This is a genomic window from Falsiroseomonas ponticola, from assembly GCF_016805305.1.
In the GTDB taxonomy this organism is placed as follows: Bacteria; Pseudomonadota; Alphaproteobacteria; order Acetobacterales; family Acetobacteraceae; genus Falsiroseomonas; species Falsiroseomonas ponticola.
The window spans coordinates 1-106,544 of sequence record NZ_JAERQN010000015.1 but is presented as its reverse complement, the minus strand read 5'-3'; the positions used below and the strand labels follow the sequence as shown (position 1 = coordinate 106,544).

Annotated in this window: 104 protein-coding genes and 1 tRNA gene; 52 read left to right on the top strand and 53 right to left on the bottom strand. The window is 71.7% G+C overall.

Annotated features, from left to right (window positions below; all coding sequences use genetic code 11):
• Positions 1-243 precede the first annotated feature (243 nt).
• The 4 genes from JJI54_RS29140 to JJI54_RS29125 form a co-directional block, all read right to left on the bottom strand.
• Positions 244-1,323: an asparaginase gene (locus tag JJI54_RS29140; protein ID WP_203076944.1), complete on the bottom strand. Its 1,080-nt coding sequence runs from the start codon at positions 1,321-1,323 to the stop codon at positions 244-246.
• Between the two features lie 259 nt (positions 1,324-1,582).
• Positions 1,583-2,518: an N-carbamoyl-D-amino-acid hydrolase gene (locus JJI54_RS29135; RefSeq protein WP_203076943.1), complete on the bottom strand. Its 936-nt coding sequence runs from the start codon at positions 2,516-2,518 to the stop codon at positions 1,583-1,585.
• Between the two features lie 332 nt (positions 2,519-2,850).
• Positions 2,851-3,813 carry a Bug family tripartite tricarboxylate transporter substrate binding protein gene (locus JJI54_RS29130; protein WP_203076942.1) on the bottom strand — a complete coding sequence of 321 codons (963 nt, stop codon included), beginning with the start codon at positions 3,811-3,813 and terminating at the stop codon, positions 2,851-2,853.
• Positions 3,814-3,876: 63 nt separating this feature from the next.
• Positions 3,877-4,269, bottom strand: a complete 393-nt coding sequence (locus JJI54_RS29125; protein WP_203076941.1) for a rhodanese-like domain-containing protein — start codon at positions 4,267-4,269, stop codon at positions 3,877-3,879.
• Positions 4,270-4,367: 98 nt separating this feature from the next.
• On the opposite strand from JJI54_RS29125, the gene ftrA reads away from it, so the two are divergent.
• Positions 4,368-5,327, top strand: a complete 960-nt coding sequence (gene ftrA, locus JJI54_RS29120; RefSeq protein WP_318987607.1) for a transcriptional regulator FtrA — start codon at positions 4,368-4,370, stop codon at positions 5,325-5,327.
• A 4-nt stretch (positions 5,328-5,331) separates the two neighbouring features.
• Here the strand turns inward: ftrA and JJI54_RS29115 are convergent, their stop codons facing one another.
• The 3 genes from JJI54_RS29115 to JJI54_RS29105 are packed head-to-tail and all read right to left on the bottom strand — an operon-like array spanning position 5,332 to position 8,051.
• Positions 5,332-5,724 carry a VOC family protein gene (locus tag JJI54_RS29115; RefSeq protein WP_203076939.1) on the bottom strand — a complete coding sequence of 131 codons (393 nt, stop codon included), beginning with the start codon at positions 5,722-5,724 and terminating at the stop codon, positions 5,332-5,334.
• Between the two features lie 7 nt (positions 5,725-5,731).
• Positions 5,732-6,985, bottom strand: a complete 1,254-nt coding sequence (locus JJI54_RS29110) for a serine hydrolase domain-containing protein (protein ID WP_203076938.1) — start codon at positions 6,983-6,985, stop codon at positions 5,732-5,734.
• A 1-nt stretch (position 6,986) separates the two neighbouring features.
• Complete coding sequence (locus JJI54_RS29105) at positions 6,987-8,051, bottom strand: isocitrate/isopropylmalate dehydrogenase family protein (protein WP_203076937.1); 1,065 nt, start codon at positions 8,049-8,051, stop codon at positions 6,987-6,989.
• Between the two features lie 179 nt (positions 8,052-8,230).
• On the opposite strand from JJI54_RS29105, the gene JJI54_RS29100 reads away from it, so the two are divergent.
• From JJI54_RS29100 to JJI54_RS29080, 5 genes are all read left to right on the top strand, one after another.
• Entirely contained in the window at positions 8,231-9,577 is a 1,347-nt protein-coding gene (locus JJI54_RS29100) for an RtcB family protein (protein ID WP_203076936.1), read from the top strand.
• An 81-nt stretch (positions 9,578-9,658) separates the two neighbouring features.
• A complete protein-coding gene (locus JJI54_RS29095; RefSeq protein ID WP_203076935.1) occupies positions 9,659-10,993 on the top strand; it encodes an acetyl-CoA hydrolase/transferase family protein in 1,335 nt (444 codons plus the stop codon).
• 9 nt (positions 10,994-11,002) lie between these two features.
• Positions 11,003-11,296 carry a RusA family crossover junction endodeoxyribonuclease gene (locus JJI54_RS29090; RefSeq protein WP_203076934.1) on the top strand — a complete coding sequence of 98 codons (294 nt, stop codon included), beginning with the start codon at positions 11,003-11,005 and terminating at the stop codon, positions 11,294-11,296.
• Between the two features lie 125 nt (positions 11,297-11,421).
• The gene (locus JJI54_RS29085; protein WP_203076933.1) at positions 11,422-12,057 is read left to right on the top strand and encodes a hypothetical protein; all 636 of its coding nucleotides are present in this window, start codon (positions 11,422-11,424) and stop codon (positions 12,055-12,057) included.
• A 90-nt stretch (positions 12,058-12,147) separates the two neighbouring features.
• Complete coding sequence (locus JJI54_RS29080) at positions 12,148-12,819, top strand: lipid-binding SYLF domain-containing protein (protein WP_203076932.1); 672 nt, start codon at positions 12,148-12,150, stop codon at positions 12,817-12,819.
• Here JJI54_RS29080 and JJI54_RS29075 read toward each other — a convergent pair whose 3' ends face one another.
• A complete protein-coding gene (locus JJI54_RS29075; protein WP_203076931.1) occupies positions 12,820-13,860 on the bottom strand; it encodes a serine hydrolase domain-containing protein in 1,041 nt (346 codons plus the stop codon). It abuts the gene before it with no gap.
• A 116-nt stretch (positions 13,861-13,976) separates the two neighbouring features.
• Between JJI54_RS29075 and msrA the strand changes: the two genes are divergently transcribed.
• From msrA to JJI54_RS29050, 5 genes are all read left to right on the top strand, one after another.
• The gene (msrA, locus tag JJI54_RS29070; RefSeq protein ID WP_203076930.1) at positions 13,977-14,534 is read left to right on the top strand and encodes a peptide-methionine (S)-S-oxide reductase MsrA; all 558 of its coding nucleotides are present in this window, start codon (positions 13,977-13,979) and stop codon (positions 14,532-14,534) included.
• A gap of 16 nt (positions 14,535-14,550) precedes the next feature.
• The gene (gene msrB / locus JJI54_RS29065) at positions 14,551-15,012 is read left to right on the top strand and encodes a peptide-methionine (R)-S-oxide reductase MsrB (protein ID WP_203076929.1); all 462 of its coding nucleotides are present in this window, start codon (positions 14,551-14,553) and stop codon (positions 15,010-15,012) included.
• An 86-nt stretch (positions 15,013-15,098) separates the two neighbouring features.
• Positions 15,099-16,208: a YVTN family beta-propeller repeat protein gene (locus tag JJI54_RS29060; RefSeq protein ID WP_318987606.1), complete on the top strand. Its 1,110-nt coding sequence runs from the start codon at positions 15,099-15,101 to the stop codon at positions 16,206-16,208.
• Entirely contained in the window at positions 16,205-16,960 is a 756-nt protein-coding gene (locus JJI54_RS29055; RefSeq protein WP_203076928.1) for a polysaccharide deacetylase family protein, read from the top strand. Before JJI54_RS29060 ends, JJI54_RS29055 begins: the two co-directional genes overlap by 4 nt.
• Complete coding sequence (locus JJI54_RS29050; RefSeq protein ID WP_203076927.1) at positions 16,960-17,910, top strand: sterol desaturase family protein; 951 nt, start codon at positions 16,960-16,962, stop codon at positions 17,908-17,910. Before JJI54_RS29055 ends, JJI54_RS29050 begins: the two co-directional genes overlap by 1 nt.
• Before the next feature lie 3 nt (positions 17,911-17,913).
• Here JJI54_RS29050 and JJI54_RS33060 read toward each other — a convergent pair whose 3' ends face one another.
• The 3 genes from JJI54_RS33060 to JJI54_RS29035 form a co-directional block, all read right to left on the bottom strand.
• The gene (locus JJI54_RS33060) at positions 17,914-19,200 is read right to left on the bottom strand and encodes a sensor histidine kinase (RefSeq protein WP_203076926.1); all 1,287 of its coding nucleotides are present in this window, start codon (positions 19,198-19,200) and stop codon (positions 17,914-17,916) included.
• Positions 19,197-20,039: a PstS family phosphate ABC transporter substrate-binding protein gene (locus JJI54_RS29040; RefSeq protein WP_203076925.1), complete on the bottom strand. Its 843-nt coding sequence runs from the start codon at positions 20,037-20,039 to the stop codon at positions 19,197-19,199. The genes JJI54_RS33060 and JJI54_RS29040 overlap by 4 nt, the downstream gene beginning before the upstream one ends.
• Positions 20,040-20,136: 97 nt before the next feature.
• Positions 20,137-20,475, bottom strand: coding sequence for a YMGG-like glycine zipper-containing protein (locus tag JJI54_RS29035; RefSeq protein WP_203076924.1), 339 nt, complete (start codon positions 20,473-20,475; stop codon positions 20,137-20,139).
• A gap of 173 nt (positions 20,476-20,648) precedes the next feature.
• Here JJI54_RS29035 and JJI54_RS29030 point away from each other — a divergent pair, with 173 nt between their 5' ends.
• Both JJI54_RS29030 and JJI54_RS29025 read left to right on the top strand, forming a co-directional pair.
• The gene (locus JJI54_RS29030; RefSeq protein WP_203076923.1) at positions 20,649-21,761 is read left to right on the top strand and encodes a Kelch repeat-containing protein; all 1,113 of its coding nucleotides are present in this window, start codon (positions 20,649-20,651) and stop codon (positions 21,759-21,761) included.
• Entirely contained in the window at positions 21,761-22,369 is a 609-nt protein-coding gene (locus JJI54_RS29025) for a histidine phosphatase family protein (RefSeq protein ID WP_203076922.1), read from the top strand. The genes JJI54_RS29030 and JJI54_RS29025 overlap by 1 nt, the downstream gene beginning before the upstream one ends.
• Positions 22,370-22,375: 6 nt before the next feature.
• Here JJI54_RS29025 and chrA read toward each other — a convergent pair whose 3' ends face one another.
• The 11 genes from chrA to JJI54_RS28970 form a co-directional block, all read right to left on the bottom strand.
• Positions 22,376-23,719 carry a chromate efflux transporter gene (gene chrA / locus JJI54_RS29020; protein ID WP_226382216.1) on the bottom strand — a complete coding sequence of 448 codons (1,344 nt, stop codon included), beginning with the start codon at positions 23,717-23,719 and terminating at the stop codon, positions 22,376-22,378.
• Positions 23,719-24,534 (bottom strand): chromate resistance protein ChrB domain-containing protein, encoded by an 816-nt coding sequence (locus tag JJI54_RS29015; protein ID WP_203076921.1) that lies wholly within the window; start codon positions 24,532-24,534, stop codon positions 23,719-23,721. Before JJI54_RS29015 ends, chrA begins: the two co-directional genes overlap by 1 nt.
• Before the next feature lie 131 nt (positions 24,535-24,665).
• Positions 24,666-26,642 carry a methyl-accepting chemotaxis protein gene (locus tag JJI54_RS29010; protein ID WP_203076920.1) on the bottom strand — a complete coding sequence of 659 codons (1,977 nt, stop codon included), beginning with the start codon at positions 26,640-26,642 and terminating at the stop codon, positions 24,666-24,668.
• Positions 26,643-26,771: 129 nt separating this feature from the next.
• Positions 26,772-27,329, bottom strand: a complete 558-nt coding sequence (locus tag JJI54_RS29005; protein WP_203076919.1) for a ferritin-like domain-containing protein — start codon at positions 27,327-27,329, stop codon at positions 26,772-26,774.
• Between the two features lie 93 nt (positions 27,330-27,422).
• Complete coding sequence (locus tag JJI54_RS29000; protein WP_203076918.1) at positions 27,423-29,159, bottom strand: L-aspartate oxidase; 1,737 nt, start codon at positions 29,157-29,159, stop codon at positions 27,423-27,425.
• Positions 29,160-29,304: 145 nt separating this feature from the next.
• Positions 29,305-29,910 (bottom strand): fumarate hydratase C-terminal domain-containing protein, encoded by a 606-nt coding sequence (locus tag JJI54_RS28995; RefSeq protein ID WP_203076917.1) that lies wholly within the window; start codon positions 29,908-29,910, stop codon positions 29,305-29,307.
• 3 nt (positions 29,911-29,913) lie between these two features.
• Entirely contained in the window at positions 29,914-30,813 is a 900-nt protein-coding gene (locus JJI54_RS28990) for a fumarate hydratase (RefSeq protein ID WP_203076916.1), read from the bottom strand.
• A gap of 20 nt (positions 30,814-30,833) precedes the next feature.
• Positions 30,834-31,565: a sulfite exporter TauE/SafE family protein gene (locus JJI54_RS28985; protein ID WP_203076915.1), complete on the bottom strand. Its 732-nt coding sequence runs from the start codon at positions 31,563-31,565 to the stop codon at positions 30,834-30,836.
• A complete protein-coding gene (locus tag JJI54_RS28980; protein ID WP_203076914.1) occupies positions 31,562-31,909 on the bottom strand; it encodes a succinate dehydrogenase in 348 nt (115 codons plus the stop codon). Before JJI54_RS28980 ends, JJI54_RS28985 begins: the two co-directional genes overlap by 4 nt.
• Before the next feature lie 175 nt (positions 31,910-32,084).
• Complete coding sequence (locus tag JJI54_RS28975) at positions 32,085-32,417, bottom strand: succinate dehydrogenase (RefSeq protein ID WP_203076913.1); 333 nt, start codon at positions 32,415-32,417, stop codon at positions 32,085-32,087.
• Positions 32,414-33,139: a succinate dehydrogenase/fumarate reductase iron-sulfur subunit gene (locus JJI54_RS28970; RefSeq protein WP_226382214.1), complete on the bottom strand. Its 726-nt coding sequence runs from the start codon at positions 33,137-33,139 to the stop codon at positions 32,414-32,416. Before JJI54_RS28970 ends, JJI54_RS28975 begins: the two co-directional genes overlap by 4 nt.
• Before the next feature lie 97 nt (positions 33,140-33,236).
• Between JJI54_RS28970 and JJI54_RS28965 the strand changes: the two genes are divergently transcribed.
• The 3 genes from JJI54_RS28965 to JJI54_RS28955 are packed head-to-tail and all read left to right on the top strand — an operon-like array spanning position 33,237 to position 36,238.
• Entirely contained in the window at positions 33,237-34,853 is a 1,617-nt protein-coding gene (locus JJI54_RS28965) for a thiamine pyrophosphate-binding protein (RefSeq protein ID WP_203076911.1), read from the top strand.
• Positions 34,850-35,578, top strand: a complete 729-nt coding sequence (locus JJI54_RS28960) for a GntR family transcriptional regulator (protein ID WP_203076910.1) — start codon at positions 34,850-34,852, stop codon at positions 35,576-35,578. Before JJI54_RS28965 ends, JJI54_RS28960 begins: the two co-directional genes overlap by 4 nt.
• Positions 35,579-35,605: 27 nt before the next feature.
• Positions 35,606-36,238, top strand: a complete 633-nt coding sequence (locus tag JJI54_RS28955) for an MSMEG_1061 family FMN-dependent PPOX-type flavoprotein (RefSeq protein ID WP_203076909.1) — start codon at positions 35,606-35,608, stop codon at positions 36,236-36,238.
• Here the strand turns inward: JJI54_RS28955 and map are convergent.
• From map to JJI54_RS28940, 3 genes are all read right to left on the bottom strand, one after another.
• Positions 36,235-37,035: a type I methionyl aminopeptidase gene (gene map / locus JJI54_RS28950; RefSeq protein ID WP_203076908.1), complete on the bottom strand. Its 801-nt coding sequence runs from the start codon at positions 37,033-37,035 to the stop codon at positions 36,235-36,237. The genes JJI54_RS28955 and map overlap by 4 nt on opposite strands.
• A gap of 7 nt (positions 37,036-37,042) precedes the next feature.
• A complete protein-coding gene (locus JJI54_RS28945) occupies positions 37,043-37,615 on the bottom strand; it encodes a TetR/AcrR family transcriptional regulator (RefSeq protein WP_203076907.1) in 573 nt (190 codons plus the stop codon).
• Between the two features lie 130 nt (positions 37,616-37,745).
• Positions 37,746-38,744, bottom strand: a complete 999-nt coding sequence (locus JJI54_RS28940) for a zinc-binding alcohol dehydrogenase family protein (RefSeq protein WP_203076906.1) — start codon at positions 38,742-38,744, stop codon at positions 37,746-37,748.
• Positions 38,745-38,831: 87 nt separating this feature from the next.
• Between JJI54_RS28940 and JJI54_RS28935 the strand changes: the two genes are divergently transcribed.
• Both JJI54_RS28935 and JJI54_RS28930 read left to right on the top strand, forming a co-directional pair.
• Positions 38,832-39,746, top strand: a complete 915-nt coding sequence (locus tag JJI54_RS28935; RefSeq protein ID WP_203076905.1) for a LysR family transcriptional regulator — start codon at positions 38,832-38,834, stop codon at positions 39,744-39,746.
• A 57-nt stretch (positions 39,747-39,803) separates the two neighbouring features.
• The gene (locus tag JJI54_RS28930) at positions 39,804-40,043 is read left to right on the top strand and encodes a DUF3072 domain-containing protein (RefSeq protein WP_203076904.1); all 240 of its coding nucleotides are present in this window, start codon (positions 39,804-39,806) and stop codon (positions 40,041-40,043) included.
• A gap of 69 nt (positions 40,044-40,112) precedes the next feature.
• Here the strand turns inward: JJI54_RS28930 and JJI54_RS28925 are convergent, their stop codons facing one another.
• From JJI54_RS28925 to JJI54_RS28900, 6 genes are all read right to left on the bottom strand, one after another.
• The gene (locus tag JJI54_RS28925) at positions 40,113-40,832 is read right to left on the bottom strand and encodes a DUF1194 domain-containing protein (protein ID WP_203076903.1); all 720 of its coding nucleotides are present in this window, start codon (positions 40,830-40,832) and stop codon (positions 40,113-40,115) included.
• Positions 40,833-41,072: 240 nt separating this feature from the next.
• Complete coding sequence (locus JJI54_RS28920; RefSeq protein WP_203076902.1) at positions 41,073-41,684, bottom strand: glutathione S-transferase family protein; 612 nt, start codon at positions 41,682-41,684, stop codon at positions 41,073-41,075.
• Between the two features lie 107 nt (positions 41,685-41,791).
• The gene (locus tag JJI54_RS28915; protein WP_203076901.1) at positions 41,792-42,877 is read right to left on the bottom strand and encodes an OmpA family protein; all 1,086 of its coding nucleotides are present in this window, start codon (positions 42,875-42,877) and stop codon (positions 41,792-41,794) included.
• A gap of 205 nt (positions 42,878-43,082) precedes the next feature.
• Positions 43,083-44,219 carry a 5-(carboxyamino)imidazole ribonucleotide synthase gene (locus JJI54_RS28910; RefSeq protein WP_318987605.1) on the bottom strand — a complete coding sequence of 379 codons (1,137 nt, stop codon included), beginning with the start codon at positions 44,217-44,219 and terminating at the stop codon, positions 43,083-43,085.
• Entirely contained in the window at positions 44,216-44,719 is a 504-nt protein-coding gene (gene purE / locus JJI54_RS28905; protein ID WP_203076900.1) for a 5-(carboxyamino)imidazole ribonucleotide mutase, read from the bottom strand. The genes JJI54_RS28910 and purE overlap by 4 nt, the downstream gene beginning before the upstream one ends.
• Before the next feature lie 9 nt (positions 44,720-44,728).
• Positions 44,729-44,929, bottom strand: a complete 201-nt coding sequence (locus JJI54_RS28900) for a YdcH family protein (protein WP_203076899.1) — start codon at positions 44,927-44,929, stop codon at positions 44,729-44,731.
• Positions 44,930-45,210: 281 nt separating this feature from the next.
• Between JJI54_RS28900 and JJI54_RS28895 the strand changes: the two genes are divergently transcribed.
• Positions 45,211-45,384: a YdcH family protein gene (locus tag JJI54_RS28895; protein WP_092962146.1), complete on the top strand. Its 174-nt coding sequence runs from the start codon at positions 45,211-45,213 to the stop codon at positions 45,382-45,384.
• Positions 45,385-45,429: 45 nt separating this feature from the next.
• Here JJI54_RS28895 and JJI54_RS28890 read toward each other — a convergent pair whose 3' ends face one another.
• Positions 45,430-46,002 carry a cell cycle transcriptional regulator TrcR gene (locus tag JJI54_RS28890; protein WP_203076898.1) on the bottom strand — a complete coding sequence of 191 codons (573 nt, stop codon included), beginning with the start codon at positions 46,000-46,002 and terminating at the stop codon, positions 45,430-45,432.
• 132 nt (positions 46,003-46,134) lie between these two features.
• Here JJI54_RS28890 and JJI54_RS28885 point away from each other — a divergent pair, with 132 nt between their 5' ends.
• Positions 46,135-46,329, top strand: a complete 195-nt coding sequence (locus tag JJI54_RS28885; RefSeq protein WP_203076897.1) for a DUF1192 family protein — start codon at positions 46,135-46,137, stop codon at positions 46,327-46,329.
• Positions 46,330-46,384: 55 nt separating this feature from the next.
• On the opposite strand, the gene JJI54_RS28880 is transcribed toward JJI54_RS28885, so the two are convergent.
• A complete protein-coding gene (locus JJI54_RS28880; protein ID WP_203076896.1) occupies positions 46,385-46,858 on the bottom strand; it encodes an Hsp20 family protein in 474 nt (157 codons plus the stop codon).
• 253 nt (positions 46,859-47,111) lie between these two features.
• On the bottom strand, positions 47,112-47,342 hold the full coding sequence (gene rpmE, locus JJI54_RS28875) for a 50S ribosomal protein L31 (protein ID WP_203076895.1): 231 nt from the start codon (positions 47,340-47,342) through the stop codon (positions 47,112-47,114).
• A gap of 171 nt (positions 47,343-47,513) precedes the next feature.
• On the opposite strand from rpmE, the gene pdxY reads away from it, so the two are divergent.
• From pdxY to JJI54_RS28860, 3 genes are all read left to right on the top strand, one after another.
• Positions 47,514-48,401, top strand: coding sequence for a pyridoxal kinase PdxY (gene pdxY / locus JJI54_RS28870; protein WP_203076894.1), 888 nt, complete (start codon positions 47,514-47,516; stop codon positions 48,399-48,401).
• A gap of 101 nt (positions 48,402-48,502) precedes the next feature.
• On the top strand, positions 48,503-51,568 hold the full coding sequence (locus JJI54_RS28865; RefSeq protein ID WP_203076893.1) for an autotransporter outer membrane beta-barrel domain-containing protein: 3,066 nt from the start codon (positions 48,503-48,505) through the stop codon (positions 51,566-51,568).
• Between the two features lie 118 nt (positions 51,569-51,686).
• The gene (locus tag JJI54_RS28860) at positions 51,687-52,250 is read left to right on the top strand and encodes a DedA family protein (protein ID WP_203076892.1); all 564 of its coding nucleotides are present in this window, start codon (positions 51,687-51,689) and stop codon (positions 52,248-52,250) included.
• 103 nt (positions 52,251-52,353) lie between these two features.
• Here the strand turns inward: JJI54_RS28860 and JJI54_RS28855 are convergent, their stop codons facing one another.
• The 5 genes from JJI54_RS28855 to JJI54_RS28835 all read right to left on the bottom strand — a co-directional run bounded on the left by JJI54_RS28855 (position 52,354) and on the right by JJI54_RS28835 (position 56,523).
• Positions 52,354-53,334, bottom strand: coding sequence for a Bug family tripartite tricarboxylate transporter substrate binding protein (locus JJI54_RS28855; protein ID WP_203076891.1), 981 nt, complete (start codon positions 53,332-53,334; stop codon positions 52,354-52,356).
• Positions 53,335-53,404: 70 nt separating this feature from the next.
• A complete protein-coding gene (locus tag JJI54_RS28850; protein WP_203076890.1) occupies positions 53,405-53,848 on the bottom strand; it encodes a CBS domain-containing protein in 444 nt (147 codons plus the stop codon).
• 127 nt (positions 53,849-53,975) lie between these two features.
• The gene (locus tag JJI54_RS28845; RefSeq protein ID WP_203076889.1) at positions 53,976-54,422 is read right to left on the bottom strand and encodes a CBS domain-containing protein; all 447 of its coding nucleotides are present in this window, start codon (positions 54,420-54,422) and stop codon (positions 53,976-53,978) included.
• An 89-nt stretch (positions 54,423-54,511) separates the two neighbouring features.
• Positions 54,512-55,345: a transporter substrate-binding domain-containing protein gene (locus tag JJI54_RS28840; protein WP_203076888.1), complete on the bottom strand. Its 834-nt coding sequence runs from the start codon at positions 55,343-55,345 to the stop codon at positions 54,512-54,514.
• 50 nt (positions 55,346-55,395) lie between these two features.
• Complete coding sequence (locus tag JJI54_RS28835) at positions 55,396-56,523, bottom strand: hypothetical protein (protein ID WP_203076887.1); 1,128 nt, start codon at positions 56,521-56,523, stop codon at positions 55,396-55,398.
• 96 nt (positions 56,524-56,619) lie between these two features.
• On the opposite strand from JJI54_RS28835, the gene JJI54_RS28830 reads away from it, so the two are divergent.
• Complete coding sequence (locus tag JJI54_RS28830) at positions 56,620-57,213, top strand: TetR/AcrR family transcriptional regulator (protein WP_203076886.1); 594 nt, start codon at positions 56,620-56,622, stop codon at positions 57,211-57,213.
• Here JJI54_RS28830 and JJI54_RS28825 read toward each other — a convergent pair.
• Positions 57,210-58,940 (bottom strand): ABC transporter ATP-binding protein, encoded by a 1,731-nt coding sequence (locus JJI54_RS28825; protein ID WP_456305620.1) that lies wholly within the window; start codon positions 58,938-58,940, stop codon positions 57,210-57,212. The genes JJI54_RS28830 and JJI54_RS28825 overlap by 4 nt on opposite strands.
• A gap of 255 nt (positions 58,941-59,195) precedes the next feature.
• Positions 59,196-60,791, bottom strand: coding sequence for an ABC transporter substrate-binding protein (locus JJI54_RS28820; protein ID WP_203076885.1), 1,596 nt, complete (start codon positions 60,789-60,791; stop codon positions 59,196-59,198).
• 102 nt (positions 60,792-60,893) lie between these two features.
• On the opposite strand from JJI54_RS28820, the gene JJI54_RS28815 reads away from it, so the two are divergent.
• Genes JJI54_RS28815 through JJI54_RS28805 form a run of 3 tightly spaced genes read left to right on the top strand, consistent with a single transcriptional unit; the run spans position 60,894 to position 64,865 of the window.
• Positions 60,894-61,895: a TAXI family TRAP transporter solute-binding subunit gene (locus tag JJI54_RS28815; protein ID WP_203076884.1), complete on the top strand. Its 1,002-nt coding sequence runs from the start codon at positions 60,894-60,896 to the stop codon at positions 61,893-61,895.
• Between the two features lie 28 nt (positions 61,896-61,923).
• The gene (locus JJI54_RS28810; RefSeq protein ID WP_203076883.1) at positions 61,924-63,834 is read left to right on the top strand and encodes a TRAP transporter permease; all 1,911 of its coding nucleotides are present in this window, start codon (positions 61,924-61,926) and stop codon (positions 63,832-63,834) included.
• Positions 63,831-64,865 carry an amino acid ABC transporter substrate-binding protein gene (locus JJI54_RS28805; protein ID WP_226382213.1) on the top strand — a complete coding sequence of 345 codons (1,035 nt, stop codon included), beginning with the start codon at positions 63,831-63,833 and terminating at the stop codon, positions 64,863-64,865. The genes JJI54_RS28810 and JJI54_RS28805 overlap by 4 nt, the downstream gene beginning before the upstream one ends.
• Positions 64,866-65,070: 205 nt before the next feature.
• Here the strand turns inward: JJI54_RS28805 and serA are convergent, their stop codons facing one another.
• The gene (gene serA / locus JJI54_RS28800) at positions 65,071-66,318 is read right to left on the bottom strand and encodes a phosphoglycerate dehydrogenase (RefSeq protein ID WP_203076882.1); all 1,248 of its coding nucleotides are present in this window, start codon (positions 66,316-66,318) and stop codon (positions 65,071-65,073) included.
• A gap of 303 nt (positions 66,319-66,621) precedes the next feature.
• Between serA and JJI54_RS28795 the strand changes: the two genes are divergently transcribed.
• Positions 66,622-66,834: a hypothetical protein gene (locus tag JJI54_RS28795; RefSeq protein WP_203076881.1), complete on the top strand. Its 213-nt coding sequence runs from the start codon at positions 66,622-66,624 to the stop codon at positions 66,832-66,834.
• Between the two features lie 13 nt (positions 66,835-66,847).
• Entirely contained in the window at positions 66,848-67,456 is a 609-nt protein-coding gene (locus JJI54_RS28790; protein ID WP_203076880.1) for an HAD family hydrolase, read from the top strand.
• 3 nt (positions 67,457-67,459) lie between these two features.
• Here JJI54_RS28790 and JJI54_RS28785 read toward each other — a convergent pair whose 3' ends face one another.
• From JJI54_RS28785 to JJI54_RS28775, 3 genes are all read right to left on the bottom strand, one after another.
• On the bottom strand, positions 67,460-68,923 hold the full coding sequence (locus JJI54_RS28785) for a sensor histidine kinase (RefSeq protein ID WP_203076879.1): 1,464 nt from the start codon (positions 68,921-68,923) through the stop codon (positions 67,460-67,462).
• 124 nt (positions 68,924-69,047) lie between these two features.
• On the bottom strand, positions 69,048-70,346 hold the full coding sequence (locus JJI54_RS28780) for a hydantoinase/carbamoylase family amidase (RefSeq protein WP_203076878.1): 1,299 nt from the start codon (positions 70,344-70,346) through the stop codon (positions 69,048-69,050).
• A 113-nt stretch (positions 70,347-70,459) separates the two neighbouring features.
• Positions 70,460-72,241 (bottom strand): hypothetical protein, encoded by a 1,782-nt coding sequence (locus tag JJI54_RS28775; protein ID WP_203076877.1) that lies wholly within the window; start codon positions 72,239-72,241, stop codon positions 70,460-70,462.
• 162 nt (positions 72,242-72,403) lie between these two features.
• Here JJI54_RS28775 and JJI54_RS28770 point away from each other — a divergent pair, with 162 nt between their 5' ends.
• From JJI54_RS28770 to JJI54_RS28735, 8 genes are all read left to right on the top strand, one after another.
• The gene (locus JJI54_RS28770; protein ID WP_203076876.1) at positions 72,404-73,111 is read left to right on the top strand and encodes a class I SAM-dependent methyltransferase; all 708 of its coding nucleotides are present in this window, start codon (positions 72,404-72,406) and stop codon (positions 73,109-73,111) included.
• 116 nt (positions 73,112-73,227) lie between these two features.
• Positions 73,228-74,415 (top strand): urate hydroxylase PuuD, encoded by a 1,188-nt coding sequence (locus JJI54_RS28765; RefSeq protein ID WP_203076875.1) that lies wholly within the window; start codon positions 73,228-73,230, stop codon positions 74,413-74,415.
• Positions 74,416-74,428: 13 nt separating this feature from the next.
• The gene (uraH, locus tag JJI54_RS28760) at positions 74,429-74,767 is read left to right on the top strand and encodes a hydroxyisourate hydrolase (RefSeq protein ID WP_203076874.1); all 339 of its coding nucleotides are present in this window, start codon (positions 74,429-74,431) and stop codon (positions 74,765-74,767) included.
• A 59-nt stretch (positions 74,768-74,826) separates the two neighbouring features.
• On the top strand, positions 74,827-76,491 hold the full coding sequence (locus JJI54_RS28755) for a thiamine pyrophosphate-binding protein (RefSeq protein ID WP_203076873.1): 1,665 nt from the start codon (positions 74,827-74,829) through the stop codon (positions 76,489-76,491).
• 8 nt (positions 76,492-76,499) lie between these two features.
• A complete protein-coding gene (locus tag JJI54_RS28750) occupies positions 76,500-77,465 on the top strand; it encodes a 3-hydroxyacyl-CoA dehydrogenase family protein (RefSeq protein ID WP_203076872.1) in 966 nt (321 codons plus the stop codon).
• Positions 77,462-78,226, top strand: a complete 765-nt coding sequence (locus tag JJI54_RS28745) for an SDR family NAD(P)-dependent oxidoreductase (RefSeq protein ID WP_203076871.1) — start codon at positions 77,462-77,464, stop codon at positions 78,224-78,226. The genes JJI54_RS28750 and JJI54_RS28745 overlap by 4 nt, the downstream gene beginning before the upstream one ends.
• 6 nt (positions 78,227-78,232) lie before the next feature.
• Positions 78,233-78,760 (top strand): dihydrofolate reductase family protein, encoded by a 528-nt coding sequence (locus tag JJI54_RS28740; protein WP_203076870.1) that lies wholly within the window; start codon positions 78,233-78,235, stop codon positions 78,758-78,760.
• Positions 78,761-78,798: 38 nt separating this feature from the next.
• Complete coding sequence (locus tag JJI54_RS28735; protein WP_203076869.1) at positions 78,799-79,257, top strand: DUF6525 family protein; 459 nt, start codon at positions 78,799-78,801, stop codon at positions 79,255-79,257.
• A gap of 3 nt (positions 79,258-79,260) precedes the next feature.
• Here JJI54_RS28735 and JJI54_RS28730 read toward each other — a convergent pair whose 3' ends face one another.
• Positions 79,261-80,265 carry a LacI family DNA-binding transcriptional regulator gene (locus JJI54_RS28730; protein ID WP_203076868.1) on the bottom strand — a complete coding sequence of 335 codons (1,005 nt, stop codon included), beginning with the start codon at positions 80,263-80,265 and terminating at the stop codon, positions 79,261-79,263.
• 139 nt (positions 80,266-80,404) lie between these two features.
• On the opposite strand from JJI54_RS28730, the gene ptsP reads away from it, so the two are divergent.
• The 7 genes from ptsP to JJI54_RS28695 all read left to right on the top strand — a co-directional run bounded on the left by ptsP (position 80,405) and on the right by JJI54_RS28695 (position 89,542).
• On the top strand, positions 80,405-82,948 hold the full coding sequence (gene ptsP / locus JJI54_RS28725) for a phosphoenolpyruvate--protein phosphotransferase (RefSeq protein ID WP_226382212.1): 2,544 nt from the start codon (positions 80,405-80,407) through the stop codon (positions 82,946-82,948).
• Entirely contained in the window at positions 82,948-83,874 is a 927-nt protein-coding gene (gene pfkB / locus JJI54_RS28720) for a 1-phosphofructokinase (RefSeq protein WP_203076867.1), read from the top strand. Before ptsP ends, pfkB begins: the two co-directional genes overlap by 1 nt.
• A gap of 13 nt (positions 83,875-83,887) precedes the next feature.
• Positions 83,888-85,570, top strand: a complete 1,683-nt coding sequence (locus JJI54_RS28715; RefSeq protein ID WP_203076866.1) for a fructose-specific PTS transporter subunit EIIC — start codon at positions 83,888-83,890, stop codon at positions 85,568-85,570.
• Positions 85,571-85,636: 66 nt separating this feature from the next.
• On the top strand, positions 85,637-86,611 hold the full coding sequence (locus tag JJI54_RS28710; protein WP_203076865.1) for a Bug family tripartite tricarboxylate transporter substrate binding protein: 975 nt from the start codon (positions 85,637-85,639) through the stop codon (positions 86,609-86,611).
• Positions 86,608-87,480 carry an FAS1-like dehydratase domain-containing protein gene (locus tag JJI54_RS28705; protein ID WP_203076864.1) on the top strand — a complete coding sequence of 291 codons (873 nt, stop codon included), beginning with the start codon at positions 86,608-86,610 and terminating at the stop codon, positions 87,478-87,480. Before JJI54_RS28710 ends, JJI54_RS28705 begins: the two co-directional genes overlap by 4 nt.
• Positions 87,477-88,682 carry a CaiB/BaiF CoA transferase family protein gene (locus tag JJI54_RS28700; RefSeq protein ID WP_203076863.1) on the top strand — a complete coding sequence of 402 codons (1,206 nt, stop codon included), beginning with the start codon at positions 87,477-87,479 and terminating at the stop codon, positions 88,680-88,682. The genes JJI54_RS28705 and JJI54_RS28700 overlap by 4 nt, the downstream gene beginning before the upstream one ends.
• On the top strand, positions 88,679-89,542 hold the full coding sequence (locus JJI54_RS28695) for an HpcH/HpaI aldolase/citrate lyase family protein (protein WP_203076862.1): 864 nt from the start codon (positions 88,679-88,681) through the stop codon (positions 89,540-89,542). The genes JJI54_RS28700 and JJI54_RS28695 overlap by 4 nt, the downstream gene beginning before the upstream one ends.
• A gap of 263 nt (positions 89,543-89,805) precedes the next feature.
• Here the strand turns inward: JJI54_RS28695 and JJI54_RS28690 are convergent, their stop codons facing one another.
• A complete protein-coding gene (locus JJI54_RS28690; protein ID WP_203076861.1) occupies positions 89,806-90,861 on the bottom strand; it encodes a YihY/virulence factor BrkB family protein in 1,056 nt (351 codons plus the stop codon).
• Between the two features lie 171 nt (positions 90,862-91,032).
• On the opposite strand from JJI54_RS28690, the gene JJI54_RS28685 reads away from it, so the two are divergent.
• Genes JJI54_RS28685 through JJI54_RS28660 form a run of 6 tightly spaced genes read left to right on the top strand, consistent with a single transcriptional unit; the run spans position 91,033 to position 98,271 of the window.
• Positions 91,033-92,013, top strand: a complete 981-nt coding sequence (locus JJI54_RS28685; RefSeq protein ID WP_203076860.1) for a Bug family tripartite tricarboxylate transporter substrate binding protein — start codon at positions 91,033-91,035, stop codon at positions 92,011-92,013.
• A gap of 13 nt (positions 92,014-92,026) precedes the next feature.
• The gene (locus JJI54_RS28680) at positions 92,027-93,730 is read left to right on the top strand and encodes a gamma-glutamyltransferase family protein (RefSeq protein WP_203076859.1); all 1,704 of its coding nucleotides are present in this window, start codon (positions 92,027-92,029) and stop codon (positions 93,728-93,730) included.
• Between the two features lie 33 nt (positions 93,731-93,763).
• On the top strand, positions 93,764-94,666 hold the full coding sequence (locus tag JJI54_RS28675; protein ID WP_203076858.1) for a polysaccharide deacetylase family protein: 903 nt from the start codon (positions 93,764-93,766) through the stop codon (positions 94,664-94,666).
• A 20-nt stretch (positions 94,667-94,686) separates the two neighbouring features.
• Entirely contained in the window at positions 94,687-95,688 is a 1,002-nt protein-coding gene (locus JJI54_RS28670; RefSeq protein WP_203076857.1) for an LLM class flavin-dependent oxidoreductase, read from the top strand.
• 58 nt (positions 95,689-95,746) lie between these two features.
• Positions 95,747-97,084 (top strand): GDSL-type esterase/lipase family protein, encoded by a 1,338-nt coding sequence (locus JJI54_RS28665; protein WP_203076856.1) that lies wholly within the window; start codon positions 95,747-95,749, stop codon positions 97,082-97,084.
• Positions 97,085-97,131: 47 nt separating this feature from the next.
• Positions 97,132-98,271 carry a 2-aminoethylphosphonate--pyruvate transaminase gene (locus JJI54_RS28660; protein ID WP_203076855.1) on the top strand — a complete coding sequence of 380 codons (1,140 nt, stop codon included), beginning with the start codon at positions 97,132-97,134 and terminating at the stop codon, positions 98,269-98,271.
• Here the strand turns inward: JJI54_RS28660 and JJI54_RS28655 are convergent, their stop codons facing one another.
• The 5 genes from JJI54_RS28655 to JJI54_RS28635 form a co-directional block, all read right to left on the bottom strand.
• Positions 98,272-98,487 (bottom strand): hypothetical protein, encoded by a 216-nt coding sequence (locus JJI54_RS28655; RefSeq protein WP_203076854.1) that lies wholly within the window; start codon positions 98,485-98,487, stop codon positions 98,272-98,274.
• Between the two features lie 589 nt (positions 98,488-99,076).
• Positions 99,077-99,862, bottom strand: a complete 786-nt coding sequence (locus tag JJI54_RS33140) for an FRG domain-containing protein (protein WP_203076853.1) — start codon at positions 99,860-99,862, stop codon at positions 99,077-99,079.
• A gap of 24 nt (positions 99,863-99,886) precedes the next feature.
• Positions 99,887-99,961: transfer RNA gene (locus JJI54_RS28645), tRNA-OTHER, on the bottom strand.
• A gap of 150 nt (positions 99,962-100,111) precedes the next feature.
• Positions 100,112-101,359 carry an NAD(P)/FAD-dependent oxidoreductase gene (locus tag JJI54_RS28640; protein WP_203076852.1) on the bottom strand — a complete coding sequence of 416 codons (1,248 nt, stop codon included), beginning with the start codon at positions 101,357-101,359 and terminating at the stop codon, positions 100,112-100,114.
• Positions 101,360-101,607: 248 nt separating this feature from the next.
• Complete coding sequence (locus tag JJI54_RS28635) at positions 101,608-102,771, bottom strand: multidrug effflux MFS transporter (protein WP_203076851.1); 1,164 nt, start codon at positions 102,769-102,771, stop codon at positions 101,608-101,610.
• A gap of 147 nt (positions 102,772-102,918) precedes the next feature.
• On the opposite strand from JJI54_RS28635, the gene JJI54_RS28630 reads away from it, so the two are divergent.
• Positions 102,919-104,556 (top strand): GMC family oxidoreductase, encoded by a 1,638-nt coding sequence (locus tag JJI54_RS28630; protein WP_203076850.1) that lies wholly within the window; start codon positions 102,919-102,921, stop codon positions 104,554-104,556.
• 426 nt (positions 104,557-104,982) lie between these two features.
• Here the strand turns inward: JJI54_RS28630 and JJI54_RS28625 are convergent, their stop codons facing one another.
• Positions 104,983-105,195, bottom strand: a complete 213-nt coding sequence (locus JJI54_RS28625) for a helix-turn-helix domain-containing protein (RefSeq protein WP_203076849.1) — start codon at positions 105,193-105,195, stop codon at positions 104,983-104,985.
• A gap of 45 nt (positions 105,196-105,240) precedes the next feature.
• Between JJI54_RS28625 and JJI54_RS28620 the strand changes: the two genes are divergently transcribed.
• Positions 105,241-105,987, top strand: a complete 747-nt coding sequence (locus JJI54_RS28620) for a LexA family transcriptional regulator (protein ID WP_203076848.1) — start codon at positions 105,241-105,243, stop codon at positions 105,985-105,987.
• Positions 105,988-106,544: the final 557 nt, after the last annotated feature.

Sequence of the window (106,544 nt, the reverse complement as noted above, 5' to 3'; positions counted from 1 at the left end):
TAGGACCGAAGGGCCGACGGCCTCGAGATCGCGCCGCCGGTGCAGGGCTGCAGCCCTGCACCGGCGGTCACACTATGCATCATCGCCAAGACACAAGGGGCCGCTGCCCCTCGGCGGGGAGCGCGAGGGGCAGCGCCCCTCGCAGACCACCGCACCCCAGGCACGAAGCGGCCCGCCCCCTCCGTCCGGCCCTCGCTCCCCAACGGGGACGGCCGGAGGGGTGCGGGCCTCGCGCCCTTTCCCTTACGGGAAGAGCGCTTCCTTCACGCCGCCCATCCAGAAGGCGAGGGTCGCTTCGGTGGGGGTCGTCGGCACCGGCTGTTCCAGCACGATCTGCGTGCGGGCGCCTTCGCTGCCGTTGCTGTTGGGCACGGGGGGTTCGACCTGCTGGATCAGGGCTTCCGCTTCCGCGACCGGCAGGACGCCGTAGTGGCCCAGCATGCGGGCCAGGACGCCCCACTTCACGCGGGATGCGCCGTCCGCGACCTTGATGGCGAAGCCGAGGCCGCGTTCCGGCGCGGCGGCCAGCAGGAAGCCCTCGGCGCCGCCCTTCAGCACGACCTTGCCGTTGGTGGCGCGCACCAGGCGGGAGGTGGCGGCATCCATGCCCGAGAGGTGGTCGGGGTGGGTCGTCATGGCGCGGACCACGCGCTTGGCGGCGGCGCGGCGGGCGTTGTTGGCGGACCAGCCGACGGCGAGGCGCGCCATGGCGGTCGCCATGTCCCGCATCGGCACGGCGGCGGCGGGCAGGCCGCAATGGTCATGGCCCATGGGCAGCTTGCGGGCGTCCCGGCCGAGATATTCGCTCAGCACGTCCATGTAGAGCTGCTGGGCGGGGTTGGCGGGGTTGGCGTAGTCCAGCCCGGCGCCGAGCTGCTTCGCCACCGACAGGAAGCCGCAATGCTTGCCGGAGCAGTTGTGGTAGATGCGGCGCGGGCCGCCGGCCTGGCAGGCGGCGACGATATCGTCCTGCCCGCGCGGCAGGGCCGGGCCGCAGACCAGGGCGGATTCGTCGAGGCCGAGCCGGCCCAGCCAATCCTGCACCAGGGCGACCTGGAAGGATTCCGCGCCGTGGGAGGCGCAGGCGAGGGCGATGTGCTCGTCGCTCAGGCCGAGGGCATCGGCGGCGCCGCTCTCGACCAGGCCGATGGCCTGGAAGGGCTTGAGGGAGGAGCGGGGGAAGGTGACGGTCCCGGCATCGCCCCAGCAGCCGACCAGGCGGCCGTCGAAGTTGGTGACCACGACCGCGCCGCTATGGACGCTCTCCACCGCTGGCCCGCGCCATATCCTCGCGAGCTCAACGAAATCCGTTGCGTCTGTCATTGGGGGAGGTTTCCTTGAGTCGGCATGCACCGGCGGCGGAACGTCCACCGCGACAGCAGCAGTGCCACAAAACCGGGCACGCCGAACAGAAGCATTTTGTGTCCGCCTCCGAATGCCGGCGGGTCGGCTTCGCCGGGCTTTTCCGCCCCTGGTTCGTCGCCGGCCTTGCCGGTGCAACCAGCATCGGCGGCGCCCGGCTCCTGCCAGGAACGAAAGATCCCTTGCGAATCCTCAGCCGCCGGCATCCGCAGGCGGACACTCACGCCGGCGGCAAGGAGCCCGTTCTTTCGACGATCATCGCATAATGTTCAGGCCGCCGGTGGCGCGCGAAGTTGAACATCGTTTCCTTGTAGGGGGTGCAGGCATCGAGGTCGCAATCGGCCAGGACCAGCTCATCCCCCCGCCCCAGCGCCTGGGCCACGATCTGGCCGGAGGGGGCGATGATGCAGGAGCCGCCGATCTGCATGATCCCTTCCTCCACCCCCGCCTTGGCGACGCAGACGGCCCAGGTGCCGTTGGCGTAGCAGCCCGCCTGCATGGAGAGGTGGTTGTGGAAGTCCTGCAGCGGGTCCGTCTGCGGCATGGCGGGGTCGTGCTGGGGGGTGTTGTAGCCCAGCATGACCATTTCCGCCCCCTGCAGGCCGAGCACGCGCCAGGCTTCGGGCCAGCGGCGGTCGTTGCAGATCATCAGCCCCATCACGCCGCCCATGGTGCGCCAGGCGCGCCAGCCGAGGTCGCCGACCTCGAAATAGCGTTTCTCCAGGTTCTGGAAGGGGCGCCAGGGTTCGTGCCCGGCATGGCCGGGCAGGTGGATCTTCCGGTATTTGCCGACGATGTTGCCCGAGTCATCCACCAGGATGGCGGTGTTGAAGCGGCGCTTGCGGCCGCCTTCGTGGACGAGTTCGCAGTAGCCGAGGTGGAAGCCGATCTTCAGGCGCTTCGCTTCCGCGAAGAGGGGCGCGGTCTCGTTCGACGGCATCGTGGTTTCGAACCAGGCGTCGAGTTCCGCCTCGTCCTCGATCCACCAATGCGGGAAGAAGGCGGTGAGCGCGGCTTCGGGATAGACGATGATGTCGGCGCCGCGCGCGGCGGCGTCCCGCATCAGCACCAGCAGGCGTTCGACGACTTGCGCGCGGGTTTCGCTGCGGGGAATGGGGCCGAGCTGGGCGGCCGCCATGGTGAGGATGCGGGGCAAGGCTGGCGCTCTCCGTGGGATGCCGCTGACATGGTGCGCCAGTCAGCGGCCGGCGTCACGCCGGCCGAGGCCGCGACGGGTGCCCAGGCGCGTTGCTTCGCAACGTGCCTGGGGTCCCGGAATGCGGCCCGCCGCCAGTGCGTCACGCCGCAGGCGTGCCTCCGGCACGTCACGCCGCAGGCGTGCCTCCGGCACGTCACGCCGCAGGCGTGCCTCCGGCACGTCACGCCGCAGGCGTGCCTCCGGCACGTCACGCCGCAGGCGTGCCTCCGGCACGACGAGCCAAGCGGCCGGAGGCCGCGCCCGGCGCCTGAGGGCACCGAGAAGGGTCTTCAGTCGGCCGTCACCTTGGCGGCGCGGACGACGGGGCCCCAGCGGTCGAATTCCTCCCGCACGAAGGCGTCGGTGCGGGCGGGGTCCATCCAGATCGGCTCGCTCGCCAGGTCGGTCAGGCGCGCCTTCATCGCATCGCTGTCGAGGATGCGGCGCATCTCCTCCGCCAGGCGATCGACGATGGGCCGCGGCAGGCCGCGCGGGCCGAACAGGCCGGTCCAGCTGCGCACCGCGTAGCCCGGCACGCCCTGTTCCGCGATGGTCGGGATGTCCGGGCGGAAGCGCACGCGCTCGCTGGTCCCGACGCCGATGATGCGGAGCCGCCCGGCCTGCGCCGGCCCCACCACCGTCGGCAGGTTCATGAAGGCCATGGGGATGGTGCCGGCGATGAGGTCCGTGGCCACGGGCCCGCCGCCGCGATAGGGGACGTGCACCATCTCCACGTTGTTCAGCATGCGGAACAGCTCCCCGGCCAGGTGGTTGGAGCTGGCGGTGCCGGAGGAGCCGAAGGAGAGGCCGCCCGGCGTGGCGCGGATGCGCGCCAGCAGTTCCGGCACGCTGGTGATGTTGGTCGCGGGGTTCACGGCCAGCACGTTCGGCACATCCACCATCATGGCGATGCCGGTCAGGGCTTCCCGCACATCATAGCCGAGGTCGGGCGAGACCAGGGCGTGGAAGACGTGGTTGGAGGCCGACGAGATCAGCAGCGTGTGGCCATCCGGCCGCGCGCGCACGACCTGGCCCATGCCGATGGAGCCGCCGCCGCCGGCGCGGTTCTCCACCACCACGGATTGGCCGAGGCGTTCCGCCAGCAGGGGGGCGACGAGGCGGGCGGTGACGTCGTTGGACCCGCCCGGCGCCCAGGGGACGATCAGGGTGATGGGGCGGGTGGGCCAATTGTCCTGGGCCTTCGCCAGGGCGGGCAGCAGGAAGGGCGTGGCGAGGAGCGCGCGGCGCAGCATGGGACGGACCTCCGGCGGTTGTTAGGGGCCGAAGTAACGCCGCAAGGCGCCGCGCGCCAGGGTTCAGGTGGCGGCCTCGAACCCCTCATCCAGCCAGCCGGTCCAGCCGCCGATCATCATCTTCACGGGGCGCCCGAGCGCGGCCAGCGCGGCGGCGGCCTTGTCCGCGCCGTTGCAGTGGGGGCCGGCGCAATAGACGACGAAGAGGGTCTCGGCCGGCCAGGCTTCCATCCGCTCCGCCGTCATCTGCCGGCGCGGCAGGTTCAGCGCGCCGGGGACATGGCCGCGGGCGAAGGCGTTGGGTCCGCGGACATCGAGCAGGACGAAGCCGGGATCGGGCGTGGCCATCGCGGTGTGGACGTCGTCGCAATCGGTCTCGAAGCCGAGCTTGGCGGCGAAGTGGCGCAGCGCCTCGGCGCTGGGTGCGGCGGCGGTTTCGGTGACGGGGTTGGGCATCGGGGGGGCTCCCTGGTTGGCGGCGCCAGGGTGGCGGCTGGGGCTTGCGCTGGCGATTGGCCTGGATGCCAGGTATCGTCAGGATCATGCCAACTCCGTTGCACAACCCGCTCGTCGTCGCGCTGGCCTATGACGGGCTCTGCACCTTCGAATTCGGCCTGGCGGTGGAGGTGTTCGGGCTGGAGCGGCCGGAGATGGGGCCGGGCTGGTACCGCTTCGCCGTTGCCGGGGAGCGCGCGGGGAAGCTGCGCGCGGCGGGCGGGATCAGCGTGGAGGCGGAGGCGGGGCTGGAGCTGCTGGCGCAGGCGGGCACGGTGGTGGTGCCGGGCTGGCGGGGGATCGCGGCGCCGGTGCCGGATGCGGTGTGCGAGGCGCTGCGCGCGGCGCATGCGAAGGGCGCGCGGGTGATGTCGCTCTGTTCCGGCATCGTGCCGCTGGCGGCGGCGGGGCTGCTGGAGGGGCGGCGCTGCACCACCCATTGGCGCTACGCGCAGGCGCTGGCGGCGCGCTTCCCGTCGCTGCGCGTCGATCCCGCCGTGCTCTATGTGGATGAGGGCAGCGTGCTGACGGCGGCGGGCAGCGCGGCGGGGCTCGATCTCTGCCTGCACCTGGTGCGGCGCGATTTCGGCGCGGAGGCGGCGAACAGCGTGGCGCGGCGGCTGGTGGTGCCGCCGCAGCGCGATGGCGGGCAGGCGCAGTTCATCCCCCGCCCGGTGCCGCCGCGGCCGGGCACGCGGCTGGCGCCGCTGCTGGATGCGATGCGCGCGACGCTGGACCAGGATTGGCCGCTGGAGCGGATGGCATCCGAAGGCGCGGTGAGCCTGCGCAGCCTGCATCGCCGCTTCGTGGAGGCGACGGGGATGGCGCCGGGCGCCTGGCTGCTGGCGGAACGCGTGGCGCGCGCGCAGGAATTGCTGGAGGTGAGCGACCTGCCGATGGAGGGGGTGGCGATGCAGGCCGGCTTCGGCACGGCGGCGACGCTGCGGCTGCATTTCCGGGCGCGGACGGGGACGAGCCCGACGGCGTGGCGCGCGCGGTTCGGGCGGCGGGCGGCGTGACCGCTCAGTATTCCGCGTAGAGCTCCAGGATGTTGTCCTCCGGATCGCGGAAGAACAGCGTGCGGTGGCGCCAATGCGGCAGGTCCGTGGGCGGGCGCAGGATCGGCACGCCGCGTTCGACCAGCGCGCTGTGCCAGGCGTCGATGGCATCGAGCGGCACGCGGAAGGCGAGCTGCACCGCCGCCGTGCCGCGGGGCAGGGGGCCATCGTCGCAGACGGACCAGGCGGTGCGGGGCCGCAGCGTGAGCAGCGTGGCGCCGAGGCGGAAGCTCACCCAGTTCGGCCGGTCCTCCGCCACCGCGAAGCCCATGATGCCGGTGTAGAAGGCGCGCGTCTCCGCCAGGCGGCTGCACAGGATGACGGTGTAGTCGAGATGGGTGATGCCGCCTGGACTCATCGCATCCTCACCCCACCGCCCGCCTTACCCCGTTCCACAGCGCCACCGCATCCGCGCCGCCCGCATCGCGCGAGGCCAGCCGCACGGCGGTATGCGCCATGACCAACCCGCTCCGCGGATGCACGAAGATCACCTGGCCGCGCACGCCCTGGAAGGCGAAGCTCTCGCGGTCCGGGAAGATCCAGGTCTGGTAGCCATAGCCGTAGAAGCGGCCGGCCTGGGCAACATGGGGCCGCGTCATGGCGGTGATCCAGGCCTCCGGCACCGCCTGGCGGCCGGCGGGCGTGGCGCCGCCGCGGGCCATCAGCAGGCCGAGCCGCGCATAATCCCGCAGCACGGCGTTGACGCCCATGTAGCCGAGCTCCGTGCCGCTGGCGTCGGTCAGCCAGGAGGCCTGCGCCTCCGCCCCCATCGGGCCCCAGACGCGCTCCGCCAGCACGGCGGCAAGCGGGCGGCCGAAGGCGGCGCGGAGGACGAGCGCCAGCACATAGGTCTCGGAGGAGGCGTAGTAGAAGCGGGCGCCCGGGGCGGCGATGCGGGTGTTGAAGGGGGCGAGGGCCACGGCGCCGCCGGCACTCGCGCGGGCCAGCGTGTTGCGGCCGAGGATCGCGTTGTCGTCGTTGCCGTCATACTCCTCCCGGAACTGCACGCCAGAGGACATGGTGAGCAGGTGGCGGAGCGGCGTCGCGCCGTATTCGGTGCCGGCCAGGCCCGGGACATGCGCGGCGGCCGGCGTATCGAGGCTGCCGATCGCGCCCTCGGCCTGCGCGACGCCGACCAGCAGCGCCGTCACCGTCTTGGCCATGGAGAAGCTGGCGAAGCGATGCGCGGGGGTGCGGGCATACTGGTAGCGCTCCACCAGGATGGTGTCGCCCTTCGCGACCAGCAGGCCGGTGGCGGGGTTGCGGTCCATGTAGCCGTCGATGTCGTAGCGCCCGCCGCCCAGCACGGCGGCGCCTTCGTAGCCGAGGACGGGTTCCGCCGTGGCGCGGCGCCAGGGCGTGGCGGTGGCGGCGGGGATGGGGTTGGCGGGGTAGAATTCGTCGTTGCGGGACAGGCCATCCACCACCGTCGCCGGCGTCGTCCAGCTGCGCGGCGTGGCGCGGGCGAAGCCGCCATCGGCCTGGGCGTACATCGCCAGGTTCGGCCCGCCGGCGCGCGTGCCGATGCCGTTGGCGAAGGTGAAGGCGCCGCTGCCCGAGGAGGCCGCCGTGCAGGCCGGCAGCAGCGCGGGCAGGGCGAGGAACGCACGGCGCTTCATCTCAGCCCTCCAGCCTGGCGGCGAGGGCCTGGCCGAAGGCCCGCGTGCCCAGGGGACCGCCGAGATCGACGGTGCGCGTGGCGGGATCGGCCAGCAGCGAGTCCACCGCCGCGTTGATGGCGCGCGCGGCGGCGCCGGCCTGCGCGTTGCCGCGCCGCTTCTCATGCCATTCGAGGAGCATGGCGGCGGAGAGGATCAGGGAGACGGGGTTGGCCCTGTCCTGCCCCGCGATATCCGGCGCGCTGCCATGCTGGGCCTGGGCGCAGCAGAGATCCTCGTTCTCGTTGGTCGAGCCCGCGAGCCCGAGGCCGCCGGAGAGTTCGGAGGCGAGGTCGGAGAGGATGTCGGCGTGGAAGTTGGTGGCGACCAGCACGTCGAAGCGCTGGGGGTCGCGGACCAGGATGGCGGCGCAGGCATCGACGATGATCTCGTCCAGCACCACGTCGGGGAAGCGCTGCGCCACCTCCCGCACGCAGCGCAGCCAGAAGCCGTCCGTCACGATGAAGGTATTGGCCTTGTGCACGGCGGTGACCTTGCGGCGGCGGATGCGGGCGAGTTCGAAGGCGCGCTCCGCGATGCGGATGCAGGCGTGGCGCGTGAGCTTGCGCATGGAGATCGCGACATCGGGGGTGGGCATGAACTCCCCGCTGCCCATGAACATGTTGCGGTCGGGGTAGAAGCCCTCCGTCGCCTCCCGCATGATCACCAGGTCCAGCGGCTGGTGGCCGCGGCCGAGGCCGGGGCGGGTGCGGGCGGGGCGGACATTGGCGTAGAGGTCCATGCCGACGCGGAAGGCCGCCGAGACGTTGATGCCGCCCTTGTCCTTGGTCGGGTAGTCGAGATGGCTGATGGGGCCGAGGATCACGCCATCGCAGGACTTCGCGGCCTCCATGACGGAGGGCGGCAGCGTGGTGCCCTGGCTCGCCAGGGTCTTCAGGCCGATCTCGTGGTGGTCGAAGCGCAGGTCGAGGCCGAAGCGCGCATCGGCGGCGCGCAGCACGGCGAGCGTCGCCTCCGTGATCTCGGGCCCGATGCCGTCGCCGGGCAGCACGATGAAGCGGGGCATGGCGTTTCCCTGTGGTGGTTGCGGCAAGGCTAGGACGGTTGCGCGGTGCTGTGAATGCGGGCGACGATTTTCGTTGCATCGCGCGACGCATCGCGTGTAGAGCGCGCGCCCCGCACCGCTGGTGCGGCAGCAGCAGGCCGGAAAGGTCTGGCCTGCGATCACCTCGAAGGAACACCACCGTGACCCGCCGTCCCGACCCGTTGGAGGAACGCGCCCGCGCCCTGGCCCTGGAAGCCGGGCAGGATCCCGAAGCCCGCGTGGAGAACCCGCTGAAGCCCGGCAAGACCATGCCGGCCTGGACGCTGTTCCGCGATGCCGCGCGTGATGCGCGCAACAAGGCGCGTGTGGCGGAGGCCGCGCTGAACATCGCGGAGCAGCCGGCGGCCTTCCGCGACTCACCGCTGAGCATCTTCGGGGAGCATGAGGAAGCGACGATCGGGCAGATGCGCAACTGCATGCGCGTGGGCCAGGCGGTGGCCGGCGTGCTCTGCGCGGATGGGCATCTCGGCTATGCGCAGCCGGTCGGCGGCGTGATCGCCTATGAGGGGCAGGTCAGCATCTCCGGCGTCGGCTTCGACATCGGCTGCGGCAACATGGCCGTGCGGCTCGACACGCCCTTCGCGGCGATCGAGGCGCGGGTGCCCGCGATCCTGTCCGACATCCGCAAGGCCGTCAGCTTCGGCGTCGGCCGCGCGAATGGGGAGCGGGTGGAGCATGCCGTGCTGGATGACGACGCGGCGTGGGAGGCCTCGGGCATGCGCGACTACCGCCAGAAGGCGGCCGCGCAGCTCGGCACCGTGGGCTCCGGCAACCATTATGTGGACCTGATGCGGGACGAGGAGGGCTTCGTCTGGATCGGGGTGCATTTCGGCAGCCGCGGCCTCGGCCATACCAGCGCGACGCATTTCCTCAAGCTCGCCGGCGGGAAGGATGGGATGCATGTGCCGCCGACCGTGGTGGCGGAGGATGGCGAACTCGGCGCGCGGTATCTCGCCGCGATGGAACTGGCGGGGCGCTATGCCTATGCCGGGCGTGAATGGGTGGTGGAGCGCGTGCGCCGGATCATCGGCGGCGCGGTGACGGACAGCGTCCACAACCACCACAACTACGCCTGGCGGGAGGAGCATGGCGGCCGCGCGCTCTGGGTCGTGCGGAAGGGCGCGACGCCGGCCTTCCCGGGCCAGCGCGGCTTCGTCGGCGGCTCCATGGGCGATGACGCGGTGATCGTGGAGGGGGTGGAGAGCGAGGCGTCCCGCACCGCGCTCTATTCCACCATCCATGGTGCCGGGCGCGTCTTCGGCCGGCGCGAGGCCAGGCGCCGCTTCACCCAGGCGCAGATGGAGGCCTGGCTGAAGGAGCGCGGCGTGCTGCTCTCCGGCGGCGAGCTGGACGAGAGCCCGATGGCCTATCGCCGCCTGCCCGACGTGCTGGCCCATCACGCGGGCACGGTGGTGGTGCGCCACCGCCTGCGGCCCTTCGCGGTGGCCATGGCCGGGGAGGGGGAGTTCGACCCCTTCAAGGACTGAGGGCCGGGGGCGGCGGGGGAAGCCTCGCCGCCCTTGGCGCTGTCCGGGCCCCGGCCTAGGTTCGGCATCAGGAGGACAACGATGCCGCATTCGCGCAACCCGGGCGGCGCCCGGATGATCACCGCCGGAGAGGCCGCGGCGCTGGTGAAGCCCGGCGACGTGCTGGACTACGGCATCACCTTCAGCCAGCCCGATGCCTTCGACCGCGCGCTGGCGTTGCGCGTGGGCGAGCTGCGCGACATCACCATCCGCAACTGCCTGTCCATGCGCCCCCGCGCGGTGCTGGAGGCCGATCCCGAAGGCCGGGTCTTCACCATCTTCAACTGGCATTTCTCCGGCTATGACCGGCGCATGCATGATGCGGGGCGGACGCACTACATCCCCTGCAACCTCGGCGAGATCCCGGACTACTACCGCCGCTTCATCGACCGCGTGGATATCGCCGTCATCAAGGCGACGCCAGCGGATGGCGATGGGTTCTTCAATCTCGGCCCCACCAGCCTCTGGCATCGCGCGGTGATGGAGCGCGCGAAGACCATCGTGCTGGAGGTCACGCCATCGCTGCCGCGCGTCCATGGCAGCGATGTGCGCGTGCATGCGACGGAGGTGGACTACCTGATCGAGGGCGATGCGACGCCCACACCCGAATTGCCGAACACCGTGCCGACCGAGGTGGACCGCGCCGTCGCCCGCCTGATCGCGCAGGAGGTGGAGGATGGCGCCTGCCTGCAGATCGGCATCGGCGGCATGCCCAATGCGGTGTGCTCGCTGCTGCTGGAGGCCGGCGTGAAGGACCTCGGCATCCATAGCGAGATGCTGAATGACGGGCTGGTGGCGCTGTACCGCGCGGGGCTGGTGACGGGGGCGCGGAAGGCGACGGATCCCGGGCGCGTCGCCTACAGCTTCGCGCTGGGGACCAGGACGCTCTACGACACCGTCACGGACAATGCGGATTTCGTCTGCCATCCCGTGGACTTCACCAACATGCCGGACGTGATCGCGCGGAACCCGAAGGCGATCGCCATCAACAACACGACGCAGATCGATCTGCAGGGCCAGGCGTCATCGGAAAGCGATGGCCATCGCCACATCAGCGGCACCGGCGGGCAGCTGCAATTCGTGCGCGGGGCCTATGCCTCGAAGGGCGGGAAGAGCTTCATCTGCCTGGCCTCGACCTATGAGAAGCGGGGCGAGCGGCGGAGCCGCGTGGTGATGGAGCTGACGGCGGGCAATGTGGTGACCACGCCGCGGTCGGACATGATGTATGTGGTCACGGAATACGGGATCGCGAACCTCAAGGGGCGTTCGGTGGCGGAGCGCGCGAAGGCGGTGATCGGCCTGGCGCATCCGGATTACCGGGAGGGGCTGGCGCGGGAGGCGCGGGCGAAGGGGCTGGTGCCGCGGCATTACCTGTAGGGACAGGGCGTGAACCTCCTCGCGCGGCCCGCCTTCGAGTTCCAGCTTCCCGGCCCGGCGCTGTCGGCCCACGCCCGGAACGCGGCGCGGCTTGCGGCCTGGAAGGCGCGGGTGGGCGATGCGGCGCGGGCGGCCTGGCCGGCAGGCAGGCCGCCCCTGCAAGGCGACATCGACGTGCTGATCAGCGAGTTCAGCGAGCGCGCGTCACGCGACCGGGACAACATGGCCAAGCCGATCTGCGACGCCATGCAGGGCATCGCCTACGATAATGATCGGCAGATCAAGCACTTGCATGTCGAATGATGCGACATTGATGGCCGCTACGTGGTGCGCCATATGCCGCCCGTGGTGGCGGGCGCGCTGAGCCTCGGGCGGGAATTCGTCTGGGTCCGCGTCATGCTTCATGTGCCGAGGAGGGATCTGCTGCGATGAGCACGAGCCATGACCCGGCAGGCCGTTCCGCCGTGAATGCCGTGGCCCGGCGCTACCTGCGCCAGGGCTACCGCGTGACGCGGCCAGGGCGCGGACAGCCTGTGCCCGCCTTCCTGGACGGCTTCGTCCCTGACCTGATCGCGGAAAGCGACGCCGACCGCGTCGTGGTCGAGGTCAAGCGCAGCGACCTGGTGCCGGGCGCCAATGAATTGACCGCGGTGGCGGAACGCGTGGCGCAGGAGCCCGGCTGGCGCTTCGAACTGGTTGCGGTCCAGCCGCCGTTGCGCGCCTCGGCACGGCGGCGACGCATGGCCGAGGACCTGCTCGCCCAGGCCGAGCGCTACCTCGACCTCGACCTGCCGGGCACCGCGGTGATCTGGCTCGTGAATGCCATCGAGGAAGCCATGCTCGCCCTGGCGGAAGGAAGGGATCGCTTCGCCGGCGACAAATCGGCGGCACGCCTGGCGCGTGACCTGGTGACGCTCGGCATCATCGATGCGGAGGAGGGCGCCCTGGTGCGCGACGCCGGCGCGCTCCGCCAGCGGGCGGTGGCCGGTGACGCGGATGCGGCGGAGGTCCGGGCCCTGCTGCGGGGCGCGCGGGGATTGCTGGCGCAGGTGGAGCGGCAATAGGCCCGATCCCCTCCCGCCTTCGTGAGGAAACCCGCCACCGCATCGCCACGCTTCGGGGCCAGAATGGTTGCAACCCCGAAGGATACGCCCGTGCCCATCCGCCGCCGCCACCTGCTGCCGCTCGCAGCGCTTCCCCTGATGCCGCTGCCCGCCCGGGCGGTGACGCGGCGGGAGATCGATGACCTCGCCGCCCCCGCGCTCCGGCGGATGCGGGAGGGGGAGGCGACGCGGGTGCTGTCGGAGAATGCGCGCGCGATCCTGATCTTCCCGCGCATCATCCGCGCGGGCTTCGCGATCGGCGGGCAATACGGCAATGGCGTGCTCTATGCCGGCGGCGCGCCGCATGCGCGGGTGGAGCGTGTGCCCGCGCCGCTGCCGCCGCCCCAGCCGCCCGGCACGCCGCTGGCGCCGCCCGTCCCCGTGCCGCCCGCCAGCCGCGTCGAGACCCCGGCGCCGGAGCCCTGGTCCCACCTCGGCTACTACAATTTCGCGGGCGCCAGCTTCGGGTTGCAGATCGGCGCCCAGGCCTATGGGCTGGCGATGTTCTTCATGACGGACGCCGCCTTCGACTTCTTCCGCCGGACGGAGGGGTGGGAGATCGGCACGGGCCCGTCGGTGGTGGCGCTGGATGCCGGCATGGCGGGCAGCCTGACCTCCTCCACCATGAGCCAGTCCGTCTATTCCGTGACCTTCGGCCAGCAGGGGCTGATGGCGACCTTGAGCCTGGAGGGGACCAAGATCACGCGCATCAGGCCGGACTGATCAGCGGCTCAGGGCCCTGGCCACCATCCCGCAGAATTCGCCCACCTTCTCGGGGTTCACCCAGCGCAGCACCGCCACGACATCGGCGTTGGGCCACATCCAGGTCACGTTCCCGCCCGCGCCCATGGCGAAGACGCTGTCGGCCGGCGCGCCGGGCCAGCGGTTGGCGCCGTTCAGCCACCAGAGGAAGCCGTAGCTGGGGTTGAGCGGGCAGGGGGCGAGGGATTGCTTCACCCAGCCCGCGGGCAGGATGCGGCGGCCGGCCCAGACCCCGTCATTCAGCACCAAGCGGCCGACCAGGGCCTGGTCCTCCGCGCCGATCCGCATGCCGCCGCCCCAATGCGTGCCGCCGGGGACGGAGGGGAGGCGGCGGCCATCCACCTCCACCCAGGCATTGTCATAGGGGTACCAGACCCAGTCCCGGCTGCCGCCGATCGGGTCCATGATCCGCTCCGCGAAAACCTCCGGCAGCGGCCGGCGGAACAGGTGCAGGAGCGACAGGGACAGGCGGTTCACGCGGACGTCGTTGTATTCCCAGTAGCTGCCGGGCGCCTGCAGGGGGCGGGCGATGCCCTTGGGGCCGGCGCCTTCCCGCGCCAGGTCGCGGCCGCGGTCGATCTGGTCCGACTTGCCGAAGAGCTCGCCCTCCCACTCCGAGGTGTTGGTGAGGAGGTGCCGCCAGGTGATGTTGGCGTTCTGGTCGCTCTCGAAGCCGCCATCCCGGACGCGGTGGCGGACGGGCTCGTCCAGGTCCGGCAGCAGGCCGTCGCCATGGGCGATGCCGGCCAGCAGGCTGAGGTAGGATTTCGCCACGCTGAAGGTCATGTCGGCCTGGCGGGTATCGCCCCAGGCGGCCAGGCGGCGGCCGCCCTGCTCGATCAGGCCGTTGGGGGCGCCGCGGGGGAAGACGGGGCCGATGACGGCGTTGTGGGGGGGCGGGTCGAAATGGCCGGCCTCCAGATGCGCGCGCAGGTCGCGGGGGAAGGGGGATTCATGCGCCTGGGCGAAGGCGACGGCATCGGACAGCGAGGGTTCGGTCATGGGCGCAGGGTGCCCGCCCTGCGGCGGGAGCGGAACCCCCCGGCGAAGGGGGCCATAACCCCCTGACACCGGGCGGCGAAATGCCCACATTCGCTCGCAACATGAGGAGAGAGACCATGGCCCCAATGGCAACGACGGAAACGGCGACGCTGGGCGGCGGCTGCTTCTGGTGCATCGAGGGCGCGCTGCGGCACCTCAACGGCGTCAGCAGCGTCCATTCCGGCTATTCGGGCGGCCATGTCGCCAACCCGAGCTACGAGGAAGTCTGCGGCAAGAAGACCGGGCATGCGGAGGTGGTGCAGGTGGTCTTCGACCCCGCCATCCTCTCCTACGCCGATCTGCTGCGGATGTTCTTCACGCTGCATGACCCGACGACCAAGGACCGCCAGGGCAACGATGTCGGGCCGCAGTACCGCAGCATCATCCTGTTCCACAGCCCGGAGCAGGAGGCGACGGCGCGGCAGGTCATCGCGGAGATCGATGCCGCGCGGCTCTATCCCGGCCCGGTGGTGACGGAGGTGGTGCCCTTCCAGCACTACTGGCCGGGGGAGGCCGAGCACCAGGACTACTTCGCGCGCAACCCCTGGTCCGGCTATTGCCGGGTGGTGGTGGCGCCGAAGGTCGCGAAGTTCCGCAAGACCTTCGCGGATCGCCTGAAGTCGGCCGCGGCCTGAAGGAGAACCAGAAGAAATGTCCATCTTCGGCAAGACCAAGCCGACCGAATCCTTCCCCGTGGAGAAGACGGAGGCCGAATGGCGGGCCATCCTCTCCCCGGAGGCCTTCCGCGTGCTGCGCGGCCACGGCACGGAACGGCCGGGCACCAGCCCGCTGAACGGGGAGAAGCGGCCCGGCATCTTCGCCTGCGCCGCCTGCGGGCATGAGCTGTTCGACGCCGGCACCAAGTTCGAATCCGGGACCGGCTGGCCGAGCTTCTTCCGCCCGCTGCCCGGCGGCATCGCCACCACCACCGACCGCAGCTTCTTCATGGTGCGGACGGAGGTGCATTGCGCCAATTGCGGCGGGCACCTCGGCCATGTCTTCCCGGACGGCCCCCCGCCGACCGGGGAGCGCTACTGCATGAACGGGGTTTCCCTGGCCTTCCGGCCGGGGGAAACGCCGGCGGCGGCGGCGGAAAAGCCTGCGGCGGAATGACCTTAGTTTAGCCTCAGGGCTGCTGGACATTCGGGTGGCCCGCCCCGATTTTGGGGCACCACACGGCCACCCGAAAGTCTGCCCACGTGTCCTGGCGCCTTCCTTCCCTGGTCCTGCCGATCCTGCTGGCCTTCGCGCCGGCGGCGCGGGCCGATCTGGTCTATGTGATCAATTCGGGGGAGGCCTCGATCACCGTGCTCGATGCCGCCAGCCGGCAGGAAGTGCGGCGGATTCCCGTGCTGCGGGAGCCGCACCACATGGTGCTGACGCCGGACGGGTCGGAACTCGTCATCGCGGATTCCGGGGGGAACGAGGTCTTCTTCGTGAAGCCGGAGACGGGGGAGGTGCTGCGCCGCGCCCGCATCTCCAACCCCTACCACCTGGAATACAGCCCGGACGGCAAGTACCTGGTGATCGCCAGCCTGCGGCGGGACCAGGTGGATATCCTGGATGCGCAGACCCTGGAGCTGGTCCATCGCTTCCGGCCCGGGGACAAGCCCTCCCACGTCGCCTTCAGCCCGGACAGCCGCACGGTCTTCGTGACCATGCAGGGGGACCGCGCCGTCGCGGCCTTCGACATGGCGACGCGCACCCATCTCTGGACGCAGGAAGTGGGGCCGGAGCCCGCGGGCATCATCTGGCACCGCGGCAGGCTGATCGTCGGCATCATGGGCAGCGACCATTTCGTCACGCTCGACCCGACGACGCGGGAGGTGCGGCACGCCTTCACCCTGGGGCGGGGCGCGCACACCATCTTCCCCTCCCCGGACGGGCGCAGCCTCTTCGCCACCAGCCGGGTGGACAGCCGGGTGGCGGAGGTCGATCCCGCGACGCTGACGGTGCGCCGCACCTGGGCCGTCTCCGGCGGGCCGGACTGCCTGACCTTCGACCCGGAGGGCCGGGTCTGGATGACGCTGCGCTGGGTGGGGCGGATCGCCGTGCTCGATCCGCGGGGCGAGACGTGGGAGACGGTGCGCGTCGGCCGGTCCCCGCATGGCATCTTCTTCAAGCCGCGGCGGGACGGGATCGGGGGGGATTTCGCCTTCTCCATGCCGGGCGCCACATCCGGCAGCCGGCCGCTGCCGGCACCGCTGCCGCGCCGGCCCCTGGCGGGCGCGCCGGCGCCGGCCGGGATCACGCCGGGCAGCATCCCCGCCGCGCCGGCCATCCCCGCGGCGCTGCGCCGCACGCCGTGAGGCGCCGCGGCCTTCTGGCGGCCGGTGCCTGCCTGCTGGCCGCGCCCGCCCTGGCGCAGCGCGCGCCGCAGGGCTGCCGCGGGCCCGTCTTCCTGACCATCGACACGGGCTGGAGCCGGGAGGCGGAGGCGATCGCGGCGATCCTGCGCCGCCATGCCGTGACGACGACGCTGTTCATCGCCGATGAGCCGACCTTCCGCGGCGACCGCACGCTGTCCGACAGCTGGGCGCCCTTCTGGCGCGCCCGGGTGGCGGAGGGCCATGCCTTCGCCAGCCATACCTGGCGGCACTGGTATTTCTCGGGCGATCCGGGGCCGGGGCGGACCACCTTCCGGTCCCGCCGGAACGAGGGGCAGGAGGTGCTGGACCAGCAGGCCCTCTGCGCCGAGCTGGCGCGGCCGATCGAGGCGCTGCGCCGGTTCGCCCCCGAAGCCCGGGTGCTGCCGCTGTGGCGGGCGCCCGGGGGCATCACCACGCCGAATGCCGTGCGCATGGCGGCGGCCTGCGGGCTGCGCCACCAGGGCTGGACCCGCAACGGATTCCTGGGCGATGAACTCGACAGCGCCGCCCACCCCAACGCCGCGCTGCTGCGCCGGAACCTGGCGGCGATCCAGCCCGGGGAGGTGCTGGTGATGCATTGGGGCGTGCGCAGCCGGCGGGAACCCTTCGCCGGCATCCTGGAGGAACTGATCACCGGCCTGATGGCGCGTGGCCTCTGCTTCGAGGCGCTGCCGGCCGAGGGAAGGGCGTGATGATCGACTGGCTGGCCGATACCTACGGCCTGTTCACCGGCTGGCTGTTCGAGGAAGCGGTGCAGCCCGCCATGTACGCGCTCGGCCTGATGGACTGGGCGGAGGAAGCCTTCCACTGGCTCGACTTCTTCGTCTTCGGGCTGCTCGGCATCGCCGTGGTCTATACGGTCTGCCGGCCGCTGGAGGCCTGGCGCCCGGTGGAGCGCTGGCCGGATGGGCGCGCGGTGCGGACCGACGTGGTCTATACGCTGCTGTCGCGCCTCGGCATCCTGCCTTTGCTGGCCTTCGTGCTGTTCGCGGCGGTGCAGGTGCGGATCGAGGGGCTGATCGCCGATAGCGGCTGGGTGCCGCCGACGCTGGAGAGCACCTTCCCCGGCTTGCGCGAATACCCGCTGCTGGCGCTGCTGATCTACATCGTCATCCTGGATTTCGGCGAATACTGGCGCCACCGCTTCCAGCATACCTTCGGCTGGTGGTGGGCGCTGCATTCCGTGCACCACGCCCAGACGCAGATGACCTTCTGGACGGATGACCGGAACCACATCCTGGACGATGTCATCGCCGCCGCCTGGTTCGGCGTGATCGCGGTGGCGATCGGCGTGCCGCCCGGACAGTTCCCCGTCATCCTGCTGGTGCTGCGGCTGGGGGAGAGCCTGTCGCATGCCAATGTGCGGCTCGATTTCGGGCGGGTGGGGGAAAGGCTGCTGGTCTCGCCCCGTTTCCACCGGCTGCATCACGGGCTGCTCTCGGCCGGGGCCTCGGGCAAGAACTACGCGGTGCTGCTGCCGGTCTGGGACTGGATCTTCGGCACGGCGGATTTCGACCGGGCGCGCTACCCCCGCACGGGCGATCCCTCCGCCCCCGCGGCGCTGGTCTCGGGCGGCTGGCTGCGCCAGCAGGTGGAGGGCACGCGGCGCCTGATCCGCGCGCTGCGGGGGCGGGACGCCTGACGCTCAGGCGCCCGGCCGGGGGGCGAGGGGCAGGCTGACGGTGAAGATCGTGGTGCCGCCTTCGGACTGCACGGTCAGCGCGCCGCCCATGTCGTTGACGATGCCGTAGCTGATCGACAGGCCGAGCCCCGTGCCCTGGCCGACCGGCTTGGTCGTGAAGAAGGGCGCGAAGATGCGGGGCAGGATCTCGGGCGGGATGCCGCCCGCGGCATCGTGCACCGTCAGCGCCAGCCGGTCCCCGGCCACGGCCGCGGCGATGGTGACCAGGCGCGGGGCCGCGCCCTCCGCCGCCTCCCCATAGGCGTCGCAGGCATTGGCGATCAGGTTGACCAGCACCTGTTCCAGCGGGATGGCCTGGCCCAGCACCGGCGGCAGGTCGGCCGCCAGCGTGTCCTGCACCCGCACATGGTGGCGTTCCAGCTTGAAGGCCAGCAGGTCCCGCGCGCCGCGCACCACGGCGGCGATGCAGACGGGGCCATTGGCCTCCCCGCCCATGCGGCCGAAGACGCGCATGTGGTCGATGACGGTGGAGGCGCGGCGCGCCATGGTCAGGATCCGCTCCAGCCGCGCGGCCATGGCGGGCGGCTCCAGCGGGCCCCGGTCCAGCTGCCGCAGCGCGTTCTGCGCGGCCAGCGTGATGGCTGTCAGCGGCTGGTTCAGCTCATGCGCCATGCCCGTCGCCAATTCGCCGAGCTGGGCGAGCTTGGAGGCCTGGGCGAGCTGCGCGGCGCGCTCGCGCTCCATCGCCTCCGCCTTCGCCAGGCGGCCCATGGATTCCGCCAGCAGGCGCAGCGGCAGCGACCGCAGCATGATGAAGGACCCGCCGGCCAGCGCGATGCCGATGACCGCGAGGAAGCTGGTCCAGCCCACGATGTCCTGCATGGAGCGGCTGACCTGCACCGACCCGGCCACCACGCCGGAATCGTGGATGGGCACGCTGACGGTCAGGGCGGGGCGGGCGGCCGGGGGGCCGAGCGTGGCGGCGACGTTGCCGGCCCGGTCGAGCACGCGCCATTCCTTGGGCTGCGCCGCTTCGGCGAAGGGGGCCAGGCGGCCGCGGATGCGCGCATTCTCGAACACCCAGTGGTCCGGGTTGCGGGTGACGAACTCCGTCATGATCGCGGCCGCCGATTCCGCCCGCGCTTCCAGCCGCGCGGTGACGGCGACGCGGGCGGCGACGAAATAGGCCGCGGGCAGCGCCACCATGATGAGCAGCGAGACGGTGAGGGCGAGCGCCGTGATGACCCGCACCAGGCGGGGGTCGATGCGGCCGGTGTCGGGGCTGTTCACGGAACCGGCGGGCCGTATCCGAGGCCGGCGAGCATCGCCCGCGCTTCCGCCCCCGCGAGGAAGTCGAGGAAGGCGGCCGCGGCGGGCGCGGGCTGCCCCAGCCAGGCGGTGTGCAGCGTGCGAGAGAGGGGGTAGCGCCCGGCCTCCACCGCCGCGATGTCCGGCGCCACGCCATCCAGCGGCAGGGGATGCAGGCGCAGCGCCTCCGCCCGCAGCTGGCCGATCGACATCAGGCCGAGGGAGCCGGCCATGGTCTGCAGCGCCTCCGCATTCTCCTGGTCCGTGCCGACGGTCACGAGGCCGGGGCGGCGATGCGCGGCGGCGACGCTGCGCTCCATCTCCGGCGACAGGCTGGCCAGCAGCAGCCAATCGGCGTCCGAGGCCTCCCGCCGCACCAGGCGGAGGCGCGCGCCATCCGGCCAGGTGGTGACCTCCCCCCGCAGCACGGCGGCCAGGCGCGGCAGCGTCATGCCCTGGGCATCGGCCGCGGCGGGGGCGTTGCCAGGGGAACTCCCGGTGACGATGGCGATGGGGGTGCGGGCCAGGGGGCTGGCGCGCAGGCCCTGGGCCGCTTCCTCCGCCAGCAGGGGGCGGGCGAGCAGGCCGATCTCGATGGCGCGGGCCAGCAGGGCGCGGATGCCGCCGCCGGTGCCGAGGCTCGGCAGGATGTCGAAGGCCAGGCCGGGGTGGCGTGCGGCGAAGCGGTCGCCGAGGTGCCGGATGGTGGCCAGCGCCATGCCGGTGCCGCCGATGCGCAGCCGGCCCGCTTCCGCCCGGGCGGCGGCACCGGGCGTGGCCAGGGCGGCGATCAGGGCCGGCAGGGCGCGGCGGGGCAGCATGGTGGCGGGGTCCTCCACCCGACACTAGAACCGCTGCGCATTGCCGGCCAGTTAGCGCGATGGCGCAAGGACCGCCGCGCGGCCTGTTTCGGGGGGCCTATTTGTAGTTGGGCTGGTAGCCCTGGGGTGGCGCGCCCGGGTGCCAATCCCCGTACTGGTCGTACCAGCCGCCGTAGCGGGGATCGTAGGGCTGGGCCAGGCGCGGGTCGGGCGGGATCGCCTCCGGCGCCGGGGGCGGCGTCAGCGCCCCGGCCAGGGTGCCGAGCGCCCCGCCGATCAGCGCGCCGCGCCCCGCGCTGCCGGTGACGGAGCCGATCAGCGCGCCGGCGCCGGTGCCGATCGCCGCGCCGGTCAGCGCGCGCTGGTTGCGGTCATTCGGGTCCGAACAGGCCGCCAGCAGCAGCAGGGGCAGGAGGAGGAGGGCAGGGCGGCGCATGGGCGGGCTCCGGGCAGGAAGGGAGCCGGCGGGGGCCCCGGCGCATCAGCGATCCCGGGCGGCGATGGTTCCGGGGGCGTGCGCCCGCGCGCGGAACGCGGCGACAAACGATTGCACCTTTCAGCGCGGTCATCCCTTCGCTATGTGGGATTCATTCGCAGGGGGATTCGGGCATGAACCGCAGGGCTGTTCTGGGCGGCGCGGCCGCCATTCTCGGGGGCGCCGGCGTGGCGCGGGCGCAGCAGGCGGCGCCGCATCACGGCCTGCCGATCCCGTCCGACCGCATGGCGCCGCTGCGGGGGCCGGGCCCCGTGACGCTGACGCCGGCGCAATACGCGCAGCGCTTCGTGGACAGCCCCGCCCCGGCCGGCCCGCCCGGCCGCTGGGTGGAACGCGCCACCCTGCCCCTGCCGCGCACCGAGATGGCCTGGGCGGCGGAGTGGGACAACAAGCTGCACGTCATCGGCGGCTATGCCGAGCAGATGGTCAACAACAGCTACCACCACGTCTTCGACCCCGCGACCAACAGCTGGGTGGAGAAGGCGCGGCTGCCGCGCGGCGCCAACCATGTGGGCGTCGTCGCCCATGCCGGGAAGATCTACGCCTTCGGCGGCTTCAGCGCGCAGAACCGGGACGCGGACGTGCTGGCCTTCGCCTATGACGTGGCGGCGGATCGCTGGGACCGGATCGCGGACATGCCGCGGCCGCGCGGCGCGGGCGCGCTGGCGGCGGTGGGGGGGAAGATCCACCACATCGGCGGGGCCTCCAACCCCGACACGGAACGCGCCTCGGTCGGCTGGCATGAGGTCTATGACCCGCAGACGGACCGGTGGGAGCGGCGCAAGGCGCTGCCCGGCGCGCGGGACCATGCGGGCGTGGTCGTCCATAACGGCCTGATCCACATCGTCGGCGGCCGCTTCAACACCTTCGAGTACAACACCGGCCTGCACCATGTGTACGACCCGGCGGCGGACCAGTGGACGACGCGATCCCCCCTGCCGACGCCGCGCTCCGGCCATGGGCTGGTGGTGTATCGCGGCCGCTTCTTCGCCATGGGGGGCGAGAGCGGGGTCTTCGTGAACCGGGAGCTGACCGGCCAGGTGCATGGCCAGATGGAAAGCTACGACCCCGCCACCGACACCTGGCAGCACCACGCGCCGATGCCGACGCCGCGGCACGGCATGGGCGCGGTGACGATCGGCGACTTCATCTATGTCGCGGGCGGTGGCCCGGTGGTGGGCGGCGGCATCAAGACGGCGGTGCACGAGGCCTTCACGCTCGGCTGATGCGGCGCCGCCATCTCCTCGCCGCGCCCGCGATCCTGCTGGCGCGGCCCGCCATGGCCGCCACCGCGCAGGGCGACGCCGCGCGCGCGCTGGTCGCCGCGCTGCGGGCCGGGGGCGTCGTCGTCGTCATGCGGCACGGCATCACCGACCGTAGCCAGGTCGATACCGGGGACCTCTCCAACCGCGCCGGCCAGCGCAACCTGAGCGAGGCGGGGCGGGAGCAGTCGCGCCGCACGGGCCGGGCGCTGGCGGCGCTCGGCGTGCCGCTGGGCCAGGTGCTGGCCAGCCCGGTCTTCCGGGCGCGGGACACGGCGGAACTCGCCTTCGGCCACGCCACGGTGGTGGAGCCGATGCTGACGGCGGATGACTACACGCCCGACCCCGCGCAGCTCGCCCGGCAGATCGCCTGGCTCCGGGCGCGGACGGGGCGGCCCTCATCCCCGAACGCCACGGACATCCTGGTCGGCCACATCGTGCCGCTCGGCATGGTGCTGGGGCGCGGGCTGGCGCAGGCGGAATATCCGGAAGGCAGCCTCGCCATCTTCGCGCCCGGGGAGGGCGCGGGACGGCTGATGGGCATCCTGGCGGCGGAGACGCTACCCCCGTAGCGTCCTTCACCCCAGCAGCGTGCGGGCCGCGAAGCCGGCCGCCGCCGTCACCGCCAGCGTCCGCACCACGCCGAGCTGGAGGACGAAGAGGCAGACGGCCGCCAGGGCGCTGAGCGCCGCCGCATCCGGCACCAGGCTCAGCGGGTCCGGCACGTCCAGCACCGCGGGGCCGATCGCCACCTTCTCCACCCGCGCGAAGATGACGCGCAGCGAGAACCACAAAGCGAGGTTCGCGATCACGCCCACCACCGCCGCCGTCACGCCGGCCAGCGCGCCCTTCAGGCGGGGGTTGGCGTGCAGCGTCTCCACGAAGGGGGCGCCCAGGAAGATGAAGGCGAAGCAGGGGGCGAAGGTGACCCAGATGGTCAGCAGCGCGCCCGCCGTGCCGCCGGCGATCCCCCCCTCCCGGAACGCGGCCAGGAAGCCCACGAATTGCAGGACCAGGATCAGCGGGCCGGGCGTCGTCTCCGCGAGGCCCAGCCCCGCCAGCATGTCGGCGGCGGAAAGCCAGCCGTAGAACTCCACCGCTTCCTGCGCGACATAGGCCAGCACCGCATAGGCGCCGCCGAAGGTGACGACGGCCATCTTGGCGAAGAACCAGGCGATGTCGCCGAAGGTGCCCGCGCCCATCAGCATGGCGACCGGCCAGACCCAGAGCGCCACCGCCACCAGCCCCGCGCGGCGCGCCGTGGCGGCCATGGCGGGGATGCGGCCGGGATCGGCGGCGATCACCGCATCCAGCGCCGCGGGCGGCCCTTCCTTCGCGGCGCCGTGCCCGCCGCCGGCGAAGGCATGCGGCAGCGCGTAGCCGACCAGCCCCGCCGCCAGCACCACCACGGGGAAGGGCACGTCGAAGGCGAAGAGGGCGAGGAAGGCCGCCGCCGCCAGGGCCCAGGCGATGGCCCCCTTCAGCGCCCGCCGCGCGACGCGGATCAGCGCTTCCACCACCAGCACCAGCACGGCGCATTTCAGGCCGAAGAACAGCGCCCCCACCAGCGGCACGTCGCCCAGCGTGGCGTAGAGCATGGTGAGCGCCAGCATCACCGCCACGCCAGGCAGGATGAAGGCGAGCCCCGCCAGCAGCCCGCCCTTCACCCCATGCATCAGCCAGCCGAGATAGGTCGCGAGCTGCTGCGCCTCCGGCCCCGGCAGCAGCATGCAGAAATTCAGCGCGTGCAGGAAACGGGCGTCGGAGATCCAGCGGCGCTGCTCCACCACCTCCCGGTGCATCAGCGCGATCTGCGCGGCGGGGCCGCCGAAGCTCAGCAGGCCGATGCGCCACCAGACGGGGGCGGCATCGCGCAGCGTGGGCAGGGGGTTCGCCTGCGTCTCCATCCGGGGCGTGTCCATCAGCGGAATCCCGAGGCCGGCCAGTTGTGCACCTCCTCCGTCGCATCGCGGCACCAGAGATGGAAGGCATCGTAGAGTGACAATCCGGCTTCCAGCTGCCGGAGATCGTCCTGGTGCAGCCGCGACAGGCCGAGCGAGGCGGCGAGCAGCCCGGCCGCCTGCGGCGCCAGGTCCGGCCGCGCCGTATCGGCGCCGCGCACCAGCAGCGCCAGGCGTTCCAGGGTGGGCGTGCGCAGGCCGAATTCCTCCAGCATCGTGTCGAAGGTGCAGCCATCGCCGCGATGGGTCCAGAAGACGCCCTCGATGTCGAAGGGGGTGGCGCCGAAGCGCTCCGCCACCGCCTCCACCTGCGAGGCCGCGACGAAGAGGAAGACGGCGGCGGGGTCGATGAAGCGGCGGATCAGCCAGGGGCAGGCGATGCGGTCCACCTTGGGGCGCGCGCGCGTCACCCAGACGGTGCGGCGCTGCGCATCCCGCGGCGGGATGGCGGCGGGTTCCAGCAGCGGCAGGCGCGCATCGCGCCAGGCCGCGAAGCCGCCTTCCAGCACCGCCGCGCGCGCGCCTTCATGCCGCAGCCAGGCGGCGACACCCTCGCTGAGCTTGAGGCCGCGCTGGCAGACCACGACGACGTCCCGCCCCCGCAGGCCGGGGCCCCAGGCCGCCACCTCCGCGGCCGGGCGGCTGTCGCTGGCCGGCAGCAGGCGCGGGTCGTCGCCCGCATCCTCCGCCAGCCGCACATCGAGGATGAGGGGCGCATCGGGCAGGCCGATCTGCCGGCCCAGCTGCTGCACGGTGGTCGAGGCGGGGTGCGACATGGGCGTCCATCCATAGCGAGTGGACGCGATGCTTGGGCCGAAGCCTCACGGGGCGATCGCGGCGGGCCCCTCCGCGCCCCTCATGCAGAAGCGGGGGCGCGGCTGTCAACCCGCCGGGGCTGGCGCGCGGGTCAGGCGGCCTCGGCCTGCTGGCGCAGCTTGCGCACCACCTCCACCAGCCCGCGCTGCAGCGTGCCGCCATGGCCCGCGATGTCATCCGCCACGGCGCGCAGCCCGGCGGCGCCGGCGCGCGTCGTCTCCACCCGGGCGGAGACCTGCCCGGCGGCGATGGAGACGGTATCCGTGCCGCCCGCGGCCTCGCTGACCGCGCGGGCGATCTCCTGCGTCGCGGAGCCCTGTTCCTGCACGGCGCTGGCGATGCCGGCGGTGATCTCCTCCAGCGTCGCGATGGTGCCGCCGATGGCGCCGACCACGCCGACCACGGTGGTGGCGGCGTCGCGCATCGCGCCGATCTGGGCGCCGATCTCCTCCGTCGCCTTGGCGGTCTGGGCGGCGAGGGCCTTCACCTCCTGCGCCACCACGGCGAAGCCCTTGCCGGCCTCCCCGGCGCGGGCGGCCTCGATGGTCGCATTGAGGGCGAGGAGGTTGGTCTGGCCGGCGATGTCGTTGATCAGGCGCACCACCTCCCCGATCCGTTCCGCCGCATCGGCCAGGCCGCGCGTGGCGGCGCCGCCATCGCGGGATTGCGTCGCCGCCTGGGTCGTGACGCGCGCGGCTTCCGTCGCCTGGCGCGTGATCTCCTCGATGCTGGCGGAGAGTTCCTCGGTGGCGGCGGCGACGGTGCCGACATTGCCGGCGGTGGCGGTGGCGGCGCCGGCGGCGGTCGCGGCTTCCTGCGCCGCGCCGCCGGCGGCATCCGTCATCTCCGCCGCCGCGCCCTGCAGCCCGCCGGCCGCGCGGCCCAGCGCTTCCGCCACCGTGCCGAACTGCGCTTCCAGCTCATCCGCCACGCCGGTCAGCGTGGAGCGGCGCGCGGCCTCGATCCGCGCGGCGGCCTGGCGCTGTTCGCCGCGCAGGCGCTCCGCCTCCTCCATCCCCTCGCGGAAGACCTCCACGCTGCGGGCCATGGCGCCGATCTCGTCCCGGCGGGCGGTGCCGGGGATGGGGCTTTCGCGGTCCCCGGCGGCGAGCTTCTCCATCGCCCCGGTCAGGCGCAGCACGGGGCCGGAGAGGGTGCGCGCCACCAGCAGCCCCGCGGCGCCGGAGAGCAGCACGAGCAGGGCCGCGACCAGCCCCACCGTTAGCAGCGCGCGCTGCCGGTCGGCCGCCACGGCGGAGAGGTCGTAGGTCAGCTCCACCAGGCCGATGATGCGGTCCTGCACGTCCCGCAGCGGCGCCACCATCACGGAGACGGCGCGGCCGTTGCGATCCTGCGTGTCGCTGGCGATGCCGCCGGCCAGCGCGGCGCCGCGCAGCGGCGTCAGCGCCGCATCGACGCCGGAGAGGGTGGAGGCGACCGGCACCAGGCGCTGGTCCAGCGCGCGCAGCACGCTGATGTCGAGGCCGAGGTCGCTGCCGATGGCCTTTAGGCGATCGACGTTGAGCGAGCCCGCGACATCGACCACGGCCACGACCTGGCCGGCATGGCGGACCGGCGCCGTGCTGAAAAGGCTGACATCGTTCGGCTGGACGCCGGTTTCGAGCCCGCTGACCGTGCGCCCCGATTCCAGCGCGCGCACCACGGTGGCGCGGCGGGCGCGGAGGTCGTCGCCGAACTGCTCCGGCCGCCAGACGCGCAGGAAGGCGATGCCCGGGGCGCGATGGATGTTGAGGCGCTGGTTGCGCGTCTGCAGCGTGGCATCGGCATCCCGCAGCAGGGCGAGCAGCCCGGCGCGGTCCCCGGCCGCGGCGGCCTGCTGGACGCTGGGCAGGGCGGCGAGGCTTTCGGCCACCACGGCGCCGGAACGCAGCTCGCCCTCGATCGCGTCGAAGAAGGCTTCCTTGCCGCTGGCGAGGGTGCGGGCCACCATCTCCTGGCTCGAGGCCTGGTCGCGCATGGCGACCGTGATGCCGAAGGCGACCGAGACGAACATGCCGACGCCGGCGGTGGCGAGCGCGATGCGCCAGCGGATGGAATTCAGCATCATGACCCCTTGAACGCCCGGATGAACACGGGGGCGTCATGATACGGGGGGCGAGGCTACCGGAGGGTGAATGGGGGACCTTGCCCCCGCGGGAAGGTCCCCGCCGGGCGCGCGCCCGGCGGGGGTTCCGGGTCAGGAAGCCTTGCGGCGGCCGCCGGACTTCCGGTTCTCGTTGGCGGATTCCGCCTCCTCGCCGCCCTGCGCCATGCGGATGAAGGCGGGGTTGACCTCCGACTCCGCGACCTCGGTCAGCTTCTGGTCGGTCTCCTTCTCCTCGGCCAGGGTCTGGGCGAGAAGCTCGGCGAGCGGCGCCTGGCCGGCGGCCTTGGCGAGCGTGACCATCGTGCCGTAGGCCGCGATCTCGTAATGCTCGATGCGCTGCGCGGCGGCGATGATGAGGACGTCCATCATCTCGCCCCGGTCATTCTCCTCCATCTCATGCGTCGCTTCCTCGACCAGGCCGCGCATCGCCTCGCACACCTTCCGGCCGGGCTTGCCGCCGACCATCTCGAGCGCCTGCTCGATGCGCTCCACCTGGCCCTCGGTCTGCTCCATGTGCATCTGGATGCATTCCTTCAGCGCGGGATGCGTCGCGTTCTTCATCATCTTCGGCATGGCCCGCAGCGCCTGGCGTTCGGCGCTGTAGGCGTCCTTGAGCTGGTCGATCATCAGCTTGGAAATGTCGTCCATGGCTTGAATACCCCTTCGTACCGGGCCGCCCGACGGGGCGGCGCTGGCAGAGGAACGGGGCGGGGCCCGCGCCGGTTGCCGTGTGCGGCGTGACTATTCGGCGGCGGCGGGCAGCAGGCTCTCGCCGGGGCGGATGCGGCTGAAGGCGACGGGCTGCCAATCCAGCACGATGCGGCGATCGGCGCCGAGCCGGGTGATGGTGGCGCTGAGGCCGGCGCTGTCGCTTTCGGTCTGCGGGAAATCCTCCCGGAAATGGGCGCCGCGGCTTTCCCGGCGCGCGGCGGCGGCGGTTACGATGGCGCGGCTGACCAGCAGCAGGGAGCGCAGGTTGAGCCATTCCTGCCAGGCGAGGTCGAAGCCCCGCGCGCCATCCGCGATGCCGGTGGCGTCCAGCTCCGCCTCCAGCGCATCGAGGCCGCTAGCGGCCTCGGTGAGCCCGGCCTCGTCGCGCAGGATGCCGGCCTTGTCCCACATCAGCCTGTGCAGCGCGTCGCGGATCGGCGTCAGGCTGCGGGCGGGTTTCGCGAAGGGGGCTTCGGCCAGCGCGATGGCGGCGTCGAGCGCGGCGGGGCAGGGGTCCTCGAAGGCGCCGTGGCGGGGCACCCAGCCGGCCATGCTGTCGCCGGCGATGCCGCCGAAGACGGTGGAGTTGGCGACGCCGTTGCCACCCAGCCGGTTCGCGCCATGGACGCCGCCGGTATCCTCCCCGGCCGCGAAGAGGCCCGGGAGATCCGTGCTGCCATCGGGGCGGAACACGACGCCGCCCATCATGTAGTGCGCGGTGGGCACCACGGGGACGCGGCCGCCGGCGAGGTCGAAGCCCATATCCGCGCAGCGTTCCACCATGCCCTTGAATTCGCGCCGCACGCGATCGGGGCCGAGATGCGCCATGGCGATGTAGAGGCCGCCATGCTCGTTCGTGTTTTTCGAGAGCATCTCCCGGTACATCGCGCGGCTGACGATGTCGCGGGTGGCTCGTTCGCCGCGCGGGTCATACTTGTGCATGAAGCGCTCGCCGTCGCCACCGAGGAGAAAACCGCCGGAACCGCGCAGCCCTTCCTCGATGATCGTGCCGGTCATGCGGGTGCCGGGGCCGGCGAGGACGCCGGTCGGGTGGAACTGCACCATCTCCATGTCGCGAAGCCTGAGGCCGGCGCGGAGTGCCATGGCCATGCCGTCGCAGGATTTGTCGCCGGAGGGGGTGTGGTAGGTGTACATGGTCGGCCCGCCGCCGGTGCCGAGCAGCACGGCCTTGGCGCGCACCAGGACGTAGTCGCCCGACCGGATATCGATCAGCAGCACGCCGCTGATGCGCGACCCGTCCTTCGCGGGGATCAGGGCGAGGGCGCGGTGTTCCTCCAGCCGCTCGATCCCCCTGGCCCAGCTCTGCTCGGCCAGGCGGTTGATGATCTCGATGCCGGTCAGGTCGCCCTTGTGGACGGTGCGGTCGAAGGTCTGGCCGGCGAAGGCCTTCTGGTGGATGGTGCCGTCGGGGTTGCGGTCGAAGAAGCAGCCCCAGCGGTTCTCCAGCTCCCGGATCCGCTGCTGCGCCACCGTGACGAGCGTCCAGGCGAGGTCCTGGTCGTTCAGCCATTTTCCGCCGTCGAGCGTGTCCATGAAATGGCGCTCGGCGCTGTCCGCGGCGGCGAGGGCGACGTTGTAGCCGCCCTGGACCATGCGGGTGCAGCCTGATTTGCCGAGCAGGCCCTTCACCGCGACGGTGACGCGCAGGTCAGGGGCGCCGGCCTTGGCATGCAGCGCGCCGAGCAGCCCGGCGCCGCCGGAGCCGAGGACGAGGATGTCGGTGGTCTGGTGGCGCAGCCGGGTCATCGCGGCCCTCGGGGGGAGGACGGCACGCCGCAGCCGCAATCCTCCTGCGTCGTGGGCGGGTTCTGCGGCAGCGGTTGGGATCGGCTGTCGGAAGCGCCGACGAGAACGGCGACCAGGACACCCACGGCGACGACGACGATGGCGATCATGCTACCCCCAGCTTGGCGAGCACGGCGGCGCGACGATCCTGCACCTTCCGCTGCACCTCAGCGAACAGGCTTCCGCCGTGGCTGTCCATGGCCACCAGCAGGGGGCCGAAGTCACGGATTCGGAAGCGCCACAGGCTTTCGGGGTTGAGGTCGTCGAGGTCAACATCCTCGATCGCCTCGATCCAGGTCGTCTCCAGCGCCGCGGTGCCGCCGATGATGGCGAGGTAGACGCCGCCCAGATCGGCGAAGGCCTGTTGCGAGTCCTCCCGCAGCCCGCCCTTGCCGATGATGATGCGCACGCCCTCGCGCTCCATCAGCGGGCGGGTGAAGCGTTCCATGCGGTCGCTGGTGGTGGTGCCGATGCAGACGGCCTCGTAGCCGCTGTCATTGGTGCCGCGCTTGTCCATCTTGCGGACATTGGGGGCGGTGTGGATGACGGCATGGCCGCGCAGGTCGAAGCGCGTGCGGCGGCCATGGTCGAACATGTGGATCTGCGTGGCATCGCGGATGCCGAACAGCGTGTCCTGCAGCGTGACGTGATCACCGATGCGCAGCTTGCGGATATCGGCCTCGGTGCAGGGCATGTGCAGCGTGTGATGCATGGCTCAGAACCCGATGCTCACGCCATCCGGCGTGAAGGTGGCACTCGCGCGCCGCGCGCTGTGGCACTGGATGTTGACGGCAACGGGATTCATCGTGATGTGGGTCGCCGCGACCTCCACATGCACGGCGAAGGCGGTGCTGTCGCCGCCCAGGCCCTGCGGGCCGATGCCGAGGCTGTTCACGGCCTCCGCCAGCGAAACCTCCAGCGCCGCCCCCTGTTCGTCGGCGCAGCGCGAACCCAGCGGGCGCGTCGCCGCGACCTTGGCGAGATGCATGCAGAGGTCGCTGGTGCCGCCGATGCCGATGCCCATGATGGTGGGCGGGCAGACCTTGCCGCCGGCCTTCATCGCGGCATCGATGACAAAGCGCTTCACGCCCGCCAGGCCATCGGCGGGGATGAGCATCTGCAGGAAGGACCCGTTCTCGCTGCCCGATCCCTTCGGGATCATGGCCAGGCGCAGCACGCGCTCCTCCTCCACGAAGTCGAGGTTGATGACGGGCACATGGGCGCCGCAGCTCGTATGCTCGTTCTGCCGCGTGATGGGGTGGACGACGGAGCTGCGCAGCGGGTGTTCGCGCGTGGCGCGTTCCGTGCCGCGGCGGATCGCCTGCTTCAGCGCCCAGCCATCGAGTTCGACGTTGCGGCCGATCTCGACATTGAAGATGGGGATGCCGGTGTCCTGGCAGAGCAGGTTTTCCGTGCGCTCCGCCACGCCGATATTCTCCACCATCGTGGCCAGGATGGATTGCGCCGTCTCGTCCGTCTCGGTCGAGACGAGCTGGGAGAAGCCCTCCTTGATGTCGTCGGGCAGGATCTTGAGGGCGCGGATGTAGAGCAGCTTGGCCGCTTCCTCGATGGCTTCGGGGGCGATCCGCAGGGGCTCGACGCCCTGCCTGGTCATCAGCGTCATCGTTTCCTCCCTCAGATCACCAGCGACAGGCCGGAGAGCAGCAGCAGCGTCAGCAGCACCAGCCGGAAACCCTCGGCCGGGATCAGGCCATAGGCGCGCACGCCAAGCCAGGCGCCGGCGGCGAGCGCGGGCAGGCAGGCCAGCAGCATCATGGCGCTCTCGGCCGTGAAGAAGCCACCGGCGACAAGCCCGACCGCCGCCAGCGCCTGCATGGCGATGATGAAGGGCTGGAAGATCGCCCGCGCCTCGTCCTTCCGCAGGCCCTTGAGGTCCCCCCACATGGCCGGCAGGGCGCCGGAGAAGCCGCCGATGCCGCCCAGCACGCCGCCGGCGAAGCCGATCCCGGCATCGGGCAGCGGCCCGGTGGTGAAGGCATGCGGCGCGCGCTTGAGGGCGATGCGGGCCAGGGTATAGCCGGCATAGACCACCAGCAGCGCGCCGATGCCCGCCGTGATGGCCTCCGCGCTGACCACCTTCAGCACGAGGATGCCGAAGGGCGTGCCGAGCACGCCGCCGATGACATAGGGCCGCAGCACCGCCCAGCGCATGGCGGGCAGCACGGCGCGGATGGTGCCGAGCTGGATGAGGAAGGAGCCGATGACCAGCACCGGCGCCGTCTGCTGCGGCGGCAGCCAGTGGAACAGGATGCTGGCGGCGATCAGGTTGAAGGCAAAGCCCGCCATGCCGGAGGCGAAGGCCGCCACGAAGCAGGTGGCGACCATCACCAGCATGGCCGTCGTCATGCGCCGAGGTTCAGCAGGAAGAGCAGCCCGGTGGCCAGGGCGACGCCCGCGGAGGCCGCGACCATCGTCTTCTGCTGCGCCCGCCAGCCCAGGAATTCCAGCGCCAGCACCCGCAGCCCGCCGGCCAGATGCGCGGCCAGCAGGATGACGAGGACCGTCTCCGCCACCTTCAGCACCGGATTGTCGGACCAGCGGAGAAAACCCTCCAGCGCGGCCTCCCCCTGGATGGCCTGGCCGAGCGCCCAGAAATGCACGGGCAGGAACAGCGCCAGCGCCAGGCCGGAGAGGCGATGGACGAGGAAGGCGATCCAGGCGGGATGGGATCGGCGACGCCATTGGCTCATGCTGCCATGCCTTTTCGTTGGCACGAAAAGGCCCTCAAACGCCGGCGCTTCGCTTGGCTTCGTCGTGCCGCAGGCACGCCTCCGGCGTGACGCACTTGCCGCGGGCCGCATTCGCGGCCTCGGCCGGCGTAAAGAACGCCGGCCGCCATCGGATCACCAGACACGCTCACGGGCATCATGCGCTGAACAGCCCCCAGGCGGCGCGGATGCCGAAGGCGGCGGTGACCAGGGCGATGCCGATCCAGGCCAGGTCATAGCCCCGCCCGCGCCAGCCCGCCCATTCCGCGGCGATGGCGCGCAGCCCGATGGCGCCATGCAGCCCGGCGGCCAGGGCGAAGACGGCGTAGAAGCCGAGCCAGGCCCAGTTGCCGCGGGTGCGGCCGATGATCTCGGCCGCGGAGAGCCCGCCGCGCACCGCGACCAGGATGGTCACGAGGTGGACCACCACCGCCACCGCCAGGACGATCGCCGTGACCCGCTGCAGGGTCCACAACTGCACCCCGTTCATCGCATGCCCCCCTTGAAGCTGGGCCAGAACAGGCTGCGCTTCAGCCCCGCGATGGCGCCGGAGGGGTCGATGCCCTTCGGGCAATGCGCGGTGCAGGATTGCGTGGAATGGCAGGCATGGCAGCCGGCATCGCCGGCCACCGCCTTCAGCCGGTCCCGCCTTGCGTCGTCCCGCACATCGTTCACCAGCGTCCAGGCGCGGTTCAGCGCGGCGGGGCCGAGATAGTCCGGGTTCCAGGCGACGATGTCGCAGCCGCTGTAGCAGACGGCGCAGCCGATGCATTCGATCCCGGCATCGGCCTGCTGGCGCGGCTTGGAGGCGGGGGGCACCACCGCGAAATCGTCGGGCACCGCGCCATCCGGCGAATCCTTCGGCTGGAAGCTGCCGCGGGCCTTGGCCCATTTGTCGAAGAAGGGCGCCATGTCCGTCGCCAGGTCGCGGATGACGGGCAGGTTGGAGAGCGGCCGCAATTCCAGCGCGCCATCCTGCGCCACGCGGCTCACATGGGTGCGGCAGGTCCAGCGCGGGCGGCCATTCACCACCATGGCGCAGGACCCGCACATGCCGACGCGGCAGGCGAAGCGATAGGCGAGGGTGGGATCGACCTCCCGCTGGATGTGGGTGACCACGTCCAGCACGGTCTGGTTGGCGCGCGCCGGCACGGCGTAGTCGGCCAGCCGGCCGCCGGCCGCGTTACCGCGCCAGACCTTGACGCGAAGCATGGCGGTTGCCTCCTCCATGCCGCTCCTCCCCTTGCGTCATCAGAGGCTTGCATGGTCTTGTATCAGACACAAGACCCCGATCCGGAGCGTTCCATCCATGTCATTGCGCGGCGCCGATATCCTGGTGAAGGGGCTGCTTGCGGCCGGGGTCACGCGGATCTTCTCCCTCTCCGGCAACCACATCATGCCGGTCTATGACGCGCTGGTGGGGTCGGGGATCGAGATCGTGCATACGCGGCACGAGGCGGCGGCGGTGCACATGGCCGATGCCTGGGCCCGGCTCTCGGGCCAGGTGGGTGTCGCGCTGGTGACGGGTGGGCAGGGCCATGCGAATGCGGCCGCGGCGCTCTGCACGGCCTGGCAGGGGGAGGTGCCGGTGCTGCTGCTGTCGGGCCATGCGCCGCTGAACCAGATCGGCCTCGGTGCCTTCCAGGAGCTGGACCAGGTGGCGATGGCGGCGCCGGCGGCCAAGGCGGCCTGGGCGGCGCGGACGCCGGGCGGGATGGCGGCGGATGTGGCGAAGGCCATGTCCATCGCGCTGTCCGGCCGGCCGGGGCCCGTGCATCTCTCCCTGCCCACCGACGTGCTGGAGGGGGAGGCCGTGGAGCCGGCCCTGCCCACCCCCGCCGCCACCCCGATGCCCCTCTCGCCCACCACGGCGGGGCTGGTGGCGCAGGCCATCGCGCAGGCGAAGCGGCCGGTGCTGGTGGCGCCGCCCGCGCTATGCACCCCCGCCGGCTTCGCCCTGCAACGGGGGCTGGAGGCGGCGTCCGGCCTGCCGGTGCTGCCCATGCAGTCCCCGCGCGGGCTCGCGGACCCGACGCTGGGGCTGCTGCGGGAGGTGCTGGGCCAGGCCGACCTCGTGGTGCTGATCGGCAAGGCGCTGGACTTCACCCTCGGCTTCGGCAAGCCCATGCCGGCGGAGTGCCGCTTCATCCTGCTGGAGCCGGAGGGCGCGCTGCTCGCCCGGGCGCAGGGGCTGCTGGGGGAGCGGATCACGCTGGCGGCGCTGGCCGATCCGACCTCCGCCATCACCGCGCTGACCGCGGCCGTCTCGCCCGGCCATGCCGAATGGGCGGCGACGGTGCGGGAGGCGATCGGCTGGCGCCCGGCGGAATGGGCGACGCCGCAGGCGCCGGGGGCGATCCGCTCCGCGACGCTCTGCGCCGCCGTGAACGACGCCGTCGCCCGCCACGGCGCGACCTTCATCTGCGATGGGGGCGAGATCGGGCAGTGGGGCATGGCCATGGTGAAGGCCGGCACGCGCGCGGTGAACGGCGTGGCCGGCGCGATCGGCGTGGGCATCCCGTTTGCGATTGGCGGCTCCGCCGCGGGCGGCATCGGCGCCCGAGCGGCGCGCAACGCCCCCGTCATCGCGCTGATGGGCGATGGCTCTTTCGGCTTCCACATGGCGGAGATCGACACCGCCGCGCGGCACGGCCTGCCCTTCGTCGCGGTCGTCGGCAATGACAGCCGCTGGAATGCGGAGCACCAGATCCAGCTCCGCGACTACGGCGCCAACCGTGCCCATGGCTGCGAGCTGGCGCCGGGCACGCGCTACGACCTGGTGGCGGTGGCACTCGGCGGGCATGGGGAACAGGTGACCGAGGTGGCGGAGATCGGGCCGGCCATCGACCGGGCCATCGCCTCCGGCAAGCCGGCGGTCGTGAACGTGGTGCTGGACGGGCAGCCGGCGCCGACGCTGAAGCGATGAACGCGCTCCGCCCCGACCCAAGGCCGCTCTATGCGCAGACGGAAGCGATCCTGACGCGGCGGATCGCCGACGGGGTCTGGGCGCCGGGCAGCATGATCCCGCCGGAGCCCGACCTGGCCGCCGAACTCGGCGTCTCCCCGGGGACGGTGCGGAAGGCGCTGGGCGGGCTGGAGCGGCGGCGGCTGATCGAGCGGCGGCAGGGCAGGGGCACCTTCGTCGCGGCGCATACCTCCGAACGCGCGCTGTTCCACTTCTTCCGCATCACCGCGCTGGACGGGCAGCGACGCGCGCCGACCAGCCATGTGCTGGACTGCGCGACGGTGGCGGCGAGCGCGGAGGAGGCGGCGCCGCTCGGGCTGGAGGCCGGGACGCTGGTCCATCGCGTGAAGCGCGCGCGGCTGATTGGCGGCGCGGCCTGCATCCTGGAGCGCATCTGGCTGCCGGCCGGGCGCTTCCCCGGCTTCGCCCTGCCGGTCGGGCGGGAGATGACGGATGAGCTCTACGTTCTCTACCAGCGCGACCACGGCGTGACGATCGCGCGGGCGGAGGAGCGGCTGGCGGCGATCGCCGCCGCGCCGGATGACGCCGGGCTGCTGGGGCTGGGCGAGGGCGCGCCGCTGCTGGAGGTGGCGCGCATCGCCTTCGACCTGCAGGACCGGCCGGTGGAGCGGCGCGTCACGCTGCTGGACACCGCGCAGCATCGCTACGTCGCCAATCTCGACTGAGCGGCGCGGCCGGCGCAGGATGGCGCCATGCCCGAAGCGCCCCTGACCGACCCGCATGCCGTGACCAGCCTGGAGGCGCTGGAAGCGCTCTATGGCCCGCCGAACCACAATTCGGTGGTGAAGGTGCGGCGCGACCTGGATGCGCCGAGCGCCGCCTTCATCGCGGGCAGCCCCTTCTGCATCCTCTCCACCCGCAACGCCGATGGCCGCGTGCATGGCACGCCGCGGGGCGATGGGCCGGGCTTCGTGGAGGTGCTGTCGCCGACCGAACTCGTGCTGCCCGACCGCCGGGGCAACAACCGCCTGGACGCGCTGCGCGACATCGTCAGCGACCCCAATGTGGCGCTGCTGTTCCTGGTGCCGGGGTCCGGGGAGACGCTGCGCGTCGGCGGCAAGGCGGTGATCAGCACGGACCCGGCGCTGCGGGCGCGCCTCGCCCATCAGGGCAAGGAACCGGCGACGGTGCTGCGCATCAGCGTCGAGGAAGTCTTTTTTCAGTGCGCCCGCGCCCTGCTGCGGTCGAAGCTGTGGGGGGAGGCGAAGCGCCCGGCGACGCTGCCGACCGCGGGCGAGTTGCTGGAATCCGCGACCGGCGGCGCCGTGGACGGCAAGGCCTATGACGCCGAGGCACCGGTGCGGCTCTCAACCAGCCTGTACTAGCCGTAGGGCGGCCGGGTGTAGCCGGCGGGGGAACTGGTAAAAATCTCCACGCCCGTCTCCGTGACGCCGACGCTGTGCTCGAACTGGGCGGAGAGGCTGCGGTCCCGCGTCACGGCGGTCCAGCCATCGGCCAGCACCTTCACCGCGGGGCGGCCGGCATTCACCATGGGCTCCACCGTCAGGAACATGCCGGGGCGGAGCACCGCGCCCTCGCCGGGCCTTCCGTAATTCGGGACATCGGGGGCGGCGTGGTAGGTGCGGCCGAGGCCGTGGCCGCAGAATTCCCGCACCACGCTGAAGCGCTCGGCCTCCACATGGCGCTGCATGGCATGGCCGATATCGCCGACGGTCGCGCCGGGGCGGATGGCGGCGATGCCGCGCATCATCGCCTCATGCGTCACATCCATCAGCCGCTGGGCGAGGGTGCCGACCGGGCCGACGCCGTACATGCGGCTGCTGTCGCCATGCCAGCCCGCCACGATCACGGCCAGGTCGATGTTGACGATGTCGCCCTCCGCCAGGCGGCGATCGCCGGGGATGCCGTGGCAGACGACGTGGTTGGGGGAGATGCAGGTGGCGTGCCGGTAGCCCTGGTAGCCCAGCGAGGCCGGGATGGCGCCGTGGTCCCGGACGAAATCGTGGCAGAGCCGGTCCAGCGCCGCGGTGGTGACGCCCGGCTGGACATGGGCGGTGATCATGTCGAGCGCCTCCGCCACCAGGCGGCCGGCCGCGCGCATGCCCTCGAAATCCTCGGGCCTGTGGCGGGTGATGCGGCGGCTTTCGGTGATGTCGGGCATGGGGGCCTCAGGCGGCGACCGGCATGCCGGCATGGAGGTCCGCGATCAGGCGCGCCGCGTGGGGCGGGGGCGGCAGGGCGCGGGAGAGGGCGGGGCGCAGGATGGCGATGGGGCCATCGAAGATGAGGAAGCGGGCGCGGGCGAGGGTTTCGTCATCGGTGGCGGGGGCGAGGCAGGCGCGGAAGGCGGCGTCGAAGGCTTTCTCGAGTCGGTCGAGCGCCTGGCGCTGGGCGGGGGGCGGGGGCGAATCCTCGAAGAGCGAGACGGGGTCGTGCAGCAGCAGGAAGGCGGCGCGGCGGGGGTTGGCCTCGGCCCAGGGGAGGATGGCCAGCGCGGCCTCCCGCGCCTGGCGCTGGTGCAGCAGGGGCGCCAGGGTGGCGGTGAAGTTCGCATAGGCGCTGTTCCAGGCGGCGCCGAGGATGGCGGAGCGGCTGTCGAAGCGGTGGTAGATGGAGCCGGTGGGCGCGCCGGTGCGCCGGGCGATGGCCTGCATGGTCGCGGCGGCAGGCCCGCCTTCCGCGACCAGGCTCATCGCCGCCTCGATGAAGTCGTCCTCGGTGAACCGCGCCGTCCTGACCATGCCAATTGGAATACACGTTCTGGAATGTGGCGTCCAATCCCCGGCGGTCCAGGGTCGCCTTCGACCCTGGCGGGAGGGGTCCGGGGAGGGCAGCGCCCTCCCCGTATAAGCTTCGGGCTGTAGCGACCTGTTATTTCGGCATTTCCAGCACGATCTTCCCCCGCGTCGCCCCGGTCTCGATTGCCTGGTGCGCCTCCCACAGCGTCGCCGCCGTCAGCGGCTTCGGTGCCTCCGCGATGGTCGTCCGCAGCGCGCCGGCCTCCAGCATCCGGCTCACTTCCGCCAGCAGCCGGTGCTGTTCCTCCATGTCCGCCGTCTTGTGCATGGGCCGGGCGAACATGAATTCCCAATGCAGCGAGGCAGACTTCATCTTCAGCATCCGGACGTCCGGCGGCGACTTCGGATCATCGATCAGGCAGACGGCGCCCTGGGGGGCGATGAGGCGGCAGATGGCGTCCCAATGCGCCTCGGTCTGGGTGGTGGCGAAGATGGCGCGGACGGGCAGGCCGATCGCCTCCACCTGCGCCGCCAGGTCGCCCGCGTGGTCCACGACGTGGTGCGCGCCCATCTGCCGCGCCCAGTCCTGGGTCTCCGGCCGGCTGGCGGTGGCGATGACGGTGAAGCCGGTGAGCTGCCGGGCGAGCTGGACCGCGATGGAGCCGACGCCGCCGGCGCCGCCGATGATGAGCACCGCCTCCCCGGCCGGGGTGCGGGTGCGGGGCAGGCGGAGGCGGTCGAACAGCGCCTCCCACGCCGTGATGGCGGTGAGGGGAATGGCCGCGGCCTCGGCGAAGGAGAGGCGGGCGGGCTTGGGGCCGACGATGCGCTCATCCACCAGCTGGAGTTCGGCATTGGTGCCGGGGCGGGTGATGTCGCCGGCGTAGAAGACGGCGTCGCCGGGGCGGAAGAGCGTGGCGTCCGGCCCCACGGCGCGGACGATGCCGGCGGCGTCGTAGCCCAGGATGCGGGGCATGGCCTCCGGCGCCGTGCGGCCGCGCACCTTGGCGTCCACCGGGTTCACGGAGACGGCGCGGATCTCGACCAGCAGGTCCCGGCCGGTCGGCGCGGGCGGGTCGGGCAGGGTGATGTCGGACAGGGTGTGGGGGGCGGTGAGGGCGATGGCCTTCATGGGGCGCTCCGGCGTTGGGGTTCGCCGCTAGATGCGGTGCGGCACGGCGGTTGAAAATGGCGGCGCCGCGGCAAACACTTTCAACCGATGATCACGAATGCGCCCTTCGACCTCGATGACCTCCGCCTGGTGCAGCGCGTGGCCGGGACCGGCAGCCTGTCCGAGGCCGCGCGGGCGCTGGGGCTGACGCCGGCCGCGGCCAGCCGGCGGCTGGGGGTGCTGGAGGGGCGGATCGGCCAGCGCCTGTTCGCGCGGACCACGCGGCGGCTGCGTCCGACGGCGGAGGGCGAGGCCTTCCTGCCGCATGCCGACCGCGTGCTGGCCGCGGCGGCGGAGGCGGAGGCGGCGCTGGCCGGGGAAGGGGCTTCGGTGGCGGGCACGCTGCGGCTGACGGCGCCGGCGACCTTCGGGCGGAAGGTGCTGTCGCCCATGCTGGCGCGGCTGATGGCGGCGCATCCGGCGCTGTTGCTGGACCTGGTGCTGACGGATTCGGTGCTGGATCTGGTGGCGACGGGGCGGGATGCCGCGGTGCGGATCGCGCCGCTGCAGGGCCAGTCGCTGACCGCGCGGCGGCTGGCGCCGAACCGGCGCGTGCTCTGCGCCGCGCCATCCTACCTGGCGCGGCGGGGCGTGCCGGACAGCCGCGCCGCGCTGCCGCGCCATGATGCGCTGCTGCTGCAGGGGGTGGAGGGCTGGGCGCTGGTGCCGCCGGGCGGCGGGGCGGTGGACCGGGTGAGGCCGGCGGCCCGCATGGTCAGCAACAGCAACGAGGCGTTGCGGGAGGCCTGCCTGGCCGGGCTCGGCATCGGGCTGCATTCCACCTGGGATGTGGGGGAGCATCTGCGCCGGGGGGAGCTGGTGGCGCTGCCGGAAAGCCTGGGGGTGCCGGAAGCGCTGGGGATCTGGCTGGTCTTCCCCGGCGGGTCGCAGCCCGCGCGGCTGCGGGCGCTGGTGGCGCTGCTGGCGCGCGAATTCGCGCCGGTGCCGCCCTGGGAGCGGTAGGGCCGGGAACCGCCGGGTGGCGTGAACGTTCTGGCAACACAGGACGGAGGACCACCCATGGCGAAGCAGCCCGAGCCGATGGACGACAACCCCAAGACCAACCCCGACCCCGGGTCCAACACCATCAAGGACCCCGCGGATTGGACCACGGGCGACGAGGCGATGACCGGCGCGCAGGCCTCCTACCTGAAGACGCTGAGCGAGGAGGCCGGCGAGGAATTCGATTCCGGCCTGAGCAAGGCCGATGCCTCCAAGCGCATCGACGAGCTGCAGGCCAAGACCGGCCGCGGCCGGTAACCTCGCGGTCCAGGGTCCCGCCGGACCCTGGCGAGGGGGTTCCAGGGGGAGCAGCGCTCCCCCTGTCCCTCACGCGAAGGCGCGTTCCACCAGCGGCCCCGGCGCTGGCACGCTGGCGATTTCCCGGATGATCTTCCGCTTCACCGCCGTCTCGAATGCCTCGAAGCCCTCGGCGACCATGAGGAAGGCGCCGGGCCCCCCGATGACTTCCGTGCGGTAGTAGTCATCGAGCGGCGGCAGCCCCGCGGCCCAGGGGGTGGGGGTGCGGTCCAGCACGGCCAGGCCGTTGAGGACGATGCCTTTTTCCAGCGCGTCGGCGCGGGCGTCGGCGACCGGGCGGCCGGAGTTGTTCACGCCGTCGCCGGAGATGTCCACGACCTTGCGCGTGCCTTCGTAGCCGCGGCCGAAGAGGTTGGCGGCGTAGTCCATGGCGCCGGAGATGGAGGTGTAGAGCCAGGTGCGGCGGGGGGCGGCATCCACGGCGGCGGCGAAGCGTTCGCCGGCGGCGGGGCCATCGATCTTCATCCAGGGCACCATCATTTCCTGGATGTGCCAGTCGGACCAGGTGAACATCGTCACCGCGATCTGGCCGAGCGGCCCGCCGGCGATGCCTTCCAGCAGCTTGGGGTCGCGGAAGGCGGCGGCGTAGCCGTTGAACTGGAGTTCCTGTTCCACCTCATCGACCGATCGGCTGACATCGACGGCGAGGACGAGCTCGACATCGACGGGTTCCTGCGCCCGGGCGCTGCCGGTGCGGAGGATGAGCGGCGCGGCGAGTGCGCTGCCCATCAGGAGCCTTCTGCCCAGGGGCCGGTTCAAGGCGGTGCGGAGCGGGGAGGTGCTCACGTGCGGGTTCCTTCACCATGCTGGTGGCCGGTCTTGCACGTACCCTCCGCGGGTTAAGTAGGAGCGAATATGCTGCGTCGCAATGTGAGTTTTGCGGCGTTTTTTGGCAGTTGCGCGGTTATTGCCCATGCGGGGCGCGGTGGCGAAGAAGCTTGCACACCGCATGGGCAATGGCAGGAAGCCTTACCCTTTCCAGCGCGTATCGCCGATGGCGGGGATGGCATCGGCCCGGTCCCGCAGCGCCGCCAGCGCCGGGAATCGGCCCGCGGCGAAGTCCGGCAGCACGGAATCCGCGAAATCCAGCGCGCAGGTCACGGTGATGTCCGCCTGCGTCATCGCATCCCCGCACAGCCAGGGCTGGCCCTTCGCCAGCATGTCGAGCGCCGTGAAGCCGCCCGCGGCCTGGTCCAGCAGCTTCGCCGCCGCTTCCGGCCAGACGAATTCCGGCGGGCGGCGCTTCGTCTCCTGATAGGCGGCGACCAGCTTCTCCGTCGCGCCCACGGCCAGTGCCAGCGCGCGCAGCGCGGCGCGGCGGGGCGCGCCGGTGGCGGGAACCAGGGCGCGGCCGGGGCCGACCAGGTCATCGATCGCGTCCAGGATGGCGACGCTGTCCACCAGCACCTCCCCGTCATCCATCACCAGGGCGGGGACGCGGCCGAGCGGGTTGAGGGAGAGGATCTCCGCCCGCTGGTCCACCGTGCCGTAATGCCGCTGCTCATAGGGCAGGCCGAGCACGGCCAGGCTGGCGCCGACGCGGCGGACGAAGGGGGAAAGATTGCGGCCGATCAGGATCATGCGACGGTTTCCTCAGGTGTTTTCTTGGCGTGTTGCCGGCCACGAAAAAGGGGGGCGCCCTGCGGCACCCCCCCTTCCGTGTCGGGCCGTGAAGGTCCCGCGCTGGATCAGCGCAGGACGATCTCGACGCGGCGGTTCTGCGGCTCGCGCACGCCATCCGCCGTCGGGACGAGCGGGCGGCTCTCGCCGAAGGCCTGGATGGACATGGCGGAGCGCGCCACGCCACGGCGCTCCAGCTCCGCGGCCACGGCGGCGGCGCGGCGCTCGGACAGGCGCTGGTTGTACTGCGGCGTGCCGGAACGGTCGGCGTGGCCGGAGACCTCGATGCGCGTGGTGCCGGTGCGGCTGTTGGTGGCGGCCTCGGCGATGATCTGGCGGGCGCGGTCCGTCAGGTCGGCGCGGTCGAAGTCGAAGAACACCAGGAAGGTGCGGGCCGGGGCCGGGGCGGCGGCGGGCGTCGGGGCGACGACCGGGGCCGGGGCCGGGGCGGCGCCGAAGGCGTAGCGCAGGCCGATCAGCAGGCTGTGGTTGAAGTTGTCCACATCCGCCGTGCCACGGACGCCGGCGGAGGAACGGACATCGATCTCCGGCGGCTGCGTCGCCATGAAGCGGTACTCCGCCGTCACGGAGAGGTTGGCGTTGATCGGGAAGGCGGCGCCGACGATCGCCTGATAGGCGAAGCGGCCCTGGTCGCCATCGATGGTGAAGCCGGTGCCGGCCGCGTTGCGGGCGCGCACGCCCGAATACTCATGCCACTGGAAGCCAACGCCCGCGCCGATATACGGCTGGATGAAGGAACCCGCGCCGAGGTCGAAATCATAGAAGGCATTGGCCATCACGCCGTAGGAGCGGGCCTTGCCGTCGGTGCGCAGCGGGGTGCCGAGCACGCGGAAGCCGCTGGCGCCGTCCACCTCGTTCTCGCGGTAGCTGCCCTCGATTTCCGCGCGCAGGCCGTTGCCGTAGCCGTAGCCGAGGCTGAGGACGCCGACATAGCCGTAGTTGAACTCGACGGAGCCGTTGCGCTGCGGGCCGGTCAGGCCGGCCACCGCCGGGCCCTTCAGGTTGACGTCGGATTCCTGCAGCAGGTTCACGCCCGCGCCGGCGCCGATGTAGAAGCCCGTGACGGGCTGGGCCTGGGCCGCGAGCGGCAGCGCCAGCATGGTGGCGGCCAGGAGGGCCTTCCGGAAGGTCATTCGATCAATCTCCTTGATCACAGGTGCGTCGCACCCGACCGGACCACCTCATCGACGTGTGAACGCCGATGCCCCCGTCCAAGGCGGCTGCATGGGAACCAGACTAACATCGCCTGATCCGCGATGTCAGCGCGGTTGCAGCATATTCCTTGGTGTGGGCCCGAGGGGTGTGGCCGGAGGGCCACAGGCCCTTATGGCAAAACGGTCACAGCGGCGAGAGGTCGGCGGGATTCCGCGCCTCCGCGAGGGTGCCGAGCGGCAACAGGCGGTTGGCATGGCCGAGCTTGCGGCCCGGCCGGGCCTCCGCCTTGCCGTAGAGATGCAGCGCGACCTCCGGCATGGCGGCCAGGGCCGGCCAGGCGGCGAAGGAATCGGGGCCGACCAGGTTCTTCATCACGGCATCGTGGTGGCGGCCGGGATCGGGCAGGGGCAGGCCGGCGACGGCGCGCATATGCAACTCGAACTGCCCATGGGCGCAGGCATCCATGGTCCAGTGGCCGGAATTATGCGGCCGCGGCGCCATCTCATTGGCCAGCAGGGTGCCATCCGGCAGCAGGAACATCTCCAGCGCCAGGATGCCGACCAGGTCGAGCGCCGAGGCCAGCGCGGCGACATGGGCGCGGGCGGCGGCGGCGACCGGCGCCGGGACCAGGGCCGGGGCGAAGGAAAGGTCGAGGATGTGGTGGGCGTGCCGGTTCTCCACCGCGTCGAAGGTCACGACCTGGCCATCCGCGCCGCGCGCGGCGATGGCCGAGACCTCCTTCGCGAAGGGGATGAAGGCTTCGAGGATGAGGGGATGCGGCGCGAGGCGATCGAAGGCCGCGTCCGCATCGCCCGCGTCGCGCAGCACCGCCTGGCCGCGGCCATCATAGCCGAGGCGCGTCGTCTTCAGCACCGCGGGCAGGCCGAGTTCGGCGATCGCGGCATGCAGCGAGTCGCGGCTGATGATCTCCCGCCACGGCCCCACCGGGATGCCGGCCGATTCGAAAAAGCGCTTCTCCGCCACCCGGTCCTGGCCGATGCGCAGCGCGGCGACGCCGGGGCGGCAGGGGATGAGGGGGGCCAGGATGTCGAGCGTGGCGGCGGGGACGTTCTCGAACTCGAAGGTCACGACATCGACCGCGGCGGCGAAGGCGGCCAGCGCCGCGGCATCGCCATAGGGCGCCACGGTGCGGGCGGCGGCCACCTGCATGCCGGGGCTGTCATCCTCCGGCGCGAAGACATGCACGCGGTAGCCGAGCGCCGCCGCGGCCAGGGCCGACATGCGGCCGAGCTGCCCGCCGCCCAGGATGCCGATGGTGGCGCCGGGGGGCAGGGGGCCGGGGTGGGGGGACACGCTCACGCCGGGCTGTCCGGCACGGCGTCGGTGCGGGCGGCGCGCCAGGCGGCCAGGCGGGCGCCCAGCGCGGGATCGCCCAGCGCCAGGATGGCGGCGGCCAGCAGCCCCGCATTCAGCGCGCCGGCCTTGCCGATGGCCAGCGTACCGACCGGGATGCCGCCCGGCATCTGGACGATGGACATCAGGCTGTCCATGCCCTTCAGCGCGTGGCTTTCGACCGGCACGCCCAGCACGGGCAGGGTGGTGAAGGCGGCGACCATGCCGGGCAGATGCGCCGCGCCGCCGGCGCCGGCGATGATGACCTGGATGCCCCGCCCGGCCGCTTCCTTCGCATAGGCCACCATGCGGTCCGGCGTGCGATGGGCGGAGACGACGCGCGTCTCATGCGCCACATCCAGCGCCGCCAGCAGCTCCGCCGCGTGGCGCATCGTCTCCCAGTCGGAGGTCGAGCCCATGATGACGCCGACGCGGGGCGGGGCCCCGGCGGCACTCGCTTCGGTCATGGCAGGCCCTCAGGCGATGATGTCGGGGACGAGGCGGCCTTCGAGCCAGGCGATCTCGTCCTTCAGCTTCAGCTTGCGCTTCTTGAGGCGCTGCAGCTGCAGGGCATCGGTGCCGGCCTCGCTGAGCCGGGCGATGACGGTGTCGAGGTCCCGGTGCTCGCTCCGCAGCTCATGGAGGCGTCGGAAAAGGCTGTCGCGGTCGGCCTGCATGCGCCCCCTGGGTGCCGGTTGAAGAGGGAGTCCAGGGCCCTGAGGCGACGGTTGAGATAGTATGAACAACCGTCTCACATGACCCGGCGGTTCTCAAACATAGTGCTGGACCCTGCCGGGGGGCGGCATAACATGAGAGGCGCGGGCGCAGAAGGGACGGATGCGCGCCCCCGGTGCCTTGGTGCCGCCTTCCCTGTCTTGGTCCTTGGGATCGTGGCGCTGTCCGTGGCGCGGATCGTCCTGCCTTTGCCCCGCGTGGCAACGGACAAGGAACCTTGCGCATGGCTGAGGCAGCACGCATCCGATCCCTGGAGGAGCGGCACGCGACGCTGGAGGCACGGATCGCCGAGGAGGGATGTCGGCCGAAGCCGAACGACCTCGAGCTCGTCCGGCTGAAGCGGGAGAAGCTCCGCCTGAAGGAGGAGATGGAGAAGCTGCGAACGCGCCTGCACTGACGGGCCGCGTCATCCTCCCCCGCCAAGGCGGGGGAGGGCATCCGGTCAGGCCGCCTGGTCGTCCAGCGGCAGGGGCGGAGGGATGGGGCCGCCGCCATGGCGTTCCATCGCGATGCCCACCGCCTCGTTCAGCGCGGTCTGGGTGCAGAGGCCGAGCGTCACGGGATCCCGCGGCTTGATGTTCGGCGTGTTGGGATGCGTCTTGTCCCGCACCTTCGCGATCGTCTCCTTGGTGGTGGCGAGGAGCTTGACGATCTGCGGGTCCGACAGCTGGGGGTAGTTGCGCAGCAGCCAGGCGATGGCGTCCGGGCGCTCCGTCCGCTTCGCCACGGGGATGTAGCGGGCGCCCTTGCCGCGCTGCTTCGGCAGCGGCATCGAACGCTCGGTCAGCTGCAGCCGCGCGCCGGGGGAGGCCTCGCAACGGGCGATCTCCTCCCGCGTCAGCTGGTCATTCGCCACGGGGTCGTAGCCGACGATGCCCTGCGCCACCTCGCCATCGGCGATGGCCTGCACTTCCAGCGGGTGCATGCCGACGAAATCGGCGATCTGCTCGAAGGAGAGCGACGTCTTCTCGATCAGCCACACCGCGGTGGCCTTCGGCATCAGGGGCGTCTTCATGTTCTACCCTTTGGTGGTCGGGCCGCCGCCTGGGCACGCGGAAACGCGCGCCGGGGCGCCCGCGCCTCGTCGGCATCGGATATAGAGAGGGGGCCGGGCCGGGTCAAAGCCCGAGGGGAAAGGGGAGCAGGAATGATGGAGGAGGAGGGGCCGCGGCCCCAGAATCGGTTCCGGCCGCCGGTGATCGACAGCTGGGGCGTGGAGGAGCTGCGCGCCTATATCGCCGGGCTGCGGGAGGAGATCGCGCGGGCGGAACGCGAGATCGGCAAGCGGGAGGCGACGAAGGCGGCGGCGGCGGCCTTCTTCAAGCTGGGGCCGCAGGGGTAGGCGGGGCGGGTGGAACCCCACCCCCCGCAGGCGCGAGGGGTGGGGGAGGCGTCGGTCAGGCGGCCTGCTGGACCGCGGGACCCTCGTTCTGGATCGCCTTCGGCGCGCCGGACTGGATGGCGATCTTCCGGGGCTTCAGCGCTTCCGGCACCTGGCGGCGCAGCGCGACATGCAGCAGGCCATGCTGCAGGTCCGCACCCTCCACCACGATGTGGTCGGCCAGCACGAAGCGGCGTTCGAAGGCACGGCCGGCGATGCCGCGGTACAGCACGCGGCCATTGTCGGCCTGCGCCTGGGGCGCCTTGCCGGACACGGTCAGCGTGTTCTCATGCGCCACCACATCAATGTCCTCCGGCCCGAAGCCGGCGACGGCCATGGTCAGCACATAGCTGTCCTCGCCCGTCTTCTCGATGTTGTAGGGGGGGTAGCTGGACCCCTCGGCCGCGGCGCGGGCGGTTTCCGCCAGGCGGGCCATGCGGTCGAAGCCGATGGCGGAGCGGAAGAGGGGGGCGAAGTCGAGCGTGTTCATAGTCGGACCTCCTGCGGGAGCAAGGTCGTTGCACGGCGGATCCGAGGGGGTGTGACGGCCCCCGATGCCGGGCGACCTGGACCCCTGGTCCGCGCCGTCGGCCCCGATCGGGCACCGCCGGCAGCGCAGGAGTTAAGCAGGCGGCAAGGGTGGTTCAAGGGGGGTGGCGGACGCGAAAAAGCGCGCCCCGGTGGCCCGGCGGCGCGCTCCATCCTGCCCGGAAACCGCGGCGGGTCGCCCCGCCGCGCGATCCTCAGCCCGCCTTGCGGACGCCGAGGCCGGCGAACTTCTTGTTGAACTTGGCGATCTGGCCGCCCGTGTCCATCACGCGCTGCTGGCCGGTCCAGGCCGGGTGGGACTTCGGGTCGATGTCGAGGCGCATCGTGTCCCCTTCCTTCCCGTAGCAGGACCGGGTGGTGAAGGTCGTGCCATCCGTCATGATGACGTTGATGGTGTGGTACTCGGGATGGATGTCGGGCTTCATCGGTCCGCCGCTCATACAGAAGGTCCCGCCGACGGTGACCGGCAGGCACAGGGAAGGCGCGCTATAGGGGAGGGCGCCGCGCCGCGCAACCTTCATGCCGGGCCGGCGCCCCCCGGGGTTGATCCGCGCCGCCGCCCGGCGCCATAGCGGGGGGGAAGCAGGACGACGCGCATGAACCAGGCCATCTCCCCCTCCGATTCCGGGCGCCCGCTCAACATCCTCTCGATCCAGTCCTGGGTCTCCTACGGCCATGTGGGCAATGCCTCCGCCGTCTTCCCGCTGCAGCGGCTGGGGGCGGAGGTCTGGGCGGTGAACACGGTCCAGTTCTCCAACCACACGGGCTATGGCGCCTGGCGCGGCAGCGTCTTCGGGGCGGAGCTGATCCAGGAGCTGGTGGAGGGAATCGCGGAGCGCGGCGCCCTGCCGCGCTGCGATGCCGTGCTGTCCGGCTACATGGGCGCGGCCGGGATCGGGGAGGCGATCCTCTCCGCCGCCCTGCGCGTGAAGGCGGCCAACCCGGCCGCCATGTATTGCTGCGACCCCGTGATCGGCGATGTCGGGCGCGGCATCTTCGTCCGCCCCGGCATCCCCGAATTCATGCGCGACCGCGCCATCCCGGCGGCCGACATCATCACCCCCAACCAGTTCGAGCTGGAATGGCTGGCGGGCGCCACCGTCACGACGCTGGAGGAGGCGAAGGCGGCGGTGCGCGCGCTGCAGGCCCGCGGGCCGCGCTGCGTGCTAGTGACCTCCCTTCGCGTCGAGGATACGCCCGCCGACGCCATGGACCTGCTGGCGGCGGATGGCGGCCAGTTCTGGCGCCTGCGCACGCCGCTGCTGCCGGTGAACGTCAATGGCGCGGGCGATGCCATCGCGGCCCTCTTCCTGTTCCACCGCCTGCGCTGGGGGGAGGCCTCCGTCGCGCTCTCCGCCGCCGCCTCCTCCATCCACGGGCTGCTGCGCCGCACGGCGGAAGCCGGCAGCCGGGAGATCCTGACCGTCGCGGCGCAGGAGGAATTCGTCACGCCGAGCCGCGTCTTCCGCGCCGAGGCGTGCTGACCTCCGTCGATTCTGGTTAACGCCGCGCGGCCTCCCCGATTAAGCTGCCGGTTGCGCAAGGTTGTTGAGCCGGGCGCGATCAATCGGGGGCGGGACGGATCATGGCAGGGCTGCGCGTGGGTGGCGGATTCGCGCCGCTGCTGGGCTGCCTCGCCCTTGTCGCGACGGAGGCCGCCGCCCAGGACGGGACCTGGAACGGCGTCAGCAGCGGGGATCTGGGGTCGGCCAGCAACTGGGTGCCCGATTCGGTGCCGACCGGCACGGCGACCTTCGGCGCCACGGGCACGACCAGCGTCTTCATCGAAGCCTCCCAATCCTTCGGCACCCTGGCCTTCGAGGCCGGGGCGCCGGCCTATGCCATCACCCTCGATGGCGGCTTCGGCAATGACGTCGCGCTCACGCTGAATGGCGGGGGCATCGCCAATGCCTCGGACTTCGCGCCTTCCATCCTGCTGAGCCCGGTGGATGCCAGCGGCCCGGTGCGGCTGCTGCTGACCAATGGCGCGAGCCTCGGCAATGCCGCGGTCAGCGGCGGCTCGGCCGGGCCGACGCTGCTGCAGCTCTCCGGCACCGCCAGCGCCGGCACCGCGACCATCGACGGCGTGCCCATCGCGCTGCTGGGCGCCGCCACGCTGGGCAACGCCACCGTCACCAACGCGGCCGCCATCGACGTCAACATGACCGGGCCGGCGGGCACGGCGAGCCTCGGCAATGCCAGCATCGGCATGGCGCCGGGCGGGCTGCTGCGCGTGGGCTCCGGCGGGTCGCTCGGCACGGCGACGATCACGCTGGGCGGCGGCGGCAGCGCGCTGCAGGTCTTCGGCAGCGCCACGGGTGGCGACGCCCGGGTCAACCTGGTGGCGGGCAGCGCCCTGCGCATGGGCAGCGCGGCCAGCCCGATGGCGGCCTTCACCCTCGGCACGCTGTCCGCCACCGGCGGCACGATCGAGACCTTCGGCACGGGCACGCTGACGATCCTGCGGGTGGAGGGCGGGGCGCTGCCGGTGGACATCACCGGCACCGGCAACCTGGTCTTCGTCGATGAGGATACGCGGGTGCTGACCGGCACCAGCAGCCTGACCGGCCTCATCACCGTGCAGGGCGGGTCGCTGACCGTCGGCAACGGGGGCACCACCGGCAGCATCGCGGGCAATGTCGCGCTGGCCGGGCGCACCGTGCTGGGCTTCAACCGCTCCGATGCCGTGACCTATGGCGGCACGATCAGCGGCGCCGGCGGCCTGGTGAAGCAGGGCGGCGGGGCGCTGACCCTGACCGCGGCGCAGGGCTTCACGGGCGCGACGCAGATCCTGGGCGGGTCCCTGCTGCTGTCCGGGGCCGGGTCCATCGCCAGCAGCGCGGTCAGCGTCGGCGCGGGGACGAGCTTCGACATCTCCGGCGTCACCCTGCCCGGCACCAGCATCGCTGGGCTGTCCGGCGCCGGCACGGTGCGCCTGGGCGCCAGCCAGCTGGCCGTGACGGGCGGCAGCGGCACCTTCGCCGGCAGCATCACCGATGGCGGGGTGGAGGGCGGGACGGGCGGGCGGTTGCTGATCGACAACGGCGCGCGGCTGACCCTGTCCGGCATCAGCACCCATACCGGCACCACCACCGTGCGGTCGGGGGCCCTGCTGGTGAATGGCAGCATCGCCTCCCCGGTCTCGGTGGAGGCGGGGGGCCTGCTCGGCGGCACGGGGACGGTGGGGTCCACCACGGTGGCGGGCACCATCTCCCCGGGCAATTCCATCGGCACGCTCAGCGTGGCGGGCAACCTGGTGCTGCAGCGCGGGTCCGTGACGGTGATGGAGGTGCAGGGCGCGGCGGCGGACCGCATCAACGTGACCGGCACCGCGACGCTGGCGGGCACGCTGCGCCTGGTGCCGATCGGCACCAGCTTCAGCTTCAACACCCCCTTCGTGCTGGTGAACGCCACGGGCGGGCGGACCGGCGCCTTCGATGCGGTGCTCACCCAGGGCAGCTTCGGCGCCGGCGTGAACCCGCTGATCGCGCTGACGCCGACCGGCGTGTCGCTGGTGCTGCAACCCCAGGCGCTGACGCCGACCCTGGCACCGGACACGCCCACCAACGTGGTCAACGTCGTCACCGCCATCGACACGCGCGGCGGCGACGCCAACCCCTTCTTCAACGTGCTGAACGCGCCCGCCGGCCAGACCCGCGCCGCCACCAACCAGCTGACCGGGGAGGTCGGGACGGCGCCGGCGGCCATCACGCGGCAGGCCGCGTCCCAGTTCCTGGCGGCGATGCTGGACGGGTCGCGGCTGCGGCGGGGGGAATGGTCCTCCGACCAGCCCTATTCCGTCTGGGTCGCGGCGCTGGGCGGCTATGGGCGCAATGCCGGGGAAGGGGCGGTGGGCTCCGCCACGCGGCAGACCCGCAATGCCGGCAGCGCGGTCGGCACCGACATGCGGCTCGGCGCCGGCACCACCCTCGGCTTCGCCCTGGCGGGCGGGCAGGGGGAGGCGACGCTGGATGGCGGGCTCGGCCGCGCGAGCGGGGAGGTGGTGCAGGGCGGCCTCTTCGGCTCCCACTGGTTCGGGCCGCTCTTCCTGGGCTTCGCCGGCAGCCATACGCGGATGGAGGCGGATACCAGCCGGTCGCTCAGCTACCTGAACGGCGCCGCGCGGGCGGAGACGGTGCCGCAGACCTGGTCCACCCGGATCGAGGCCGCCTATGAGATGGCGAAGATCGGCGCCTTCACCCCCATCCCCGCCTTCGCCTACCAGGGCCATTGGACCCGCAGCGACGGCTATGCGGAAACCGCCACGGGCGGCGCGGCGGCGGCGGCGCTGACGGTGCGGCCCAGCACCCAGGCGACGACGCGGACCGAGATCGGCCTGGGCGGCGAATACGAGGTCGGCCGGTCCAACCTGCTGGGCCGGTCGCTCGGCCTGAACCTGCGGCTGGTGGGGCGGCTGGCCTGGGCGCATTACCTGGACCGGGAGGCGGGCATGCTCTCCAACTTCGCGGGGGAGCGCAGCACCAGCTTCGTGGCGACGGGCGCGCGGCCGGACCGGAACGCGGCGCTGGTGGGGGCGGGGGTGGAGCTGACGCTGGCCGACCGCATCACCCTGCACAGCCGGATGGAGGGCGAGTTCGGCGGCAACGTGACCAGCCTGGGCGGCACGGCGCGGCTGCGCTACGAATTCTGAGCGCCTGGACGGGGCCGTTCCGAATCCTGTCTTTTTCGTGACACCCCATTAATCATTCTTGGATGTCTTTTCATCATCCTGCATATCAGGCATGCTCATCACGAGCGGGAGAGCAGGATTGGCAGAGATCTGGGAGGATTGGGGCTCACTCGCCTATCTCGGTGTGTTCCTGTGGGCGTTCCTCGAAGGCGAGACCTTCGTGATCGCGGCGGCGGCGGTGGGTGCCGCGACCGGCCTGATCGATCCCTGGATGCTGATGGTCTCGGCCTGGCTCGGATCCTTCTGCGGGGACCAGTGCTGGTTCTACCTCGGCTGGAAATTCGGCCCCCGACTGCTGGAAAAGCGGCCCAAGGCGCGGGCGCATTTCGAACGCGCGGCCGTGCTGCTGCACCGCTACGGCACCGCCTTCATCCTCAGTTTCCGCTTCCTCTACGGCATCCGCAACGTGGCGGCCGCGGCCTGCGGCATGGCGGGGCTGTCCTATCGCCGCTTCGCGCTGCTGAACTTCATCGGCGCCGGCGTCTGGGCCTCCTCCTTCGTCGCCGCGGGCTGGTTCCTGGGCGCCTGGCTGGGGGCGGAGAACATCTTCTGGGCGATCGGCGCCGTGGCCTTCAGCGTGCTGGGCTTCTTCCTGGTGCGCTGGTGGCTCCGCCGGCGCCGGGCCGCTGTCCAGCCCACCTGACACCCGCAACCGGGGCGCGAGTTGCGGCAATCCCGGGTTGTGACACCCAGATGACGGCGATGAAAGAAGGCCCGGGCGGCATGAACGCCCGGGCCTTCCCGTTTCAGCTCGGCTCGATCCCGGCGGCGCGGATCAGGCCCTGCCAGGTCTCGCTGTCGGCGGCGAGCTGCGCGGCGAAGGCTTCCTCGCTGGTCGGGCGGGGCGTCAGGCCGCGCTTGGCGAATTCCGCCACGATCTCCGGCTCCGCCAGCACCTGGCGGATGACGTCGCCCAGGCGCTGGCGGATCGGCGCCGGCGTCGCGCGCGGCACCAGGATGCCGTCCCAGTTCAGCACCTCGTAGCCCGGCAGCCCGGCCTCGATCATCGTCGGCACCTCCGGCAGTTCCGGCGCCCGGCCGCGGGTGGAGACGCCCAGCGCCCGGATGGTGCCGGCGGCGATATGGGTGGTGACGGTGCCCATGGGGGAGAAGGAGAAGTCATGCTCCCCGGCGACCAGCCCCAGCATCTGCGGCCCGCCGCCGCGATAGGGGACGGGGACGGTGCGGGTGCCCGCGATCTTGTCCAGCAGGATGCCGCAGAGATGGCCGGGCGATCCGACGCCGCCGGTGCCGTAGGTGATGGTGTCCGGCCGCGCCTTCGCCGCCGCCACCAGCTCCGCCACGCTGCGCCAGGGGCGGGATGCCGGGACGACCAGCACATTGGTCGCGTTGAAGATCAGCGACAGCGGCGCCAGGTCGTTCACGGGGTGGAAGGGCATCTGCCGCACCAGCGCCGGGTTCACCGCCAGCGTGCCGATATTGGCGGAGACGAGGGTGGTGCCATCCGGCGCGCTCCTCGCCGCGGCTTCCGCCGCCAGGTTGCCGCCGGCGCCGGCGCGGTTGTCCACCACGACGGACTGGCCGAGCAGTGCCGAAAGCCTGGGCTGGATGATGCGAACGGCGGCATCGGAGGCACCGCCGGGCGGGAAGCCGATCAGCAGGCGGATCGGGCGGTCCGGCGCCCAGGGCGCGGCCTGGGCGCGCGCCAGGGCAGGGGTGAGAAGGGGCGCGGCAAGGGTGCCGAGCAGCAGGCGGCGTCGCATCATCAGGCGTCTCCCGGAAGGCGGGCCCGCCAGCGCGGGTCCCATGCCCCCGCCAGCAAATCCCGCGCCGCGGCTAGTTCACATAGGCCCGGCTGTTGTCCTGGCCTTCCGCGGCGCCGGGATGGGCGGCGGGGTCCGGGCGGTGGCGCAGCAGGTCCCGCAGCCCGACCAGGCCGATCAGCCTTCCATCCGCCGCGCAGACGGGCAGGTGGCGCAGATCGCCTTCCGCCATCAGCGCGATGGCGTCGGCCACGCTGGTATCGGGCAGGACGGAGATGGGGGTGCGGCGCATCGCATCCTCCGCCGCCAGGCCACGGATGCCGGCGCGGCGTTCGGCGACGATGCGGACGATGTCGAATTCGGAGAGCAGGCCGATGGCATTGCCGCCGCGGTCCTGCACCACCACGGCGCCGATGCGGTGCGCGGCGATCAACCTCGCGGCTTCCGCCACCGGACTTTCCGGCGTCACCGAGATGACCCCATGGCTCGTCAGCCGCAAGACGGCTTCGATGTTCATGGTGATGAGCGCTCCCTGCGCCGGTCCTTGGTGTGCGTTCCCCTCCGCCCAGCGCATATCGGGAGGGTTCACGCTTCCGCAATGTTCGGGTCTGTCGATTTCCGGCGGAAATCTCGAGGGATGGGTATCAGTGCAGCCGGACGGGCGGCCGCGCGGCGGAGCGGCGATCGCCATCCGTCGCGCCGCGGTGGTGGACGAGGTCGGCCAGGCCGAGGATGCCGACCAGCACGCCCCCGCCATCCACCACCGGCAGGTGGCGCTGCGCGCCATCGGCCAGCAGCTCGATCGCGGCGGGGATGGAGGTGTCCGGCCCGACCAGCACCGGGTCGCGCAGCATCAGCGCGGCGACGTCGAGCCCCGCGACGCCGCGCGGCCGCACCGCGACGGCGCGGACGATATCGGCTTCCGACAGCAGGCCGAGGATGCCGCCCGCGCCATCGCGCACCAGCAGCGCGCCGATGCCATGGCCCGCGAGCAGCCGCGCGGCATCGCCCGCCGTGGTGTCCGGCCGGACGCTGATGACGGCGTTTCCTTTGTGACGCAGCACATTGGCCACGGAGGGGGCGATCGACATGGTCCGGGGTCCTTCCCTGCGAACGATGCTGTCGCCTTGCTCAACCGCGGGCGGTGTATCCTTCCGCGTCACCGGTTTGCAACATCGATTCAGGCCCCCGCGGTGCGGCTGCCCGCCGGCGCCACCGGGCCGGCGATGGACATCGCATCCAGCGCGCGCCGCACCGTGCCATCGGCCTTGGCGCTTTCGATGAAGGCGGTGGCCCAGGCGTGGGAGAGCGGCCGGTTGCGCGGCACGACGATGGCGGTGCCGAGCGCGTGGAAATGCCCGTCCAGGATCCGCGCGCCGGGCAGGCGGGGCAGCAGGCTGTCCAGCGATTCGCGCCCCAGCGCCACGCCATCGACCTCCCCCCGCGCGATCGCGGCCATCACCTGGTCCAGGCTGGCGGCGGCGGTGTGGGTGGCCTGCGGCGCGTGGCGCTGGCTGGCGCGGATGGTGGTGGTGTTGGCGACGCCCCAGAGGCGGATGCCGGGCGTGTTCGCCTGCGCAACGCTGATGAGCGGGCTGCCCGCCGGCGCCAGGTAGGTGCTGGTGGAGAGGTAGTAGTCCGGCCCGAAATCGAGCCGCGCCACGCGCTCCGCATCGACCGGCATGAAGGAGAGGTCCCAGCGCGGCTCGGCGATGGCACCGGCCTCCACCACCTCGCCGGAGGAGTTCAGCAGCAGCAGGTCGAGCGGCACGCCGAGGCGGTTCGCGGCTTCCTGCGCCAGCGCCACGGTCACGCCGCGCGCCGAGCCATCGGGCTGGCGCATGGCCCAGAAGGCGGAGGCCGCGGGGCCGACGCCGATGCCGACGCGGAGCCGCCCGGTGGGGAGGAGCTGCGCCCGCGTCGCGGCATCGGCGGGCTGGGCGAAGGCCCCAGGGAGAAGGATGGGCCGCGCGGCGGCAAGCGCGGCGGCGGCCAGCAGGCTGCGTCGGAGCATGGCGGTTCCTCCCGGTGGTGTTGCGCGCAGCATGGCCGCGCGCGGCGCGGTCAGGAAGCCCGCCCGGCGGGCAGGGCATAGCCCAGCGTGTCGAGGAGCAGGTCGCGCAGCCCGATGGGGTTCGTCAGGTGGTGCCTGCGTGAGAGGCCGACGATCGCGGTCTGGTGGTCCACCCAATTGTAGTCCACCAGCACCGGCAGGGTGATCACCGCCCTGCGCACCATGGTCGAGCGCGCCAGCAGGCGCTCGCCCTCCTCATCGGGCAGCGTGACCTCGAAGCGCGTCACCAGGCGGCGGCTAAGCCGGTCATCGGGCAGCCGCGCCTCCGTCACCGACAGCCGGGGGGAGGGCGCCCATGCCTCATCCGCCACCGTGACGACGCAGGGGATGGCGGGCCGGCAGGCCCCGGGCGGGGCAGCGGCGTAGGTGACGCTCCGCGGCGGTGCATCCGGCGCCTGCCAGGTGATGCGCAGCCGATCCACCTGGCCGGAGCGCAGCAGCCCCTCGCACAGCGCGTCGCAGCGCGCATCCAGGAAGGGCTGCGGCGTGCCGCGTTCCGCGACCGGGGCCACGGCGATCTCCAGCCGCCGCGGCGCCGCGCCCTCCAGCCGCCCGGCGACGTCCTCCGCGCGCAGGGCCACGGCCTCCCGCTCCGCCACCAGGCGGGAGGCGATGCCCGGCGGGATGGCCAGGGCCGCGAGGAGGGCCGCGGCCAGCAGCAGCGCCGGGCGCCGCCGCCCCGTGAGCCGCGCTACCAGGAAGGCGGGCCACCACACCGCCAGGGCCAGGGCGGCGTTCAGCGCCACCAGCAGCAGCGCGCCGATGGCCGGCATGAAGGTCATCAGCACCGTCGGCAGGAAGGGGCCGAGCAGGGCCGGGACGGAGGCGAGGATCGCCACCGCATGGACGATGGCGAAGGGCAGCAGCGCATCCCGCCCGCAGCCCAGCTTCAGCACCTTCAGCGGCAGCGCGACCATCACGGTGGCGGGAATGATGGCCAGCAGCCCCAGCCCGATGACCTGTGCGACCTGCCAGGGCAGGCCGAACCACTTGGCCTCGGCCAGGATCAGGAAGGCCAGGATCACGCCGGCGACGGCCACGACCAGGTCGCGCAGCCCGTCCAGCAGGTCCGGCTTCGCGCCGGGGGCGGGGGTGGGCGGAGGAAGGATCGGGTGCATGGATGGCTCCTTGAACAACGTTCAATGCGCTATGCCATCGTCCTGAACGATGTTCAATCGTTTTCTGAACGGCGTTCAACTGCTATGCTGCCGCCCATGTCCACCGCCGACCGCCACGCCGCGCTGCGCGCCGCCCTGACCGACATCGCCGAGCGCCGGATCGCCGAGGGCGGCCTCGCCGCGCTGAAGGCGCGCGACCTGGCGAAGGAGGCCGGGTGCTCCCTCGGCGCCATCTACCTCCACTTCCCGGACCTCGACGCGCTGATCTACGCCGTGCAGGCGCGGACGCTGGGCCTGCTGGATGCGGCGGTGGCCGCCGCCGCCGGGCAGGGGGAGGACCCGGCGCGGCAGCTGCTCGCCCTCTCCCTCGCCTATCTCGACTGGGCGGCCGCGCATCGCCCGCGCTGGGCCGCGCTGTTCGAACACCGCCTGCCGCCGGATGCCGCGGTGCCGGAGGCCTACCGCGCCCAGCGCGCCCGGCTGTTCCGCCATGTGGAGGGGCCGCTCGCCGCCCTGGTGCCGCGGGCGGCGGCGCCGGCGCGGCAGGCGCTGGCGCGCACCATCTTCGCCGCCGTGCACGGCATCGTCGCCCTCGGCCTCGAGGAGAAGCTGGAGGAGACGCCGCTGCCCGACCTCCGCGCGCAGCTCACCGCGGTGGTGCTGGCCCTGGCCAAGGGCATCGACGCCTAGGAAGCGAACTGCGCCTCATGCAGGCGGCGATACGGCCCGGGGCGCGCCAGCAGGTCCTGATGCGTGCCCTGCTCCGCGATGCCGTCCTCCGTCACCACCACGATGCGATCGGCATCCCGGATCGTCGCCAGGCGATGGGCGATGACGAAGGTGGTGCGGCCCTCCGCCAGCTCCGTCAGCGCCTGCTGGATCGCCCGCTCCGTCTCCGTGTCCAGCGCGCTCGTCGCCTCATCCAATATGAGGATCGGCGGGTTCATCAGGAAGATGCGCGCGATCGCCATGCGCTGCTTCTGCCCGCCGGAAAGCTTCACGCCCCGTTCCCCGATCAGCGTGTCCAGCCCCTGCGGCATCGCCTCGATCAGCGCATCCAGCCGCGCGCGCCGCGCCGCCTGCATGATCTCCGCGTCCGACGCCCCAAGCCGGCCATAGGCGATGTTCTCCCGCATCGTGCCGGCGAAGAGGAACACATCCTGCTGCACCAGGCCGATCTGCGCCCGCAGGGACGCCAGCGTCATCCGCCTGATGTCGATGCCATCGATGGTGATGCGGCCTTCCTGCACATCGTAGAAGCGCGGCAGCAGCGAACAGAGCGTCGTCTTGCCCGCGCCGGAAGGCCCGACCAGCGCCACCGTCTCCCCGGCCCTCACCGAGAGGTCGATGCCGCGCAGCACCGGCCTCGCGGGGTCGTAGCCGAAGCCCACGCCCTCCAGCCGCACATCGCCGCGCAGCGCGGGGGCGGGGGTGGCATCCGGCGCATCGGTGATATCCGGCTTCGTCGCCATCAGCTCCAGGTAGCTGCTGAAGCCGGCGATGCCCTTGGGATAGGTCTCGATCACCGCGTTGATCTTCTCGAGCGGCCGGTAGAACACGTTCACCAGCAGCAGGAAGGCGACGAAATCGCCGATGGTGAGGCTGCCCGCCACGATGAAGGCGGCACCCGCCAGCATCACCACCAGCTGCACCAGCCGCATGCCGAGGTAGTTGAAGGTCGTGCCGATCGCCATGATGCGATAGGCGTCGAGCTTGGTGCGCTGGTAGCCCGCATTGTCCGCCGCAAACAGGCGCCGCTCATGCGCCTCGTTGGCGAAGGCCTTGACCACGCGGATGCCGCCGACCGCTTCCTCGATCCGCGCATTGAAGGCGCCGACGCGGCGGAACTGGGCCTGCCAGTTGCCCGTCATCCGCCCGCCGAAATGCGCGACGGCCCAGCCCACCACGGGCACGATCAGCGCCGTCAGCAGCGCCAGCCACGGATTGACCATCACCATCAGCGCGAAGGCGCCGGCGAAGGTCAGGGCGGCGATCAGCAGATCCTCCGGCCCGTGATGCGCGACCTCCCCGATATCCTCCAGGTTCTTGGTGACGCGGCCGACCAGGTGGCCCGTCTTCTGCTCATCGTAGAAGCGGTGCGACAGGCGCAGCAGGTGATCGAAGGCGCGGGCGCGCAACTCCGTCTCGATCGCGATGCCGAGCACATGACCCCAATAGGTCACCACCGCCATCAGCGCCGCATTCAACGCATAGACCGCGAGCAACCCCGCGATGGCCAGCACCACCACCTGCATGTCCTGCCGCGGCAACAGGTGATCGATGAAGGCCCGCACCGCCATCGGGAAGAACAACTCCAGCAACCCAGACGCCGCGGCACAGCCGAAGGCGATCAACACCAGCCGGAGATGCGGGCGGTAGAAACGGGCGAACTGGCGGACCATGAGGGGGCGATACACCCGGGCATGCGCCGGGTGCAAACGGGTTGTCGTGCGAGAGGGACGCCGTCCCTCTCGCGCTCTCCCTGCCAGGGTCCGGCGGGACCCTGGACCGCGAGGCTATTGGTCGATGGAGGGAGGGGCATGGCGGGCCCGAGGGTAACGCGGTCGCGCCGCGCCCCTCCCTCCATCGACCAATCTCATGGGTTCCAAGGGGCCGCTGCCCCTTGGCGGGTGGGGCGCGGGGAGGCCGGAGCCCTCCTCGCAGACACCTTGTCAGCCCCGGCGCACGTTCAGCGGCAGTGTCATCCCCTTCTGGATCCCCGTCAGCCCGCGGCGCCAGGCGGCGTCGATGAAGTACTGGCCGAGGGGGATGTAGGGCACGTCCTGCCAGACCGCGGCCTGCACGCGGCGCGCGATGGGGCGCTGGGCCTCGAGCGTCGGGGCGGCGAGCCATTCGTCGCGCAGCGCTTCCAGGGTGGGGCTGGTGGGCCAGCCGAACCAGGCCTGGCGGCCGTTGCCGCGCATCAGCGGGTGGACGCCGGGGTTGGCCAGGTCCACGCCGCCGAACAGCACGATCAGCGCGTTCCACCCGCCCTGGCCGGGCGGGTTCTGGTTGGCGCGGCGCTGCAGGACGGTGGCCCAGTCGCTGGTGGCGCTTTCCGCGTTCAGGCCGCTGCGCTTCATCACGTCGGTCAGCAGCGTGGTCAGCGTGTTGTTGTTGGTGACGTCGGTCGGGTGCAGGACGGTGACGGGGGTGTTGGCATAGCCCGCGGCGCGCAGCGCGTCCCGCGCGCGGTCGGTGCTGCGCGGGCTGGTGAGGGCGGTGATGCCTTCGTCATTGGCGAGGGGCGAGGCGCTGGGGAAGGCGCCGATGCCATCGGACCAGAGGCGCCGGTCGTTGCCCATGATGGCGGTCATGAAGTCCGATTGCTGGATGGAATGCAGCAGGGCGCGGCGGATGGCGGGGTCGTCGAAGGGCGGGTGCAGCTGGTTGAAGCGGAGATGCGCGACCAGGCCGCCGGTATCGACGCGGTCCACCACCACGTCGCGGTGCCGCGCCAGCACGCCGCGCAGGTCGGGCGCCACCTGTTCGTACATGTCTATCTCGCCGGATTGCAGCGCGGCGGCGGCGGTGCCGGCATCGGGGATCCAGTTGAAGACCACGCGTTCGAAATGCGCGAGCTTGGCGCCGCCGAGCAGGCTGGGCGCGGCGGGGTTCGGGACATAGCCCTCGAAGCGCTGGTACACGGCCCGCGCGCCGGAAAGGCGTTCCGCCGCCACCCATCGATAGGGGCCGGAGCCCACGACTTCCGTGAAGGGCCGCGCCGGATCGACCGTCGCGAAGCGTTCGGGGAAGATGAAGCAGGCATAGGAGCTGGGCTTGCCGAGTGCTTCCAGCATCGGGCCGAAGCGCTGCTTCAGGCGGATCTCGAAGCGGCGGTCATCCAGTGCCGTGATCGATTCCGTGCGGTCCCGCAGCGTCTGGCCCAGCGTGTCGCGCGCCCACCAGCGCTGGATGGAGGCGACGGCATCGCGCGCGCGGACCGGTTCGTTGTCGTGGAACCTCACGCCCTCGCGCAGCGTGAAGGCCCAGCGCAGCCCGTCATCCTCCACCGTGTGGCCGGCGGCCAGCTGCGGGCGGATGGCGAAGTTCTCGTCCGGGCCATAGAGCGTGTCCCAGCACATATGGCCGTGGTTGCGCACGCCGTAGCTCGTCGTGCTCATGGGATCGATCGAGGTGACGTCCGCCTGCGGCATGTAGCGCAGCGTGGTGGCGGCGCTGCCCTGGGCGAGGGCGGGAGCGGCAGGAAGCCCAAGGGTGGCGGTCGAGGCGGCGGCGAGGCCGGTCAGCAGGCTGCGGCGGCGCATGGGATTCTCCCGGGCGATGAAGGCCGCAGGATGCCGGGCCTTGCCCAGCCCGCGCAATGCCGCGCATGATCCCCCATCAGGTCGAGGTTGGGAGAGAAGATCATGGCCCTGTTCGTTCCGCGCCGCGCCGCGCTGCTGGGTGCGGCCGCCGCCATTGCCGCGCCCTTCGTGCGGACCGCGCAGGCGCAGCAGACCTTCGAATTCGTGGCGGGGTCGGTCGGCGGCGGATGGTACACCATTGCGGCCGGCTTCTCCTCCCTGGTGGCGGAGGAGAATCCGGACATCCGGCTCCGCGTCGTGCCGGGCGGCGGCCTGGCCAATTCCACCCGCGTCAACAACAACCAGTCCCAGGTCGGCTTCGGCATCGATGCCTTCGCCGCCGCCGCCCGCCGGGGCGAGGAGCCGTATACGGCGAAGCACGAGAACATCTCCTCGCTCGGCGTCGGCTACAGCCCGACCGAGCACAACCTGATCCGCCGCGCCGATGCGGGGCCGGAGGGGATGCGGGAGATCCTGACCCAGCGCGGGCTGCGCATCGCCTGCCCGCAGCGCTCCAGCACGGATGAGATGACGCTGCAGCGCATCCTGCGCTTCCTCGGCACCAGCCCCGACGCGATCCGCAATTCCGGCGGCCGCTACCTCAACGGGTCCTATGCGGACATCGCCGCGGCCTACAATGACGGCCAGGTGGACTACCTCTACTGCGCGCTCGCCAAGCCCGCCGCCATCCTGACCGAGATCGGCCAGGGCCGCCGCGCGACGCGGATGGTGGCGTGGCCGGAGGACGTGCGGAAGCACCTGCAGGACGTCTATGCCTACAACCAGGGCCTGCTGCCGGCGAACACCTATCCGGGCCTCGGCCAGACGCAGGACATGATGGTGACGACGATGGACACCGTCATCATGGTCCACAACTCGCTGCCGGAGCCCGTGGCCTATGGCATCACGCGCACCCTGATCAAGCATGCCGGGCCGCGGCTGACGCAGATCCACGCCAGCTGCGCCGCCTTCAACCCGCGGGAGGCCTGGAAGTACAACGGCCTGCCGCTGCACCCCGGCGCCGCGCGTGCCTTCCGCGAAGCGGGCGTGATGCCGGCGGCCTGAAGGGCCACCGGTATCGTCTCGCGCCGGGATGCGTGATCTCTCCGGCCCATTGAAATGGGTGTGCTGGGCATGGGCCGCGGCGGCTGCCGCGGTCCATCTCTATTTCGGCGCGGTGGGCTTCCCCGAGCCCATCCAGATGCGCGGCTTTCATCTGCTGGTCTTCGTGCCGATCCTTTTCCTGCTGTACCCGGCACGGCCCGGCAAATCGCCGGCGCGGCGGCCCTCGGTCTTCGACTGGGGCTGGGCGGTCGCGAGTGCGGCGCCGCATGCCTGGGTGATGTGGAACTGGATGGCGGTCGCGGACCGCATGGAATACGTCGATCCCTTCACGCCCACGATGATGGTCCTCGGCATCACCTGCATCGTCACGCTGCTGGAAGCGACGCGGCGCGCGGTGGAACCGGGGCTCGCCTGGATGGTCGCGGGCAGCCTCGCCTACATGCAGTGGGGCTACCTGGTGCCGGGCATCTTCAACGCCCGGCCCTTCACCCCCGCCGAGATCATCGAGGCCGCCTGGCTGGTGCCGACGGCGGGCGGCGTCTATGGCCCGCTGACCGGCATCGTCGCCACCACCATCGCCGTCTTCATCCTGTTCGGCAGCTTCATGCAGGGCAGCGGCACGGGGCGGCTGTTCAGCAACCTCGGCGCCGCCGCCGCCGGGCGCTACACCGGCGGGCCGGCCAAGGTCGCCGTCATCACCTCCGGCCTCTTCGGGACCATGAGTGGTTCCTCCGTCTCCAACGTCATCACCACCGGGGCCATGACCATCCCGCTGATGACGCGCATCGGCTACAGGCCGGCCGTCGCGGGCGGGATCGAGAGTGCCGCTTCCGTCGGCGGCGCGCTGATGCCGCCGGTGATGGGCGCCGCCGCCTTCGTGATGGCGGAGATCACCAACATCCCCTATGGCGACATCGTCGTCGCCGCGGCCATCGGTGCTGTCCTCTACTACTTCGCCATCCTCGCCGCCGTGCATTTCGAGGCGAAGAAGCTCGGCATGACCGGCATGCCGCTGAAGGACATCCCCGCCTGGCGGGAAGTGCTGGCCGATGTCCACCTGGTGCTGCCGATCGCCGTCCTGGTCTGGATGATGATGGACCGCTGGTCCGGCAACTACGCCGCCTTCTGCGCCACCGTCGCCATGGTCGCCGTCGCCATGCTGAAGAAGCGCACGCGGATGAGCCTGCGGGACATCGCGGAGAGCTTCGCCCAGGCGGGCCTCACCATGGCGCCGCTCGCGGTCTCCATCGCCGGCGCGGGCATCGTCGTCTCCGCGCTGACGGCCACCGGCATGGTCGTGGCCTTCGGCGGCATCATCAAGGGGCTCGCCGACGGCAATCTCGGCCTGCTGCTGGTGCTGCTGGCACTCACCGTGCTCGTGCTCGGCCTCGGCATCCCGACCACGCCCTCCTACATCATCGCGGCCGCGATCGGCGTGCCGCAGGTGCTGGAACTCGGTCGCAGCATCGGCGTGGACCCGCTGGCCGCGCACCTCTTCACCTTCTACTTCGCGGTGATCGCGGATGCGACGCCACCGGTGGCGGCGGCGGCCTTCGCGGCGGCCGCCATCGCCAAGGCCAGCCCCACCATCACCAGCGTGCACGCCACGCGCTTCGGCATCGCCGGCTTCACCGTGGGCTTCGCCTTCATCTACGACCCCGGCATCATGCTGCGCGGATCGCTGCTGGATATCGTCCTGGCCACCGGCATCCAGGTCATGGCGCTCACCCTCATCACCGCCAGCTATGCCGGCTTCCTGCTGGCGAATACCGGCTGGCCGTTGCGCGCCGCGATGATGGTGGCGGGGCTGACCGCCGCCTTCGCGCATGTGCTGGACGACGTGACACGCTTCCTGGTCGCCGCCGGCGTGCTGGGCGGCATCGCGGCATTCCAATGGGCGGCGGCACGCACCGGGCGCCTGAACAGGGGAGGGACATGATGATCCGCAGGACCTTCGGCGCGCTCCTCGCGCTGGCCGCCACGGCGCTGCCCGCGCTGGCGCAAAGCCCCGTCTCCGCCGGGCCGACGCTCACGGCCATCCGCGCCAAGGGCGTCGTCGATTGCGGCGGACACCCCGGCGCGCCCGGCTTCGGCGTGATGGACAGCCGCGGCGTCTATGCCGGGCTGGATGCCGATACCTGCCGCGCCATCGCCGCCGCCGTGCTGGGCGACGGCAACAAGGTGCGCTTCACCACGCTCACCTCCTCCACCCGCATGACGGCCCTCCAGGCCGGGCAGATCGACGTGCTGCCCCGCACCACCACCTGGACCCATTCGCGGGACACCGCCAATGGCCTGAACTTCACCGCCGTGAACTTCTACGATGGCCAGGGCTTCCTGATCCGCCGCAGCCTCGGCGTCACGCGCGCCACGCAGCTCGATGGCGCGACCTTCTGCGTCACCGCCGGCACCACCAGCGAACTCAACCTGGCGGACTGGGCGCGCGCCAACCGCCTGACCGTCCGCCCCCTGGTCTTCGAGAACAACGACGAAACCCGCGTCGCCTACCAGTCCGGGCGCTGCGACGTCTTCACCACCGATGCCTCGCAGCTCGCCGGCACGCGCACCGCGCTGCGCAACCCCGCGGAACACGTCGTGCTGCCCGAACTCATCTCCAAGGAACCGCTCGGCGTCGCGGTCCGCCAGGGCGACGACCAGTGGTTCGACATCGTCCGCTGGACCATCTTCGCGCTGATCGAGGCCGAGGAACTCGGCGTGACGCAAGCCAATGTGGACGAGATGCTGCGCAGCGAACGCCCCGATGTCCGCCGCCTGCTCGGCGTCTCCGGCGACCACGGGCCCTTCATGGGCCTCGACCGGCGCTGGGCCTACAACGCCATCAAGGCCGTGGGCAACTACGGCGAGATCTTCGACCGCCACCTCGGCGCCGGATCGCCCGTGGGCCTGCCGCGCGGCGTGAACGACCTGTGGACGCGCGGCGGCCTGATGTACGCACCGCCGATCAGGTAGGGCGCGCTTGCAGGGGGCGCCGCCCCCTGCACCCCCGCCGGGGGGCGTGGCGCCCCCCGGGCCCCGCCAGGACTTTACATGCGGAAAGGGAGAGGGGGGCCGAAGTGCCCCCCTCTCCCTTTCCGCATCTATTGCCGGTGGTCCAGGAGGCCCCTGCCTCCTGGCGGGGGGTGCAGGGGGGCGGAGCCCGCCCTGCGGGCCACCCTCAGCGCCGCTCGTAGATCAGGCGCGCCCGCACCGTCCCCGGCAGTTCCCGCAGCTCGGCCAGGATCGCTTCCGCTTCCGCGCGGGCTTCGACGCTTTCGACCACGATGTAGCCGAGTTCGGAATCCGTCTGGTAGTACTGGGCGGCGATGTTCAGGCCGCGGCGGCCGAAGCATTCGTTGATGCGGGACAGCATGCCGGGCGCGTCGCGGTGCAGGTGCGTCCAGCGCGCGCCGGCCGGGCGGACGGGCAGTTGGACCTGCGGCAGGTTGACGGCGCCCATGGTGGCGCCGGTGTCGCTGTAGTCCACCAGCTTGCGGGCCACTTCCTGGCCGATGCGGTCCTGCGCTTCGGCGGTGCTGCCGCCGATATGGGGCGTCAGCAGCACGTTGGGCAGGCCCTGGAGCGGGCTTTCGAAGGGGTCGCCGTTGCGCTTGGGCTCCACCGGGAAGACGTCCACGGCGGCGCCCAGGATGCGCTTCTCGCGCAGGGCGGCGGCCAGGGCTTCGACGTCCACCACGGTGCCGCGGGCGTTGTTGATGAAGATGGCGCTGGGCTTCATCCAGGACAGTTCGCGGGCGCCGATCATGCCGACGGTGTCGGGCGTTTCCGGCACATGGATGGTCACCACGTCCGACTGCGCCATCAGGTCGCGCAGCGATCCTGCCGGGGTCGCGTTGCCATGCGGCAGCTTGCCGGTGTGGTCGTGGTAGAGCACGCGCATGCCGAAGGCCTCGGCGAGCACGGAGAGCTGGCTGCCGATATTGCCGTAGCCGATGATGCCGAGCGTCTTGCCGCGCATCTCCCAGCTGTTGGCAGCGGATTTGTCCCAGCCGCCGGCATGGGCGGCGTTCGACTTGTCCACGATGCCGCGCATCAGCATCACGGCTTCCGCCAGCGTCAGTTCCGCGACGCTGCGGGTGTTGCTGAAGGGGGCGTTGAAGACGGCGACGCCCCGGCGCGCCGCGGCGGCCAGGTCCACCTGGTTGGTGCCGATGCAGAAGCAGCCGATGGCGATGAGGCGATCGGCCGCGGCCAGCACTTCCTCCGTCACCTCGGTGCGGGACCGGATGCCGAGGATATGGACGCCCTTCACCGCCTCGATCAGCGCCTGGCCTTCCAGCGCCTTCTTCTCCCGCGTGATGGTGACGTAGTCGGCGGAGCCGAACAGCTCCACCGCGCTGTCCGCGATGCCTTCCAGCAGCAGGATGCGGATGCGGTCCTTGGGGAGGGAGATGCGGTCGTTCATGGCGTGCGGGGCATCCGGGGAGGATGAAGGGGGCGCCTCTCTGCCCCCGATGGCCCGCCGGGGCAAGGGTTGCCCGCCGGGCCGGTTCGGGGGGGATGCCGGGAACGTGAAAATGCTGTAACCTTATGTCACTCGGCCCTTTCGAGTCCGGCGGCTATGGGTGCCGTCAGGGTGAAGGATCGTTCATGCGGCCCCGCGCGGGCGCGCGTGGCAGGAGGAGTGGTGTGATGGCCGCGTCGCGGCGTGGTTGAGGCTCGGCGCCCGGTTCCCCTGGCGGGGGATGGGCTGGAGGCATTGGCCGAGATGGCGGGGGACGACCCGCGCGCGCGGGATGCGCTGGCGCGGGCCGGGAAGGTCGGGCTGCGCATCGGGCTCGCGGGCCCGGCCCTGCTGCTCTACGCGCTGTCGGCGGCGGAGGCGGTGCGGCGCGGGGACGACCCGGCCGGCCGCCTGGCGGCCGACCTGGCCCGGGCTGGGGTGGAGGAGCCCTTCGGGACTACCATCCCCCCGGCATAGCGGGAGAATCGGGATGGCGGCGTCCGTGGTGGTCTTCGATGTCGGCAATGTGCTGATCGAATGGGACCCGGAGCACCTGTACCGCAAGCTGATCCCGGATGCGGCGGCGCGGGCGGATTTCCTCGGCCGCGTCTGCACCATGGAATGGAACCTGGAACAGGATCGCGGCCGCCGCTGGGCGGAGGCGGTGGCCGAGCGCACCGCGCTGTTCCCCGACCAGGCCGCCCTGATCGCCGCCTATAGCGACCGGTGGCATGAGATGGTGCCGGGCGAGGTCCCCGGCACGGTCGCGATCCTGGAGGGGCTGCGGGAGGCGGGCGTGCCGCTCTACGCCATCACCAACTTCTCCAGCGAGAAATTCGCGGAGGCGCAGGCCCGCTTCCCCTTCCTGGCCCGCTTCATCGATGTGGTGGTCTCGGCGGAGGAGGGGCTGCTGAAGCCCGACCCCGCCATCTATCGCCGCCTGCTGGACCGCAACGGCCTGGCCGCCTCGGATTGCCTCTTCATCGATGACAGCGAGAAGAACGTGGTTGGCGCGCGCGCCGTCGGCATGCGGGCGCATCATTTCCGTGATGCCGGGGCGCTGCGCGCGGCGCTGCGGGCGGAGGGGCTGCCGGCCTGAGGCTCAGCCCGCCAGGCCGGGCACCGTCTCCTCCTCCCCGCCCGGGGCGCGGTCCAGCGGCATGGTCAGGCGGCAGGCCAGCCCCGTGGCGCGCCATTCCAGCGCGATGGTGCCGCCCAGCTGGCCGCGCGCGGTGCCATCCAGCACCCGCGTGCCGAAGCCGGTGCGCAGCGGCGGCGCGATGATGGCTGGCCCGCCCGTCTCCACCCAGTCCAGGTGCAGCGCCTCCCGCTCCACCCGCCAGGCCACCAGCAGCCGCCCGCTCTCCACCGACAGCGCGCCATGCTTCATGGCGTTGGTGGCGAGTTCGTGGATCAGCATGGTCAGCGGCTGCGCCGTGGCGGCGGGCAGCACCACGGCGGGGCCGCGCAGCGTGGCGCGGCTGTCGCGCTGGCCATGCTCCACCAGGAAGGGCGCCAGCTCCCCGGCCACCATGCTGCGCAGGTCGGCGCCCGCCCAGCGGTCCTTGGCCAGCAGCGTCTGCGCGCGGGCCAGCGCGGCGACGCGGCCTTCCACCGCGCGGGCGAAGCTCGGCATGTCCGGCGCCCGGGTCAGGCGCAGCACGGCCTGCACCACCGCCAGCACGTTCTTGGCGCGGTGGTCCACTTCCCGCGCCAGCAGCGCCTGGCGTTCCTCGGTCTCCCGCCGCTCCGTGATGTCGAGGACGGAGCCCACATGGCCGAGATACTCGCCCCCGCCGACCAGCCGCGGTTCCGCCGCGTCGATCGTCCAGCGCCAGGCGCCGTCGGCGCGCTGCAGCCGGTAGTCCAGCCGGAAGGGCGCGCGGTCCCGCACCCCTTGCAGGAAGCGCGCGCGGGCCGGGCCGCGATCCTCCGGATGCACGGCATCCAGCCACCCGGTGCCGAGCGCGGTGGCCGGCGTCTGCCCGGTGAAGTCGTACCAGCTGCGGCTGAGATGGGTGCAGAAGCCGGTGCGGTCCGTCACCCACATCATGGCGGGGGCGGCGTCCAGCAGCGCGCGGAAGCGGCCCTCATTCTCCCGCAGACGGCGTTCCGCCAGCACCTGGCCGGTGGTTTCCATGCAGGAGCAGAACATGCCGGCCACCGCGCCGGCCTCGTCATGCGCGGGGCTGTAGGAGAAGGTCCACCAGGTGTCCTCCCGGTAGCCGTGCCGTTCCATCACCAGGTGGAGGTTCTCGCTCCAGGTCGCCTGGCCCGCCAGCGCCTGGCGGATCAGCGGCAGGATGGCGTCCCAGATCTCCGGCCAGACGTGCTGGAAGGGGCGGCCATAGGCGTCCGGGTGGCGCCCGCCCAGGATCGGCGCGTAGGCATCGTTGTAGAAGAAGGACAGCGAGGGTCCCCAGGCCACGAACATCGGCTGGCGGGAGTGCCGCATCAGCCGCAGGATCGTCTCCAGCGCGCCGGTGGCGGGGGCGGCCGGGCCGGGCGGCCAGGGCCCCGGCGCGCCGGTGCCAGGGCGGGCCGTGCCCCTATCCTCAACGCCCATGCACGTGACTTTCGGCTGCGAGCGGCACCGTCCGGGTCCCGGCCGGGCCTTACGGGAGCCTTAACGCCCGGCCGCCGCCGCCGCGACTCAACTTAGGCGGAGCATCGCTTGCGCGGCCGGATCGTCACCGGTTCGCCAGTTCCGCCAGCACCTGCGCCAGCACCCGCGCGCCATTCGCGACCTGGCCGGGCGTGCTGTATTCCGCCGGATGGTGGCTGACGCCGCCGCGGGAGGGGATGAAGATCATCCCCGTCGGGCAGACCGGCACCAGGAACTGCGCATCGTGGAAGGCGCCGGAGGGCATGCGGCGGCTCCTCAGCCCCTGCGCCGCGGCGGCGCCTTCGATCAGGTCCTGCACCATGGCGTCGAAGCGGGCGGGCAGGGCGTGGAAGCGTTCCGTCACCGTGGCGCGGCAGCTGGTCAGCGCGCCCTTCACCGTCGCCTCGATCGCATCGCCCTTCGGCAGCAGCACGGCCGGGTCCGGGTGGCGGAAATCGATGGTGAAGCGGGCGCGGTCCGCCACCGTGTTGCTGGAATTGGGGCCGACCTCGATCCGCCCCACGGTGAAGCGCAGCACGTCGGTCGGGTCCGCCATCAGCGCGTTCAGCGCGTTGATGGCGCGCACCATGTCCTGCACCGCGTCGCGGCGGAGCGAGAGCGGCGCCGTGCCGGCATGGTCCGTCTTGCCCTCGATCTCCACCAGGAACCAGCGGCTGCCCTGGATGCCGGTGACGACGCCGATATCGAGCCCCTCGGCCTCCAGCAGCGGGCCCTGCTCGATATGCGGCTCGACATAGGCGAAGGGGCGGGGGCCCTCGACGATGCCGAGGCCGCGGCGCGGGATATCGGCCTCCGCGGCCAGCAGCGCCGCGAGTTCGTCGCCGAAGCGCAGCCCCTCCCCATCCGCCGTGTCGTTCCAGGTATCGGGCGGGCGGTGGCCGGACCAGGCCATGCTGCCCATGCAGCCCGGCGCGAAGCGGCCGCCTTCCTCATTGGTCCAGGCGACGATCTCGATCGGGCGCTTCGTGGCGACGCCGGCCTCCCGGATGGCCTGCACCGCCTCCAGCGCCGCCAGCACGCCCCAGATGCCGTCGAAGCGCCCGCCATTGGGCTGGCTGTCCATGTGGCTGCCGGCCATCACGGCGGCGGCGCCGGGCTCCGTCCCCTCATGCCGCAGGAAGAGGTTGCCCAGCACATCGACCGAGGGCTTGAGGCCGAGCGGCACCGCCCAGGAGAGCAGCAGGCGCCGCGCCTCCCGGTCCAGCTTCGTCAGCGCGGCGCGGTTCACGCCGTGATGGCCATCGGCATCGGTGAAGCCGCCGAGCCGCGCCATCTGCGCGATGCGGTCCCATTGCCGGGATTCGGAGACGGCGGCGACGAGGTTGGGCGCGGGCGTGACCGTGGTGGCGTGCGATGCGGTCATGCGGCGTGTCTTCCCTGTGCCCGGCTGCGGCGCTTTTGACGGGGGAAGGGCGGAAAATCAACGGGGTGGGGTGGCCGGGCCCGGCCCGCCATCCCCCCCCTTAGCCGCCGCCGCTAGGGCAGCCGCACCGAGACGCCGAGCCGCCGTGCCGTCTCCGACGCGCCAAGGCCGGCCAGGCCCGCCATCTCCCCGAAGGCGATGGGCTGGGGCGGCTGGAGCGTGAACTCGATCTCCCGCGGCTGGCGGATGAACTGGGCCAGCGCTTCCCGGATCGCGGGCAGCGGGTCGGGCCCAGTGGATGGCCCAGTGGCGGGACCGGTGGCGGGACCGGTGGCGGGTCCGGTGGCGGGTCCGGTGGCCTGGGGCGCCGGCCCCGCCTTGCCGCCGGCGGAAGGCGCGGGGGCGGTGGCGCCCTTGCCCGCCGTGGCCGGGGGCGCGGCGCGGCCGCGGGCGGGGGGCGCATCCCCCGGCAGGGGCATCGCCATCACCATCTGCGCCCATTGCTCCCGCACCCGCGCTTCCGGCACGCGCTGCTGGCGCGCCTGCCAGGCGATGGCGCGGCCGAGCAGCCCCTGGTCCCGCCAGGACAGGGTCAGCCGTTCCAGCCGCCCGGCCATCAGCGCCGCGGCCTGCGCATCGGAATCGATCGGCGCGCCCGGCTCCGCCGCCGGCATGTCGAGGAAGCGGCCGCCCAGCGTCAGCGTCGCCGCGTCCTGCCAGCTGGTCCGCCAGGGCTCCAGCGTGAAGCGCCCGCCGGCGCGGCGGTAGGTGCCGCGCATCTCCAGCCCGCCGGCGATCTCGCTGTAGCCCATCTGCTCCAGCGGGGGCACGCTGCCGCGCGGCAGCAGCACGCGCAGCCCGTCCAGCACCAGGGACCCGCCGAGCACCCCATCCGCCGCCATGCTGCCATCGGCCTGGAAACGGCCGAGGCTGAACAGCGGCGCGCCATTCGCCTCCGCCGCCAGGCCCTCCGCCAGGAAGAGCTGCGGCACGCCCGGCACCGGGTCGGCCGGCTGGACATTGGTGGACCAGGCGGTGGCGAGGCCCGCGCCATCGATCCCCTGCATGACGAAGCGGCCGAGCCGGAAGACGCCCGGCCCCATCGCGCCGAATTCGGTGCCGACCGAGACGGCCTCCACCGCCAGGTCCGTCAGCCGCCCCGGCACCCAGTCCCGCAGCGCCAGCCGGCCCAGCGAGACGTCCACCTTCCGGCTCGCATCGACCAGCGAGGCGCCTTCCAGGCTGGCGCTGCGCAGCGTGACATCCTTGATGTCGATGTCCTGGCCCGGCACCGGCATGGTGACGCCGGCCAGCGCCAGGCGCCCGATGCGGGCGTTGTTGCCGGCATTGCTGCCGCCGCCGCGGTATTCCAGCCCCTCCGCCACCGCCTGGCCCAGCACGCCCGGCGCATAGCCCTCCGCCGCCAGGCGGCCGAGGCGGATGGTGCCCTCCACGCTCTGGATGGAGAGCGCCTCCGCCTCCAGCAGCCCGATCTCCAGCTGCGCGGGGTCGATGCCCTGGCCGGCGGCGGGGATGGGCACGCCGCCCAGCACCAGGCGGGCCAGCTCCGTCCGCTCACCCTTGCCCTCGGTCATCAGCACGGCGCGGAATTCCGCGCGGCCCAGCCGGGCTTCGGAGACATCGGCCAGCAGCACCTCCGCGATCGTGACGCGGCGGCCGGTGCTGACCACGACGACATCGCCCAGCCGCGTGCGGCCGGAGACGGGATCGACCTGACGCAGCCCCCAGGTGATGCGGGCCTCGGGGCCGAGCGCGGCGCGCAGCCGCTCGATCGCCGCATCCACGCGGCGCTCCGCCTCCGCCTGGGCAAGGGCACCGGCCACCGGAAGGGCGATGGCGCCGGCGACGGCGAGGATGACGAGGCGACGGCGCATCACGGCCTCCTGCTATGGGCGGGGCAGCCTACCGCAGCCCGGCCGCGTGACGAAGGGGCAGGATGGCCGGCACGGGAAGGTGAGGTTAACCGCTTGTTGGCGCCCCCGCCGCTATGCCGGCGGGGAAGCCCGGCATGAAGGCCGGCCGAGAGGCCCCGCAGGATGCACCACAGCCCGCCCGACAACCCCCTCTACCGGCGCTTCCTGCAGGGGCGGCAGGACCAGCCGCCCATCCACAAATGGCACCATTACTTCGAGGTCTATCACCAGGCCTTCGCCCGCTTCGTGGGCAAGCCGGTGACGATGCTGGAGATCGGCGTGCAGCGGGGCGGCAGCCTTCGCATGTGGCAGGACTATCTGGGCCCGCAGGCGCGCATCTTCGGCATGGACATCGACCCGGCGACGGAGGCCCATGGCCTGCCCGGCGCCAGGGTCTTCGTCGGCGACCAGGCGGACCCCGCCTTCCTGCGCGCCGCGCTGGCGGAGATGGGGCCGCCCGACATCGTGCTGGACGATGGCGGCCACACCGCGCGCCAGCAGATCACGACCTTCGACGTGCTCTACCCCGCCATGCGCCTGCCCGGGGCCTACCTGATCGAGGACACGCACACCGCCTTCTGGGGCGGGCCCTTCGCGGATGACCCGCAGGGGCGGTCGATCTACGACGTCGCCTTCGGCGTCTGCCAGCGGCTGCAGGAATGGACGGGGCGCGTGGGGTCCATGGACCGCCTCGGCATCCCGCCCGCGGACCGGGGGCCGGGCGACCCGGTGACGGAACTCTGCCGGACGACGGAGAGCGTCAGCTTCTTCGACAGCATGATCCTGTTCCGGCGGGGCGAGCGGCCGGAGCCCTGGCACGAGGTGCGCTGACCCGGCGGCGGGAAGCCCCTTGCCCCTGGGGGCGGGTTTCGCGATTGTTGCAGCGCAAAACGGCGCTGACCCGCGCCGGGGGCAAAACGGCGCCGCGAAGCGCCCCAGGGATGCCGATGGACCTCGCCTACCTCGCCGACTGGGCCAACCTGCTGATCCGGTGGCTGCACCTCATCACCGGCATCGCCTGGATCGGCACCAGCTTCTACTTCATCGGGCTCGACAACCAGCTGGACCCGCCGCGGGATGGCAACCCCCGCGTGAAGGGGGAGCAATGGGCGATCCATGGGGGCGGCTTCTACCGGAAGGAGAAGTACGTGAACGCCCCGGCGCAGCTGCCGGAGAAGCTGCACTGGTTCAAGTGGGAAGCCTACTGGACCTGGATCAGCGGCTTCAGCCTGTTCATCCTGATCTACTGGGGCCAGGCCAGCACCTACCTCATCGATCCCGCGGTGATGGACCTCTCGCCCGGCGTCGCGGTCGCGATCTCCGCCGCCATGCTGGTGGGCGGCTGGGTGGTCTATGACCTCGTCTGCAAGTCGAAGTTCGGGGAGAATGAGCGCAACCTCTCCATCTTCGGCGTGGCGCTGCTGGTGGTGGCGGCCTTCGTCGCCTGCCACGTCTTCAGCGGCCGCGGCGCCTTCCTGCAGATCGGCGCCATGACGGGCACGATCATGGTGGCGAATGTCGCCATGGTGATCATCCCCGGCCAGCGGAAGATGGTGGCCGCCATGCAGGCGGGGCAGGAGCCGGATCCGAAATACGGCCGCTGGGGTAAGCAGCGCAGCGTCCACAACACCTACCTGACCCTGCCCGTGCTGTTCCTGATGATCAGCCCGCATTACCCCATGACCTGGGGCAGCCAGTGGAACTGGGTGGTGCTGCTGGCCGTCACGCTGGCCGGCGCGCTGGTGCGCCAGTACTTCGTGCTGCGCCAGGTCGGCAGGAACCAGGTGATGCTGCCCGCCATGGCCACCGCCGTGGTGGTGGTGCTGGCGATCATGCTGATGCCGAAGCGGGGCCCCGACATCGCGGGGGTGGATGTGCCGAGCTTCGCGGAGGTGCAGGCCATCACCGCTTCCCATTGCGCCGCCTGCCACGCGGCCCGGCCGAGCTTCGAAGGCATTGCCGCCGCGCCCAAGGGCGTGCGCTTCGACGACCCCGCGCAGATCCGCCGCTGGGCCCAGGCCATGCGCCAGCAGGTGGCGACGGAGGCGATGCCCCCCGGCAACATGACGGAGATGACGCGGGAGGAACGGCAGAAGCTGCTCGCCTGGGTCGCGGCGGGGGCCCGGGCGGATTGAAGGGGGCTGATTGATGAAGGTCAGCGCGCTGACGACCCATATCCTCGACACCGCCGCCGGCAGGCCGGCACAGGGCGTGCGGGTGGAGCTGTTCCGGCTGGAGGGCGCGGCCCGCGTGAAGGTGACGGAGGCGCTGACCAACGCCGATGGCCGCACCGACGCGCCGCTGATGGGCGCGACGGATTTCGTGGCCGGCACCTACGAGCTGCGCTTCCACATCGGCGCCCATTTCAGGGGCGAGGGGTTTCTGGACGAGGTGCCGATCGTGGTGACGCTGCGGGCGGGGGAGGGGCACTACCACGTGCCCCTGCTCTGCACGCCCTGGAGCTACGCGACCTATCGCGGGTCCTGACCCCCCGGCTTGCCGGCCCTGCCCCGCGCGGGCAGGCTGCCGCCATGGGGGAACGACCGATGATGACCGGCGCCGAATGGCTGGCCGCGAGCCTGGCGGCTTCCGGGCAGAGCCACGTCTTCTTCGTCGATGCCGTGCTGCGGCCGACGCTGATGGCGCTGTCGCGGTTGGGCGTGAAGCCGGTGCTGGCCCATACGGAGAAGGCGGCCGTGTACATGGCGGACGCCTATGGCCGCGTCGGCGGGCGGCCGGGCGTGGTGGCGGCGCAGTCCGTGGGCGCGGCGAACCTGGCTGCCGGGCTGCAGGATGCGTATCTCGCCCGCAGCCCCGTCATCGCGCTGACCGGGCGCAAGCCGCACGCCGCCCAGCACCGCAACGCCTACCAGGAAGTGGCGCATGCGGCCCTGTTCCAGCCCGTGACGAAATTCTCGGCGGAGGTGGCGGAGGCCGCGCATCTGCCGCGCCTGCTGCGCCAGGCCTGGGCGGCCGCCGTCTCCGTCCCCGTGCGGCCCGTGCATCTCGACCTGCATGGGCTGATGGCGGAGGTGGTGGAGCAGGGAAGCGTCGCCGATCCGCCCGCCGACCTCTCCGCGCTGGCGGCGCCGCGCTTCCGGGGCGGGCCTGACCCGGATGCGGTGGCCGCCGCCGTCGCCGCGCTGGTCGCGGCGGAGCGCGTCGTGATCGTGGCGGGCGATGGCGCCATGCTGTCGGGCTGCGGGGCGGAGGTGCTCGCGCTTGCGGAGGCGCTGGAGGCGCCGGTGCTGACGACGCTCGGCGCGCGGGCGCTGGTGCCGACCGCGCATCCCCGCGTGGCGGGCGTCGTCGGTTCCTATTCGGCGCCGCCCGCCAACCGCGTGCTGGAGCAGGCCGGGCTGGTGCTGCTGGTGGGCTGCGACACCGGCGACCAGATGACCCATGGCTGGCGCCTGCCGCGCGCCGGCGTGCCGATCCTGCAGGTGGATGCCGACCCGCTCGATTTCGACCGCAGTTTCCCCGCGACGGTGGCGCTGCTGGGCGACCCGCGCGCGGTGCTGTCCGAGGTGCTGGACCAGCTCGGCCGCCCCGCGCGCGACGATGCCTTCGCGCGGGAAGCGGCGGCGCTGGTCGCGGAATGGCGCGCCTCGGTGGCGCCGCGGCTCGCCAGCGACGCCCTGCCGATCGACCCCGCGCGGCTCTGCGCCGAGATCACGGCCGCGCTGCCGCCGGAGGGCATGCTGGTCGCCGATACCGGCTATTCCGGCATCTGGACGGGCACGCTCATCGACCTGACGACGCAGGGCTACCAGCGCGCGGCGGGCTCGCTCGGCTGGGCCTTCCCGGCGGCGCTCGGGGCGAAATGCGCGGCGCCCGACCGGCCCGTGCTCTGCTGGTCCGGCGACGGCGCCTTCCACTACCACCTGGCGGAGCTGGAGACGGCGAAGCGCCTCGGCATCGCGGTCGTCTGCGTGGTCAACAACAACCGGGGATTCGGCCAGGGCTGGCCCAACCTCCGCCGCGCCGCGGGGAACGACCCGGCGGCGGCGGCGGAGCTGCTGCGCTTCGGCGATCACGCCGATTTCGCCGCCATCGCCCGCGGCTTCGGCCTGCGCGGCATCACCGTCGAACGGCCCGAGGACATCGCCCCCGCGCTGCGGGAGGCGCTGGCCGCCAGCGAGACGGTCGTCCTCGACGTGCGGACGGATATCGAGGCGCGCGCCCCCGAACCCTACACACCGACGGAGTAGTTCAAGGCATGGGCATCAAGGTCGCGGTGATCGGCGCCGGCACGATGGGGCACGCCCTCGCGCTGGTCTATGCGCTGGGCGGGCATGAGGTGCGGCTGACCGACAGCGCCATGGCGACGCTCGACAAGGCGGGCCCGCTGATGGAGACGGCGCTCGCCACGCTGGTGAAGGCCGGGGAGGCGCCGGCGGATCGCGACGCCGAATGGCTGCACGCCCATGTCACGCGCCTGCCCACCCTGGCGGAGACGGTGGAGGAGGCCGACCTGATCGTGGAAGCGATCATCGAGAAGCCGGACGCCAAGCGCGCGCTGTTCGAGCAGATCGACGCGGTCGCGCCCATGGCCGCGATCATCGCCAGCAACACGAGCTACCTCGATCCCTTCCCGCTGATCCCCGCGCGGCGCCAGGCGCGGGCGATCATCATGCACTGGTACACGCCGCCCTATCTGGTGGACCTCGTGGACATCGTGGGCGGCCCGGCATGCGACCCCGCCTGCGTGGCCTTCGCGCGCGAACTCTGCCTCGCCATGGGCAAGGCGCCCGTGGTGATGCGCAAATTCGTGCCCGGCTACATCGCCAACCGCGTGCAATCCGCCATCGGGCTCGAGATCCAGAAGCTGCTGGATGACGGCGTCGCGACGGCGGAGGAGATCGACACCGCCATCATCGAGGGCATCGCGCTGCGCCTGCCCATCCTCGGCATGCTGGCCAAGGCGGATTTCACCGGCCTGCCCTTCATGCAGGCGAGCCTCGCCAACCGCATGTACGAACCGCCGCCCGTCCGCGGGAAGTGCGAGGCGGTGGATGCGCTGGTGGCGGAGGGCAAGACCGGCGTCATGGCCGGCGCCGGCTTCTATGATTGGGGCGGGCAGGATGCCGCCGCGCTGTTCGAGGCGCGCGACCGGCGGCTGATGGAACTCAAGCGCGCCATCAGGCACATCGGCACCATGGCAGGGCAGGGACGCAGCGCATGATCACCTACGACCTCAAGGGCAAGGCGGCGCTGGTCACGGGCGGCGCCTCCGGCATCGGCCTCGCCACCGCGACGCTGCTGGCGCGCAGCGGCTGCGCGGTGGCGATCAACCACCTGGCCGATGACCCGCGAGGGCCGGAGGCGGTGGCGAAGCTCGCCGCGGAGACCGGGGCACGAATCATCTCCGCCCCCGGCTCCGTCGGCGATGCCGCGGATGCCGAGCGGATGGTGCTGCGCGCGGTCGCCGATCTCGGGCGGCTCGACTACCTCGTGAACAATGCCGGCACGCCGGGCACGCGGACCTCCGTGGCGCCGCATGAGTTCGACCGGCTGACGGAAGACCTCTGGCAGGCCGTGATCGAGGTGAATCTGCTCGGCGTCTTCCGCTGCGCCAAGGCGGCGGGGCCGGCGCTGCGGGCGGCGCGCGGCGCCATCGTCAACACCGCCTCCATCGCCGGGATCAATTCGCCGGGCTCCTCCATGGCCTATGGCGCGACCAAGGCCGGCGTCATCAGCCTGACCAAGAACCTGGCGCGCGGCCTGGCGCCGGAGGTGCGGGTGAATGCGGTGGCCCCGGGCGCCGTGGACAGCACCTGGATGATCGAGTGGACGAACGAACAGCGGGCGTCGTCCATCGACAACGCGCTGCTCAAGCGCCGCTGCACGCCGGAGGATCTGGCGGAGGTGATGGTCTTCCTGCTGGCCGGCGCGGCGATGGTCACGGGCCAGACCGTGGTGGTGGACGGCGGGCTGACGGTGTGAGCTGACATGGGCCGGCTCATCGTCCGCATGAACGTCTCCCTCGACGGCTTCGTGGACCATGACCGGATGACGACCGGCCCCGAGCTGTTCCGCCACTGGATCGCCGCGGTGCGCGGCGTCGCGGGCGGGTTCTATGGCCGGTGCGTCTACGACCTCATGCGCTACTGGGACGAGGACCGGCCGGAATGGAGCGCCGACCAGCGCGCCTTCGCCGAGGCCTGGCGTGGCCAGCGGAAATGGGTGGCGTCGCGGACGCTCGCCGCGCCCGGCCCCGACGCCACGCTGGCCGCGGATGGCGTGGCGGCGGCGCGCCGGCTGAAGGCGGAGCTGGACGGCGACATCGCCGTCTCCGGCCCCACCCTGGCGCAGAGCCTGGCGGAGGCCGGGCTGGTCGATGGCTACCACCTCTACCTCCACCCCGTCGCGCTAGGCCATGGCCGGCCCTTCTTCGCGGGGCCGCGCCCGCCGCTGCGCCTGCTGGCGCATGACGGGGTGGGGGATGGCGTCGTCAGGCTGGCCTATGCCACCGCCTGACGGTTTCGCCGCGCGCGCCGCGCCGCTAGAAGCCGCGCATGGACAACAGCATGGCGACCCGGCCCCGCAGCACGCTGAAGGGCGATGCCTATCGCGCCTATGAGGCGCTGCCCCCGGCCGTGCGCCGCGCCTTGCAGGAATCGCTGGTGGATTGGTGCCCGCTGCGCGCGCGGGAATGGCATCTCCGCCTGCTGAACCAGCAGCGCCTGAAGCCCGCCCAGGCGGCCGAGGCGCTGGTCCAGGCCATCCGCGGCCATGACCAGGCGGAGGTCGCGGCCTTCGCCCGCACCTGGCCCAAGGGCGCGCGCGCCTATCCGCACCTGGCGGCGGAGGCGACCCTGCAGCGCTATGAAGGCCCGGAAGGCATCCCGGCGCCGAAGCCCGTCGCGGTGGCCGCCGCCAGGCCCGAGCCGAAGCCCAAGACCAAGCCCAATCCCAAGCCGAAGCCTGCCGCCAGGCCCCGGCACAAGGCCGGGGGCCGCCGGCGCCGCCGCTGAGCCCTACCGCGCCGCCGTCGATCCCCGCACCACCTGGCGGCCGCTGAGCATCAGCTTCCGCACCGGCTGGTCCGGGTCCCGCAGCCGGTCGAAGAGCAGCCGCATGGCGGCGCGGCCGATTTCCTCGAGTGGCTGTTCCACCACCGTCAGGCCGGGCTCCACCAGCTCCGTCCAGGGTTCGTTGTCGAAGCCGCAAAGCGCGAGGTCGCGGGGCACGCGCAGCCCCGCCTGGCGCGTGGCGCGCAGCGCGCCCAGCAGCAGCAGGGAATTGGCCGCGAGCAGCGCGCCGGGCGCGGCATCCTCCCGCAGCACGGCCAGCGCGGCCTCCGTCGGCGGCGTCGTCGCGGGGATGAAGCGGGCATCGGGCGCCAGGCCGTGCCGCGCCATGGCGCTGGCGAAACCTTCCGCCCGCGCGCGGCCGGTGTCGCTCGTCTCCCCGAACAGCCCCGTGATGCGGGTGTGGCCCTGGGCGACCAGATGGTCCACCAGCCCGGCGGCGGCTTCGCCATTGTCCAGCAGCACGCTGTCGAACAGGCCGGGCGGGCCGGCGCGGTCGATCAGCACCGTCGGCACATCCAGCGCCAGCCCCGCCAGGCGCTGCGCCGTCACGCGCGTCGGCGCCATGATGAGGCCGGTGACGCGCTCCTCCTGCATCAGCTGGAGGTAGCTGGCCTCCCGCGCCGGATCGCGGTCCGAATCGCAGAGGATGACGCGCAGCCCCGCCTCGAAGGCCGCGTGTTCCACGGCGCGGGCGACGCCGGTGAAGAAGGGGTTGGCGATATCGGCCACCATCAGGCCGATCGTCCCGGTTTCCTGGGACCGCAGGCGGCGCGCGGCCAGGTTGGGGCGGTAGCCCGTGGCGCGCACGGCTTCCATCACCTGGGCGCGCAGCGCCTCGCTGATCGGCCCCTTGCCGAGGGCGCGGGAGACGGTGGCGGGCGCCACGCCGGCGGCGCGGGCCACGTCCTTGATGCCGATGGCGGGGGCAGGGGGTGCGATCGATTTCATGGTGCGCGGCGAAGCATGGCGCCCGCGGGGCGGCGCTTCAACGCCTATTCCAGGCGTGACCCGCCCGGGCGCCAAAAAATCTTTGACAGGTCGAGTGGAAACGTTTTCACTCGCCGCAACGCAGGCAGGAACGTCCGACATGGCGAACACAGCGCCCCCCACCCAGGCCCCCGGCATGGCCATCGCGCCGGAGCTGGTGCGCCTCGATGCCCGTCCCGCCGACAAATCCGATGCCATCCAGCAGCTCGCCCAGATGCTCGCCGCCGCCGGCTGCGCCGATCCCGGCTATGCCGCCAGCATGGCGGCGCGGGAGCAGGCGGCGAACACCTTCCTCGGCCATGGCGTCGCCATCCCGCATGGCATGGCGGCCGACCGCCACCTGGTGCGCCGCAACGGCCTGGCCATCCTGCAGGTGCGGGACGGCATCGAATGGAATCCCGGCCAGCGCGCGCATCTCATCGTCGGCATCGCGGCGGCGTCGGACGAACACATCGCCATCCTGCGCCGCCTGACGCGGCTGATGCAGGACGAGGCCTCGCTCGCGCGGCTCTTCACCGTGACCGACCCCGCCGCGATCATCGCCGCGCTGGGCGCGGAGGCCCCCGAGCCCGCCGCCGCCCCCGCGACGGACCTGGCGGAGCGCTTCGACTGGGTGCTGGACTACCCCACGGGCCTGCATGCCCGCCCCGCCACGCGCTGGGTGGAGGCCGCGCGCGCCACCGGCGCCCGCATCCAGGTGCGCCACGGCGCGCAGGCCGCCGATGCCTCCGCGCTGATCGCGCTGCTGCAGCTCGGGCTCCGCCCCGGGGACGCCATCACCGTCTCGGCGGAGGGGCGTGACGCCACCGCGGCGCTCGCCCGCTTCCGCGCCACCATCACGGGGCTCTCGGCGCAGGAGAAGGCGGATGCCGCCCTCGCCGCGCGCCGCGCCGCCACCGCGACCAGGGGCTGGGAGCCCGCGGGCAGCCTGATCACCCTGGCCGGCATCGGCGCCAGCCCGGGCCTGGCGATCGGGCGCATCCACCTGCTGGCGGCGCAGGACGCCGCCATCCCCGACCAGCCCCTGCCGCTGGCCGAGGGAGGCGCCCGGCTGGAACACGCCATCCGCGCCACCCGCGCCCAGCTGACGGCGCTGGAGGATGACACGGCGCGGCGCCTCGGCGCCGCCGATGCCGCCATCTTCAAGGCGCAGGCCGGGCTGCTGGACGACCCGGACCTGATCACCACCACCTGCCAGCTGATGGTGGAGGGCCATGGCCTGGCCTGGTCCTGGCACCAGGCGGTGCAGCGCGTCGCCGCCTCCCTCTCGGCGCTCGGCAACCCCGTGCTGGCGGGCCGCGCGGCGGATCTGCGCGATGTCGGGCGCCGCGTACTCGGCCAAATCGATCCCTCGCTCGCCGGCGGCAGCCTGTCGGACCTGCCGGAGGGGAAGGTGATCCTGGTGGCGGAGGATCTCTCGCCCTCGGACACCGCGGGGCTCGACCCCGATCGCGTCGTGGGCCTCGCCACCGCCACGGGCGGCCCCACCTCCCACACCGCCATCCTGGCGCGCACGCTGGGCGTGCCCGCGCTGGTCGCGGGGGGCGCGGGGCTGATGGACCTGAAGCCGGGGACGGAGGCCATCATCGATGGCAGCGCCGGCCGCCTGCACCTGGCGCCCGGGGAGCAGGACCTGGCCGCCGCCCGCGCCTTCATCGCCCGCCAGGCGGCGGCGCGCGCGCGGCAGGAAGCCCTGCGCGCGGAACCCGCGACGACGCGCGACGGCACGCGCATCGAGGTCGCGGCCAACATCAACCTGCCCGAGCAGGCCGCCTTCGCCCTCGCCCAGGGCGCGGAAGGCGTCGGCCTGATGCGGACCGAGTTCCTGTTCCTCGAATCCGGCGTCACGCCGGATGAGGAGAGCCAGTTCGCCACCTATCGCGCGATGATCGAGGCCCTGCCGGGCAAGCCGCTGATCGTCCGCGCGCTGGATATCGGCGGCGACAAGCAGGTGCCGCATCTCCGCCTGCCGGTGGAGGCGAACCCCTTCCTCGGCGTGCGCGGCGCGCGGCTGCTGCTGCGCCGGCCGGATTTGATGGAGCCGCAGCTGCGCGCGCTGTACCGCGCCGCCGCCGCGGGCGGCCAGCTCTCCATCATGTTCCCCATGGTGACCTCGGTCGCGGAAGTGCTGGCGCTGCGCGCGGCCTGCGACCGCATCCGCGCCGCCATCGGCGCGCCGGAGGTGCCGGTCGGCATCATGGTGGAGGTGCCGGCCGCCGCCGTGCAGGCGGATGCGCTGGCGAAGCATGTGGACTTCTTCTCCATCGGCACCAACGACCTGACGCAATACGTCCTCGCCATGGACCGCCAGAATCCGGAGCTGGCGCCGGAGGCCGACAGCCTTCATCCCGCCGTGCTGCGCATGATCGCGATGACGGTGCAGGCGGCGGAGCGCGCGGGCAGATGGACCGGCGTCTGCGGCGGGCTCGCGGGCGATCCCTTCGGCGCCGCGCTGCTGGCCGGCCTCGGCGTGCGGGAGCTGTCCATGACGCCGCGCGACATCCCGGCGGTGAAGGCGATGCTGCGCGGCGCGACGCTGGCGCAGCTGAAGGCGCTGGCCGCGCAGGCGCTGGATTGCGCCACGGCGGAGGAGGTGCGGGCGCTGGAAGCCGGCCTGGCGCCGGCCGAGCAGGCGGCGGCGTGATGCTGACGCTGACGCTCAACCCCGCCATCGACGTCACGGTGGCGCTGCCCTCGCTCCGCCCCGGCGCGGTGAATGCCGCGCTCGGCCAGGAACGCCACGCGGCGGGGAAGGGGATCAACGTCGCGGCCTGCCTGGCGGATTGGGGGGCGGAGGTCACCGCCACCGGCCTGCTCGGCGCCGGCAATGATTCGATCTTCCGCGCCCTGTTCGCGGAAAAGCGCATCGAGGATCGCTGCATCCGCATCCCCGGGGAGACGCGCAGCAACATCAAGCTGCTGGACCGGTCGAGCGGGGAGACGACGGATATCAACCTGCCGGGCCTGGCGCCGGACGAAGCCGCGATCGAGGCCTGCATCGCGGAGGTCCAGCGCGCGCGGGGCATCGCCGTGCTGTCCGGCAGCCTGCCGCAAGGCGTCGCGCCCGGCATCTATGCGAGCCTGACCGCGACGCTGTCGGCGCGCGGCGTGCGGGTGGTGGCGGATGCCAGCGGCGCGGCGCTGCAGGCGCTGCTCGCGGGGCCCGTGATGCCGCATGCCATCAAGCCGAACCGGCATGAGCTGGAAGGCTTCGCCGGCCATGCGCTGCCCGATGCCGGCGCGCTGCTCGGCGCCGCGCGGCGGCTGGTGGCGCGGGGCGTCGGCCTCGTCGTGGTGTCCATGGGGGGGGAGGGGGCGCTGTTCGTCACGGCGGAGGCCGCGCTGCGCATCCATCCGCCCGCCATGCCCGTGACCAGCAGCGTCGGCGCGGGGGATGCGATGGTGGCGGGCATCGTCGCGGGGCTGGCGGAGGACCTGCCGCTGCCCGCACTCGCCGCCCGCGCCACCGCCTTCGCCGCCGGCAAGCTGCAGAAGACCGGCGCCCAGATTCCCGGCCGCGCGGCGGTGGAGGCCATCGCCGCCACGCTCCGCCCCGAACCCATCGCCTGAGGGAGGCACAGACATGTCCGGCGTGATCGCGGTGGTGGAGGGGGGCGACAACCCCGTCCAGGCCATGCTGGCAGCGGAAGCGCTGCGCCAGGCCGCCAGGAAGGGCGGCCGTGAACTGACCGTGGAGGTCCGCACCCCCACCGGCGTGCTGCACCCGCTGCCCGCCCGGCCGGAGGCCGACGCCCTGCTGCTGGTCGGCGATGCCGCGCCGCCGGAGGCGCTGACTGGCCTCAAGCCCATCCGCGCGAAGGTGGAGGATGTGCTGGCCGATGCCGTCGCGGTGCTGGACCGCACCCTGTCGCCCGCCATGCCGGCAGCGTCTGGCGCGAAGCGCATCGTCGCCATCACCTCCTGCCCCACCGGCATCGCGCACACCTTCATGGCGGCGGAGGGGCTGGAGGGTGCGGCCAGGGCGCTCGGCCACAGCATCAAGGTGGAGACGCAGGGCTCCGTCGGCGCGCAGAACACGCTGACGGCCGAGGACATCGCGGCGGCCGATCTGGTGCTGATCGCGGCCGATACGCAGGTCGATCTCTCGCGCTTCGGCGGCAAGCGCGTGTTCCTGTCGGGCACCAAGCCCGCCATCAATGGCGGCCAGGCGCTGGTGCAGCGCGCGCTTGCGGAGGCGACGGTCCAGGGCGGCAGCGCTGCCGCGGCGCCCGCGCCGGGCAGGAAGCAGCTGACCGGCCCCTACAAGCACCTGATGACGGGCGTGTCCTTCATGCTGCCCTTCGTGGTGGCGGGCGGGCTGCTGGTGGCCTTGGCGTTTGCGTTTGGCGGCATCTACGCCTTCGACGACGCCCACAAGGGCACCTTCGCCGGCGCGCTGTTCCAGATCGGCGGCCGCGCGGCGCTGGCGCTGATGGTGCCGGCGCTCGGCGGCTACATCGCCTATTCCATCGCGGACCGTCCCGGCATCGCGCCCGGCATGATCGGCGGCATGATCGCGGGGCAGCTCAATGCCGGCTTCCTCGGCGGCATCGTGGCGGGCTTCGTGGCCGGCTACTTCGTCGCCTGGCTCAACAGCAACCTGAAACTGCCCCGCACCTTGGAGGGGCTGAAGCCTGTCCTCATCCTGCCCGTGCTGGGCGCGCTGGTGACGGGCCTCTTCATGATCTACGTGGCCGGCGGGCCGGTGGCGTCGGCGCTCGCCGCGCTGACGGAGTTCCTGCGCGGCATGCAGGGCAGCGGCGCCATCGTGCTCGGCCTCATCATCGGCGCCATGATGGCCTTCGACATGGGCGGGCCGGTGAACAAGGCGGCCTATGCCTTCTCCACGGGGCTGATCGCGAGCGAGGTCTATGCGCCCATGGCCGCCGCCATGGCGGCGGGGATGACGCCGCCGCTCGGCCTCGCCCTCGCCGCCTACCTGTTCCGCGACCGCTTCACGGCGGAGGAGCGGGAAGCGGCACCCGCCGCCGGCGTGCTGGGCCTGGCCTTCATCAGCGAGGGCGCGATCCCCTTCGCCGCCAAGGACCCGCTGCGGGTGATCCCCTCCCTCGTCCTGGGCTCGGCCGTGGCGGGCGCGCTGTCCATGATGGTGGGGGCGGAGCTTCGCGTGCCGCATGGCGGCATCTTCGTCCTGCCCATCCCGAATGCGGTCAGCCATCTGCTGGGCTACATCGTGGCGCTGGTCGCGGGCACGGTGGTCACGGCGCTGATGCTGCGCGTTCTGAAGAAGCCAGCGATCGCATAACGGGGGGCTGCGCGGCGCGGCGTCCCTGGCCTAGGCTTCCTCCAACAAGACAGGAGGAAGCGAAGCATGGTCCAGGTCGGACGGCGCGCCGCGCTTGGCGCCGCGCTCACCCTGGCGGCGCCGCGCCTGGCGCTGGCCGCCTGGCCGGAACGGCCGATCCGGCTCGTCATCCCCTATGGCGGCGGCGGGCAGACCGACGTCGTCTCCCGCCTGATCGGGGAGGCGATCGCGCAGCGCCTCGGCACCCCCGTCCTGGCCGATAACCGCCCGGGTGCGGCCGGCAATTTCGCCGCCGAGATCGTCAGCCGCGCCCCCGCCGATGGCTACACCATGATGGTGGGCTCGACGGGGCCGCTCGGCGGCGTCAACGCCGTGCTCTACCGGACCCTCAGCTATGACTGGCAGCGGGACTTCGCGCCGATCGGGCTGTTCACCACCGCGCAGAACGTCATCCTCGTTCACAACAGCCTGCCCGTGCGGACGCTGTCGGAATTCATCGCCTATGCGAAGGCGAATCCGGGGCGGATCAACTACGCCTCCTCCGGCGTCGGCGCGACCACGCATCTCTCCATGGAATTGCTGTCGGAGAAGGCGGGGATCGAGATGGTCCACGTCCCCTACCGGCAATCCACGCAGGGCATGACGGATCTGCTGGCCGGCCGCGTGCAGGCGCGCAGCCTCGGCCTGCCGGAAGCCGAGCCCGTGAAGGGCAACCCCGCCATCCGCGCGCTGGCCGTCACTGGCACGCAGCGCAACCCGCAATGGCCGGAGGTGCCGACCGTCGCCGAAACCCTGCCGGGCTATGAGGCAGTGAACGCCTTCGGCCTGGCCGTCCCCGCCCGCACGCCCGCCGAGATCATTACCCGCATGAACGAGGCACTGAACGACGCGCTGCGCACCGAGAGCGTGCGCGAAAGCTTCCTCCGCGTCGGCGCCGACCCCGCTTCCCCCAACACCCCCGAGGAATTCGGCGCCTTCCTCCGCCAGCGCGGCGAGGTCTGGTCTGCCCTCGTCCGCCGCCTGCGGCTCGTCGCGGAATGAGCGCGGCGGAGGACGTTGCCGCCGCCATGCCGGAACTGGCCGGCTGGATCGGCCGCAAGCGCGTGGTGGAGGAGCGCATCGCCTTGGCGGCGGTGCGCCGCATCGCCGGCACCTTCGACCTGGACCCGGATGCGTTCAAGGAGGGCAGCGAGATCCCCTCCCACTGGTTCAACCTCTTCTTCAGCGACGTGGCGCGGCATTCCGCCATCGGCCCGGACGGCCATCCCCGCAAGGGCGAGTTCCTGCCCCCCATCCCGCTGCCCCGACGCATGGGCGCGGGCCGGCGCGTGCAGGTGCATGGCGCGCTCCGCGTCGGCGATGATGCGACGAAAACGGTGGAGGTCGCCGGCATCGCGCCCAAGGCCGCGCGCAGCGGCACCATCGTGGTGCTGACGATGCGCCACACCATCACCGCGCGCGGCGAGACGCTGGCCGTGGACGAGTTCGACGCCATCTACCGCGAAGCCGTGCCGCCCGGTGCCGCGAGCACCACCACCGCGCCCATCCCCGCGCCCGCCGGCGCCGCCTGGTCGGACGCGACGCTGCTCGATCCCGTCCAGGTCTTCCGCTACGGCGCCATCACCTGGAACGCCCACCGCATCCACTATGACGCGGACTACACGAGGGGCACGGAGGGCTATCCCGGCGTCGTCATGAATGGCGGCCTCACCATGCACCTGCTGCTCGATTCCGCCCTGAAGCGCGCGCCCGGCGCGCTGCGCGCCTTCTCCGCCCGCCTCATGCGGCCGCTCTTCGTCGGCGATACCGCGCGCTTCGAAGGCGCCGCCGAGGGCACCACCATCCGCGCCTGGGTCGCCGACAAGGATGGCCACCAGGCCGCGGAAATGACCGTGGAGTGCGGCGCATGAGCGGCGGGCCGCTGGAGGGCATCCGCGTCATCGACCTCACCTCCGTCGTCGTCGGGCCGATCTGCACGCGGATGCTGGCGGACCAGGGCGCCGACGTCATCAAGGTGGAACCACCGGAAGGCGACATCCTCCGCCGCCTGGCGCAGGGCAGCCGCAACCCCGGCATGTCCGGCAAGTTCATCCAGTTCAACCGCAACAAGCGCTCCATCTGCCTGGACCTGAAGCAGGCGGACGGCATGGCGGCGATGCGCAGGCTGCTGGAAAGCGCCGATGTCTTCGTCAGCAATGTCCGCCCCGCCGCGCTGGAACGCCTCGGCCTCGATCCCGCGAGTCTTGCCGCGCTGAACCCGCGCCTCATCCATGTCGGCATCCTCGCCTTCGGCAGCGAAGGCCGCTACGCCAACCGCCCGGCCTATGACCCCGTCATCCAGTCGCTCTCGGGCGTGGCCGCCACCTTCCACCGCGCGACCGGCGAGCCGCGCTTCGTGCCCATGGTGATGACGGACCACGTCACCGGCCTCATCGCCGCGCAATGCATCGGCTTCGCCCTCTACCGCCGCGAACGCACCGGGAAGGGCGAGGCGATCGAGGTCCCGATGTTCGAGAACATGGCCAGCTTCGTCATGAGCGAACACATGGGCGCCGCCACCTTCGACCCGCCCGCCGGCCCCTCCGGCGACAACCGCCTGCTGAGCCCGGACTACCGCCCGCTGCCGACGAAGGACGGCTTCATCACCATCGGCCCCAACACCGACGCCCAGGCCTTCGCCTTCTTCGACGCCATCGGCCAGCCCGAACTCAAGCACGATCCGCGCCTCAACAGCGCGAGCGCCCGCACCGCCAACGCCGCGCACTACTTCAGCATCCGCAAATCGGCGATGGCCAGCCGCACCACCGATGAATGGCTCGCCATCCTCGGCCCGCGCGACATCCCCTGCGCCCGCTACAATACCTTCGAGGACCTGATGGCCGACCCGCACCTGGCCGACGTGAATTTCTTCGAGCCCGAGGACCACCCGACCGAAGGCGCGCTCCGCCGCACCCGCATCCCGAACCGCTTCAGCGGCGGCATGCGAGAGGACAAGCTGCCCGCGCCCCGCCTCGGCGCGCAGACGCGCGAACTCCTCGCCCAGCTCGGCTACGACGACACCCAGATCGCCGCGATGATGGAAGCCGGCGCCGCGAAAGCCCCCGCCGCATGACCCCGAACTGGCGCTCCCTCCTCTTCGTCCCCGCCACCGCCGAACGCTTCATCGCCAAGGCCCATACCCGCGGCGCCGACGCCATCATCCTCGACCTCGAGGACAGCATCCCGCCCGACGCGAAGGACGCCGCCCGCGCGGCCCTTGCCGCCGCCGCGCCGCGCGTCTCCCAGTCCGGCGCCGACGTCATCGTCCGCATCAATCGCCCGCTCGACCTGGCACTCCCCGACATCGCCGCCGCGGTGGCCGCCGGCGCCACTGGCCTCATCCTGCCGAAGGTGATGGGGCCGGAGCACATCCGCCTGCTCTCCGAAGTCGTCGCGACCCGCGAAGCCGCGCACGGCATCCCGATCGGCCGCACACGCTTCCTGGCCCTCGCCGAAACCGCCGCCTCGCTCCCCCACCTCTACGCCATCGCCGCCGCCGATCCGCGCATGGCAGCCCTCGCCGTCGGCGCCGAGGACCTCGCCACCGAATTCGGCGGCATCCCCTCCGCCGACAGCATGTATGTCTGGGCCATGCACTGCATCGCCGCCGCCCGGAGCGCGAACATCCTGCCCATGGGCTCCCTCGGCGCCCTCGCCCAGATCGACGACCTCGACGCCTACCGCGCCGCGCTCACCCGCGCGAAAAACCTCGGCTTCGCCACCGCCTCCTGCATCCACCCCGCCCACGTCCCCCTCATCAACGAAATCTACGGCGCAACCCCCGCCGAACTCGACCGCGCCCGCCGCCTCATCGCCGCCTTCGAAGACGCGCTGTCGAAGGGCCTCGGCGCCGTCGCCTTCGAAGGCGCCATGATCGACCTCCCCATCGTCGAACGCGCGCGCCGCACGCTGGCGCGGGGGGCGCGGGGGTGATGGTGTCGCGCCGGTAGCGTCGGGGAAAGGGCTCCGCCCCTTCCCCGAACCCCTTCCCCGCCAAGGGCCCGGCGGCCCTTGGAACCCATGAGATTGGTCGGTGATGGGAGGGGCGTGGAACGCGTTCCGAACACGCGGGCGCGCGGTGCCCCTCCCATCACCGACCAATTACCTCGCGGTCCAGGGGGCCGTTGCCCCCTGGCGGGGGAGAGGTCTGGAGAGGGGCGAGGAGCCCCTCTCCAGAAGCCACGCGCGCGCCACCATCACCCCGGCGCCACCCGGTCCGCCATGCGGGCGTCGCGGGTGCCGATGGGGAGTTCCGGTCCTGTCGTCGTGTCGCGGGCGGTCTGGTGTTCGGCTTCGGCGTTGAGTTCGCCGCCGAACAGCACGACGGCGGCGGAGAGCCAGATCCAGGTCATGAAGCCGATGACGGCGCCCAGCGACCCGTAGGTTTCGTTGTAGGTGCCGAAGTTCTCCACGTAGAAGGAGAAGCCGGCGGAGAAGATCAGCCAGGCGATGGCGGCGAAGGTGCTGCCCCAGGTCACCCAGCGCCAGCGGGCTTCCGCGCGGCTGGGTCCCCAGCGGTAGAGGCAGGCGAGGGCGAGGGCGATGCCCAGCAGCAGCACGGGCCAGCGCGCCCAGCGCAGCAGGGTTTCGGTGGCGGTGCCGAGGCCGATGGCGGTCAGCAGCACGGGGAGGGCGATGACCGCGCCCATGGCGAGCACGGCGAAGGCGATGCCGCCGAGGGTGAAGGTCAGGCTGACCAGGTTGAGGCGGATGAAGGAGCGCTTCTCCTTCTCCTCATAGACGACGTTCAGCGCGTCGAAGAGCGCCTTGGCCGCCTGGTTCGCGCTCCAGAGGGATAGGGCCAGGCCGATGAGGGCGGAGAGGCCGAGGGTCGTCTGTTCCTTCGAGGTGATGCGCGTGACCTGTTCGCGGATGATCTCCATGCCGCCGCCGGGGATGAAGCCGGAGAGGGCGCCGAGGTGGTCGGACACCGTCGCGGGATCGGCGATGAGGCCGTAGAGGGAGACGAGGGCCGCGATGCCGGGGAAGAGGGCGAGGAGGGTGTAGAAGGTGACGCCCGCGGCTTCCGTCAGCAGGCGGTCGCTGCCGGCTTCCATCACCGCGCGCTTCAGGATGTCCCACCAGCCGCGGGCGGGAATCTCGGAAGGGCTGGCGGCGTTGCTGCCGGCGCCGGAGCTGTCCTGCGGCGGGGTCGGCGTGGTGCCGCGGCCGGCGGGGATGCGGCGGGGCGGCGGCGGCCGGCTGTTCGCCTGCAGCGCCAGCGCGCCCGCGAGGGCGGCCGCGGCGATCATCCAGCTTGTCCGTTCCACTTGTGCGCGCATGGGGCGGCCCCGTTCCCGTTCGCGCGGGTAACGCGGCAGGCGGGCGCGGGTGCCGCGGCATCACGCTGATGCCGGTTGCGGTGATTGTCCGTGGCGGCGACGGGGGACTAGGCTTTCGCGAGACGGGGCGAGGGGGCGCGCATGCGGGTGCTTCTGACACGGCGCGGGGCGGTGCTGGCGGGGCTCGGCCTGGCCATGCCGGGCGCGGTGCGCGCGCAGGCGGCCTGGCCCTCGCGCCCCGTGCGCATGATCGTCCCGGCCGCGGCGGGGGCGGGGATGGACATCCTCGGCCGGGCCGTGGCGCAGGCGCTGTCGGAGGCCTGGGGCCAGCCGGTGGTGGTGGAGAACCGCTTCGGCGCGGGCGGCACGCTCGGCACCGATGTGCTGGCGAAGGCGCCGCGCGATGGCTACACGATGGGGGTGGTGAATTCGTCCTCGCTGGCGATCGCGCCGGCGATCATCCCGGACGTGCCCTACAACCCGCTGACCAGCTTCGCGCCGCTCGGGCTCGGCGCCAGCAATGATTGCGCGCTGGCGGTGCGGGCGGATAGCCGCTTCCGCAGCGTGGCGGATGTGGTGGCGGCGGCGCGGGCCAGGCCCGGCGCGCTGAACTGGGCCTCCGCCGGCAGCGGGTCCTCCACGCATATGGCCGGGGAGTTGTTCCGCCTGGTGGCGGGGGTGGACATCACGCATGTGCCCTATCGCGGCAGCCCGCAGGCCATCACGGACCTGCTCGGCGGCCAGGTGGAGATGACCTTCAACACCATCAACGCGCTGCTGCCCGGCATCCGCGCCGGCACCATCCGCGCGCTGGCGACGACGGGGCAGGGCAGGGACCCGCTGCTGCCGGATGTGCCGACCTTCGCGGAAGTGGGCTATCCGGCCTATGAGGCCAGCGGATGGCTCGGCTTCGCCATGCCCGCCGGCACGCCGCCGGAGGTGGTGGCGACGGCGGCGGAGGCGATCCGGCGCGTGACGGAAAGCCCGCGCTTCCGCGACCAGATGGTGGCGGCGGGGATGCGGCCGCGCTCGCTCTCCGCCGCCGATTTCGCCGCCTTCCTGCCGGTGGAGATCGCCCGCTGGACGGATGTGGTGAAGCGTTCCGGCGCGCGCGCCGACTGAAGGAAGCACACGAATGCCATTGACCAGGCCGACCATCGCGGGCACGCGCCATGCCGTCTCCGCGGGCCACTACCTCGCCACCGCGGCGGCCTTCTCGGTGCTGGAGGGCGGCGGCAACGCGGTGGATGCCGCCTGCGCGGCGGGCTTCGCGCTCGGCGTGCTGCAGCCGGATATCGTGAGCGTCGCGGGGGTGGCGCCGATCATGATCCGCATGGCGGATGGGCGGGTGGAGACGATCGTCGGCCTCGGCCCGTGGCCGGCCTCGATCCCGCCCGACCTGTTCCGGGAAAAGCATGGGGGCAAGATGCCGCCCGGCGTGTTGCGGACGGTGGTGCCGGCGGCGCCCGATGCCTGGATCACGGCGCTGCGGCGGCATGGGACGATGAGCTTCAGCGACATCGCGGGCTTCGCCTGGCGCTTCGCCGCGGAGGGCTTCGCGGTCTATGAGCTGCTGCACAGCAGCCTGTCCAAGCGCCAGGCGGATTACGCGCGCTGGGACTACAACGCCGCGATCTTCCACCCCGGCGGCCGCGCGCCCCGCGTCGGCGAGAAATTCGTGCAGGCGGACCTGGCGCGGTCGCTGGCCTACATGATGGAGGAGGAGAAGGCCGCGGCGGGGCGGGGGCGGGAGGCCGGGCTGGAAGCCGCCCGCGCCGCCTTCTACCAGGGCGATTTGGCACGGGAGATCACGGCCTTCCAGGCGCGGGAAGGCGGCTACCTGACCATGGCGGACATGGCCGCCTATCGCAGCCCGATCGAACCCGCGCTGGCCGTGCAGTGGCGCGGCAACCGCGTGCTGGGCTGCGGCCCCTGGTGCCAGGGCCCCGCGCTGCTGGAGGCGCTGCTGATCGCGGAGCGCCACGGCCTCGACGGCCTGGCCCACAATTCGCCGGAGTACCTGCACGTGATCGCGGAGGCGCTGAAGGGCGCCTTCGCCGATCGCGAATACCATGTGGGCGACCCGAACTTCGTCGATGTGCCGATCGCGGAGATGCTGTCGGCGGCGCACATCGCGCGCCGCGCCGCCGCCATCGACCCGGGCCGCGCGCATCCCGGCATGCCGGAACGGCTGATCGGGATCGGCGCGAATGCGAACCCGCCGGTCTCGGCGGAGGAGGAGCCGCCGGTGGAGGCCGGCACCTCCTATGTCTGCGTCGTGGATCGCTGGGGGAATGCGGTCTCCGCCACGCCGTCGGACGGGTCCTGGACCGGGCCGCTGGTGCCGGGGACGGGGCTGATGGTCTCCGGCCGAGGCTCCCAGAACCGGCCCGATCCGACGCATCCCGCGGGCTATGCACCGGGCAAGCGGCCGCGGCTGACGCCCAACCCCGCGATGGTGGAACTGGCGGATGGCGGCATCATGCCCTTCGGATCGCCGGGCAATGACGTGCAGCCCCAGGCGATGCTGCAGGTGCTTCTGAACATCCTGCATTTCGGCATGGAGCCCCAGGCCGCGGTGGAGGCGCCGCGCATCGCGACCTATGCCTTCCCCTCCTCCTCCTCGCCGCATGACTACTTCCCGGGGCGCCTCTCCCTGGAAGCGCGCATTCCGGCCGAGACACGGGAGGCGCTGGCCGCGCGCGGCCATGTCATCGCGGACTGGCCCGAATGGACGGCGCTGGCCGGCTGCGTGGAGGTGATCCGCACCGACACCGCGAGTGGCCTGATCGCCGCCGCCGCCGATCCGCGCCGCCCGGCCTATGCGATGGCGATATAGACTACGGGTTCCCGACTCGCCGGAGCCCCGCCCTTGACCACCGACACCCGCGACTTCCTCGGCTATGGCGCCAACCCGCCGGATCCGCGCTGGCCTGGGGGCGCGCGCGTCGCCGTCTCCTTCGTCGTCAATGTCGAGGAAGGGGCGGAGCTGTCCATCATCGATGGCGATGAGCGGAACGAGGCGGTCTATGAGGTGACGGACGAGGTGAAGGGCGGCCCCGATCCCTGCCGCGACACCCACTTCGAATACGGCACCCGCGTCGGCTACCACCGCATCATGCGGGTGCTGGACGCGCATGGCGCGCCCTCCACGCTGAATGCCTGCGGCCGCGCCATCCAGCGGTCGCCCTGGCTGGCGCAGGATGCGGTGGCGCGGGGGCATGAGGTCGCCTGCCATGGCTGGCGCTGGGAACGCCATGCGGGGATGGAGGAGGCGCATGAGCGGGCCACCATCGCCCGCGCCGTCGCCGCCATCCGCGACGCCTGCGGCACGGCGCCGATCGGCTGGCACACCAGGTCCGCACCCTCCGCCAACACCCGCCGCCTGCTCCTGGAACACGGCGGCTTCCTCTATGACAGCGACGCCTATAGCGACGACCTGCCCTTCTTCACCCGCGTCGGCGCCACGCGGCATTTGGTGCTGCCCTACAGCTTCGACACCAACGACATGCATTTCCATCAGGGCAGCCAGCGCTTCACCACCGCCGCGCATTTCACGGAATATTGCGTCGATGCCTATGACGCCCTCTGGGAGGAAGGCGCCGACCATCCGCGGATGCTCTCCATCGGCCTGCATCTGCGCATGATCGGCCGCGCCGGCCGCATCGCGGGCCTCGACCGGCTGCTGCGCCATATGCGCGACAAGGGCGGTGCCTGGTTCGCGCGGCGCGACAGCATCGCCCGCCACTGGATCGCCCGCTTCCCCGAGGCCTGACGGCACCCCATATCCGGGCCATGGCACAGCTTTCCGTCCTCGACCTCTCCCCCATTCCCGAAGGCAGCAGCGCCGGCGACGCGCTGCGCAACTCGGCCTCGCTCGCCCAGCAGGCGGAGCGCCTCGGCTACACCCGCTACTGGATGGCCGAGCACCACAACATGGTCGGCATCGCCAGCGCGGCGACCGCGGTGGCGCTGGCGCATGTCGGCGCGGCGACGCGCACCATCCGCATCGGCGCCGGCGGCATCATGCTGCCGAACCACGCGCCGCTGATGGTGGCGGAGCAGTTCGGCACGCTGGCCGCCCTCCACCCCGGCCGCATCGATCTTGGCCTCGGCCGCGCGCCAGGGTCGGACCAGCTCGCGGCGCGGGCGCTGCGCCGCAACCTCGATGGCGATGTCGAGGACTTCCCGCGCGACGTCGTCGAATTGCTGAACTACTTCAAGCCCGCCGAGCCCGGCCAGCGCCTGGTCGCCGTGCCCGGCGCGGGCGAAGCCGTGGAGGCCTGGATCCTCGGCTCCTCGACCTATGGCGCGCAGCTCGCCGCCATGCTCGGCCTGCCCTACGCCTTCGCCTCCCATTTCGCGCCCGGGCAGATGATGGATGCCGTCGCGATCTACCGCGAGCGTTTCCGGCCGAGTGACCGCCTCGCCAAGCCGCATGTCATGCTCGGCGTGAACGTCTTCGCCGCCGACACCGATGCGGAGGCGCGGCTGCTGTTCACCTCGCTCCAGCAGGCCTTCCTCAACCTCCGCCGCGGCACGCCGGGCAAGCTGCCGCCGCCGCGCGCGGACATGGTCCTGGACCCGCAGGCCCAGGCCATGCTGTCGCATTCGCTCTCCTGCTCCATCGTCGGCGGGCCGGAGAGCGTGAAGCGCGGCCTCGCCGACTTCATCGCCCGCACCGGCGCGGATGAGCTGATGGTGACGGCGCAGATCCATGACCACCAGGCGCGGCTTCGTTCCTTCGCCATCCTGGCCGAGGTCGCGCGCGACGTGCCGCATTCCCTGGCGGCGTGATGCGTGCCAGCCTTCCCCTCGCCGCCGGGGCCAACCCGGCGGCGATGGAGGAAGCACCATGTCCGAGTTCCGCATGCCGCGCCGCGCGGTGGGCGCGCTGATGGCCGCCGCCGCGGCCGCCCCCGCGCTGGCGCAAACCGCCGCGCCGGGCCGCTGGGCCACCAGCTGGGCGGCCTCCGTCCAGGGACCCTATCCCGTGGGCAATCCCTCGGCCCAGCCCAACCAGTCCTTCGCCTTCCCGACGCCGGCCGAGGGCGCGCGCGACCAGTCGCTGCGCATGATCGTCCGCCCCACGGTCTGGGGCCCGCAGGCGCGCCTCCGCTTCTCCAACGCGCTCGGCACCAGGCCGCTGACCCTGGATGGCGTCTTCGTGGGCCTGCAGCATGGCGGCGCCACCGTCATGCCCGGCACGAGCCAGGCCGTGCGCTTCGGCGGCCAGGGCAGCATCACCATCGCCCCCGGCCGCGATGCCTGGAGCGATGCGGTGGCGCTGCCCTTCGCCGCTGATCCCGCCTCGCCATTGCTGGCCGGCCGGAAACTCGCCGTCTCCTTCCACGTGGCCGGCAGCAGCGGGCCCATGACCTGGCACGCCAAGGCGCTCCAGACCTCCTACGCCACGGCGCCCGGCGCCGGCGCGCGCGGGGCGGAGGAGACGGATGCGGCCTTCCCGCATCCGACCGCCTCCTGGTTCTTCCTCGATGCCGTGGACATGATGATGCCGGCGGCGACGCCCGTGATCGTCTGCTTCGGCGACAGCATCACCGATGGCACCGCCAGCACCATGAATGGCGATGACCGCTGGCCCGATGTGCTCCAGCGCCGCCTTCACGCCGCCCAGCCCAACCGCGTGGCCGTGGTGAATGCGGGCATCGGCGGCAACCAGGTGGTGGGCCCGCCGGAATACACGCCCGCCACGCCCTTCCCGGGCGGGCCTTCCGCGCTCGCGCGTCTGGAGCGCGATGTCATCACCCTCTCGGGCGTCACGCACCTCATCTGGCTGGAGGGCACCAACGACTTCTCCCGTAACGGCAACGCCACAGCCGAGGCGGTGATCGCCGGCATGCGCCGCGGCGTCGCGACCCTGCGGGAGAAGCTGCCCGGCATCCGCGTGATCGGCGCGACCGTCACCACCGCGCTCGGCAGCACCAGCGCCGCGCATGGCTTCGCGGAGCAGGACCAGAAGCGCCGCGCGCTGAACGACTTCATCCGCAATGCCGGCGTCTTCGACGCGGTCGCGGATTTCGACGGCGCGACGCTGGACAGCGCGACGGGGCAGCTCAAGCCGGAATTCGTGCCGGACAGCACCACGGGTGGCCCGGGCGACAAGCTGCACCCGAACCGCGCGGGCTATGTCGCCATGGCCGGCGCCATCGACCTGGCGGCGCTGCGCTTGTAGCAAGCTGCCTCCGCCGCCACGATGCGCGGGCGGCGGAGGCTTTCGCGATGGACCATGCTGAGTCGGTGCGGATCGAGGACGAGCCCCTGCTGCTCACGCCCGGGCCCGTCACCCTCTCCGCCCGCGTGAAGCGCGCCATGCTGCGGGACCTCGCCTCCGGCGAGGCCGAGATGCAGGAGACCATCGCCTGGTCGCGGCGATACCTGCTCGGCCTCTGCAACGCCGCCGGCACGCACACGGCGATTCCGTTGGTGGGCAGCGGAACCTCGGGGACGGAGGCCGTGATCGGCACCTTCGTCCCCGCCAATGGCAAGCTGCTGATCCACACCAACGGCGTCTATGGCGACCGCCTGGTGGAGATCGCGCGGCGCATCCGCACCCCCTACACCAGCTTCCGCACCGCCCCCTACACGCCGCCGACGCCCGAGCAGTTCGAGGCCGCGATCGCCGCCGATCCCGGCATCACCCATGTCATGCTCGTGCATTGCGAGACCTCCACCGGCATCCTGAACCCGATCGAGCCCATCGCCGCCGTCTGCCGGCGCCTCGGCAAGGGCCTGCTGATCGACGCGGTGGCGAGCTTCGGCGCCTTCCGGCTGGATGCGAGGACGCTGTCCTTCGACGCCGTGATCTGTTCCGCCAACAAGGGGCTGCAGGCGCCGCCGGGCCTGGCCTGGATCGTGGCGAAGAAATCCGCGCTGGAAGAGGCGAAGGGCAATTGCCACAGCCTGACGCTCGACCTCTGGGACCAGAACCAGCACCTGGACCGCACGGGCATGTTCCGCTTCACGCCGGCGACGCACCTGCTGCTGGCCTTCGCCGAGGCGCTGCGCGAGCACGAGGAGGAAGGCGGCATCGAGGGCCGCCACGCCCGCTACCACCGCAGCTGGCGCCGCCTGGTGGATGGCATGCGCCAGATGGGGTTTCGCACGCTGCTGGAGGATTCGGTCGCGTCGCCGATCGTCGCGACCTTCCACGAGCCGCTGGACCCCGCGTATTCGTTCAAGGCGCTGTATGAGGGGATGAAGCGGCGCGGCTTCATCATCTTCCCGGGGCGGCTGGCGGCGGCGAATACCTTCCGGATCGCCTGCATCGGGGTGGTGACGGAGGCGGATATCGGGCGGGCGCTGGAGGCGCTGGCGGAGACGATGGGGGAGATGGGGGTGGTGGGGATGGGGAGGGGGTGATCACCCCTCCTGCGCCATCCGCTGCGCGGCGCGCGACAGCACCATGCGGTCATGGACCAGGCCGAGGATGACGACGATGCCGTCGGGTGCCACGCGGTAGATGATGAGATGGCGCGGGCGGCCGACGCGGCTGTTGGGATCGACCCGGCGGCGTGCCAGGCGCGTGGGGTAGGCGAGCACGCCGGGAAGCCGCGGCACCTCTGCTGACCCGATCAATCGAGGGTCCTCGCCGAGGGCGTGCATGGTGACCCGGATGAGTTAGGCGCAGCGGCCGGCTGCGTCGATGCCATGCTGTTCCACGCTGTGGCGGAGGACGGCTTCGAACTGCGCCTCCACCGCCGCCGTCAGCCGGTAGTTAATAGGCCGTCGCTGGGCAGGCCCGTGCGCAGGCGCGCCATGAGGTCGTCGATCAACTGCCGTTCGCCCTGGGGCGAGGCGATGGTGCGGTAGTGACCCGCTTCAAGATTGGCGTCGCCTGCGGCAACCGCGGCTCACTTTCAGTCGCCCGCCACAATGCTCTAAACATGCATCATCAAGGCGTCCCCCAGGAAGGCGCTCGCGTTAACAGGCTGCCTTTGGCGCCGCAACGATCAACGCGGACGGGAGATCGTTAAGTAAATCGTAAAAGATCTTGAGGTTATCTACCATATTCTCATAGTTTTGTGACGATTTTGCGGGCGCAAGGGTGGCTTTTGAGACCCGCTCCCAAATCTTCGACTGATCACGCGATATTATATTGGGTCGTAACGAGATATTGAGGCATGTTGTGCTTGGGCTCGCACATGCGGTGAATTCCGACGATTAATTATCTCATACCTCTTAGTAGACTTTTCTTCAAGCTGCCGGATAGATTATGTAGCTCCGGGTAAATGAAATAATCGTCGACACCATCAAGCTCAAGCCAAGACCGCAGTTTCGGAACTAGGCGATTTGGGATATCTATTTTTTTCGCTATGCGGTCCCCATAATCGTTCAGAGGTTTATCGTCTGATATGGAAGCGTCATTAAGGCCAGTTCCGTGAAAAGTGAAGCATCCTCGTTGCGCCCTGATGCGGGGATTTGAGAGGGGCAGCCGGAGCGCTACAGGACCGTTATACTGATATGTTGACTTTCCGAGGAGGCAATCGAAGTAAGAGAGATCAAGCCTATCTACAGAATCAAAAACAACAACGTTCCCAGTAATTTTTTCATTTAAGAGATGAGGATTCATTAGCCAGATATGGGGATTATTCTCGCGATCATTATCTGGAAAATCATTCAATGAAAAATATAAGGCGACGCTCAACGAGGTTGTCCAATCAAGAAGCCTAGTTGGCATCTCGTAGTGCCTCATGAGGCCAAGCAGCTCCCACGCATCGTTATGATTAGATATCTCGCTGCCACCTCGTGTTATAAATTCGCAAGCTAGGTTCTTTTCGAATTGTAGATGGTTATTTATCTTGTTTTTCTGTATATAGTCTTCTCGTAACAATGTTGGTGTCAATTTATAGTTAGGATGAGCGTGGCCTCGAAACCACGGAGAGCTGTTTGCTAGACCAAGCCTGCGGCGAACGGCCTGTATCCTCGCGAAAAATTCGTCTAAGCTATCCACAGCTCAGCTCTATGAAGTTTCGATTGGTGCGCCGGGGACGATTCGAACATCCGTTTCTCGACACAGGGACGAGGGTCCTGACCACTAGACGACCAGCGCCCACTCATTAGAACGCTTTGAGAAGCACTTGTCGATACCTTTGAAGCGCCGGGCAGCTCGGTGTTATAATATTACTCAGAGCCGACAGTGAAGGTAAATGGGCCTCGCACAGAGCTGTTGTGCCTATGTGCTTACCTCGCTTTTCACCCCTCAAAACCTCTCCGCCGCATACCCCCCCATATCCGCATTCCCCGGCCGTCCCATGATCGCCGGCGCCAGCATCTCCGCCGTCGGCGCCGACCCGGTCAGCCCCAGATGCCCGTGCCCGAAGGCGAACCACAGCCCCTTCACCCGCTCCGCCGGCCCGATCACCGGCACGCTGTCGGGCAGGCAGGGCCGGTGTCCCATCCAGAAGCCCTCGGCGCCCTCCACCCGCGCCTGCGGGAACACCGCCGTCAGGTCGCCGTACAGAAGCCGCGCCCGTTCCTCGTTCGGTGCGCGCTCCAGCCCCCCGAACTCCACCGTGCCGGCCACGCGCAGCGCGCCCTCCATCGGCGTGATGAACACCTTGCGGTCCGCCGGGATCACCGGGCGTTGCAGCGACAGCCCTGAATCGGAAAGGTTCACGTGGTAGCCGCGCTGCGTCTCCAGCGGGATGCGGTAGCCCAAGGGGGCCACCAGCCGCGCGGACCAGGCGCCGGCGGCCACCACCACCTCCTCCGCCGTGTGGTGCATGTAGTCGCCCTGCGCGCCGGTCACGCGGCCATCGGCCACCGTCAGCGCCAGCACCCGGTCCTGCCGGATCTCCCCGCCCGCGTCGCGGAAGGCCCTCGCCACCGCCTGCGCGTATCGAAAAGGGGAGGCGCAATGCGTGTGGTCCGGCAGGAAGATGCCAATCCGGTAGGCCGGGCCGATCTCCGGCTCCAGCGCCTCGATCCCCGCGCGGTCGAGCCGCACGACCTCCGCCCCATGCGCCCGCCGCATCGCCCAGCTCGAGGCATCCTTGGCCAGCTGCTGTTCGTCCCGATAGACATAGAGCTGCCCGTTGGAGACCAGCACCTCCGGCACCCCCACCTCCCGCGCCAGGGCCTGGTGCTGCTCGGTGGCGAGGTGCAGCAACTGGTCCAGCGCCTTCGCCACGCGCGCCACGCTGGTGGGGGTGGCGCTGGCGACGAAGCGCGCCAGCCAGGGCGCCGCCCGCAGCCAGTAGCCGGCCGGGATGTGCAGCGGCGCCGCCTTGTCGAACAGCATCCGCGGCACCGTCTTCAGCACGCCCGGCGTCGCCAGCGGCACGACGGAGCTGGTGGAGATCGCGCCCGCATTGCCGAAGCTGGCACCGCCCTCGCCAGGGGGTTCCGGGTCCACGATCGCGACCTCGGCGCCCAGGCGCTGCAGCCGCCAGGCCAGCGCCAGCCCCACGATCCCCGCGCCGACCACCAGAACCCGCTTGCCCGCCATCACCCATCCCCATGCGATGGCGGGGACGGTAGGGCCGGGTAGGGCAGGGGCAAAGCCCCCCGAAAGCGCTGGCATTTCGTCAGTTGTTTCTGCTATGTTCCTCGCCGCCAACGCCATCCCTGTGTCCAGAGGCCACCCGCCGGGGCCTGCACCCCCGGAACGGCACGCGAAAAACGGTGCTAAACGCGCATAAACGGCATAATCGGCTTAAAAGGGTTAGTGGCTCAAAAGCCACAGCCCGGCCGCGATCAGCGCGGCCGGAACATCGCCGCCAGCATCGAAAGCCCCACGCCCAGCAGCATCATCACCGCCATGGGCAGCGGCGTCCCATTGCTCAGCACGCCGACCAGCGCCGCCCCCAGCGCGGCCAGCGCGAATTGCAGCGTGCCCAGCAGGGCGGAGGCGCTGCCCGCCCGCGTCGCATGGCGCGCCAGCGCCCCCACCGCGCTGTTGGGGAAGACCAGGCCCGTGCTCGCCAGCGCCACCACGGCGGGGATGAAGATGCCGAGGAAGCCGCCGAAGCCCGTCGCCGCCATCACCACCATCGCCGCCACCGCGGCCAGGCTGGTCCGCAGCGCCAGCATCGGCACCCGCGCGGCGCCCAGCCGCCGCAGCAGCCAGGGATTGACCTGCGATGCCGCGATGAAGCCCGCGGCGCTGATGCCGAACAGCAGCCCGAACTGCGCCGGCGCGATGCCGTATTGCTGGATATAGACGTCCGGCGCGCCGCTGATGAAGGCGAAGACCGCGAACATCGCCGTGCCGCCCATCACCGCATGGGTGATAAAGCCGCGCTCCGTCGCGATGCGCCCGAAATCCGCCACCATGCCGAGTGGCGATCGGCGGCTGCGCAGATGCGGCGGCAGCGTCTCCGGCAGCAATGTCCAGGCCAGGACGCAGGACGCGGCGCCATAGAAGGCGGAGGCCCAGAAGATCGTCCGCCAGCCCCCGCCCACCAGCAGCAGCCCGCCCAGAGTCGGCGCCAGGATCGGCGCGGCGCCCATCACCAGCATCAGGCGGGACATCAGCTTCGCCGCCTCATGCCCCGTCGCCAGGTCCCGCACCATGGCGCGGGGGATGACGGCACTCGCCGCGCCGCCGAAGGCCGCGAGGCACCGCCAGGCCGACAGCGTCACCATGTCCGGCGCCAGGGCGCAGCCGATGGAGGCCAGGGTGTAGATCGCCGTGCCGATCACCAGCGGCCGGCGCCGGCCGAGCCGGTCCGCCAGCGTCCCCTGCACCAGCTGCCCCACCGCCAGGCCGACGAACCAGGCCGCCAGCGTGATCTGCACGCCACCCCAGCCCGTGCCCAGCTCCGCCTCGATGGCGGGGAAGGCCGGCAGGTACATGTCGGTGGAGAGCGGGCCGACGGCGGTCAGGAAGCCGAGGAGAAGCGGAAGCCAGGGCGGCATGGGGTATCCGGGGAGGGTTCCGCCTGCCTTAGCACGCCAGCCCCGCCCCGCGTGGCCGATCACGGGGCGATGAACGCCGCCCCCCATCTTTGCGGGGCCCGCCGGCGGTCCCTATCCTGCGCGCCGACAGGGTTGGGACAGGCCGGCATGGCAAGTGAAGAGAGCTTCGACTACGTGATCGTGGGGTCCGGTGCCGCCGGCTCCGTCCTCGCCAACCGGCTGACTTCCGACCCCGGCGTCACCGTCTGCGTGCTGGAAGCCGGGCCGCCGGACCGCAACCCCTTCATCCACCTGCCCGCCGGCTTCGTGAAGACGCTGGCCGACCCCGGCGTCACCTGGCAGTTCAAGACGGAAGGCATCCCGATGACGGGCGGCCGCCGGATCAGCACCACCCAGGGCCGCACCCTCGGCGGCGGCTCCTCCGTCAACGGCATGATCTACAATCGCGGCCAGCCCGCGGACCTCGACAGTTGGGCGCAGCGCGGCAATCGCGGCTGGGGCTACGCGGATTGCCTGCCCTATTACCGCCGCAGCGAGAACCGCATCGGCGTGGCCGGCGAGACTCGCGGCAAGACCGAGGGCGGCATCCCCGTCACGGACATGGACTGGATCCACCCGGTCTCGGAGGCCTTCATCGAGGGCTGCCTCGGCCTCGGCATCCCCCGCGCCAAGGACTACAATTCCGGCGACCAGGCCGGCGTCGGCTACTACCAGCGCACCATCAGGAACGGCCGCCGCATCTCGGCCGCCCGCGCCTTCCTGCACCCGGCGATGCAGCGGAAGAACCTGGAAGTCCGCACCAATGCGCGGGCCAGCCGCATCATCTTCGAGGGCAAGCGCGCCATCGGCATCGAATACCTGCACGGGCCGGGCGAGGCCCCGAAGCGCGTCTTGGCGCGGCGGGAGGTCATCATCTCCGCCGGCACCTGCAACACCGCGCGGCTGCTGCAGGTCTCGGGCGTCGGGCCCGCGGACCTTCTGGGCAAGCTCGGCGTGCCCGTCGTGCATGAACTCCGCGGCGTCGGCTCCAACTTCCGGGACCACTATGCATCGCGCCTCGTGATGCGGGCCAAGCCGGGGGTGGAGACGCTGAACCAATTGGGCCGCGGCCTGAAGCTCGGCGCGCAACTCGCCCGCTGGGCGATGGGCAGGCCCAACATCCTCGCGACGGCCCCGTCCCACGTCCACGTCTTCTGGAAAAGCTTCGAAGGCCTGGACCAGCCGGACCTGCAATGCGTCTTCACCCCCGGCAGCTACGCCGAGGGCAAGGTCTACATCCTGGACGACTACCCCGGCGTCACCGCCGGCTCCTGGCAGCACCGCCCGGAAAGCACGGGCTGGGTCCGCGCCCGCAGCACCAACGTCTTCGAGGACCCGGAGATCAACCCCAACTACCTCTCCGACCCCATGGACATCCGCGTCCACCTGGCCGGCATGCGCCTGGTCCGCCGCATGCTCAACACGCCGCAACTCTCCCGCTTCCTGGAACGGGAGACGCTGCCAGGGCCGAGCGCCCAGTCCGACGACGAACTCCTCGACTTCGCCAAGAAGAACGGCAGCACCACCTACCACCTCATCGGCACCGCCCGCATGGGGCCGGAGACGGACCCGACCGCCGTCGTCAACGACCGCCTCCTCGTCCACGGCATGCAATCACTCCGCATCGTGGACGCCTCCATCATGCCCTCCATGCCCTCCGCCAACACCTACGCCACCACCCTGATGATCGCCGAACGCGCGGCCGACTTCATCCGGGGGCGGGAGAGCGCGGCGGAGGCGGCGTAGGTGGGTCCTGGAGAGGGGCTGCTCGCCCCTCTCCAGACCTCTCCCCCGCCAGGGGGCAGCGGCCCCCTGGACCGCGAGGTTATTGGTTGGTGAAGGGAGGGGCTCGGCGCGACTGTAGCGCGCCGTTTGGTTCTTCCGCCGAGCGACAAATGGTTCTTCCGCCACAAAAGCCGCGGACCAGGCCCGTCGCGGAAAACTGTCCTGGGCAGTTAGGACCCAATACCGGATACGATCACAGCACCCCTTGTAGCGCGCGAATGGTCTCCGGCCGGTCGTCATGAACCCCCGACGGCGTCGGCCTAGCCTCGGCTGCCAGAAAGCTGATCGCCGCGTCGCCGTCCAACTCGCGGAGAGGCTGCCCTAGCGGCGGGATGAGGGCGCCGATGACCAGGGCGTCCACCGGCAGCTCCGCTCTCACCTGCTCCATCAGATTACCGCGGGCTCAAGACCGAACTCGGCGGCAACGAGCTTTTCGCCGCCCGGCCAGGGCCGATCGACCACCGTGCGCAGCGTGTTGGGGTGCATGCCGTGCTTTCGGGCAAGCGACGCCCAGCTGAGGCCCCGCAGACGCAGCTCGATCAAGAAGTCGAGGGCCGTCCAGTCGGTCTTTGAAAGGGGCTGCCTCAGCCGACGAACCATGCTCTAACTCGCCCTTGATCCCTGTAATCGAGGGACAGGATATAAATGGCTTTAGATGATGTAAAGCGCCTTTCTGAAGGGAAGGTGCGAAAGCACAAGCCTGCGGTGCCGCCTGACCCGGCATTCGCGGAGCGATTGAGGCTGGCGATAGGGGAACGGAGCCGTGCGCAGGTCGCGCGCGAAGCCGGCATCTCGTGGCCGTTGCTCGACGCGTACCTGAAGGGATCGCGCGCCGGCGCCGACAAGCTTGCCAAGCTGGCGATCGCGCTCGGCGTGCGGCTGGAATGGCTGGCGACAGGTGAAGGGCCTCAGACCAGCAGCTCGCCCTATGCCACGGCGCTGCCGTCCGCCGACCTGGTCCGGGTGCCGCTCTATCCGGTGGAGCTGGGCGCAGGTCCAGGCCGCACCGTCTGGCCATGGGGCGAGCCGATCGGGCACTTCGACCTGCCACTCGCGACCGTGCGGTCAGCGCATCAGCAGATATCGGCGCTCGCCGGCTTCCACGTCCGCGGCCGCTCGATGGAGCCGGAGATCCGCGACGGTGATATCGCCATCCTGGACCTGACGCGCACTGTCCTGCCGCCGCAGGGCCGCGCCATCTACGGCATCCGGCTGGATGGCGAGCTGGGCCTGAAGCGACTGGCGTGGGTTGGCGACGAGATCGAGATCAGCAGCGTCAACGCTGCCGAGTTTCCGCCCATCAGGCTGTCGGACCTCGACGCCGAACGCCTGGCCATCGTCGGGCGCTTCTGGGCCGCCTTCGACAGCCGCCCGCGGACCGTCCAGGAATAGCCGAAGCCGGAACGACCTTCGGAAGTAGGATTTCTTTCCAGTTTACACCTCGCTGTTCCTGGCTTCGGGCCTTGGAGCGGGCGAAACCGCGTTTTTTTGGCGGTTTCATGCGGGATTGAGGCCTGGTGTAAACTGGCTGCACGGCATGGCACTTTCGTTTACACCCTTGCGGGTCGCCCTCACGGCGCTTCAATGGGTTAGCCCTGCGCCAGCGCTCGCCAGGCCACTGGGCGAGGAAGAACCATCTGGCGGCCCCCTGCAGACCCGCTTAGCCGCGAAAACCAAATTTTTTCAGCTTAAAGGCCGGTTTCCCGATATCTCCCGCCCCATCCCGGCATTTCCCGGTTTCCGCGGGATGGAAAGACCATCTGTCGGGTCACAGCGACCGCAGGCCGGGAACGCGCTCCGTGCCCCTCCCTTCACCAACCAATCTCATGGGTTCCGAGCAACCGTCTTGCGCTGGGCGTGGTGGGGTCAGGCGGTCTGGTGGTTGGAGGTGGCCCAAGGCTGTCGTGTGCGCATCATGGCGTTCAGGATGACGACGAGTTTGCGCATGA

Bases quoted from the DNA above. Each gene is read 5' to 3' on its own strand.
- JJI54_RS29140 (WP_203076944.1), bottom strand. From the start codon at position 1,323: ATGACAGACGCAACGGATTTCGTTGAGCTCGCGAGGATATGGCGCGGG.
- JJI54_RS29130 (WP_203076942.1), bottom strand. From the start codon at position 3,813: ATGCTGCGCCGCGCGCTCCTCGCCACGCCCTTCCTGCTGCCCGCCCTG.
- JJI54_RS29125 (WP_203076941.1), bottom strand. From the start codon at position 4,269: ATGCCCAACCCCGTCACCGAAACCGCCGCCGCACCCAGCGCCGAGGCG.
- JJI54_RS29115 (WP_203076939.1), bottom strand. From the start codon at position 5,724: ATGAGTCCAGGCGGCATCACCCATCTCGACTACACCGTCATCCTGTGC.
- JJI54_RS29110 (WP_203076938.1), bottom strand. From the start codon at position 6,985: ATGAAGCGCCGTGCGTTCCTCGCCCTGCCCGCGCTGCTGCCGGCCTGC.
- JJI54_RS29105 (WP_203076937.1), bottom strand. From the start codon at position 8,051: ATGCCCCGCTTCATCGTGCTGCCCGGCGACGGCATCGGGCCCGAGATC.
- JJI54_RS29095 (WP_203076935.1), top strand. From the start codon at position 9,659: ATGCCGCATTCGCGCAACCCGGGCGGCGCCCGGATGATCACCGCCGGA.
- JJI54_RS29085 (WP_203076933.1), top strand. From the start codon at position 11,422: ATGAGCACGAGCCATGACCCGGCAGGCCGTTCCGCCGTGAATGCCGTG.
- JJI54_RS29075 (WP_203076931.1), bottom strand. From the start codon at position 13,860: ATGACCGAACCCTCGCTGTCCGATGCCGTCGCCTTCGCCCAGGCGCAT.
- msrA (WP_203076930.1), top strand. From the start codon at position 13,977: ATGGCCCCAATGGCAACGACGGAAACGGCGACGCTGGGCGGCGGCTGC.
- msrB (WP_203076929.1), top strand. From the start codon at position 14,551: ATGTCCATCTTCGGCAAGACCAAGCCGACCGAATCCTTCCCCGTGGAG.
- JJI54_RS29050 (WP_203076927.1), top strand. From the start codon at position 16,960: ATGATCGACTGGCTGGCCGATACCTACGGCCTGTTCACCGGCTGGCTG.
- JJI54_RS29040 (WP_203076925.1), bottom strand. From the start codon at position 20,039: ATGCTGCCCCGCCGCGCCCTGCCGGCCCTGATCGCCGCCCTGGCCACG.
- JJI54_RS29035 (WP_203076924.1), bottom strand. From the start codon at position 20,475: ATGCGCCGCCCTGCCCTCCTCCTCCTGCCCCTGCTGCTGCTGGCGGCC.
- JJI54_RS29030 (WP_203076923.1), top strand. From the start codon at position 20,649: ATGAACCGCAGGGCTGTTCTGGGCGGCGCGGCCGCCATTCTCGGGGGC.
- JJI54_RS29025 (WP_203076922.1), top strand. From the start codon at position 21,761: ATGCGGCGCCGCCATCTCCTCGCCGCGCCCGCGATCCTGCTGGCGCGG.
- chrA (WP_226382216.1), bottom strand. From the start codon at position 23,719: ATGGACACGCCCCGGATGGAGACGCAGGCGAACCCCCTGCCCACGCTG.
- JJI54_RS29015 (WP_203076921.1), bottom strand. From the start codon at position 24,534: ATGTCGCACCCCGCCTCGACCACCGTGCAGCAGCTGGGCCGGCAGATC.
- JJI54_RS29010 (WP_203076920.1), bottom strand. From the start codon at position 26,642: ATGATGCTGAATTCCATCCGCTGGCGCATCGCGCTCGCCACCGCCGGC.
- JJI54_RS29005 (WP_203076919.1), bottom strand. From the start codon at position 27,329: ATGGACGACATTTCCAAGCTGATGATCGACCAGCTCAAGGACGCCTAC.
- JJI54_RS29000 (WP_203076918.1), bottom strand. From the start codon at position 29,159: ATGACCCGGCTGCGCCACCAGACCACCGACATCCTCGTCCTCGGCTCC.
- JJI54_RS28995 (WP_203076917.1), bottom strand. From the start codon at position 29,910: ATGCATCACACGCTGCACATGCCCTGCACCGAGGCCGATATCCGCAAG.
- JJI54_RS28990 (WP_203076916.1), bottom strand. From the start codon at position 30,813: ATGACCAGGCAGGGCGTCGAGCCCCTGCGGATCGCCCCCGAAGCCATC.
- JJI54_RS28985 (WP_203076915.1), bottom strand. From the start codon at position 31,565: ATGACGACGGCCATGCTGGTGATGGTCGCCACCTGCTTCGTGGCGGCC.
- JJI54_RS28980 (WP_203076914.1), bottom strand. From the start codon at position 31,909: ATGAGCCAATGGCGTCGCCGATCCCATCCCGCCTGGATCGCCTTCCTC.
- JJI54_RS28975 (WP_203076913.1), bottom strand. From the start codon at position 32,417: ATGAACGGGGTGCAGTTGTGGACCCTGCAGCGGGTCACGGCGATCGTC.
- JJI54_RS28970 (WP_226382214.1), bottom strand. From the start codon at position 33,139: ATGCTTCGCGTCAAGGTCTGGCGCGGTAACGCGGCCGGCGGCCGGCTG.
- JJI54_RS28965 (WP_203076911.1), top strand. From the start codon at position 33,237: ATGTCATTGCGCGGCGCCGATATCCTGGTGAAGGGGCTGCTTGCGGCC.
- JJI54_RS28960 (WP_203076910.1), top strand. From the start codon at position 34,850: ATGAACGCGCTCCGCCCCGACCCAAGGCCGCTCTATGCGCAGACGGAA.
- JJI54_RS28955 (WP_203076909.1), top strand. From the start codon at position 35,606: ATGCCCGAAGCGCCCCTGACCGACCCGCATGCCGTGACCAGCCTGGAG.
- map (WP_203076908.1), bottom strand. From the start codon at position 37,035: ATGCCCGACATCACCGAAAGCCGCCGCATCACCCGCCACAGGCCCGAG.
- JJI54_RS28945 (WP_203076907.1), bottom strand. From the start codon at position 37,615: ATGGTCAGGACGGCGCGGTTCACCGAGGACGACTTCATCGAGGCGGCG.
- JJI54_RS28940 (WP_203076906.1), bottom strand. From the start codon at position 38,744: ATGAAGGCCATCGCCCTCACCGCCCCCCACACCCTGTCCGACATCACC.
- JJI54_RS28935 (WP_203076905.1), top strand. From the start codon at position 38,832: ATGATCACGAATGCGCCCTTCGACCTCGATGACCTCCGCCTGGTGCAG.
- JJI54_RS28930 (WP_203076904.1), top strand. From the start codon at position 39,804: ATGGCGAAGCAGCCCGAGCCGATGGACGACAACCCCAAGACCAACCCC.
- JJI54_RS28925 (WP_203076903.1), bottom strand. From the start codon at position 40,832: ATGGGCAGCGCACTCGCCGCGCCGCTCATCCTCCGCACCGGCAGCGCC.
- JJI54_RS28920 (WP_203076902.1), bottom strand. From the start codon at position 41,684: ATGATCCTGATCGGCCGCAATCTTTCCCCCTTCGTCCGCCGCGTCGGC.
- JJI54_RS28915 (WP_203076901.1), bottom strand. From the start codon at position 42,877: ATGACCTTCCGGAAGGCCCTCCTGGCCGCCACCATGCTGGCGCTGCCG.
- purE (WP_203076900.1), bottom strand. From the start codon at position 44,719: ATGACCGAAGCGAGTGCCGCCGGGGCCCCGCCCCGCGTCGGCGTCATC.
- JJI54_RS28900 (WP_203076899.1), bottom strand. From the start codon at position 44,929: ATGCAGGCCGACCGCGACAGCCTTTTCCGACGCCTCCATGAGCTGCGG.
- JJI54_RS28895 (WP_092962146.1), top strand. From the start codon at position 45,211: ATGGCTGAGGCAGCACGCATCCGATCCCTGGAGGAGCGGCACGCGACG.
- JJI54_RS28890 (WP_203076898.1), bottom strand. From the start codon at position 46,002: ATGAAGACGCCCCTGATGCCGAAGGCCACCGCGGTGTGGCTGATCGAG.
- JJI54_RS28885 (WP_203076897.1), top strand. From the start codon at position 46,135: ATGATGGAGGAGGAGGGGCCGCGGCCCCAGAATCGGTTCCGGCCGCCG.
- JJI54_RS28880 (WP_203076896.1), bottom strand. From the start codon at position 46,858: ATGAACACGCTCGACTTCGCCCCCCTCTTCCGCTCCGCCATCGGCTTC.
- rpmE (WP_203076895.1), bottom strand. From the start codon at position 47,342: ATGAAGCCCGACATCCATCCCGAGTACCACACCATCAACGTCATCATG.
- pdxY (WP_203076894.1), top strand. From the start codon at position 47,514: ATGAACCAGGCCATCTCCCCCTCCGATTCCGGGCGCCCGCTCAACATC.
- JJI54_RS28865 (WP_203076893.1), top strand. From the start codon at position 48,503: ATGGCAGGGCTGCGCGTGGGTGGCGGATTCGCGCCGCTGCTGGGCTGC.
- JJI54_RS28855 (WP_203076891.1), bottom strand. From the start codon at position 53,334: ATGATGCGACGCCGCCTGCTGCTCGGCACCCTTGCCGCGCCCCTTCTC.
- JJI54_RS28850 (WP_203076890.1), bottom strand. From the start codon at position 53,848: ATGAACATCGAAGCCGTCTTGCGGCTGACGAGCCATGGGGTCATCTCG.
- JJI54_RS28845 (WP_203076889.1), bottom strand. From the start codon at position 54,422: ATGTCGATCGCCCCCTCCGTGGCCAATGTGCTGCGTCACAAAGGAAAC.
- JJI54_RS28840 (WP_203076888.1), bottom strand. From the start codon at position 55,345: ATGCTCCGACGCAGCCTGCTGGCCGCCGCCGCGCTTGCCGCCGCGCGG.
- JJI54_RS28835 (WP_203076887.1), bottom strand. From the start codon at position 56,523: ATGCACCCGATCCTTCCTCCGCCCACCCCCGCCCCCGGCGCGAAGCCG.
- JJI54_RS28830 (WP_203076886.1), top strand. From the start codon at position 56,620: ATGTCCACCGCCGACCGCCACGCCGCGCTGCGCGCCGCCCTGACCGAC.
- JJI54_RS28820 (WP_203076885.1), bottom strand. From the start codon at position 60,791: ATGCGCCGCCGCAGCCTGCTGACCGGCCTCGCCGCCGCCTCGACCGCC.
- JJI54_RS28815 (WP_203076884.1), top strand. From the start codon at position 60,894: ATGGCCCTGTTCGTTCCGCGCCGCGCCGCGCTGCTGGGTGCGGCCGCC.
- JJI54_RS28810 (WP_203076883.1), top strand. From the start codon at position 61,924: ATGCGTGATCTCTCCGGCCCATTGAAATGGGTGTGCTGGGCATGGGCC.
- JJI54_RS28805 (WP_226382213.1), top strand. From the start codon at position 63,831: ATGATGATCCGCAGGACCTTCGGCGCGCTCCTCGCGCTGGCCGCCACG.
- serA (WP_203076882.1), bottom strand. From the start codon at position 66,318: ATGAACGACCGCATCTCCCTCCCCAAGGACCGCATCCGCATCCTGCTG.
- JJI54_RS28795 (WP_203076881.1), top strand. From the start codon at position 66,622: ATGGCGGGGGACGACCCGCGCGCGCGGGATGCGCTGGCGCGGGCCGGG.
- JJI54_RS28790 (WP_203076880.1), top strand. From the start codon at position 66,848: ATGGCGGCGTCCGTGGTGGTCTTCGATGTCGGCAATGTGCTGATCGAA.
- JJI54_RS28785 (WP_203076879.1), bottom strand. From the start codon at position 68,923: ATGGGCGTTGAGGATAGGGGCACGGCCCGCCCTGGCACCGGCGCGCCG.
- JJI54_RS28780 (WP_203076878.1), bottom strand. From the start codon at position 70,346: ATGACCGCATCGCACGCCACCACGGTCACGCCCGCGCCCAACCTCGTC.
- JJI54_RS28775 (WP_203076877.1), bottom strand. From the start codon at position 72,241: ATGCGCCGTCGCCTCGTCATCCTCGCCGTCGCCGGCGCCATCGCCCTT.
- JJI54_RS28770 (WP_203076876.1), top strand. From the start codon at position 72,404: ATGCACCACAGCCCGCCCGACAACCCCCTCTACCGGCGCTTCCTGCAG.
- JJI54_RS28765 (WP_203076875.1), top strand. From the start codon at position 73,228: ATGGACCTCGCCTACCTCGCCGACTGGGCCAACCTGCTGATCCGGTGG.
- uraH (WP_203076874.1), top strand. From the start codon at position 74,429: ATGAAGGTCAGCGCGCTGACGACCCATATCCTCGACACCGCCGCCGGC.
- JJI54_RS28755 (WP_203076873.1), top strand. From the start codon at position 74,827: ATGATGACCGGCGCCGAATGGCTGGCCGCGAGCCTGGCGGCTTCCGGG.
- JJI54_RS28750 (WP_203076872.1), top strand. From the start codon at position 76,500: ATGGGCATCAAGGTCGCGGTGATCGGCGCCGGCACGATGGGGCACGCC.
- JJI54_RS28745 (WP_203076871.1), top strand. From the start codon at position 77,462: ATGATCACCTACGACCTCAAGGGCAAGGCGGCGCTGGTCACGGGCGGC.
- JJI54_RS28740 (WP_203076870.1), top strand. From the start codon at position 78,233: ATGGGCCGGCTCATCGTCCGCATGAACGTCTCCCTCGACGGCTTCGTG.
- JJI54_RS28735 (WP_203076869.1), top strand. From the start codon at position 78,799: ATGGACAACAGCATGGCGACCCGGCCCCGCAGCACGCTGAAGGGCGAT.
- JJI54_RS28730 (WP_203076868.1), bottom strand. From the start codon at position 80,265: ATGAAATCGATCGCACCCCCTGCCCCCGCCATCGGCATCAAGGACGTG.
- ptsP (WP_226382212.1), top strand. From the start codon at position 80,405: ATGGCGAACACAGCGCCCCCCACCCAGGCCCCCGGCATGGCCATCGCG.
- pfkB (WP_203076867.1), top strand. From the start codon at position 82,948: ATGCTGACGCTGACGCTCAACCCCGCCATCGACGTCACGGTGGCGCTG.
- JJI54_RS28715 (WP_203076866.1), top strand. From the start codon at position 83,888: ATGTCCGGCGTGATCGCGGTGGTGGAGGGGGGCGACAACCCCGTCCAG.
- JJI54_RS28710 (WP_203076865.1), top strand. From the start codon at position 85,637: ATGGTCCAGGTCGGACGGCGCGCCGCGCTTGGCGCCGCGCTCACCCTG.
- JJI54_RS28705 (WP_203076864.1), top strand. From the start codon at position 86,608: ATGAGCGCGGCGGAGGACGTTGCCGCCGCCATGCCGGAACTGGCCGGC.
- JJI54_RS28700 (WP_203076863.1), top strand. From the start codon at position 87,477: ATGAGCGGCGGGCCGCTGGAGGGCATCCGCGTCATCGACCTCACCTCC.
- JJI54_RS28695 (WP_203076862.1), top strand. From the start codon at position 88,679: ATGACCCCGAACTGGCGCTCCCTCCTCTTCGTCCCCGCCACCGCCGAA.
- JJI54_RS28690 (WP_203076861.1), bottom strand. From the start codon at position 90,861: ATGATCGCCGCGGCCGCCCTCGCGGGCGCGCTGGCGCTGCAGGCGAAC.
- JJI54_RS28685 (WP_203076860.1), top strand. From the start codon at position 91,033: ATGCGGGTGCTTCTGACACGGCGCGGGGCGGTGCTGGCGGGGCTCGGC.
- JJI54_RS28680 (WP_203076859.1), top strand. From the start codon at position 92,027: ATGCCATTGACCAGGCCGACCATCGCGGGCACGCGCCATGCCGTCTCC.
- JJI54_RS28670 (WP_203076857.1), top strand. From the start codon at position 94,687: ATGGCACAGCTTTCCGTCCTCGACCTCTCCCCCATTCCCGAAGGCAGC.
- JJI54_RS28665 (WP_203076856.1), top strand. From the start codon at position 95,747: ATGTCCGAGTTCCGCATGCCGCGCCGCGCGGTGGGCGCGCTGATGGCC.
- JJI54_RS28660 (WP_203076855.1), top strand. From the start codon at position 97,132: ATGGACCATGCTGAGTCGGTGCGGATCGAGGACGAGCCCCTGCTGCTC.
- JJI54_RS28640 (WP_203076852.1), bottom strand. From the start codon at position 101,359: ATGGCGGGCAAGCGGGTTCTGGTGGTCGGCGCGGGGATCGTGGGGCTG.
- JJI54_RS28635 (WP_203076851.1), bottom strand. From the start codon at position 102,771: ATGCCGCCCTGGCTTCCGCTTCTCCTCGGCTTCCTGACCGCCGTCGGC.
- JJI54_RS28630 (WP_203076850.1), top strand. From the start codon at position 102,919: ATGGCAAGTGAAGAGAGCTTCGACTACGTGATCGTGGGGTCCGGTGCC.
- JJI54_RS28625 (WP_203076849.1), bottom strand. From the start codon at position 105,195: ATGGTTCGTCGGCTGAGGCAGCCCCTTTCAAAGACCGACTGGACGGCC.
- JJI54_RS28620 (WP_203076848.1), top strand. From the start codon at position 105,241: ATGGCTTTAGATGATGTAAAGCGCCTTTCTGAAGGGAAGGTGCGAAAG.